At 67.0% G+C, this 112,283-nt stretch carries 105 protein-coding genes, 1 tRNA gene and 4 pseudogenes (2 of these 110 cut by a window edge); 33 read left to right on the top strand and 77 right to left on the bottom strand.

Translation table 11 applies throughout. The features are described 5' to 3' along the window. The 9 genes from ACX5I6_RS06875 to ACX5I6_RS06835 all read right to left on the bottom strand — a co-directional run. A protein-coding gene (locus tag ACX5I6_RS06875; RefSeq protein ID WP_461839957.1) for a fumarylacetoacetate hydrolase family protein crosses the window boundary here: on the bottom strand, positions 1–14 show its 5' end (the start). The gene continues 868 nt to the left of window position 1, outside the view; only the first 14 of its 882 coding nucleotides appear in the window; the start codon lies at positions 12–14; its stop codon lies beyond the left edge, outside the window. A 10-nt stretch (positions 15–24) separates the two neighbouring features. Then, a complete protein-coding gene (locus tag ACX5I6_RS06870; protein ID WP_461839956.1) occupies positions 25–975 on the bottom strand; it encodes an alpha/beta hydrolase fold domain-containing protein in 951 nt (316 codons plus the stop codon). A gap of 207 nt (positions 976–1,182) precedes the next feature. After that, entirely contained in the window at positions 1,183–2,196 is a 1,014-nt protein-coding gene (locus tag ACX5I6_RS06865; protein ID WP_461839955.1) for a bile acid:sodium symporter family protein, read from the bottom strand. A gap of 92 nt (positions 2,197–2,288) precedes the next feature. Then, positions 2,289–3,851 (bottom strand): acyl-CoA synthetase, encoded by a 1,563-nt coding sequence (locus ACX5I6_RS06860; RefSeq protein ID WP_461839954.1) that lies wholly within the window; start codon positions 3,849–3,851, stop codon positions 2,289–2,291. A 7-nt stretch (positions 3,852–3,858) separates the two neighbouring features. Next, positions 3,859–5,187: an MFS transporter gene (locus ACX5I6_RS06855; protein WP_461839953.1), complete on the bottom strand. Its 1,329-nt coding sequence runs from the start codon at positions 5,185–5,187 to the stop codon at positions 3,859–3,861. Positions 5,188–5,294: 107 nt separating this feature from the next. Continuing rightward, on the bottom strand, positions 5,295–5,750 hold the full coding sequence (locus tag ACX5I6_RS06850) for a MaoC family dehydratase (RefSeq protein ID WP_461839952.1): 456 nt from the start codon (positions 5,748–5,750) through the stop codon (positions 5,295–5,297). A gap of 43 nt (positions 5,751–5,793) precedes the next feature. Continuing rightward, complete coding sequence (locus ACX5I6_RS06845) at positions 5,794–7,008, bottom strand: acyl-CoA dehydrogenase family protein (protein ID WP_461839951.1); 1,215 nt, start codon at positions 7,006–7,008, stop codon at positions 5,794–5,796. Between the two features lies 1 nt (position 7,009). Continuing rightward, positions 7,010–7,903 (bottom strand): amidohydrolase family protein, encoded by an 894-nt coding sequence (locus ACX5I6_RS06840; RefSeq protein WP_285246859.1) that lies wholly within the window; start codon positions 7,901–7,903, stop codon positions 7,010–7,012. Between the two features lie 2 nt (positions 7,904–7,905). Then, entirely contained in the window at positions 7,906–8,844 is a 939-nt protein-coding gene (locus ACX5I6_RS06835) for an SDR family NAD(P)-dependent oxidoreductase (RefSeq protein WP_461839950.1), read from the bottom strand. Positions 8,845–8,975: 131 nt separating this feature from the next. Here ACX5I6_RS06835 and ACX5I6_RS06830 point away from each other — a divergent pair, with 131 nt between their 5' ends. After that, positions 8,976–9,443 (top strand): MarR family winged helix-turn-helix transcriptional regulator, encoded by a 468-nt coding sequence (locus tag ACX5I6_RS06830; protein ID WP_133831446.1) that lies wholly within the window; start codon positions 8,976–8,978, stop codon positions 9,441–9,443. A gap of 654 nt (positions 9,444–10,097) precedes the next feature. On the opposite strand, the gene ACX5I6_RS06825 is transcribed toward ACX5I6_RS06830, so the two are convergent. From ACX5I6_RS06825 to ACX5I6_RS06795, 7 genes are all read right to left on the bottom strand, one after another. After that, a complete protein-coding gene (locus tag ACX5I6_RS06825; protein ID WP_461839949.1) occupies positions 10,098–10,421 on the bottom strand; it encodes a hypothetical protein in 324 nt (107 codons plus the stop codon). A gap of 182 nt (positions 10,422–10,603) precedes the next feature. Then, a complete protein-coding gene (locus ACX5I6_RS06820) occupies positions 10,604–10,735 on the bottom strand; it encodes a hypothetical protein (RefSeq protein ID WP_461839948.1) in 132 nt (43 codons plus the stop codon). A 164-nt stretch (positions 10,736–10,899) separates the two neighbouring features. Further along, on the bottom strand, positions 10,900–11,139 hold the full coding sequence (locus tag ACX5I6_RS06815; RefSeq protein WP_109863677.1) for a hypothetical protein: 240 nt from the start codon (positions 11,137–11,139) through the stop codon (positions 10,900–10,902). A 226-nt stretch (positions 11,140–11,365) separates the two neighbouring features. Continuing rightward, positions 11,366–11,725, bottom strand: coding sequence for a hypothetical protein (locus ACX5I6_RS06810; protein ID WP_461839947.1), 360 nt, complete (start codon positions 11,723–11,725; stop codon positions 11,366–11,368). Between the two features lie 53 nt (positions 11,726–11,778). After that, complete coding sequence (locus tag ACX5I6_RS06805) at positions 11,779–12,303, bottom strand: barstar family protein (protein ID WP_461839946.1); 525 nt, start codon at positions 12,301–12,303, stop codon at positions 11,779–11,781. 179 nt (positions 12,304–12,482) lie between these two features. Further along, on the bottom strand, positions 12,483–12,614 hold the full coding sequence (locus ACX5I6_RS06800) for a hypothetical protein (protein ID WP_461839945.1): 132 nt from the start codon (positions 12,612–12,614) through the stop codon (positions 12,483–12,485). Positions 12,615–12,737: 123 nt separating this feature from the next. Then, complete coding sequence (locus tag ACX5I6_RS06795; protein ID WP_461839944.1) at positions 12,738–13,157, bottom strand: hypothetical protein; 420 nt, start codon at positions 13,155–13,157, stop codon at positions 12,738–12,740. Positions 13,158–13,393: 236 nt separating this feature from the next. Between ACX5I6_RS06795 and ACX5I6_RS06790 the strand changes: the two genes are divergently transcribed. Then, complete coding sequence (locus tag ACX5I6_RS06790; protein WP_461839943.1) at positions 13,394–13,615, top strand: hypothetical protein; 222 nt, start codon at positions 13,394–13,396, stop codon at positions 13,613–13,615. 350 nt (positions 13,616–13,965) lie between these two features. On the opposite strand, the gene ACX5I6_RS06785 is transcribed toward ACX5I6_RS06790, so the two are convergent. The 5 genes from ACX5I6_RS06785 to ACX5I6_RS06765 all read right to left on the bottom strand — a co-directional run bounded on the left by ACX5I6_RS06785 (position 13,966) and on the right by ACX5I6_RS06765 (position 19,971). After that, the gene (locus ACX5I6_RS06785) at positions 13,966–14,898 is read right to left on the bottom strand and encodes a hypothetical protein (RefSeq protein ID WP_461839942.1); all 933 of its coding nucleotides are present in this window, start codon (positions 14,896–14,898) and stop codon (positions 13,966–13,968) included. A gap of 509 nt (positions 14,899–15,407) precedes the next feature. Further along, positions 15,408–16,229, bottom strand: coding sequence for a class I SAM-dependent methyltransferase (locus ACX5I6_RS06780; protein ID WP_461839941.1), 822 nt, complete (start codon positions 16,227–16,229; stop codon positions 15,408–15,410). A gap of 129 nt (positions 16,230–16,358) precedes the next feature. Further along, positions 16,359–16,826, bottom strand: coding sequence for a DUF3237 domain-containing protein (locus ACX5I6_RS06775; RefSeq protein ID WP_461839940.1), 468 nt, complete (start codon positions 16,824–16,826; stop codon positions 16,359–16,361). Further along, positions 16,823–18,568 carry a CocE/NonD family hydrolase gene (locus ACX5I6_RS06770; RefSeq protein ID WP_461839939.1) on the bottom strand — a complete coding sequence of 582 codons (1,746 nt, stop codon included), beginning with the start codon at positions 18,566–18,568 and terminating at the stop codon, positions 16,823–16,825. Before ACX5I6_RS06770 ends, ACX5I6_RS06775 begins: the two co-directional genes overlap by 4 nt. A gap of 35 nt (positions 18,569–18,603) precedes the next feature. After that, on the bottom strand, positions 18,604–19,971 hold the full coding sequence (locus ACX5I6_RS06765) for an MFS transporter (protein ID WP_461839938.1): 1,368 nt from the start codon (positions 19,969–19,971) through the stop codon (positions 18,604–18,606). A 170-nt stretch (positions 19,972–20,141) separates the two neighbouring features. Here ACX5I6_RS06765 and ACX5I6_RS06760 point away from each other — a divergent pair, with 170 nt between their 5' ends. Then, a complete protein-coding gene (locus ACX5I6_RS06760) occupies positions 20,142–21,077 on the top strand; it encodes a PaaX family transcriptional regulator (RefSeq protein WP_461839937.1) in 936 nt (311 codons plus the stop codon). A gap of 11 nt (positions 21,078–21,088) precedes the next feature. On the opposite strand, the gene ACX5I6_RS06755 is transcribed toward ACX5I6_RS06760, so the two are convergent. From ACX5I6_RS06755 to ACX5I6_RS06745, 3 genes are read right to left on the bottom strand one after another with little or no spacing between them, the layout of a single operon-like run. Then, positions 21,089–22,057: an alpha/beta hydrolase gene (locus tag ACX5I6_RS06755; RefSeq protein WP_461839936.1), complete on the bottom strand. Its 969-nt coding sequence runs from the start codon at positions 22,055–22,057 to the stop codon at positions 21,089–21,091. Continuing rightward, positions 22,054–23,046, bottom strand: coding sequence for an alpha/beta hydrolase fold domain-containing protein (locus ACX5I6_RS06750; protein ID WP_461839935.1), 993 nt, complete (start codon positions 23,044–23,046; stop codon positions 22,054–22,056). The genes ACX5I6_RS06755 and ACX5I6_RS06750 overlap by 4 nt, the downstream gene beginning before the upstream one ends. Then, positions 23,043–25,772, bottom strand: a complete 2,730-nt coding sequence (locus tag ACX5I6_RS06745) for an alpha-L-rhamnosidase (RefSeq protein WP_461839934.1) — start codon at positions 25,770–25,772, stop codon at positions 23,043–23,045. Before ACX5I6_RS06745 ends, ACX5I6_RS06750 begins: the two co-directional genes overlap by 4 nt. A 151-nt stretch (positions 25,773–25,923) precedes the next feature. Here ACX5I6_RS06745 and ACX5I6_RS06740 point away from each other — a divergent pair, with 151 nt between their 5' ends. Continuing rightward, positions 25,924–26,754: an IclR family transcriptional regulator gene (locus ACX5I6_RS06740; RefSeq protein WP_018763253.1), complete on the top strand. Its 831-nt coding sequence runs from the start codon at positions 25,924–25,926 to the stop codon at positions 26,752–26,754. 17 nt (positions 26,755–26,771) lie between these two features. Here ACX5I6_RS06740 and ACX5I6_RS06735 read toward each other — a convergent pair whose 3' ends face one another. The 9 genes from ACX5I6_RS06735 to ACX5I6_RS06695 all read right to left on the bottom strand — a co-directional run bounded on the left by ACX5I6_RS06735 (position 26,772) and on the right by ACX5I6_RS06695 (position 40,274). Continuing rightward, positions 26,772–28,271 carry a glycoside hydrolase family 43 protein gene (locus ACX5I6_RS06735; protein WP_461839933.1) on the bottom strand — a complete coding sequence of 500 codons (1,500 nt, stop codon included), beginning with the start codon at positions 28,269–28,271 and terminating at the stop codon, positions 26,772–26,774. Between the two features lie 85 nt (positions 28,272–28,356). Beyond that, complete coding sequence (locus ACX5I6_RS06730; RefSeq protein WP_461839932.1) at positions 28,357–30,711, bottom strand: glycoside hydrolase family 95 protein; 2,355 nt, start codon at positions 30,709–30,711, stop codon at positions 28,357–28,359. 68 nt (positions 30,712–30,779) lie between these two features. After that, positions 30,780–31,244: a phage tail protein gene (locus ACX5I6_RS06725; protein ID WP_285246948.1), complete on the bottom strand. Its 465-nt coding sequence runs from the start codon at positions 31,242–31,244 to the stop codon at positions 30,780–30,782. A 59-nt stretch (positions 31,245–31,303) separates the two neighbouring features. Next, a complete protein-coding gene (locus ACX5I6_RS06720) occupies positions 31,304–32,263 on the bottom strand; it encodes a glycoside hydrolase family 43 protein (protein WP_461839931.1) in 960 nt (319 codons plus the stop codon). Next, a complete protein-coding gene (locus ACX5I6_RS06715; protein WP_461839930.1) occupies positions 32,263–34,554 on the bottom strand; it encodes a family 78 glycoside hydrolase catalytic domain in 2,292 nt (763 codons plus the stop codon). The genes ACX5I6_RS06720 and ACX5I6_RS06715 overlap by 1 nt, the downstream gene beginning before the upstream one ends. A gap of 37 nt (positions 34,555–34,591) precedes the next feature. Further along, complete coding sequence (locus tag ACX5I6_RS06710) at positions 34,592–35,599, bottom strand: oligopeptide/dipeptide ABC transporter ATP-binding protein (RefSeq protein WP_461839929.1); 1,008 nt, start codon at positions 35,597–35,599, stop codon at positions 34,592–34,594. Continuing rightward, on the bottom strand, positions 35,596–37,701 hold the full coding sequence (locus ACX5I6_RS06705) for a dipeptide/oligopeptide/nickel ABC transporter permease/ATP-binding protein (RefSeq protein WP_461839928.1): 2,106 nt from the start codon (positions 37,699–37,701) through the stop codon (positions 35,596–35,598). The genes ACX5I6_RS06710 and ACX5I6_RS06705 overlap by 4 nt, the downstream gene beginning before the upstream one ends. Next, complete coding sequence (locus tag ACX5I6_RS06700) at positions 37,698–38,651, bottom strand: ABC transporter permease (protein WP_461839927.1); 954 nt, start codon at positions 38,649–38,651, stop codon at positions 37,698–37,700. Before ACX5I6_RS06700 ends, ACX5I6_RS06705 begins: the two co-directional genes overlap by 4 nt. Before the next feature lie 66 nt (positions 38,652–38,717). Then, the gene (locus ACX5I6_RS06695) at positions 38,718–40,274 is read right to left on the bottom strand and encodes an ABC transporter substrate-binding protein (protein ID WP_461839926.1); all 1,557 of its coding nucleotides are present in this window, start codon (positions 40,272–40,274) and stop codon (positions 38,718–38,720) included. A gap of 218 nt (positions 40,275–40,492) precedes the next feature. On the opposite strand from ACX5I6_RS06695, the gene ACX5I6_RS06690 reads away from it, so the two are divergent. Together ACX5I6_RS06690 and ACX5I6_RS06685 are read left to right on the top strand one after the other, a co-directional pair. Beyond that, positions 40,493–41,752: a glycoside hydrolase family 1 protein gene (locus tag ACX5I6_RS06690; protein ID WP_461839925.1), complete on the top strand. Its 1,260-nt coding sequence runs from the start codon at positions 40,493–40,495 to the stop codon at positions 41,750–41,752. Between the two features lie 111 nt (positions 41,753–41,863). Further along, positions 41,864–42,829, top strand: coding sequence for a methyltransferase family protein (locus ACX5I6_RS06685; protein ID WP_461841680.1), 966 nt, complete (start codon positions 41,864–41,866; stop codon positions 42,827–42,829). On the opposite strand, the gene ACX5I6_RS06680 is transcribed toward ACX5I6_RS06685, so the two are convergent. The 3 genes from ACX5I6_RS06680 to ACX5I6_RS06670 all read right to left on the bottom strand — a co-directional run bounded on the left by ACX5I6_RS06680 (position 42,804) and on the right by ACX5I6_RS06670 (position 44,375). Next, positions 42,804–43,241 carry a universal stress protein gene (locus tag ACX5I6_RS06680; RefSeq protein ID WP_285246831.1) on the bottom strand — a complete coding sequence of 146 codons (438 nt, stop codon included), beginning with the start codon at positions 43,239–43,241 and terminating at the stop codon, positions 42,804–42,806. The two genes, ACX5I6_RS06685 and ACX5I6_RS06680, sit on opposite strands and share 26 nt — an antisense overlap. Before the next feature lie 34 nt (positions 43,242–43,275). Further along, on the bottom strand, positions 43,276–43,560 hold the full coding sequence (locus ACX5I6_RS06675) for a hypothetical protein (RefSeq protein WP_461839924.1): 285 nt from the start codon (positions 43,558–43,560) through the stop codon (positions 43,276–43,278). Positions 43,561–43,652: 92 nt separating this feature from the next. Next, a complete protein-coding gene (locus tag ACX5I6_RS06670; RefSeq protein WP_461839923.1) occupies positions 43,653–44,375 on the bottom strand; it encodes an AAA family ATPase in 723 nt (240 codons plus the stop codon). A 103-nt stretch (positions 44,376–44,478) separates the two neighbouring features. On the opposite strand from ACX5I6_RS06670, the gene ACX5I6_RS06665 reads away from it, so the two are divergent. Next, positions 44,479–44,775: a hypothetical protein gene (locus ACX5I6_RS06665; RefSeq protein WP_461839922.1), complete on the top strand. Its 297-nt coding sequence runs from the start codon at positions 44,479–44,481 to the stop codon at positions 44,773–44,775. A gap of 51 nt (positions 44,776–44,826) precedes the next feature. Further along, complete coding sequence (locus tag ACX5I6_RS06660; RefSeq protein ID WP_461839921.1) at positions 44,827–46,374, top strand: carboxylesterase/lipase family protein; 1,548 nt, start codon at positions 44,827–44,829, stop codon at positions 46,372–46,374. Here ACX5I6_RS06660 and ACX5I6_RS06655 read toward each other — a convergent pair. The 3 genes from ACX5I6_RS06655 to ACX5I6_RS06645 all read right to left on the bottom strand — a co-directional run bounded on the left by ACX5I6_RS06655 (position 46,352) and on the right by ACX5I6_RS06645 (position 49,988). Further along, the gene (locus tag ACX5I6_RS06655) at positions 46,352–46,792 is read right to left on the bottom strand and encodes an SRPBCC family protein (protein WP_133831267.1); all 441 of its coding nucleotides are present in this window, start codon (positions 46,790–46,792) and stop codon (positions 46,352–46,354) included. The two genes, ACX5I6_RS06660 and ACX5I6_RS06655, sit on opposite strands and share 23 nt — an antisense overlap. A 111-nt stretch (positions 46,793–46,903) precedes the next feature. Further along, positions 46,904–48,541 (bottom strand): amidohydrolase, encoded by a 1,638-nt coding sequence (locus tag ACX5I6_RS06650; protein ID WP_461839920.1) that lies wholly within the window; start codon positions 48,539–48,541, stop codon positions 46,904–46,906. Continuing rightward, entirely contained in the window at positions 48,531–49,988 is a 1,458-nt protein-coding gene (locus tag ACX5I6_RS06645; RefSeq protein WP_461839919.1) for an APC family permease, read from the bottom strand. Before ACX5I6_RS06645 ends, ACX5I6_RS06650 begins: the two co-directional genes overlap by 11 nt. 151 nt (positions 49,989–50,139) lie before the next feature. Between ACX5I6_RS06645 and ACX5I6_RS06640 the strand changes: the two genes are divergently transcribed. Then, positions 50,140–50,748: a TetR/AcrR family transcriptional regulator gene (locus ACX5I6_RS06640; RefSeq protein WP_461839918.1), complete on the top strand. Its 609-nt coding sequence runs from the start codon at positions 50,140–50,142 to the stop codon at positions 50,746–50,748. Positions 50,749–50,776: 28 nt separating this feature from the next. Here the strand turns inward: ACX5I6_RS06640 and ACX5I6_RS06635 are convergent, their stop codons facing one another. From ACX5I6_RS06635 to ACX5I6_RS06620, 4 genes are read right to left on the bottom strand one after another with little or no spacing between them, the layout of a single operon-like run. After that, positions 50,777–51,268: an RpiB/LacA/LacB family sugar-phosphate isomerase gene (locus ACX5I6_RS06635; protein ID WP_461839917.1), complete on the bottom strand. Its 492-nt coding sequence runs from the start codon at positions 51,266–51,268 to the stop codon at positions 50,777–50,779. Continuing rightward, entirely contained in the window at positions 51,265–53,034 is a 1,770-nt protein-coding gene (locus ACX5I6_RS06630) for a dihydroxyacetone kinase family protein (RefSeq protein WP_461839916.1), read from the bottom strand. The genes ACX5I6_RS06635 and ACX5I6_RS06630 overlap by 4 nt, the downstream gene beginning before the upstream one ends. Before the next feature lie 35 nt (positions 53,035–53,069). Then, a complete protein-coding gene (locus ACX5I6_RS06625; RefSeq protein WP_461839915.1) occupies positions 53,070–53,843 on the bottom strand; it encodes an SDR family NAD(P)-dependent oxidoreductase in 774 nt (257 codons plus the stop codon). A gap of 26 nt (positions 53,844–53,869) precedes the next feature. Continuing rightward, the gene (locus ACX5I6_RS06620) at positions 53,870–54,694 is read right to left on the bottom strand and encodes a sugar phosphate isomerase/epimerase family protein (RefSeq protein WP_461839914.1); all 825 of its coding nucleotides are present in this window, start codon (positions 54,692–54,694) and stop codon (positions 53,870–53,872) included. A 186-nt stretch (positions 54,695–54,880) separates the two neighbouring features. On the opposite strand from ACX5I6_RS06620, the pseudogene ACX5I6_RS06615 reads away from it, so the two are divergent. From ACX5I6_RS06615 to ACX5I6_RS06595, 5 genes and pseudogenes are all read left to right on the top strand, one after another. Continuing rightward, positions 54,881–56,217, top strand: a pseudogene (locus ACX5I6_RS06615) (MFS transporter). Positions 56,218–56,253: 36 nt separating this feature from the next. Further along, on the top strand, positions 56,254–57,162 hold the full coding sequence (locus ACX5I6_RS06610; protein ID WP_461839913.1) for a transketolase: 909 nt from the start codon (positions 56,254–56,256) through the stop codon (positions 57,160–57,162). Further along, positions 57,159–58,169, top strand: coding sequence for a transketolase family protein (locus tag ACX5I6_RS06605; RefSeq protein ID WP_461839912.1), 1,011 nt, complete (start codon positions 57,159–57,161; stop codon positions 58,167–58,169). The genes ACX5I6_RS06610 and ACX5I6_RS06605 overlap by 4 nt, the downstream gene beginning before the upstream one ends. Positions 58,170–58,292: 123 nt before the next feature. Beyond that, positions 58,293–58,952, top strand: a complete 660-nt coding sequence (locus tag ACX5I6_RS06600; RefSeq protein ID WP_285246947.1) for a GntR family transcriptional regulator — start codon at positions 58,293–58,295, stop codon at positions 58,950–58,952. 112 nt (positions 58,953–59,064) lie between these two features. Next, positions 59,065–59,514, top strand: coding sequence for a transferase (locus ACX5I6_RS06595; RefSeq protein WP_285246820.1), 450 nt, complete (start codon positions 59,065–59,067; stop codon positions 59,512–59,514). Positions 59,515–59,548: 34 nt separating this feature from the next. On the opposite strand, the gene ACX5I6_RS06590 is transcribed toward ACX5I6_RS06595, so the two are convergent. Continuing rightward, a complete protein-coding gene (locus ACX5I6_RS06590) occupies positions 59,549–60,601 on the bottom strand; it encodes a LacI family DNA-binding transcriptional regulator (RefSeq protein ID WP_461839911.1) in 1,053 nt (350 codons plus the stop codon). A 254-nt stretch (positions 60,602–60,855) separates the two neighbouring features. Between ACX5I6_RS06590 and ACX5I6_RS06585 the strand changes: the two genes are divergently transcribed. Next, the gene (locus tag ACX5I6_RS06585) at positions 60,856–62,697 is read left to right on the top strand and encodes an adenylyl cyclase (RefSeq protein ID WP_461841679.1); all 1,842 of its coding nucleotides are present in this window, start codon (positions 60,856–60,858) and stop codon (positions 62,695–62,697) included. Positions 62,698–62,762: 65 nt separating this feature from the next. Here the strand turns inward: ACX5I6_RS06585 and ACX5I6_RS06580 are convergent, their stop codons facing one another. The 11 genes and pseudogenes from ACX5I6_RS06580 to arfA form a co-directional block, all read right to left on the bottom strand. Beyond that, on the bottom strand, positions 62,763–63,800 hold the full coding sequence (locus ACX5I6_RS06580) for a HoxN/HupN/NixA family nickel/cobalt transporter (RefSeq protein ID WP_461839910.1): 1,038 nt from the start codon (positions 63,798–63,800) through the stop codon (positions 62,763–62,765). Next, positions 63,800–64,756 (bottom strand): urease accessory protein UreD, encoded by a 957-nt coding sequence (locus tag ACX5I6_RS06575; RefSeq protein WP_461839909.1) that lies wholly within the window; start codon positions 64,754–64,756, stop codon positions 63,800–63,802. Before ACX5I6_RS06575 ends, ACX5I6_RS06580 begins: the two co-directional genes overlap by 1 nt. Further along, positions 64,753–65,370 (bottom strand): urease accessory protein UreG, encoded by a 618-nt coding sequence (ureG, locus tag ACX5I6_RS06570; RefSeq protein ID WP_461839908.1) that lies wholly within the window; start codon positions 65,368–65,370, stop codon positions 64,753–64,755. The genes ACX5I6_RS06575 and ureG overlap by 4 nt, the downstream gene beginning before the upstream one ends. A 42-nt stretch (positions 65,371–65,412) precedes the next feature. Next, a pseudogene (locus tag ACX5I6_RS06565) lies at positions 65,413–66,066 on the bottom strand (urease accessory protein UreF). Between the two features lie 112 nt (positions 66,067–66,178). Further along, complete coding sequence (gene ureE, locus ACX5I6_RS06560; protein WP_461839907.1) at positions 66,179–66,658, bottom strand: urease accessory protein UreE; 480 nt, start codon at positions 66,656–66,658, stop codon at positions 66,179–66,181. A 15-nt stretch (positions 66,659–66,673) separates the two neighbouring features. Beyond that, a complete protein-coding gene (gene ureC / locus ACX5I6_RS06555) occupies positions 66,674–68,416 on the bottom strand; it encodes an urease subunit alpha (protein ID WP_461839906.1) in 1,743 nt (580 codons plus the stop codon). Continuing rightward, entirely contained in the window at positions 68,413–68,751 is a 339-nt protein-coding gene (locus ACX5I6_RS06550) for an urease subunit beta (RefSeq protein ID WP_285246813.1), read from the bottom strand. The genes ureC and ACX5I6_RS06550 overlap by 4 nt, the downstream gene beginning before the upstream one ends. 11 nt (positions 68,752–68,762) lie before the next feature. Beyond that, positions 68,763–69,065, bottom strand: coding sequence for an urease subunit gamma (locus ACX5I6_RS06545; RefSeq protein WP_285246812.1), 303 nt, complete (start codon positions 69,063–69,065; stop codon positions 68,763–68,765). A gap of 88 nt (positions 69,066–69,153) precedes the next feature. Then, positions 69,154–70,158: a LacI family DNA-binding transcriptional regulator gene (locus tag ACX5I6_RS06540; protein ID WP_461839905.1), complete on the bottom strand. Its 1,005-nt coding sequence runs from the start codon at positions 70,156–70,158 to the stop codon at positions 69,154–69,156. Beyond that, positions 70,158–70,745, bottom strand: coding sequence for an HhH-GPD-type base excision DNA repair protein (locus tag ACX5I6_RS06535; protein WP_461839904.1), 588 nt, complete (start codon positions 70,743–70,745; stop codon positions 70,158–70,160). Before ACX5I6_RS06535 ends, ACX5I6_RS06540 begins: the two co-directional genes overlap by 1 nt. Before the next feature lie 59 nt (positions 70,746–70,804). Continuing rightward, positions 70,805–72,331, bottom strand: a complete 1,527-nt coding sequence (gene arfA / locus ACX5I6_RS06530) for an arabinosylfuranosidase ArfA (protein ID WP_461839903.1) — start codon at positions 72,329–72,331, stop codon at positions 70,805–70,807. Positions 72,332–72,641: 310 nt separating this feature from the next. Here arfA and ACX5I6_RS06525 point away from each other — a divergent pair, with 310 nt between their 5' ends. Next, complete coding sequence (locus tag ACX5I6_RS06525) at positions 72,642–73,589, top strand: GAF and ANTAR domain-containing protein (RefSeq protein ID WP_461839902.1); 948 nt, start codon at positions 72,642–72,644, stop codon at positions 73,587–73,589. 53 nt (positions 73,590–73,642) lie between these two features. Here the strand turns inward: ACX5I6_RS06525 and ACX5I6_RS06520 are convergent, their stop codons facing one another. Continuing rightward, on the bottom strand, positions 73,643–74,656 hold the full coding sequence (locus ACX5I6_RS06520) for a LacI family DNA-binding transcriptional regulator (protein WP_461839901.1): 1,014 nt from the start codon (positions 74,654–74,656) through the stop codon (positions 73,643–73,645). Between the two features lie 132 nt (positions 74,657–74,788). Between ACX5I6_RS06520 and ACX5I6_RS06515 the strand changes: the two genes are divergently transcribed. Beyond that, the gene (locus tag ACX5I6_RS06515; RefSeq protein WP_109044036.1) at positions 74,789–75,130 is read left to right on the top strand and encodes a YciI family protein; all 342 of its coding nucleotides are present in this window, start codon (positions 74,789–74,791) and stop codon (positions 75,128–75,130) included. 164 nt (positions 75,131–75,294) lie between these two features. Here ACX5I6_RS06515 and ACX5I6_RS06510 read toward each other — a convergent pair. Further along, a tRNA-Lys gene (locus ACX5I6_RS06510) sits at positions 75,295–75,367 on the bottom strand. 210 nt (positions 75,368–75,577) lie between these two features. Here ACX5I6_RS06510 and ACX5I6_RS06505 point away from each other — a divergent pair. The 3 genes and pseudogenes from ACX5I6_RS06505 to ACX5I6_RS06495 all read left to right on the top strand — a co-directional run bounded on the left by ACX5I6_RS06505 (position 75,578) and on the right by ACX5I6_RS06495 (position 78,169). Further along, positions 75,578–76,237, top strand: coding sequence for a hypothetical protein (locus tag ACX5I6_RS06505; protein WP_018763206.1), 660 nt, complete (start codon positions 75,578–75,580; stop codon positions 76,235–76,237). Between the two features lie 303 nt (positions 76,238–76,540). Next, complete coding sequence (locus ACX5I6_RS06500) at positions 76,541–77,158, top strand: DUF47 domain-containing protein (RefSeq protein ID WP_461839900.1); 618 nt, start codon at positions 76,541–76,543, stop codon at positions 77,156–77,158. Positions 77,159–77,255: 97 nt separating this feature from the next. Further along, positions 77,256–78,169: pseudogene (locus ACX5I6_RS06495) on the top strand (inorganic phosphate transporter). Positions 78,170–78,194: 25 nt separating this feature from the next. Here ACX5I6_RS06495 and ACX5I6_RS06490 read toward each other — a convergent pair. From ACX5I6_RS06490 to pstS, 5 genes are all read right to left on the bottom strand, one after another. Then, entirely contained in the window at positions 78,195–78,386 is a 192-nt protein-coding gene (locus tag ACX5I6_RS06490) for a hypothetical protein (protein ID WP_461839899.1), read from the bottom strand. A 300-nt stretch (positions 78,387–78,686) separates the two neighbouring features. Then, positions 78,687–79,466 (bottom strand): phosphate ABC transporter ATP-binding protein PstB, encoded by a 780-nt coding sequence (gene pstB, locus ACX5I6_RS06485; RefSeq protein WP_018763202.1) that lies wholly within the window; start codon positions 79,464–79,466, stop codon positions 78,687–78,689. Positions 79,467–79,545: 79 nt separating this feature from the next. Continuing rightward, positions 79,546–80,658: a phosphate ABC transporter permease PstA gene (gene pstA / locus ACX5I6_RS06480; protein ID WP_461839898.1), complete on the bottom strand. Its 1,113-nt coding sequence runs from the start codon at positions 80,656–80,658 to the stop codon at positions 79,546–79,548. Continuing rightward, complete coding sequence (gene pstC / locus ACX5I6_RS06475; RefSeq protein ID WP_461839897.1) at positions 80,659–81,591, bottom strand: phosphate ABC transporter permease subunit PstC; 933 nt, start codon at positions 81,589–81,591, stop codon at positions 80,659–80,661. A gap of 104 nt (positions 81,592–81,695) precedes the next feature. Then, complete coding sequence (pstS, locus tag ACX5I6_RS06470; RefSeq protein WP_461839896.1) at positions 81,696–82,817, bottom strand: phosphate ABC transporter substrate-binding protein PstS; 1,122 nt, start codon at positions 82,815–82,817, stop codon at positions 81,696–81,698. A 251-nt stretch (positions 82,818–83,068) separates the two neighbouring features. On the opposite strand from pstS, the gene ACX5I6_RS06465 reads away from it, so the two are divergent. The 3 genes from ACX5I6_RS06465 to ACX5I6_RS06455 all read left to right on the top strand — a co-directional run bounded on the left by ACX5I6_RS06465 (position 83,069) and on the right by ACX5I6_RS06455 (position 87,495). Further along, positions 83,069–84,196, top strand: a complete 1,128-nt coding sequence (locus ACX5I6_RS06465; RefSeq protein WP_461839895.1) for an FUSC family protein — start codon at positions 83,069–83,071, stop codon at positions 84,194–84,196. A gap of 126 nt (positions 84,197–84,322) precedes the next feature. Continuing rightward, positions 84,323–85,696 (top strand): DNA repair protein RadA, encoded by a 1,374-nt coding sequence (gene radA / locus ACX5I6_RS06460; RefSeq protein ID WP_461839894.1) that lies wholly within the window; start codon positions 84,323–84,325, stop codon positions 85,694–85,696. 110 nt (positions 85,697–85,806) lie between these two features. Then, entirely contained in the window at positions 85,807–87,495 is a 1,689-nt protein-coding gene (locus tag ACX5I6_RS06455) for a sensor histidine kinase (RefSeq protein WP_461839893.1), read from the top strand. 17 nt (positions 87,496–87,512) lie between these two features. Here ACX5I6_RS06455 and ACX5I6_RS06450 read toward each other — a convergent pair whose 3' ends face one another. After that, a complete protein-coding gene (locus ACX5I6_RS06450; protein WP_461839892.1) occupies positions 87,513–87,752 on the bottom strand; it encodes a hypothetical protein in 240 nt (79 codons plus the stop codon). Positions 87,753–87,868: 116 nt separating this feature from the next. Between ACX5I6_RS06450 and ACX5I6_RS06445 the strand changes: the two genes are divergently transcribed. The 4 genes from ACX5I6_RS06445 (at position 87,869) to ACX5I6_RS06430 (ending at position 92,068) form a co-directional block, all read left to right on the top strand. Continuing rightward, complete coding sequence (locus ACX5I6_RS06445; RefSeq protein WP_461839891.1) at positions 87,869–88,357, top strand: NUDIX domain-containing protein; 489 nt, start codon at positions 87,869–87,871, stop codon at positions 88,355–88,357. A gap of 103 nt (positions 88,358–88,460) precedes the next feature. After that, positions 88,461–89,345, top strand: a complete 885-nt coding sequence (locus ACX5I6_RS06440; RefSeq protein WP_461839890.1) for a LysR family transcriptional regulator — start codon at positions 88,461–88,463, stop codon at positions 89,343–89,345. Positions 89,346–89,501: 156 nt separating this feature from the next. After that, positions 89,502–90,416 (top strand): 5-dehydro-4-deoxyglucarate dehydratase, encoded by a 915-nt coding sequence (kdgD, locus tag ACX5I6_RS06435; protein ID WP_461839889.1) that lies wholly within the window; start codon positions 89,502–89,504, stop codon positions 90,414–90,416. Positions 90,417–90,454: 38 nt separating this feature from the next. Further along, positions 90,455–92,068: an aldehyde dehydrogenase (NADP(+)) gene (locus tag ACX5I6_RS06430; RefSeq protein WP_461839888.1), complete on the top strand. Its 1,614-nt coding sequence runs from the start codon at positions 90,455–90,457 to the stop codon at positions 92,066–92,068. 1 nt (position 92,069) lies between these two features. Here the strand turns inward: ACX5I6_RS06430 and ACX5I6_RS06425 are convergent, their stop codons facing one another. Both ACX5I6_RS06425 and ACX5I6_RS06420 read right to left on the bottom strand, forming a co-directional pair. Then, a complete protein-coding gene (locus ACX5I6_RS06425) occupies positions 92,070–93,296 on the bottom strand; it encodes a beta-ketoacyl-[acyl-carrier-protein] synthase family protein (protein WP_461839887.1) in 1,227 nt (408 codons plus the stop codon). Between the two features lie 19 nt (positions 93,297–93,315). Continuing rightward, positions 93,316–94,929 (bottom strand): peptide chain release factor 3, encoded by a 1,614-nt coding sequence (locus ACX5I6_RS06420; protein WP_285246791.1) that lies wholly within the window; start codon positions 94,927–94,929, stop codon positions 93,316–93,318. A 477-nt stretch (positions 94,930–95,406) separates the two neighbouring features. On the opposite strand from ACX5I6_RS06420, the gene ACX5I6_RS06415 reads away from it, so the two are divergent. Then, entirely contained in the window at positions 95,407–95,910 is a 504-nt protein-coding gene (locus tag ACX5I6_RS06415; protein WP_461839886.1) for a 2'-5' RNA ligase family protein, read from the top strand. A 244-nt stretch (positions 95,911–96,154) separates the two neighbouring features. Then, entirely contained in the window at positions 96,155–97,231 is a 1,077-nt protein-coding gene (disA, locus tag ACX5I6_RS06410) for a DNA integrity scanning diadenylate cyclase DisA (RefSeq protein ID WP_461839885.1), read from the top strand. A 57-nt stretch (positions 97,232–97,288) separates the two neighbouring features. Here disA and ACX5I6_RS06405 read toward each other — a convergent pair whose 3' ends face one another. Beyond that, the gene (locus ACX5I6_RS06405) at positions 97,289–97,972 is read right to left on the bottom strand and encodes a hypothetical protein (protein WP_461839884.1); all 684 of its coding nucleotides are present in this window, start codon (positions 97,970–97,972) and stop codon (positions 97,289–97,291) included. 148 nt (positions 97,973–98,120) lie between these two features. On the opposite strand from ACX5I6_RS06405, the gene ACX5I6_RS06400 reads away from it, so the two are divergent. From ACX5I6_RS06400 to ACX5I6_RS06390, 3 genes are all read left to right on the top strand, one after another. Beyond that, positions 98,121–99,065 carry an HhH-GPD family protein gene (locus ACX5I6_RS06400; protein ID WP_461839883.1) on the top strand — a complete coding sequence of 315 codons (945 nt, stop codon included), beginning with the start codon at positions 98,121–98,123 and terminating at the stop codon, positions 99,063–99,065. A 60-nt stretch (positions 99,066–99,125) separates the two neighbouring features. Further along, positions 99,126–99,557, top strand: a complete 432-nt coding sequence (locus tag ACX5I6_RS06395; protein ID WP_461839882.1) for a DUF3592 domain-containing protein — start codon at positions 99,126–99,128, stop codon at positions 99,555–99,557. Positions 99,558–99,635: 78 nt separating this feature from the next. Continuing rightward, on the top strand, positions 99,636–100,118 hold the full coding sequence (locus tag ACX5I6_RS06390) for a hypothetical protein (protein WP_461839881.1): 483 nt from the start codon (positions 99,636–99,638) through the stop codon (positions 100,116–100,118). Positions 100,119–100,124: 6 nt separating this feature from the next. Here the strand turns inward: ACX5I6_RS06390 and ACX5I6_RS06385 are convergent, their stop codons facing one another. The 10 genes and pseudogenes from ACX5I6_RS06385 to lysS all read right to left on the bottom strand — a co-directional run bounded on the left by ACX5I6_RS06385 (position 100,125) and on the right by lysS (position 110,850). Beyond that, positions 100,125–100,298, bottom strand: coding sequence for a hypothetical protein (locus ACX5I6_RS06385; protein ID WP_461839880.1), 174 nt, complete (start codon positions 100,296–100,298; stop codon positions 100,125–100,127). 69 nt (positions 100,299–100,367) lie between these two features. Then, on the bottom strand, positions 100,368–101,060 hold the full coding sequence (gene dhaM, locus ACX5I6_RS06380; RefSeq protein ID WP_461839879.1) for a dihydroxyacetone kinase phosphoryl donor subunit DhaM: 693 nt from the start codon (positions 101,058–101,060) through the stop codon (positions 100,368–100,370). Beyond that, a complete protein-coding gene (gene dhaL / locus ACX5I6_RS06375; protein WP_018763179.1) occupies positions 101,057–101,689 on the bottom strand; it encodes a dihydroxyacetone kinase subunit DhaL in 633 nt (210 codons plus the stop codon). Before dhaL ends, dhaM begins: the two co-directional genes overlap by 4 nt. A 2-nt stretch (positions 101,690–101,691) precedes the next feature. Further along, positions 101,692–102,693, bottom strand: a complete 1,002-nt coding sequence (gene dhaK, locus ACX5I6_RS06370) for a dihydroxyacetone kinase subunit DhaK (RefSeq protein ID WP_461839878.1) — start codon at positions 102,691–102,693, stop codon at positions 101,692–101,694. 238 nt (positions 102,694–102,931) lie between these two features. Next, on the bottom strand, positions 102,932–103,441 hold the full coding sequence (locus ACX5I6_RS06365; RefSeq protein WP_461839877.1) for an amino-acid N-acetyltransferase: 510 nt from the start codon (positions 103,439–103,441) through the stop codon (positions 102,932–102,934). A gap of 169 nt (positions 103,442–103,610) precedes the next feature. After that, positions 103,611–105,736: pseudogene (locus ACX5I6_RS06360) on the bottom strand (S9 family peptidase). An 87-nt stretch (positions 105,737–105,823) separates the two neighbouring features. Beyond that, entirely contained in the window at positions 105,824–108,316 is a 2,493-nt protein-coding gene (locus ACX5I6_RS06355) for an ATP-dependent Clp protease ATP-binding subunit (RefSeq protein WP_461839876.1), read from the bottom strand. A gap of 342 nt (positions 108,317–108,658) precedes the next feature. Beyond that, positions 108,659–108,991 carry a histone-like nucleoid-structuring protein Lsr2 gene (locus ACX5I6_RS06350; RefSeq protein WP_285243237.1) on the bottom strand — a complete coding sequence of 111 codons (333 nt, stop codon included), beginning with the start codon at positions 108,989–108,991 and terminating at the stop codon, positions 108,659–108,661. 141 nt (positions 108,992–109,132) lie between these two features. After that, the gene (locus tag ACX5I6_RS06345; protein ID WP_461839875.1) at positions 109,133–109,309 is read right to left on the bottom strand and encodes a hypothetical protein; all 177 of its coding nucleotides are present in this window, start codon (positions 109,307–109,309) and stop codon (positions 109,133–109,135) included. A gap of 2 nt (positions 109,310–109,311) precedes the next feature. Next, positions 109,312–110,850: a lysine--tRNA ligase gene (gene lysS / locus ACX5I6_RS06340; protein ID WP_461839874.1), complete on the bottom strand. Its 1,539-nt coding sequence runs from the start codon at positions 110,848–110,850 to the stop codon at positions 109,312–109,314. A 68-nt stretch (positions 110,851–110,918) separates the two neighbouring features. Between lysS and ACX5I6_RS06335 the strand changes: the two genes are divergently transcribed. Further along, the gene (locus tag ACX5I6_RS06335) at positions 110,919–111,833 is read left to right on the top strand and encodes an alpha/beta fold hydrolase (protein WP_461839873.1); all 915 of its coding nucleotides are present in this window, start codon (positions 110,919–110,921) and stop codon (positions 111,831–111,833) included. Here the strand turns inward: ACX5I6_RS06335 and atzF are convergent. After that, positions 111,811–112,283: the 3' end of an allophanate hydrolase gene (gene atzF, locus ACX5I6_RS06330; protein ID WP_461839872.1), read on the bottom strand. It continues 1,390 nt past the right edge of the window; only the last 473 of its 1,863 coding nucleotides appear in the window; its start codon lies beyond the right edge, outside the window — the gene reads right to left on this strand; the stop codon is at positions 111,811–111,813. The two genes, ACX5I6_RS06335 and atzF, sit on opposite strands and share 23 nt — an antisense overlap.

The following is a 112,283-nucleotide window of genomic DNA, read 5'->3' as shown; positions in this document are numbered from 1 at the left end:
CCGATGAACTGCATTGGGGGCCTTTCAGGTCCGGTTCCCGGAGTGCGCGTACGCACCGGGCAAGGGTTGGGAAATCAGTGCAGGTCCGCCTGGCGGCGGAAGAACTCGATGGTGGCGGCGGTGGCCTGTTCCGCGGCCGTGGTGCTGCGGTCCGGGAAGCTGCCACATGTGGTCCGCGTCCTCCAGCAGGAGGAGGTCGACGACGTTTCCGGCGGCTTTCAGCGCGGCGGCGAAGGCGGTGGACTGTTCCACGGGGACGAAGCGGTCGGCCGTGCCATGGATCAGCAGGAACGGCGGCGCGTCCGGGTGCACGTAGGTGGCGGGACTGGCGGCGCGTGCTTTGGCGGGGGCGTCCGCCGGCTGGGCACCGATCAGCAGGGATTCGCGGGAGCCGGGGTCGTCGGCGCGTGCAACGGCATCAGGCCGCGCCTGGGACCCCATGGTCACAAGGTCAGTGGGCGGGTACCAGGCCACGACGCCGGCCACGCGGCTGTCGACGTCGGCGTCGGGGCCAGGGGCCGGGTCCACAAAATCCGCGCCTCCTGACGTCAGGCCGAGGAGGCTGGCCAGGTGGCCGCCGGCGGAGTCACCCCAGGCGTAGATCCGGTCCGGGTCCACCCCGTACTCGGCAGCGTGGGCCCGGAGCCAGCGGACGGCTGCTTTGGCGTCCAGCAGCTGCGCCGGGAAGGTGGCGGTGTCCGTCAGGCGGTAGTCGGCCGAGGCCACCACGAAGCTGGCGGCCGCGAGCTGCTCAATGGGGCTGAGGCGGAAACCGTCCACGCCAGGGCCCAGGGAGGACCGCTCCCCCGTCCGCCAGCCGCCGCCGTGGAAATGGACCACGGCGGGCAGGCCGGCCTGGCGGCTGCCCCCGCCTCCCGGGGGCGCCGCCTCCGGAAGGTAAAGGTCCAGCAGCAGCGGGTCCGCGTTCTGTGGCCGGCCGAACTCGATCCCCCGGAGGATCCGCAGTGCCGTCATCGTTGACTCCATGTGTGCCGCGCCGTTTCTGTCCTGTTGCCTCTGTCCCGGCGTTGCCGGGCGCCGGACCAAGGTGGTCCGCGTTCATGGACTCAACTGTGGGGCATGGGCGGGTCCGGATGCGCGGGCGGTTTCACTGAATGAAACTGGTTCGCTGAGGACCGAACGGTGACTGGCAGGAGCACGGGGGTGACCCCGGCGATTCGGTCAGCGCGCTTCCTGCGCCGGTGGCTCTTCCTTCAGCGGACGCCTGGCCAGCCACGCCGCAACGATGGCGCCGGAGATGTTGTGCCACAGGGAGAAAACGGCGGACGGGAGTGCCGCGAGCGGGGCGAAGTGGGCGATGGCCAGCGTCGATGCAAGGCCGGAGTTCTGCATCCCCACTTCGAACGCCAGGGCACGGCGGGCCTTGTCGTCCAGGCGGCCCAGCTTGCCGGCCAGGTAGCCCAGGCCCAGGCCGAAACCGTTGTGGAGCACCACGGCAAGGAACACGATGGCCCCGGCGTCGAGGATCTTGTTGGCGCTGCCGGCCATCACGATGGCCACGATCAGGGAGATCACGACGGCGGAGGCCCAGGGCAGCGCCGGCAGCACCTTCGCGACGAGCTTCTTGAGGAACAGCCGGGCCAGCAGTCCGGCGACCACGGGCAGGAGCACCGTCTTGACGATGTCCAGCACCATGCCGGCGGCGTCGATCTGCAGGTACGAGCCGGCCAGGAACAGGACCAGCAGCGGCGCGACGATCGGGGCGATCAGGGTTGAAACGGAGGCGACGGCGACAGAGAGGGCCACGTCGCCCTTGGCCAGGAACGCCATCACATTGGAAGCGGTTCCGGAGGGTGCGCAGCCCACCAGGATGACGCCGACGGCGAGTTCGGGGTTGAGGTTGAGGGCTCCGGCGATGAGCCAGCCGGCACCGGGCATGATGACGTAGTGCGCCACGATTCCGAGCGCCACCGCCCATGGCCGCTTGGCCACCGCCGCGAAGTCCGGCGGGGTCAGGGTCAGGCCCATGCAGAACATGATGATGCCCAGCAGGTAGGGCACGCTGGGCGCCATGGGTTTGAAGACCCCGGGGAGCAGGAAGCCGATGACACCTGCGGCCACCACCAGGATGGGAAACACCGTCACCGCGATGCGGGCGATCCGGCTCTCCGCTTCCAGCGCAGGGTTGGCGGGTGCCCCGTCCGGGGAATTCTGGGGTTTAGTTGCCTCAAGCATCCAATCATGGTGACACCGGCTGGCACGGCTCCGCCAATTGATGACCGGGAAGGGTAACAACGGCGGGGCCGCACCGCGCCAGGACGTCCACGTCAGAGCTGTTTGCGGAGCTCCATCTTGCGGATCTTTCCGCTGGCTGTGCGGGGCATCTCGGCCACCACCACCAGGGACTTGGGGATCTTGTACCGGGCCAGCCGGCCGTCGAGGAAGCTCCGCAGCCCGTCCGCCGTCAGGGATTCGCCCTCGCGCAGGGTCACGATCGCCTGCGGCACCTCGCCCCATTTGTCATCCGGAACGCCGATAACGGCCACGCTCCCCACGGCGCTGTGCTCGGCGATGACAGCCTCCACCTCGGCCGGGTAGATGTTCTCCCCGCCGGAGATGATCATGTCCTTGAGCCGGTCGGAGACAAACAGGAAGCCTTCCCCGTCCCGGTAGCCCATGTCGCCGGAACGGAACCAGACCGAATCGGCGTAGCTTCCGGCCGTCGCCTCAGGCCGGTTCCAGTACTCCTTGATCACGTTGGGCCCGGAGATCTGGATCTCCCCCACCTCCCCGGGAGCCACGGCGCCGCCCATGGGATCGGCGATCCGGACGTCCGTGAAGAAGTGCGGCAGGCCCGCCGAACCGGCCTTCTCCCGTGACCGCGCCACGGGAAGCATGGTGACTCCCGGCGCTGTTTCGGTCATGCCGTAGCAGCTGGTGAACCCGATACCGCGGTCCTCGTACGCATCCAGGACCCGGCGGGGAATGGCGGAGCCGCCGCACGTGAGCTTGTCCAGGGAGCTGAGGTCCGCCCCCTCCCAGCCCGGGTGTTCGCAGAGCAGCTGGAACGTGGTGGGCACCCCGTTGAGGGTGGTCACCTTGTGCTGCTCGACCAGTTCCAGGACCCTGGCGGGATCGAACTTGGCCTCCAGCACCACGGTGGCGCCCTTCAGGAGCATCGGCAGCAGGCCCATGTCCAGCGATGCCACATGGAAAAGCGGTGAGATCATCAGTGCCACATCGTTGCGGTTCAGGTCCATGTCCACGATGGTGTTGATGCAGTTCCACGTGATGTTCCCGTGGGTCAGGAGCGCGCCCTTGGGTTTCCCGGTGGTCCCCGAGGTGTAGAGGATCATTGCCCCGTCATCGAGCCCCACCGGCACGTCGGGGTGGTCCGGCGCCCCCGCCTGCAGCGCCTCTTCGTAGTGTTCCACCGTGACGGAGTGTTCGACGCCGGCCCGTGGCTGGGCGCCGGAAGGTTCCGTCCCGCCGTCGGCCGCCATCACCAGGCAGTGGGTGACCCCTGTCCCCTCCACCGCGGCGGAAGCGGACGGTTCCAGGGCGGCCGCGTTGACCAGGAGCCGGGCCCCGGAATCCTCAAGCTGGAACTGAAGTTCAGGCGGAGCAAGCCGGGTGTTGAGCGGGACGAAGATGGCGCCCAGCAGGCCGCAGGCGAAGAAGGTCTCCACGAAGGACGGGTGGTTCTCCCCCAGGTACGCCACCCGCTCCCCCTTGGCCACTCCGCGGCCCCGGAGTGCGTTGGCCAGGCGGTCGGCCCGCTCGGCCAGTTCCTCATAGCCAAGGTTGCTGGTTCCGGAAATGAGGGCTGCCTTGGAACCTGATTTGTGCCGGCGGCGCTGCAGCCAGGATCCAACTCCGTTGTTGTCCATGGTTCTCCTAACGGACCGTGGTGAGGTCGTTGTTCTTAGATTCCCGCGTCAGGGCGATGAAGACAATCGAGACGAGGGCCATGACGGACAGGAACACCACCACCGGCAGGATGCTCTGGCCGGAATCCTTGTAGAGGCCGGCGATGATGCCCGGGGTGAAGCCTGCGCCGATGAGGGTGGCCAGCTGGTAGCCCATCGCGGCACCGGTGTAGCGGGACGTGGTGCCGAACTGTTCGGACACGAACGCTGCCAGCGGCCCGTACAGGGATGAGTGCAGGATCAGCGCAACGGTAAATGCTACGAAGACCAGGCCGACATTGCCGGAGCCCAGCATGCCGAACATGGGGAACAGGTAGGCGATGAACAGGGCCAGGCCGGCGATCATCACGGGCCGGCGGCCGAACCGGTCGGACAGGCGGCCGCCCAGGAGGACGAAGATGATGGAGATGGCCGAGGCCCCGGCGAACGCGTACAGCACACCTTGCTGCGGCGCTCCCTTGGAGACGGCATAGGTGACCGAGAAGGTGGGCAGCACCACCTGCAGGCCGAACCCGGCGGCGCCGGCGAACATGATCATGATCAGCGCTTTGGGCCGGCGCAGCACCTCAAGGAGCGGGATCTTGCGCTTGGTGCCGGCCTGGGCCTCCTCCTTGGCCACCGCTTCGGCGAAAATGGGGCTTTCCGAGACCCGCAGGCGGACGAACATGCCCACGATCAGGAGCACGAAGGACAGCAGGAACGGCACACGCCAGCCCCAGGCAAGGAAGGCGTCCTGCGGAAGGGCCGAGAAGGCACCCATCACCAAGGTGCCCAGCACGGCGCCGGTGGGGGCGCCGGCGTTGACGAAGGACGCCGCGAAGCCGCGCCGCTTGGGATCGGCGTGTTCCAGCGCCATGAGGGCGGCGCCGCCCCATTCACCGCCGACGGCGATGCCCTGGCAGACCCGCAGGAGCACCAGGATCACGGCGCCCCACGGCCCGATGACGCCGGCGCCCGGGATCAGGCCGATGAGGGTGGAGGCGATGCCCATCATGGCCATCGAGATGATCAGCATCCCCTTGCGGCCCACCTTGTCACCGAAGTGGCCGAAGATGATGCCGCCCAGCGGCCTGGCCACGTACCCGGCAGCGAAGGTGGCATAGGCCGCCACCACGCCCACCCATTCGTCCGTGCCGGCGAAGAAGACCTTGGGGAAGGCCACCGCTGCGGCCGTGGCGTACAACAGGAAGTCGTAGAACTCGATGGTGCTGCCCAGATAGCTGGACAGGATGACCGTGCGCGCTTCCTTGCGCTTGGCGGCCGTGCCCGCGGGTGCGAGCGTGGTGTGTCCGGACATGGCTGTTCCTAAAGACGGAGGAATGTGGGGTTTTTGGGGTTGCCTGAGGCGGCGGCGCCTAAGGGCGCAGCCTCGGTTTTGGAACTGCTGTTACTGGTGGAACTGGCTCACTTGTAGAAGCGGGCCAGGAATTCGGCGACGACGGCGGGCCGTTCCTGGCCTTCGATCTCGATGGTGGCGTTGACCTTGATCTGGGCGCCGCCCTTGACCTCGGTGACGTCGGCGATGGTGGCCTGCATGCGGACCTTGGAGCCGACCTTCACCGGGGAGGTGAAGCGGACCTTGTCAAGGCCGTAGTTGACCTTGGTGGTGACGCCGTCGACGTCGAACAGCTCGCCCCAGAACGGGATGATCAGCGACAGGGTGAGGAAGCCGTGCGCGATGGGGGCGCCGAACGGGCCGTCTTTGGCGCGTTCGGGGTCGGTGTGGATCCACTGCCGGTCGTCGGTGGCGTCCGCGAACTGGTTGATCTGGTCCTGGGTGATCTGGCGGTAGTCGGTGGTGCCGAGGTCCTTGCCGGACAGGGTGAGCAGGGTGTCGAAATCGACGACGAGATTGGGCATCGTTGCCTCCTGGCAGTTGTTTGTTGGGTGAAGAAGTAGTGGTTCAGCGGGTGAAGGCGCTTTCGCCCGTGAGGGCGCGGCCGATGATGAGGGCGTTGATCTCGTGGGTGCCTTCGTAGGAGTAGACGGCCTCGGCGTCAGCGTGGAAACGCGCGACGTCGGCGGCGAGGGTGATGCCGTTTCCGCCCACCACTTCCCGGGCCAGCGCTACGGTGTCGCGCATGAACAGGGATGTCTGCATCTTGGCCAGGGCCGAGTCCTGGTCGCGGTAGATGCCTTTGGCCTGCTGCTCGGTGAGCCTGACCACCAGGGACATGCTGGCCGTGACGTTGCCCAGCATGCGGGCCAGTTTCTCCTGGACCAGTTGGAAGGACCCCAGGGTGCGTCCGAACTGACGGCGTTCGTTGACGTAGGCGAGGGCTGCCTCGAAGGCGCCGGCGGCTATTCCGGTGGCGATCCAGGCGACGTCCGAGCGCATGGCCCGGAGCATCGCCGCGACGTCCCTGAACGAGTCCACGTTGTGCAGCCGCATGGACTCGTGGACACGGACGCCTTCCAACGTGATGTGGGCGTTCTGCATCATCCGCAGGGCCGTCTTCCCGTGGATCTTCTCCGACGTGACCCCGTCGGCCTCCCGGTCCACGAGGAAGGCCTTGACCTGTCCGTCGGCGGTGTCCCGGGCGAAGACGGCCAGGACGTCCGCGGTGGCGGCGCCACCGATCCAGCGCTTGGCGCCGTCAAGGATCCAGCCGTCCCCTTCACGGCGTGCGGTGGTGGACAGTCCGCCGGCGATGTCCGATCCATGCTCAGGCTCGGTCAGGGAGAAGACGCCCTTGAGCGAGAAGTCGATGACCCGTGGCATCCACTCGCGCTGCTGCTCCGCCGAGGCGCCCACCCGGATGGTGGTGCGGAACAGGCCGGCCTGGGCGGTGTACCAGGTGGCCAGCGAGGCATCGGTGCGGGCAAGTTCGAAGATCCGGAAGCCCTGGTAGATTCCGCGGGCGGGCCCGTCTTCGGTGAGTTCAGCCGGCTCCATCAGGTCCAGGTCGATCAGCGGCCGGGCGAGCTGCTCCGGGAATTCGCCGCGTTCCCAGTACTCGGCCAGCAGGGGTTGTGCTTCCCGGTCCAGGAAGTCCCGCAGCCGGGACAGGACCCGGCGCTCGTCCTGTGTGAGCAGGGACTCGGCGTCGTACCAGTCCGCCGCTTGGTAGAGCCGGGCACCCACGCCGGGTGCCGTCGTCGTGCTGCTGGTGCCCATCTCAGCCACCCAGCCCGAGGAGGCGCACCGCGTTGTCCTTGAGGATCTTGGGCCGGACCTCGTCCTTCAGGGGTAGGTCCGCGAAGGCACCGAGCCATTTCTGCGGGGTGATCAGCGGGAAGTCGGTGCCGAACAGCACCTTGTCCTGGAGGTAGGAGTTGGAGGCCTTCACCAGGGACTCCGGGAAGTACTTGGGCGACCAGCCGGAGAGGTCGATGAACACGTTGGCCTTGTGCGTGGCGATGGAGTTTGCCTCGTCCTGCCACGGCACCGAGGGGTGGGCCATGATGATCTGCAAGCCCGGGAAGTCCGCCGCCACGGCGTCCAGGAGGAGGGGGTTGGAGTAGGCGAGCTTGATGCCATAGCCGCCGGGCAGGCCCGCGCCCATGCCATTCTGGCCGGTGTGGAAGATGGCGGGCAACCCCAGTTCCTGGAGGGTCTCCCACAGCGGGTAGAAGCGTTCGTTGGACGGATCGAAACCCTGCAGGGAGGGGTGGAACTTGAAGCCGCGGGCGCCGAGTTGGATGGCCTGGTGCTTGGCCCCTGCGATGGCGTCCTCGCCGGTGCGCGGATCGACGCTGCCGAACGGGATCAGGACGTCGTTGTTCCGGGCGGCGCCGGCGATGAGTTCGGGGATGCTGTTGGGTTCGTGCTTGAGCTGGGTGCGGGCGTCCACGGTGAAGACGACGGCGGCCATGTTCAGTTCGCGGTACACCTCGGCGATGCGGTCAAGGGACGGGGTGCGGTCCTCGGCCTTGAAGTATTTGGCCGAGGCTTCCGTCAGTTCCTCCGGCAGGGAGCCGTGGCCGCAGCTGTCCACCTCGAGGTGGACGTGCATGTCGATGGCGTCGAGCTTGGTGGCGTCGACGCCCAGCTCGTAGCGGTCGGTAGCCATGATCAGCGGGCCTGGGCCGGTTCGGGCTGGAGGTCGGCTGGCAGCGGCAGGAATTCCTCGCCGTAACTTTGAAGCGTCTCCGGTGTGAACAACTGGCCGGCGCTTTCCAGCAGCGCCTCGTAACTCCAGCCACCTTCCCGGTATTCGGTAGTGGCTGCCTCCGGGTGGGTCCACACCTGCAGCCGGTCACCGCCTGCACCGATGGCCTGGCCGGTGATGGTGGCGGCCTCGTCGGAGGCGAGGAAGGCAACCAGCCCGGCGACGTCGTCGGCCGTTCCAAAGCCCAGGTCGTGGCGGAAGAAGGACGGCATGGCCTCGCCGCGCTCGTCCGCCTCCACCGCCTTCTGGAAGTAGGGGACGGTCTTGGTCATGGCGGTGGCGGCCACGGGAATGACGCTGTTGACCGTGACGCCTGCCTTTTTCATTTCCAGCGCCCAGGTGCGGACCATGCCCACGATCCCGGCCTTCGCCGCCGCATAGTTGGTCTGGCCGAAGTTCCCGCGCTGCCCGGTGGGCGACCCGATGGTGATGATGCGGCCCTGCACGTTGTTTTCGTTGAAGTACGCGAAGGCCTCCCGGACGCAGGTGAAGGTGCCCTTGAGGTGGACGTTGATGACCACGTCGAAGTCCTCGTCCGTCATCTTCAGCAGGGACTTGTCCCGCAGGATTCCGGCGTTGGTGACCAGGATATCGAGCCGGCCGAACGTGTCGACGGCTCCGGCCACCAGCGCCTTGGCGGCGTCCGTCGTCCCTACCGGAACCACCACCGCGGTGGCCCGGCCGCCGTCGGCCTCGATCTGCGCCACAGCCTGGGCGGCAGTCTCGGCGTTCACGTCGTTGATGACGACGGCGGCGCCCTGGCGGGCCAGTTCCTGTGCGTAGGCAAGGCCAAGGCCCTGCCCGCTGCCCGTGACGATTGCAACTTTGCCGTTCAAACTCATTGGCCTGCTCCTTCGCATGCGCCGGCCGAAGCCGCTGGGGTGGTCCCACTTCGGTGTGAGATCCTTGTTTAGATCAATGAAATTACGGATCATTGAAAAAGTCAACGATTGTTTTTTACACCGGAGTTGTGATGGCCACCTTGGGCACCGAAGTTCAGACCCCCCGCCTTGCGGCAGCGAGGATCGGCAGTGATGTGGGCCTGCTGCTGGCCAAACTGCACGCCGCCGGCTCGGTGCTGAACAACAAAGCCCTGGCTGACTTTGGCCTGCGGGAGCGCTCCTTCTCGGTCCTGACGCTGGCGTGCAGCGGGCTGGAGCCCACGCAGCGGGAACTGGCGGACTTCCTCAGCCTGGACCCGAGCCAGGTGGTCACCCTGGTGGACGACCTGGAGCGCCGCGGCCTGGTGGAAAGGGCGCAGGGGAAGCAGGACCGGCGCGCCAAGATCATCGTCTCCACGGCCGAGGGCCGCAGGATGCATACCAAGGCCCGGGCAGCCCTGGACGCCGCGGAACTTCACCAGCTGGCCGGACTGACCGATGGTGAGTCCCAGGAACTGAAGCGGCTTTTGCGCAAGGCCCTTTGGGGCGCGGCGGAGTAGGTCGCTGCCTGGATTTCTGTAATTCTCATCGTCCCGCTGTGGCTACCACGACCCCGACGTTTCTTCGACGAGGTTTCGGACGACTCAGAATCCCCTGACGCCTCCCGTCAAACGCCGGGTCCCCACGGCAGAGCCGCCTAGTCACGGCCTATGCAGGACACGTCATCCGAGCGTCCGCTGAAGGATCGCTTACCGGGCACTCACGTGACGTCCTGACGCAGTTCCCAGTTGGCTTCCGTTGAGCCCGGGCTGATAAAACATCGGCGCTGAGGTTAGTGCTACGAAGCTTCTGGCCGGCCTGTGCACGGGTGAGTGCCAGGAAGCGGCCTGCCCGCCGAAAGTCACGGGCCAGAAATCCGAGCCCTGTGACCAGTACTGCCGCACCGATCGCCATCGCCCATCCGAATAGGCTGTCGCCACGCTTGTTTGAGTCGCTTTCATCGCGCTGAACGAAGCAGGCTACACGCCACCGGGCGTGATGCTCGGGCTCGTCACGGGAGAGCTGATGGCTCTGATTTCAGCGGCGGGTCTAGCTCTCTTTCTTGGAAGTCGTCCGTCAATGAGCGTTAGTCACTGACTTAGTCAGTTGTCTTTACGGCAGTAATGGGAGCGTCCGCAGAAGGATCCGCCACCGCACACCTCGTCGATAGCGCGTTACTTGGTGAATTTCTGGCCTAGCACTTTGCCGGTTTCACCATCGATGGTCACGCGGTACCCATTCCAGGTATTTGCAAGGACAGTGCCGTCATCGGATAGGTCCATGGATAGGTAGCAGTCATGAGAACCTGTCGTCTCCGGAAGGTCTGCGAGCCAGACAAGTGCGCCTTGTTCCGTGAATTTTGCTAAATTGCGGGCAGGACCTTCGCCCATCTCCATGTAGTCCAGTAGGACGAGGACAGAGCCCTCAGTTGGAAGCTCTTTGACGTCTAGTACGGTCACCCCAAGGACTTTGCCGTCGTCACTGATGCCATTGAACATGGAGGAAAGCCTACGCATTGCACGCCACCCATCTTGAAATGCGCGTCTGTGCGTCCACCGGTCGCCCCCGGTTCGCTGTCCCACCGGGCCATCGGCCTACGGGACTTATGAGCGAGGCCAGACAGAGTGAGGACCACAACCGTCCCGCGGCCGAGGCGCAGAGCCAGAAGGCCTGAAGGGGCCTATTTTGCAACCAACCAGACTTCGATGCCACTGAGGATCAGGCCGAGGGCCACCGCGCTAACAACTGTCACTAACAAGCCTCGATGCTTGCCATCGTCTATTTTGAATCTCTTTACGACGGCAAAGATCATGCACCCGACTCCTTCCTCCCAGGCAGAGCAGCAACGCAACCAGAACCAAATCAGCGGGCCCCATCCATCACTCCCTTGTTTCGGATCAGACTAGCTTTTCTGCGTCAGATTGATACGGCCGCCCTTTAAGGGATCCTTAACCGCACGCCCCAGCGTCGCTCGGTTTACTTCGATTCGAAGGAGATGGTCTCTGTGGTCGCGTCTTCGACTGCAGGCTTCCCGTAGATCAGTGCATACCGGGAGTACGGCTCTGGCTGATCGTTTTTGGAGGTATGGTGATCCTCCCAGCGGAGGAAAATCTCGAAGGGATTTCCTCCTGCTTTGCTTCTTGCCCAGGCGATAACGTCAGTGACTTCTCTGGCATCGGTGATATCCCATTCATCAACGAGCCAGGCGAAATTCATGGCCGGCGGTGGAAACCAAAAACGCACTCTGTAGCTCGGCGGTAGATCGCCACCTCCGACGGAGTCATCTGGAGCAGCTCGCACAATTCGCATGGGCCCGAGCCTACGCCGCGAAGTCGGGAGCAGGTGGCCCATGGACCATCCTTTACAGGGCGCATGGGAAACCGAACTGAAGACGTTGCTCGACCTTGCCGGTATTCATACCCGCTGCTCAGTGCCTTGCAGGTCACTCCAATGGAGGCTCCGTCTCCGTGAGATCGACGCGTTGCTCAGGCTGCGGAGTGGTGGCATGGGCCGAGCCCGCGGGCGGGGCATCAGGGTGCTTCAGCCATGCGTTGGACTCCGCATCTCCGTGCGCGACAACCTCGACTGCCACAGAATCCCAGCGATAGACGATGGTGCCGGCGGCGGGACGCTGCGATGTGATGTAGAAAAGTCGGGGCCAAGCTAGGGCGCCGATTGGCGGTCCATCGGGATCCGGGTTCGCCAGGCTCACGCCAGCTTCCCATGCCACATCGCGACCGACATGAAATGGCAGCCCGACAACATCAGGCACCGTTACCCGGTCGGCGGGCCTTTCTTTCATTCTCTAAATTTACTCCGAAGGTATCCGCTGCAACGGCGTCCGGTGGGGATCGGTCACCGGGCGCTCAAGAATTCACGGTGATTCCAGGAAGCGGGGACACCCCCAACCGGAGGGATCTGCAGCTCCGGGTCCTCCGTTCTGACTAGACACATCATGCGGTGTCCGAACAGGGCGGCGTAGGTTGCCTGTTTGGCGAAAATGTCTAAGAGGATGCGGGCGGTTACCGCGTCCCTGCCCGCGAAAGTCCCATACCCGTCGACTACAAGAACTAGCCCTGTGTCGGACGCGGCCCATCCATAGGATTGGACGGCAACGTCGTTGAGACAATCGTTGAGCGCATCGAGATTGGAGCCGTAGTACTCGGGGAAATCAAGAACCTGGGCGATATCGTTGTGGAGATCGGCCTGAGATCGCCACGCAGCAGAGTCAACTTGAACCACTTTGTAGCTGTGGTTGAGTAGCCACGAGATTGCCTCGCGGAGGACGTCGTGCCGACGAAACAGTGTGATGAATCCGTTGTGGATCAAAAGAAAGTCCAGCGGATGGTTCAGCTCGTCGGCCGTTTCCCAAATTGCCATGAATTAAACTCTATTCGTTGGGTCGTCTTTCGTTCCGGATGCCGACAACCGGATGATCGGTTTATTGCGATCTACCCGAAAGACCATCGGCCTACGGGACTTATGAGCGGGACCGGATGGAGTGAAGACCACAACCGTCCCCGCGGCCAAGGCGCAGAGCCAGACTGCGTTAAGAGATCCTATTTTGCGACCAACCAGACTTCGATGCCACTGAGGATCAGGCCGAGGGCTACCGCGCTAACAACTGTCACGAACAAGCCTCGATGCTTGCCATCGTCTATTTTGAATCCCTTTACGACGGCAAAGATCATGCGCCCGACTCCTCCTCCCAGACAGAGCAGCAACGCAACCAGAACCAAATCAGCGGGCCCTTGTTTCGGATCAGACTAGCTTTCTGCGTTAGATTGATACGGCCGCCCGTTAAGGGGATGGGCTTATGCGTTGAGGCTGTTTTCGGTGGAGACCTCACGAACCTCGGCAAAGTAACCGTCAGCCTTAAGGCCGAGGGCAAGGTGGGCTTTGCGGCTCCAACGCATGAAGAAGAAGCCAGCCAGGCAGTACGGCACGAAGGATGCGAAGAAGATGAGGATAGCCGTGTCGGCTGCTGCCCGATACTCGTAGTAACTGGGGTGACCGAATGCTATGTCTCCCCTGAGCAAGGGGTAAATCACCCCGGCCAAGTAGGCCAAGGCACCTATGCATGGGAGTACGAGAAGCCCATAGATCGCCCTCAGGCGCTTAGCTGTGCGCTTGTACTGGCCATATTGCTTCTCCCATTCCGCTCGGTTGGTGACAAGCAGTACGGGTGCCGTGTTTTCCATATATCCCCCAAGAAGTTTTCCCTCGCTGAACAAAGATTAGTCCCCAAGCAGGCCGCGGCCTGAACGTCCCATGTAAGAGCCCGCAGCCTGCCCGTAAGCCGGTGGCTCAAAGGGCGCACATGTGCCCGATTGTGGATCCCTCATCGGCGCAGCTGCTTTATCTCGGAGCGACCTCTTGAGGGATTTGCCCAAAAACCTTCCCGTGCCTGCAGTTTTGTGAGTGACTTTTCCCAGGAAGAAGGGCTAACCATACTGCGGGCAGGTAGAGCATGAGCGAAGCATTAGTTTTCGCCTTCGTGGGGACGGTATGGCTCATTTTTAGAAAGCGTATCGCTCGCCGGCAGGCGCAGATCATCACGGTTCTTGTTAGAGGCAAAGAAGTGCCCGGTAGCCGCGTGAAGGGATTGGAACAGCTCGGGCTGGCTTTTTGCGTCTTGCTGTTGGTAGCCGCGGGAGTCATCACTTTCGTCACTCTGGCGGTCAGGACATGACCTGGGGGCCCGATGTAACGGGGCCATTCTTTGTCATTATGGGCATCTTCCTACTGCTGAGTGCAGTTGGTCTTTTTTTGATGCTGCGGTGGATGCTTGCCCGCTTCGAAGCGTTGCCGCGGAAAGATCTCGCCCGACGTGGAAGACCAGGAAGTGTTGGTTTCCAGTACAAGCACGTAGTAGCCTCGTCGGTTCTTGTCGGACTCTTGGGCGCCGCATGCCTAGTAATCGGAATATTGAACCAATAGATCCCCCTGCGCGGGTCCGTAATCCGGTGGTTCAGCGGTCTCCCTGGCGCCAGGTAAAGGATCCCTGTACGCGCGTACCGTATCGGACTCTTTCTGCGAACCCTATCCGTCGTCAGTTATCGATTCCAGGACGTCTTGGAAAGCTGGACTGACTATGATCTCCAGGCCACCGTCCTCGCGGACGTGGGTAAGTTGTTCATAGCTTGTGCCATTCCACCAGAAGACGTGAGGGCTCACCGATCCGGGCGCATCGGCGTATCCCATGGCCGTGAAGCGGGCCATCCCGTTGAGCACAGAGATGACCGTGGCGTCTTCGATAATGTGCCAGACAACTTGGTGCCGGTTTGGGACGCTCATAAGCCACCCGAAGTCCTCTTGAACGCCCTGACCCGTGAGATCAGTAGCCAAGTCGGGAAGAAGCAGTGCCCTGCTCGCGGTATAGACAGATTCGCCTAGGAGGGCATTGAAGGTGCCCCCTCCGGGTGCTGGGAGGGTTTCGAGTTGTTCAGGCTCCAACCCCCGGAGGTTTCCCATTCCCTGCCTTCGGAGGGCTTCCCATCCTCCGAACTTGTTTGCATTGTCGTGGTTGAAAACGGCAACGGTTTCGGGGAGGTCCAGCGCGAGCATCTCGACGATGCCCGGCGCGACCTCCCTGTATGGGTACCTGTGGATCCCTGGAATGCTCGCTTCATCGTAAAGGCGCGCGAAGGTTCGCCTCGATATGTCTGGGGGCGCCATGACATCGAAAGGATCGAGTGCTTGGAAGCTCGCCAGCACACGTTGAAGGTGGTCGCGGATCACGCCCCGCCACTTAGACTGCGGCTGCGCATTACAACAGGCGGCCACGTTCCAAAAGCCGAACTCCCGTCCGGAGTCATCGACAGCATGACCAGGGTGGACCTGAACCTCGAGTCCCATCTCGGCGAAGACTTCGCGTGCGATGGCCCGGAACTCGGCTGCCTTGGAACATGTGAAAAAAGTCAGATCGGAGTCATTTGTCTCCGCTTGCGGAGACTTCCTTTTGAAGATGCCCACAGGCCCGCTTTCGTTGGGACGCTCGATGCATTCAAGCTGACAATGGTTGGCCGGAGCTAACGATACTTCCCTGGCTCCCACGCTGAGCATGATTGTGTCGCAGCCCGACAGGAAAGCATTGTTGTGACCCCCAGCCGGAGACGCATTACAGTACCCCCGGCGTGCTAACTCCCGCCTCCCCGCAGGTCGCGATGTCCGCACTCGCTCTGAGGCCCGCCTAGCAACAAGACCAAAATTCGCGAACACCACACCGCCCGTAAGCCGGTCCTCTATCGGGACAACCAGATGCTGGCCTGCGGCTTTGTTACGCCGTAGGCCAGAGTTTCCCGTATACCCGGCCCGCAAAACTGCCCGGTGGAGGTGCCCTGTACGCTACACACAAAGTTGCCTCGAAACCCTAGGGTTTCGAGGGACCGCTCAAAGGCTGGAGCCCCGCAGCACACGCCTGTGAGTAAGGGCTGAAGGCCGGCGGAAGCTGTGCAACTGGGTGGCGGGGTTTGGCCCCTTAATCACGGCCGCGAGCACACGAACGTGACCGTCCGGATTCGCCGCTCGGCGAGGTTGGCCACTTGGTTGGCCGTCATCTGCGCGAAGCTGTCGCCAAGGAAGGTAGCGAACGTCACCGGTGGCGGACCCTCCCGCTGGATTTTGGCACGCATGTGCTGGAACCAGGTGAGGCTTTCTTCTGAAGAGTCGACCTCCGAGATGACGTCGAAACCTGCCAAAGGGAGGAGGCGGCGCATGTCCTCCAGGGTCGCGAGGAAGCTCGTCGAGGGGTCGGCGGCCCACGGCACCGGGTAATGCACCTCGCCGCCTTCACCCCTCAGCACGTCGTAAACCACCAACCTGCCGCCCGGCCGCAGGACCCGGAAAGCCTCGGCGTACAGCGCGTGCTTATCCGGGATGTTCATCGCCACATGCACGGTCATCGCAGCATCCACAGACTCGTCCGGAAGGCCGGTGGCTGTGGCGTCCCCAACGTGGAAGCGGGTGCGGCCCGACAAGCCTGTCCACTCGGAAAGCGCCGTCGCTACCTGGCAGAACTCCGGCGTCAGGTCCACCCCTGTCACCGCGCACCCCGTCACCTCGGCGACCGTCCGGGCAGGGCCGCCCAATCCGCTGCCGAGATCGAGCACACGGGAGTCCGCAGAAAGTCCCAGTGCTTCGATGATTTCCAGCGTGGCCCTGCGTCCACGGATATGGAATTCGTCGACAGCAGCGAGGTCGGCCGGCCGGAGCGCCGTACGGTCCACGCCGGCCGCATCCAGGGCAGCACTGATGGCCGCCAAAAGCTGACCAGGGCCGGTGTAAAAGGCCGAAACCTCATTCATGGCGCCATCCTCACACCGGGTGACGGCGCGGTCAACGGGAAGCCCTGCAAGTGGCGGGTTGCCCGTCGTGGACGGGCAACGCGGCAGTCATGTCCAAGTGCTCCACGTGAGGGCAGCCCTGTCGCCGGGTCAGCGAACGATGAAGACGGCGATCTTCACCGAGTCCGGGTAGCGCTCGCCGGTGCCCACCGCCACAGTATGGTTCAGCCACCCCCACGCCTCGGAGGAGGTGGAAAACCTCAACGAGCAGCGGAAGTAGATGGCGTCCGGATCCACGGCCTCAGCCCGGTTGAGCCTGGCGATGTCGGCCGCGGAGCCGTGGCGGAGGGCGCTGTTGTGCACGTGGATCAATGCCCCGTCCGCCGCCTTGATGACGTAGCGGGCATCGAGTTCGGTCAGTTCCGGGCTGTGCAGGGTCTGGAAATCCGCGCCGCCGGGCAGCACCGTGCCGCTGAGGGCGGGCCCCGTCAGCGAACCGCCGGTGATCGGTATGATCCGGCGGTGTCCCGTGGGAGCCGGGCCGACATCAATAGGTGTTTCTACCATGACATGCAGCTCCGTCAGGAACTCCAGGCGCGGCGGTACGGGAGTGCTCACAGCAGGCCAACCGTCAGGCGGCTGGGGTGGGAGGCGCCCACATGGATGCGCTGGTTGGCGGTTACGGCAATTCCCGATTCGTAGGCGAGCTTGCCGGTGTTAAGGTTCCGGTCCCAGCGCGGGTGGCAGCTGGAGGTGACCTGCACGCGCAGCCGCTCCCCCGGCGCAAAGGTCAACGCCGTCTCCCAGAGGGAGATGGTGTACTCATAGACCCGGTCCGGCTCGATGGCAGAGGGCGGGAATCCCTCCTTGAACAGCCCGGTTTCCGCATAAGCATCGCGCCAGGACGCCCGGACAATGCCGTCGGCAATGCCCAGCGAAACACCGTCCGCCGACACCTTGCAGAGCCGGACAACCCAGTCCGTGTCCACGGCACTGGATGATGCGAACAACGTTGCAGTGACGGCACCGAAAACGGTGGTGGCCTCGGTGAAGGGCTCCGTGGTGAAGACTGCGACGTCGGCCCGCGCCTCGACGGCGTCCTGCCGCGCCGGTCCCGCAGGAAAGGCGCCGGCCAGCATGGTGGCCCCGCCGGTGGTGGGCACCGGGTCCAGCGGATCGTAGGCGTACCCAACGTCGCCGTCCGCAGCCGCCTGGTCCAGCAGCCCGCCGTCAGCCGAAAGGAACCATGACCTCTGCGCGGAGGGAACCGGCAGTTCATCAAAGCCGCGCCAGCGGTTGTCGCCCAGGAAATACACCATCACCGGGGGGACCTCAGCGATGGCCGCTCCGTCCTCCTTGAGGACGGCGTCGAACCAGGACGTGTGGAGGGACGACAGATCTCCGCGGCCATCGACGATGCCGGAGGACGCGGCCGCGCCGAAGTGGATGTCCGGGTACCCGCCGGTGAGATTGGTGTGTGCCCACGGCCCCAGGATGAGTCGGGGTTCAATGCCGGGGAAAGTCTTGCTGAGGGCCGCCTGGCGGCGGTACTGGTCCAGCGTGTTGGGGGCGAAGATATCGAACCAGCCGCCGATGTGCAGCGTTGGCAGCGGCACCGCCGCATCGGAAGCGGCATCCCACAACCGGCAGAAATCATTCCCCGGCCCCTCCCCCGCGGACGGGGTGACCTCGTTGCGAAGGAAGGTGCCCACCCTGGGCTCCAGGTCCCGCAGCGGGAGGACTCCGTAGCAGGAACCATCGGCAAATCCAGCGTCCAGGGCAAGCCATTCCTGGAACTCCTTCGCGCGCCGCTCGGGATCGTCAGCATGTTCCCGCATCAGTTCATTCAGCGAAATCGAGGCGTGCCCCCAGCCCAGGCGGCTGCCCAGCTCATGGGCGCCACCCCGATACAGGGCTCCGTTGTTGGCGTTACCGCCCGCAGAGACACCGGGTGCCAGTGCCTTGAGCCCGGCCGGAGCGTACCGGGCGGCACGCCACTGGGTTTCCGCGAAATAGGACCGGCCCCACATGCCCACCCGGCCGTTGGACCATGGGAGGCGCGCGGCCCACTCCACTGTTGCGGCGCCGTCGGACGCTTCATTCACCGAAGGCTCAAACCTGCCGTCGGAGCCGAACCTGCCGCGGCAATCCTGCATCACCACCACGTACCCGGACGCCGCGACCGTCACGGGATTGAAGTACGCCGAGTTGACCGCCAGGTCCCGCCCGTAGGGCGTGCGCGTCAGCAGCACCGGGAAGGTGCTGCCGGGTGCGTCCGGCCGGTAGACGGTGGACCGGAGGACGGTTCCGTCGGTCATGGTTGCTTCAACATCGCCGTCGACGACGACCGGGTAGCGCACGTGCGTGCCTTTCGTTTGGGGGGCTGGTTTGGTGCTCAGGCGGCCTGGACGGGCCGCTTGCCGAGGTCTTCCGTCCGGGTCCGGTAGGTCTCCTTGACCCACACGGCGGTTACGACGGCGGAGACCAGGCAGCAGGCGGCCGTGAAGACGGCAACGGGCAGCCACCCGTCAGGGCCGGGCTGGACGATCGCGGCGGCAATGGCGGGAGCAAAGCCGGTGACGACGAGCCCCAGCTGGGAGGCAGTGGCAGCCCCGGTGTACCGGATCCTGGTTTCGAACATTTCCGCGGTCATGGACGGGCCAAGCGGGTTGACCATGCCGTAGCCGACGGTCATGAAGAGGATGGCCGTGGCAAAGATCAACGGAATGGAGCCGGCGCTGATCGACCAGAAGAAGGCAAAGACAGCCCCGGCGCAAACGATGTTGCCCGTGATGAACACCGGTTTACGTCCGATCCGGTCGGCCAGGATGCCTGCGTACGGCTGGACGATGATACCCAGGGCCGCGGTGACGATGGTGACGGTGAGCATGACGGCCGCGGGGACTCCGAGCTTGCCGGCGTAGGCAAGACCAAAGGCCGCGAACACCGAGGAGACCACGCTCCACAGGCCGAAGAGGATCACCTTGAGGATGGTGGCCCAATGGTCGCGCAGGACCACCTTGATGGGCAGTTCCTGGGCGCCCGCAGATTCCTTGGCGGCCTCGAACACTTCCGATTCCGGGAGGCGGAGCCTGATGTACAGGCCCACCGCGACCACCAGGATGCTGGCAAGGAACGGCAGGCGCCAGCCCCATGCGAGCAAATCGTCCTGCGGCAGCAGCGATACTGCAAGGAACGCGAGCGACGCCAGCATGATGCCGGCCACCGCCCCGGTGTTGACCCAGCTGGCGTAGAAGGCCCTCCTGTGGGTGGGGGCGTGTTCCATGGTCATGGTCACAGCACCCACGGACTCGCCGGCGGCCGAAGCCCCCTGCAGTGCGCGCAGGAGGACCAGCAGGACGGGTGCGGCGGCACCGATGGCGGATACCGGGGGAAGGCAGCCGATCAGGAACGTGGCCACGCCCATCAGGACCAGCGTCAGGACCAGCATCTGCCGGCGCCCGATCCGGTCGCCAAAGTGGCCGATCACGCCGGCGGCCAGGGGCCTCACCACGTAGCCGATGCCAATCGTGGCCATGGAAAGGACCATGCCCAGCGCGGGGTCGATGCCCGGGAAGAAGATCTTGTTGAAGATCAGCGCCGAGGCTGATCCGTAGATGAAGAAGTCGTAATACTCGAGGGTGCTGCCGATGAAACTGGCCACGGCGGCCCTGCGGGCATTCTGCGTGCCCTGCTCGGTGGATGCGGGAGCGGATATGGCGTCCGGGGACAACGGCGTCACCGGACTGGGACCTGCGGTCATTGCGGATCTCCTGGAAATGATGGGGTAGCAGGCGCCTGCTGAAGGATGGTCGCGCCGGCACACTGTTGTGGGCCGGATCACTATCTAAATGCTATGCGCAATTTGATACGACCGTCAATAAAACTGCAGAAGATTGCTTCCTGTGCGTTCCGGGCCTGAGAAGATGGACCGTGACCCCAGAGCCCCATGCCCCACCCGGCCACCCCGCCAGCGCCCGGATTGCCGCCGAACAGGTCAATTTCCCGCGGCCGCTGAAAGGGTCTGCATCCCAGCACCTGGTGGTGACAATGCTGGCGGACTACTGGCGGGGCTCGGCCGCGTGGCTGCCGTCCCGCATGATTGTGTCGCTTGCCGGCTCCCTTGGCCTCAGCCCCTCCGCAGCGTCGACCGCATTGAGCCGCCTGGCCGGGCGCGATGTCCTGGAGCAGTCGAATGCGGGCCGCACGTCCCGCTACCGGTTCACGCCCGAGGCGAAGGCCCGCCTGGACATCGGCGTAGGACAAATCGGCGGTTTCGGTTCGCAGGAGCGCCGGTGGGACGGGATGTGGACCGTGGTGGCGTTCACCGTGCCGGAGAGCTCCCGGGAAATGCGCGAGCTCCTGCGCAGCCGGCTCAAATGGCTGGGCTTCGCTCCGCTGTATGGGGCCGTCTGGGTTTCGGCATGGGACACGGCGGACGAGCTGGAGGACTCCGTCCGCCACCTCGGCGTCGAAAATTACGCCATCTTCCGCACGCCGGAGTCGGCTCTGCGCGGCCGGCCGCTGCTTGAGGCGTGGGATCTTGACGATGTCCGGCGGCAGTACACGCCCTTCATCGATACTTATGGTCCAACGGCCCGGTCCCTGGACCCGCACCAACTCAGCGGTGAAGAGGCCTTCAGGCTGCGGACCGAGGTCATTGACGCGTGGCGGGCGTTCCCCTGGGAGGACCCCGGGCTGCCGCCGGAACTCCTCCCCCGTGAATTTCCGCTGTTCGAGGCGCGGCGGATCTTTGTCGCCCTGTACAACTCGCTCGCCGAGGCCGCCGCCGCGTACGTGGAAGAGACCGCCGTCCGGCTCGCCCCCGACGTGGCTGGCGAGATCCACGCTTTCCAGGTCAGGGCATAGGACCCCACCGCCTATGCCGCCCGAACCGCCGCCAGTTCCCGCGCCAGGAAGTCCAGGGCGGGCTGCCCCTCGGGAAGCCCCGCCGTGTGGTTGAGGTGGCCGTGGACGGCGCCCCGGGCCAGGAAGGAGGATACCGGAACCCCGGCCCGCTCCAACGAGGAAGCAAAAAGCTCGGTCGAGCCGCGGCCGTCGTCGTATTCGCACGCAAGCAGGGCCGTGGGCGGAAGGCCAGCGGGATCGGCATACCCGGGCATCGCATAGGACGGCGCCATGCTGACAGGTCCGCCCACGTAGTTCTCCGCCGTGCGGATGCAGTCCTCCAGGGTGAACCGTAAATGCCGGGGCAGGCCGGCCATGACCGCCTGGTCCAGGCCGCCGGCCGGCGGCGGGAGTTCGGCATGCAGGAAGGGGTAGGCCAGCAGGAGCTTGGCCGGCAGCGGTTTGCCCGCGTCAATCAGGTAGAGCGCGGCGCCCACGGCCAGGTTGCCGCCGGCACCGGCACCGCCCAAACAGAGCAGGTCCGGATCCAGCCCCAGGGATGCGGCGTTCTTCCGCGCCCAGAACCATCCGGTCAGGGCATCGTCATGCGGAATGGGGTAGGAGACCCCGTCCCGTGCCAGCCGGTAGTCAACGGACAGCACCGGCGTCCCCCGGTCCGCAAGCACCCGGGCCAGGTAATCAGACTCGGGAATGTCCACGCTGCCGCTGACGAAGCCGCCGCCGTGCAGCCACACCAGGGCCGGGCTTCCGGTTCCGGCTGCTTCGCCGTAGATCCGGAGCGCCACCGGCCCGTGCCGCCCGTCCGCAGTGACCGTGTGGATGGGGACGTCGGGGCCAGGCGTCCGGACGGCGTCGGGATTCAGGAACTGCGGGCCTTCAGGGCTGGCAAGGTATTCGGCGAAACCGTCGGCGGTTCCCTCCCGGCCGCCGGCCGTGGAAGCCTCCGTGGCAACCGCCACCGGCTCTGTCCCTGGTGTCATGGCGTGCCCAGCTTCCTGGAGAAGTAGCGGACGGCAGAGTCGAGGATGTCAGCCATCCTGTCCTCAGCGCCGAAGAAGCAGTGGTCGGCGCCCTCGATGGTCACCACCTCGTGCTCCACCCCCGCCTTGGCGAGCGCGGCGGCCAGCAGGTCGGTCTGCGAATGCGGCACCAGCCCGTCGGAGTCACCGTGCACCAGGAGGAACGGGGCGGCGCCGGCGTCCACGTAGCTGACCGGGCTGGCCGCAGCCAGCAGCTCCGGATCATCCGAGCCGCCCACCAGCATGTACTCAGGCTGCAGGGACATGCCAGGCGGCACCGCCGCGGTCAGGGCAGCGGGAAAAAGGCCCTCAGGCATGGACATGGGAGGGATGTCCACCAGCGAGGAAACACCGTAAAAGTCGACGACGGCGCTGACGCCACTGGAGTGCCCTTGCGCACCAAGTCCGCCTTCAAGGTTCACGTGGTTGCCGGTCAGTCCAAGGAGGGCCACCAGGTGGCCGCCGGCGGATTCACCCCAGGCGCCGAACCGGTCGCGGTCGACGTTCAGCTCTGCGGCAAATTCGCGCAGGTACCGGACGGCGGCTTTGAGGTCGTGGAGCTGGGCGGGGAAGGGTGCCTCAAGGGAGTGCCGGTACTCAGCCGTGGCACAGGCAATGCCGGCCTCGTTGAGCAGCCGGAACACCGAGTTGGGTGCGAACGTGGGCGGCAGTTCCCGGCGGTCGCCCAGCTGGAACGCGCCACCGTGCACCCAGAGCACCAGCGGTGTGGGGCCGGACGCCTGGCGCGGCAGCCAGATGTCCAGCTTCAGCGGCCGGAACCCGATGGCCCGGGCATACGTGATTTCCCGGTGCACGGCGGACACGTCCGAGACCTGCTCCGGTGTTCCGGGCGCGTCAAAGACGGGGAACGCCGGAACGTCCCTGCCGCCCGGCCGGGAAACGTCAGGACGGGCGGGGTCGAGAATGCCGGTAGCGTCTTCCACTGTCATAGTGTGCTCCTCATCAGTTCGGGTGTGGCAGCGTCCCCACCGGTGGCGGCAACGAAAGTATGGATTCCCGGCCCGACGACGACGGCCGGTTCGCCGGGCAGCAGCACCTCCGCGGTGGTGCCGGCGGGGATCGTGGCAGTGAGCGTCAGCCCGGCGTCGTGCTGTTTCCCCGGGGACGCCATCCCCTCCGCCACGGCCCACTCCACCTGGATCAGGCCGCGCGGCCCCAGGTGGGAGGTGGAGGCGGAGGCCAGCCCGGCACCGGGGCGTGGCTCGATGATGATCCGTTCCCAGCCGGCGCTTCCCGGTGCCTGGCGCAGCCCGGCCGTATACCGGTGCAGGAAGGTCACCACCGCGCCCTTGCTGTAGTGGTTGAGGGACTGGTGTGCGGTGCCGGCGGCGTCGATGCCGTTCCACAGCTCCCACACGGTGGTGGCGCCGCGGTCCACCATGGCCAGCCAGGACGGTTCAGTGTCCTGCATGAGCAGCTGGTAGGCCAGGTCCAGTTCCCCGTTGTCGGCCAGGACGGGGAGCAGGTAGGGCGTGGCCAGGAAGCCGGTGCCCAGGTGCGTGCCGGCGTCCCGGATCAGCTCCGCCAGCTGCGCCGTCACGCCGGCGCAGCGGTCGGGGCCAACCAGGCCGAAGGCCAGGGCACGGACGCAGTTGGCCTGGCTCGGTTGGGTGACGCGGCCGTCCGGGCCGAGGTATTCCGTTTCCCAGGCGTCCCGGATCCGGCCCGAGAGTTCTGCCAGCCCTGCCGCCTCGTCATCGCGCCCCAAAACACTCGCGATGCGTGCCATCAGGTCCGTGGTGTGGCGGTAGTAGGCGGTGGCCACGATGCCGTTGTCGGCGCTGCGGGCGGCGAAGAGGTCCGGCTCGGGACCGTCCGGCTCCATCCATTCGCCGAAATGGAAGCCCGTGTCCCACAGGCATTGTTCGTGCGGTGCCGGGGTGGGGTGCGCGGCGGCCCTGGCGGGGTGCCGCCGGGTTTCGGCGGAGGTCCGGACGAAGCCGAGCCAGCGCTTCATCGCGTCAAAGTTTTCGGCCAGGATCGAGGCGTCACCGGTGGCCAGGTAGAGCTCCCACGGCACCATGACGATCGCGTCGCCCCAGCCGGCGGAGCCGTTGGTGAAGCCCATGAAGTCGGCCGAGGTGACGGCGGGGCCGGCCGACGGTGAAATATTGGCGATGACGCCGTTCTGCCATTGGTCCGCGCGGACGTCCCGCAGCCACTTGCGGGAGAACCCGGTGACGTCGTACAGGTAGGCGGCGGCGGGGACGAACAGCTGCCAGTCTCCGGTCCAGCCGGCTTTCTCGCGCTGGGGACAATCGGTAGGGACTTCGCAGGAGTTCCCCAGGAAGCTCCATTCCGCGATGTCGTGGAGCGTGTTCAGCCGCTCGTCGCTGCACCGGAAGGTGCCGATGCGTTCCAGGTCCGTCCGGACCAGGCAGCCGGTGACGTCCTCGGGATGCAGGTCCCGGCGAAGGCCCTGCACGGACACGTACTGGAAGCCATGGGTGGTGTGGCGGGGTTCGAAGACCTCGCCGGGCGCGCCGGAGGAGATGACCGTGTCCACCTGGCCGGCGTCGAGGAACGCCCCAGGTGAGCGGAAATCATGCGGGCGCAGGTGGTCCCGGGTGACGTCGCCGTCACCGCCGAGCGCCTCGGCGTATTCCAGCGTGACGATGTCGCCCGGCGCCCCCAGCTGGGTGAGGCGGATCCAGCCGTGGATGTTCTGGCCGAAGTCCACCACCTGGTTGCCGCTTGGAAGGCGCGTGATGGAAACGGGGGTGAGTTCCCGGGTGACCCGGGTGGGCGGGGCGAGGGGTCCGGCCAGTGCGTCCACACTGCCGGGACGGACGACGGCGGGACGGGGCCCTGGTGCCGTGCCTCCGGCAGGTGCGCGGCCGGCGTCGTCCGATCGAAAATCGACGCGCTGGCCTGCCATGAGGTCCGCGCTGGTGATCTCCGTAGCGGTCACCTGCCACGTCGCGTCCGTGCCGATGACCTGACTGCCCGCCCCGGACTCCAGCTCGAGCTGCGCCAGGAGGGCCGTGTGCGTGCCGTACGTGTCGGCGTCGCGCGTGTAGCCGAAGCTGCCGCGGTACCAGCCGTCGGTGAGGACGGCGCGGATGGTGTTGACGCCTTCGCGGAGCAGGCCGGTGACGTCGTGGGCCTGGACCTGGAGGGTGGTGTTGTAGCTGGTGGAGCCGGGGGTGAGCTGCTGGTCTCCGACGCGGCGGCCGTTGATGAAGAGCTCGTAGATGCCGTGGGCAGTGGCGTAGGCGCGGGCCTGCTCCGGGGCGGTCTGCAGGGTGAAGGTTTTTGTGAGGGCCCAGCCGGGCCGCTCCCCGGGGGCGGGGACGTCCTCATCGCCGGGCCCGATCCACTGCGCCGTCCAGTCGGAGGCGTGCAGGAGGCCGAGCTCTACGGACATCGGTTCGGACCAGCCGCTGGCCGTTTCGGTGCCGGCGGGGTCGATGTTCCAGGTGCGGACCCGCCACTCGAACCGGCTGCGGGAGTCCAGCGCGGGGCCGCTGTAGGGGATGCCGCCGCTTTCAGCCGACTCCACCCTGCCGGTATCCCAGCCGTTGCCGGCTGTGATCCGGTAGGCGGCCTGGCGGACGGTTCCGGCGGGCGGTTTCCAGCCGAGCCGCGGTTCGCGGATGGTCAGGCCCATCGCCTCGGACAGGTGTTCGGCCCGAAGCCGGGTGGGGGCGGTCATGCGGCGGGACTCCTGGAGTGCGGTTGCTGGGAGTTCCAGCATCGCGTGCCGCCACCGGTCCCCCACAGGGTGCTTTCAATGGTTGGAATAGTATTGTGGTTCAGCTCACTGCGGGCCACCGCAACGATCCACGGCGCGAGGAACCACTGCCATGACTGCCACCCCGGAAACGGATACCCCGCCGGCCCGCGGCAAGCGGCCAAAACAGGGCGAACCGGTCATTGACCGCGCGCTGAGCCTGCTCGCCGTCTTCTCGGACCGGCGCCGGGCACTGACCCTGTCCGAGTTGGCCCGGTACGCAGAGATGCCGGCGCCCACGGCGCTGCGGCTGATCGCCCGGCTGGTGGCGTGGGGTGCATTGGAACGGCTGGACGACGGCCGCTATGTGGTGGGGGTCCGGCTGTGGGAGGTCGCGTCGCTGTCGCCGCGCGGGCACGGGGTGCGGGAGATCGCGCTCCCCTACCTGGAGGACCTCTTCGAGGTCACCCGGCACCACGTCCTGCTGGCGGTGCGGGACAACGAGCAGGCGGTGCTGATCGAGCGGCTGTCCGCGAAGGACGCCACCGAGGTGGCGTACCGGGTGGGCGGCCGGGCACCGCTCCGGTCCACGGCCATCGGCCTGGTGCTCCTGGCCGGAGCGGACCAGCAGTTCCAGGAAACCATCCTGAAGCGGCCGCCGGAGATCGAACCCGGCGTATCCGAGATGCCCGAGGGCCAGCTGCGCCGGACCTTGTCCGATGTGCGGCGGACCGGCATCGCCATGATCCGCCGCAGCCTGCCCTCCCGGACCGTGTCCGTGGCATCGCCCATCTTCGACGCCCAGGGTGCCGTGGTGGCGTCCCTGTCCATCGTGGTTCCGGACGGCTCCACGCCGCCGAACGTCCTGGCCCCGGCGGTCCGCGCCGCCGCCAGGGCGGTGTCCCGCAACCTCGGCTTCCAAGCACAGGCAAGCGCGGACGTCAGGACGCACTCGCAGGGGTAACGGCGGCACCGGCCGCGTCAGTCCTGGCCGCAATAGTCCAGGCGGCGAACCACTACGTCTCCTTCCACGGCGTAGGCGCCGAAGGCCCGCCCGGTAAACGCCTTGGCGGTTTCAAACGCCCAGTGCCTGCCGTCCAGTTCGGTGAGCAGCACCTCACTGGCACGGCCATCCGAGACAGCGTCAGGCGCCGCAGGCCGGGCGAGGAGGCGGATCCTGTCGCCGCCCACGGCCCCGGCCGTGAAATCGCGCGACGGCGGCTCGGCCAGGATCGCCAATTCAACGTCACCGTGCGGGAGCGTTGCCTCCCAAGTACGGTCAAAGCCTGCGACGACGGCCCGCGCGGTGACCGTAACACCCGCGCTGCTGCTGCCGGCTTCAACGCCGAACCAGTTGTCCTCCGCGTTGCGCACGGCGATGCCGCCGCTCCCGGCGGTGACGTCCAGGACGGCCCGCAATTCGATGCCGAGGTGGCGCTGACGCTGCCCGACGAAGGCAGGCCGGGGCGCGTCAAGGGTGTTCCCGTCTCCAGTGATGACCAGTCCGCCGTCCGTTGGCGTGGTGAAGTCCGCAGGTGTCCGCCGGACTCCAATCCAGTGCGGGCGGTCCAGGCCGGCACCCGCGGTGAAGTCATGCCCGGCCCGTTCGGGCAGGACGGAGGACGGCACCGGCAGGCTTGCGTACGGCCAGCCGTCAACCCAGTCCACCGTGGTCAGGAAGGTTTCGCGGCCCAGCGGGGAGAACGCCTGGGTGAGGCCCACCGGACGGACGCCCAGCAGCACCATGGCGGTGCCGCCGTCGGGAAGCTCCACCAGGTCTGCGTGCCCGGTGTTCTGGATGGGCGAGCCCGTACCGGCCGCGGTGAGGATGGGATTGCGCGGCGCCGCCTCGAAGGGTCCGTCCGGGCGGCGCGAACGGGCCACCGTGACGGCGTGGCCCCTGTCCGTCCCGCCCTCGGCCGCCAGCAGGTACCACCAGTCGCCGCGCCGGTAGAGGTGCGGACCCTCAGGCGAGTAGAGGCCGCTGCCCCACCAGAGCGGCCTGGGCTCCTCCAGGGCCGTCCCGGTCTCCAGATCCACGCGGACCTGCTGGATCGCGTCCGGGTGCCGGGCGAAGGTCACGTACGCGGTTCCGTCCTCATCCCAGGCCAGGTCCGGGTCGATGCCGTCCACCGCGTCGATGACAATCCCGTCGCTCCAGGGGCCGGCGGGGTCTGTGGCCGTGAACAGCACGCAGCCGCGGCCCCCGAGGAAGACCGAGACGATCAGGTGGAACACGCCGTCCCGGTACCGGAGCGTCGGCGCCCAGACCCCTCCGGGCGTCGGGACGTTGGCAACGTGGACCTGCTCCTCACGCGTGGCCACATGCCCGATCAGCTCCCAGCTTTGCAGGTCCTGGCTGTGATAAACCGGCAGTCCGGGGAGGTACTCGAACGATGACGTCACCACGTAATACCCGTCCGGGGTACTGACGATAGTCGGGTCCGGGTTGAAGCCGGGAAGGATGGGATTGGAGTGCATCCAGCCATCCTTTCGCCTGGCCCGGCGCACCGTGTGGCCCTATTTCATTCGTTGGAACGCGTTCCGGGGCCGGCGGCGCAGGCCGCTACGCGAAGCTGCCGCGGCGGAGCCCAAGATCTTCGGTGCCGGACAGGCGTACGGTGGTCCGGTGGCCGTTCCAGCTGACCTCCCGGTGGACTGGCGCGGCAGACCGCAGCACGACGCTGTCCAGGACGCCCCCGGACCAGCGGAGGTCCACCTCGATTCCGCCCACCGCCCGCAGGCCAGTGACCGATCCCTCCCGCCATGATTCCGGCAGGGCCGGCAGCAGCCGGATGGCGGCCGGGTCCGACTGGAGCAGCATCTCGGCGATGCCGGCGGTGGCACCGAAGTTCGCATCGATCTGGAACGGCGGGTGGGCGGTGAACAGGTTTGGGTAGACCCCGCCGCGCCCGTCGAAGCCCTCCCCCGCCACCCGGAGTGCCAGGTTGAGGCTCTCCTCAGCTTTTGCCGCGTTGCCAAGCCGCGCCCAGAGGGCGATGCGCCAGGCCATGGCCCAGCCGGTGGACTCGGGGCCGCGGAAGTCCAGGGTCCTGGCAGCAGCGGCTGCGAGCGCCGGCGTGGCCTCTGGATTCCACTGCCGCAGCGGATAGACGGCCGCCAGGTGGGAGGTGTGCCGGTGGTCCGGTGCATGCTCAGTGGCCGGGAACGACCATTCCCGGATTTCTCCCCGGTCCCCGGTGGCCGGCCCGGGAAGGGCATGCACCTTGTCCGCGAGGTCCGCCAGCCAAGGTGGGTCTTCCGCCAAGGCTGCGGCGGCGTGCCGAGCCGTATCCAGGAGCCCGCGGAGGAGGGAAACATCCATGGTGGAGGACCGGCTCACCGACGCCGGCGCCCCGTCCGTGGCGACGTACTGGTTCTCGGGAGAGGTGGACGGCGACGTGTGCGTTCCGGTGTCCGTATCCCCGACGATCCAGTCCAGGGCGAAGAGGCATGCCCCTTCGATGGCCGGCCAGGAAGCGCGCAACCGGCCGGCATCCCCGGTGTAGGCGTAGTGCTGCCAGGCTGACTGGACCAGCCACGTGCCTCCCATGGCCCAGCTGGCCCACATGGAGTCGCCTTCACCGGCGCCGGCGGCAAACGGGTAGCCCCAGGGATCCGTATTGTGGTGGACCGCCCATCCCCGCGCCCCGTACAGGGCCGCAGCGGGCCGGCCGGTGCGGGCAAGCGTGTCCACCAGCTGCAGCAGCGGTTCGTGGCATTCGGCAAGGTTGGCGGGCAGTGCCGGCCAGTAGTTCATTTCCGTGTTGATGTTCACGGTGTAGTTGCTGCTCCACGGTGGCGGCAGTTCCTCGTTCCAGATGCCTTGGAGGTTGGCCGGGAACCCACCGGCGCGGGAGGAGGCAATCAACAGGTACCGGCCGTAGTGGAACAGGAGGGAGACCAGGGCGGTGTCGGTCTTGTCGTCTTCGAAGTCGCGGATGCGCTGGTCCGTTGGCTTACCCGGACCGGAGCCTGCGCCGGCGTCCGGGCCGAGATCCATTCGGACCCTGCCGTAAAGCCCGGCGTGGTCGGCAACGTGGCGTTCCAGCACCGCCTCCGCGGAGTCCTGGAGGGCCCGCGCCACACGGCCGGTGAGGAGTACGGCAAGGTCGTCAGGGGAACCGGCGGTGTTCGCGTGCCGGCCTGTGAGCGGATGCGCCAGGACCGTTCCGGTGGCAATGGCCAGCCGCACGGAACGTGCGCCCGTGACTGCGAGGACTCCCGCGGTGGCGTCCGTAGCCCCGTCGGTGGCGACGCCGGCATGGACTGCTCCGGCGCGCGAGTCGCCGTCGTAATGGATATGCTCGGCAGTCCGCTCAAAGGCGGGCGCCACGTCGCTGGGCAGCAGCAACCGCAGGCGCAGTTCGTTCCCCCACTCATGCTCTGCGACATCCTGTCCAAGGGGCCGGATGCCGTCGGGGTGCAACCCGATCCGCACGGTGATAGGAGCGTCGGCGGTGATCTCGTGGATGATCACGGCGTCCGGGTGGGAGGCGAAGGTCCGGTGCCTGACCTCGGCGCCGTCAACCACGTATCGGTGCTCCGCGATGCCGGTCCGGAGGTCGAGCCAGCGGGCGGGACCACCGTCAACAGCTGCCGCGGACCCGGCAACGTCCACTGCCAGGACAGCGAACGGCAGGTACGCCTGCGAATGCGTGCCCTGGAATGCCAGCAGCAGCTCCTCCGCCCGCCGCACATCCCCGGCATCCACCGCCGAACGGACAGCGTGGAGCGTTGCCGGCCCGGCGGATGGATCCAGTACCGGCGCGGACCGGCTGGTTGGCCCGGACCACGCCGAACCCTCATTGAGCTGGAGGCGCTCGCCACCCACCAGGCCGCGAACCGTGGCCCCTGCGAGTCCGTTGCCCACCGGCAGGGACTCGACGGACCGTTCCGCCTGGCCCCGGTACCAGAGCACGTGGGCGGGATCAGGGCCGGGCGCTCCAACCGGCCCCGCGGATCCAGGCGATGCCCCCGCTTCAGCGCTCAGTACTCGCCCTTAATGACGAAGTAGGAGCCGCGGATGGTGCCCGCAAGCTTGGACTTCTGGCGGGCGAACTTGAAGCTGGACGCCAGTTCCTCCGGAACGTCCATGCCGTCCGAGAGTTTGAACCCGACCGCCCGCTTGCCGCCTTCCGCAATGCCGTACATGACGTTGATGGACAGCCCGGACTCATAGAACACGTACGCCATCCGCAGCCCGTCCACCTCGAAAGAGGACACCTCAAGCGGCTTCGAGGAGATCACCAGGTTCCGCTCGGTGGAGAGGATGTTGTGGACATAGTCAACCGTTTCCGGCGCCTCGTCCGCGGGGACCACGGTGAAGTCGTGGTCGTATTTGTTCTTGTAGTAGCGTGCCTCGTTGGCCCGCAGCCCGGCCAGCGCGTCCGCAACCGGCGACGATTCCAAACCAACGGTGGACACGTTCTTGAAATCCACGGTGTACGGCATGAGTCCTCCTGGGAATGGTTTTTTGCCACATCGTTGCAGATCAGCGCCCCCGCCGCACCTCATCGAAGCAGGCGGAGGCCATTCCCGTCGATTCTTACACCTGTGAGCCGGACCCGTTCGTTCGGTGTGTCGTTCGGCCCGTGAAAGACCAGGTAGTCGCACCCGCCGGAGGTGCGGAGGACCATGCCATGCCCGCCGTTGTCCGGCCACAAGGGTTCATCCTGCTGCACCCATGGCCCCGTCAGCGTTCCCCCTGCTGACTCGGCGATACCCATGGCATAACCGGCTTCGCCGCGGCTGGACCACAGCATCAGCAGTGACCCTTGTGCTGAACGGAGGAGGAACGGCCCGTCGGTAAACAGCGGGTCCTTGGCAAGGTTCAGTCCCGGCGGAGGTTCTGCGCCGTCCGGGAGACGGAGCGGCCTGGCCCAGGGGGCCGAGGAGGCCGTGAACAGCAGGACCGGCTCACCAACGGCGGCGCGAAGATCATGGGCCGAGCGGACCGCGCACATGTGGCCGTCGGCGGTCCCCGGTTCCTCCTGTGTCCCTTCCGCCCCGCGGCTGTAGACCAGCCACCGGGCGCCGGCGTCGTCAACGTAAAGTGTTCCATCCAGGCAGGGCTGCGCAGCCGGGGTGACCGGTCCGTCGCTCCACGGCCGGTAGGGGCCGATCGCCGCATCGGCAACGAGCACCACAACGCCCCGAGGGCGGGCCCGGGACGATGTTGCGAGCGTGGCAAACATGAAGAACCGCCCGTCCAGCGAATACACCTCCGGAGCCCAGAACTGGGTGTCCGCCCAGAAATCCACCGGCGGCCGGAAGGCGGCAAAGGGGCCATCCCAATGTTCCAGGTCCTCGCTGGTGTAGCAGTCAAAGCCGGTGGCCGGTCCGCCCCACACATTTTCATCGCTGGTCCCGAACAGGACGAACCCGCCGGGAGCGGACTCCAGGATGAACGGGTCCCGCATCCGGATCCCGTCGAGGCGCAGGGCAGGTTCCGTGCGGGCAGCGGCCCCCATCAGCGGGCCACCGACGGTTCCCGCACCGCAACAGGGCAGTCAAAGCGGCGCGTCCCGCCCTCCATGGCGTGCCGCGCACCGTCCGGAAGCACGACGTCGGCCGCCACCCCGGCAGGGACGGTCGCCTCCAGGCGGAACGCACCGCCGTCGAGCGTCCATTCCACCCGGACCTCACCGTGCGGAGTCTTCAGGGAGGTTTTGGCCCAGCTGATCCCGTCCCCCGGCTGCGGTGCGATGAGCACCCGGGCGTAACCGGGCTCCAGCGGCCGGATGCCGCCGATGGCTTTGTGCATCCAGTCGGCCACCGCGCCCAGGGCGTAGTGGTTGAAGCTGGTCATTTCACCGGGGTTGATGGTGCCGTCCGGGAGCATGGAATCCCAGCGTTCCCAGACTGTTGTGGCGCCCATCGTCACCGGGTACAGCCAGGACGGGCAGCCCTCCTCCAGCAGCAGCCGGTAGGCCTCGTCCACGTGGCCGGTGTCCGTCAGCGCGTGGGTGATGAACGGGGTGCCGGCGAACCCGGTGGACACGCGGTAGTTGTTGTCCCGGACCAGATCGGCCAGGCGGCTCCCGGCGAATTCCCGCAGCTCCGGGGTCGGCAGGACATCGAAGGCGATGGCCAGCGCGTAGACGGTGGTGCAGTCGCTGCGGATGGTGCCGCCGGCTGCCACGTAGTGTTCGGCGAAGGCGCTCCGCACCCGGGCGGCGACCGCCTCGAAGTACGCTTCGTCGTCGTGCTTTCCCAGCAGCCCGGCGGCCTGCGCAGTGAGGCGCGCGGTGCGGTACATGCAGGCGGTGGCCACCACGCCGGTGTCAGCCTTGGCCGCCCATGGCTGGTCCGGCGCGGCGTCGGGGTCCAGCCAGTCGCCGAACTGGAAGCCGGAGTCCCACAGTCCCGTGGGCGAGAGCAGCCCCTCCACCCGGCGGGTGTGCGAGGCCATGGACTCGTACTGGTTTCGCAGGACGCTGATGTCCCCGTAGGCCTCCCAGAGTGCCCAGGGCACCCACACGGAGGCTTCGCTCCAGAGCGCCGAGGATTCCGAGGCCGGGAATTCCGGTGGTTGCGGGCAGTACTTCAGGGCATCGGGCACGGTGATGGGCACCAGGCCGTTTGCCGCCTTTTGCTCGGCGGCGAGGTCCAGCAGCCAGTCCTGAAGGAAGCCCTTGACGTCGTACAGGTAGGCGGCGGTAGGGGCGAAGACCGCGATGTCGCCGGTCCAGCCCAGGCGCTCGTCGCGCTGCGGGCAGTCGGTGGGCAGGTCCAGGAAGTTGCCGCGGAGGCCCCAGACGATGTTGCGGTGCAGCTGGTTGGCGAGTTCGTTGGAGCATTCGAAAGTGCCGGTGCGCTCAAGGTCTGAGTGGACCACCACGGCCTCAACGTCATCCGCGGTCAGTGTTCCCGGCCAGCCGGCGATTTCGGCGTAGCGGAAGCCGTGGAAGGTCTTGGTGGGTTCAAAGACGTCTTCCCCGCCGGAGAGGATGAACGTGTCCGTGGCCTTCGCGGACCGCAGGGGCCGGACACCGAGTTCGCCGTTTTCCAGCACCTCGGCATGCCGGACGGTGATGGCCTGCCCGGCCTTGCCCCGAACGGTGAACCGGAGCCAGCCCACCAGGTTCTGGCCGAAGTCCACCAGTGTCCGGCCGCCGGGTGAGGTGAAGATTTCCACGGGACGGACGACGCCGGCCCGCACCACGGGCGGGCCCACAGGCTCAGCGAGCCGGCCGCCGTCGAACGCCAGTTCACGCACGCCCGTCCAGTCAGAGCCTGGCACAAAGCCGGGCTCCGCCCAGCCCTTCTGAGAGCGGCGGGCGTCGATGGCCTGGCCGTCGTAGAGGTCGTTGAAGGTGGTGGTGGAAGGGCCTGCGTGCCAGGTGGTGTCCGAGGCGATCGACTGGACGTGGCCGTCCTCGAACTCGATGTCCAGCTGGCCGAAGAACCCCAGCTCGCTGCCGTAGAGGTTGGACATGCCGTGCCAGGCCAGCCGGCCGCGGTACCAGCCGTTGCCCAGTTCCACCCCCAGCACGCTGGTGGGGGTCACCAGGGACGTGACGTCATAGCTGCGGTAGCGGAGCCGCCACTCGTAGGAGCTCCAGCCCGGGCTCAGGACGTCATGCCCCACCGGTGAGCCGTTGATGAACGCCTCATAGACGCCGAAAGCGGTGGCCCGCAGCGTCGCCCTCACCACGCCGCCGTGGCCCTCCTCGAGCGCAAATTCCTTGCGGAGCAGCGGGGCGCCGTCGAAGTCCTGCTCGGGCGAAATCATGGCGGCGAGCCAGGGAGTGGAAGTCATGGAAGAAGGGGTCCGTTCTGAAGTTGAGGCAAGGGGTTCAGGCGTAGTGGCAGGCGACGTCGGCCGTCCCCACCCGGCGCAGCGCCGGCCGCTCGGTGGCGCACAGGTCGGTGGCCAGGGGGCAGCGGAGCCGGAAGGGGCAGCCGCCGGGTGCGGGCACCGCAGCCGCCCCGGTGCGGACACCCAGTGATTCGCGCGCTTCGCGACGCGCCGCCTGCTCCGCCGGACGCGGTACCGGGGAGGCGGCCACGAGCGCCTGGGTGAAGGGGTGCCTCGGGTTTTCAGTAACGGCCGCGGCAGGTCCGCTTTCCATGACCTGCCCGCGGTACAGCACCACCACGCGCTGGGCCAGGAATTGCACCACGGCGATGTCGTGGGCGATGAACAGGTAGCTCAGGCCCCGCTCGTCGCGGAGGTCGGCCAGCAGGTTGAGCACCTGCGCCTGGGTGGAAAGGTCCAGGGCACTGACGGCTTCGTCGCAGACCACCAGCCGGGGATCGCAGATGAGGGCACGTGCCACGGAAATGCGCTGGCGCTGGCCGCCGGAGAACTGGCTGGGGTACCGGTCCACGGCGTCCCGCGGCAGGCCCACGCGTTCCAGCATGTCCTCCGCTTTAGCACGCGCTTCCGCCGCGGACAGGCCGCGGAGGCGCAGCGGTTCCGCCAGGGAGGTGCCCACCGTGTTGCGCGGGTTCAGCGAGGAGTTGGGGTCCTGGAAGACGGCCCGCAGTTCCCCGCCCAGAGCCCGGCGCTCCGCGGCGCCGGCGGAGGTGACGTCCTTGCCCTGGTAGGTGATGGTGCCGCCGGAGACCTTTTGCAGGCCAAGGATTGCCTTGCCAATGGTGGACTTCCCGGAGCCGGACTCCCCCACCAGTCCCACGGTCTCCCCGGGGGCGATGCTGAAGCTGACATGGTCGACGGCGGCGGGGGCCGCGGCTGCCTTCCGGCCCCGGCCGTAGCGGACCACCAGGTCCTTGACCTCCAGCATGGGGGTGGCGGCGGAAGGCGGCGTGGAATCGCGGCGTTCGGTGACTGCGGTGCTCATGCCAGGTCCTTTTCGACGATGGTCTGCAGACTGCGCGGATTCTGCGTGGGGGTGATCTCCAGGGCGCGGGCGGCGGGTACGTCCGTGGCCAGCCAGTCCATGCCTTCGACGGCGAGCTGGTCCGCTTTGACGCACCGCACCACGCCTGAACCGGCGCCCGAGGACAGCAGCGGGACGGGTTCCAGGCAGGCGGAGCCGGCGAACTGGCAGCGGGCGGCGAACCGGCACCCGGTGGGCCAGTCCTTGGGCTGGGGGACCTGCCCTTGAATCGTGGCGAGGCGTTCCGGCATGTCGTTTGCGTGGTTGGCGTGCGGGTCTGCGGCAAGCAGGGCCAGGGTGTAGGGGTGCCGGGGATTGTCCAGGATGCTCTCCGTCCTGCCGTTCTCCACCACCTGGCCGGCGTACATGACGGCAACCTGGTCACAGATGTCCGCCACCACGCCGAGGTCGTGCGTCACCATGACCACGGACATGCCGGTCTCCCTCACCAGGGCGCGCAGCAGGGACAGGATTTCGGCCTGCACCGTGACGTCCAGGGCGGTGGTTGGTTCGTCAGCCACCAGCAGTTTCGGCTGCCCGGCGAGCGCCAGGGCGATGGCCACGCGCTGGGCCATGCCGCCGCTGATCTGGTGCGGATAGGTCTTCAGGATGCGTGCGGCGTCCACGATCCCCACCTTCTCCAGAAGGTTACGGGCTTCCTCCCGGGCCTCCGCTTTGCCCATGCCGCGGAGCCGCCGGATGGTGGCGGTGAGCTGGTAGCCCACCGTGAACATGGGATCCAGGGCGCGCATGGGTTCCTGGCTGATCAGGGCGATGTCCCGGCCGCGGACGGTTTCCATGGCCTTGTCGGTGGTGGCGGCAAGGTTCCTGCCGTTCCAGAGGATCTGGCCGCCCGTGACGGAGACCCCGGACGGCAGCAGCCCGAGGAGGGACAGCGCGGTCATCGTCTTGCCGCAGCCGGATTCCCCCACCAGCCCCAGGACCGTGCCTTGTTCGACGTCGAAGGAGACATCGGTGACCAGGCGGACGCCGCTGCCCGCACCGGTATTGTCGACGCCGACGGACAGGTTGCGGACGCTGAGCGTCCCCTTCGCCACCCCATCCTGCGTGATGGGAGCGGGGGCTGCTGAAGCGATGGCGGCGACTGCCTTGGCGCGCTGGCGCCGGGCGGCGGCGGAAGGCAGATGTGAGGCTGTGGCGTTGGGCGCCTTGCCGAGGGCGTTGCCGATGGCGTTGGCCGACAGGACGGTCAGGGCAAGTACGGCGCCGGTGGGCACCATCATCCAGGGTGCGTCATAGACGTGCTGGGAGGCGCCTTGGATCATTCCGCCCCAGCTGGGTTGCGGGATGGGCGGCCCGAATCCGATGAACGCCAGGCCTGCCTGGATCAGCATGCCGACGGCGAAGATCAGCGCCGCCTGGACGACGATGGTGTTGGTCAGGCCGGGCAGCACATGGCGCAGGCTGATACCCGCGGTGCTGACACCGTCCACTTTGGCGGCGTCCACGTACAGCTGCGACTGAAGGGATTTGGCCTGCCCGAGCATCACCCGGTAGATGCCGGCCGAGATCAGCACGCCCAGGATTCCCATGATCATCGGAATATTGGTTCCCACGGCCCCGATCACGGCCAGGATGATCACGGTGCCGGGCAGCGACATCATGATCTCCGTGACGCGGCTGACGGCGTTCTCCACGCGCTCGCCGGCGGCTGCGGCCAGCATCGCAAGGAGCGTTCCGAGTCCGACGGCGACAATCACCGTGATCATTGACGTTCCGAGGGTGCCGGCGGCGGAGGCGAAGATCCGGCTCAGGAGGTCACGGCCCAGTTCATCCGTGCCAAGCCAGTGCGCGGCGGTTGGGCCGGAAAGAACGGCGGTGAAGTCCTGGTCCTCGGTCTTGAACGGCAGCCACAGCGGGGCGGTCAGGGAGGCGGCCACGAGGACGGCCAGCCAGGCCACCCCTGCGATGCTCCCGGGCGAGCCGAACAGCTTGCTGCCGGTGAACTTCTTCGGCGCGCCTTGGCGACGTGTCTTGCGAAGGTCCGCGGCCGTCGTCGGCTGTGCTTGATCTGCGGACGCGGGGGCAACGTTGGGAATCATGAGGCACGCAACTTCGGGTCGAGGAACTTGGTGGCGAGTTCCAGCACCAGGTTCACGGCGACCACCACCACGGTGGCGATCACCACCACGCCCTGCACGGACGGGGCGTCATGGGTGCTGACGGAGTTCTGGACGGCCTGGCCCAGGCCGGGCATGGCGAACAGTTGCTCCGCGATGACCGAACCGCCGAACAGCTGGATGAACTGCAGGGCGATGCCGGCCACAATCGGGAGGCTGGCGTAGCGCAGGGCATGGACGTAGAGGATTTTCCAGGTGGGTGTGGCCGTGGCCCGCAGCGTGCGGATGTGTTCCTGCTGCAGGGCCTCGAGCATGGAGGCACGGGTCTGGCGGGCGATGAATGCCGCTCCGCCCACCGCCAGGGTGATCACGGGCAACGCCAGGGACAGGGCCCAGTCCTGTGGGGAGGCGTCAAAGGGGACATAACCGGTCGCCGGGAAGACGGAGGACTGGACGGCCAGCAGGTACACGAAGATGATGCCGATCCAGAAGGCGGGCAGGGCAACGGCCATGCCTGCCACTCCGCCGATGATCCGGTCCACGACGCCGCCGCGGACCGCTGCGGTGACGCCCAGGCCGATGCCAAGGACCGCGCTGAGGATGGTGGCGCCGGCAGCCAGCGAGGCGGTGACGGGCAGCCGGCTGGCGAGGTCGGCGCTGACCGAGCGGCCGTCGATGAGCGAGACGCCCAGGTCGCCCTGGACCGCGGAACCGAGCCAGGTGAAGAACTGCGCCGGCAGCGGGTCGTTCCAGCCCATCCGCTGGTTGACCTCGTCGATCGCCTGCTGGGAGGCGCCGGCGCCGAGGGACACGGCCCCGGGGCTGCCCGGCATTGCGTGGACCAGCAGGAATGCCAGGACCGCAACCACCAGCACGGTGGCCAGCGCCATCAGCAGGCGCTTGGTAATGAATAGTGCCATGGTGACCTCCATCGGTCATGCCCCTTCCCGGACGGCCCTTGCCCTGGTGGACAAGGGCCGCCCGGGACGGTGCGGGTATCAGCTGGCCGGCGTGTAGGACGAGAGGAGCGGGTAGGCGTTGGTGCCGGCGAACTTCACCTGCGCCACCTTCTTGGTGTTGTAGCCCTGGTTGGTCAAGGCCTCGTACAGCGGGATCATCCAACCGGATTCCACCAGCCGGGTGTTCAGCTTCGTGGCGGCGGCCTTCACGGCGGCGTCGTCCTTCGCTGCGGCCAGCTCGCCGGTGGCGGCGCTGAGCTGGTCATCGGTGGCCTTCTGGACGTTGGTGAATCCGTTGAGGACGGCGCCGTACATCACGCCGACGGGGTTGTCCCAGTTCAGGGGAGCGTAGCCCAGGGGCGTGGTGGCCACGGCGGCGAAAGCTTCGTCGGTGGAGGCGGCCATCTTCACGTTCATGGTGATGCCGACGGCGGCGAGGTCCTTCTGGACTGCCTGCAGGTCCGTCTGGGTCTGTGCGCCGGCGATGATGGTGAACTCGAAACCGTTGGGGTAGCCGGCCTCGGCCAGCAGGCTCTTCGCCTTGTCCCGGTTGTACGCGAACTCTGTTTCGAGGTCTTTGGTGAAGCCGGCCGAATCCTTGGGGAGGGCATTCCAGGCGGGGATGTCACCCTTGTGGAGGGCGTCCACCAGGGCCTGGCGGTTGATGGCGTACTGGATGGCCTGGCGGACCTTCTCCTGGGCGAACGCCGGGGCGGTCTTGCCGATCTTGTCGAAGGAGATCATGGTGTTGACCGTGCCGCCGATCTGGGAAACGCCGACGCCCTTGGACTTCGCGAAGTCAACGGTGTTCGAGGTCAGCATGGCCACGTCGGCCTGACCGGAGACCAGGGCGTTGGCGCGGGCCTGGGGGTCCAGGACAACGCTGAAGACCACCTTCTTGTAGGCGTACTTGGAAGCGTCAGCGCTCTTGTCGTTCTTCACCAGGACGTACTTGTTGCCCTTCACGGTGGAGGGGTCAAGGGTGTACGGGCCGGAACCGTCAGGGGTCGCAGCGAGGCTGGAGGTGTCGGCGACACCGTTCTTGCCCACGATCATGCCGGTGGTGGAGGCCAGGTTCTTCTCGAATCCGGGCTGCGGCTTGGCGAAGGTCAGGGCCACCTGGGTGGGGCTGACCACGTCCACGGAGGTGATTTCCTGGGCGCCGCCCTTGGCGACGGCGGAGTAGGCGCTCAGTGCGGGATCGGAGCGGCGGTCCAGGTTGGCCTTGACCAGGGCGGCATCCAGTTTGGAGCCGTCGGTGAACGTGACGTCGTCCTTGAGGTTCAGCGTCAGGACGGTGTTGTCCGCGTTGTAGCTGAAGTCCTTGGCCAGGCCCGGACCTGCGGAACCGTCCGGCTGAAGGGTCATCAGGCTGTCGTAGAGGCCTTCGAAGAACTGGCGCTGGGCTGCGGAGACACGCAGCGGGTCGAAACCGAAGGAGGCTGAGTCGCTGTCGATGGCCAGGGTGAGGCTGCTGGTATCAGCCTTTGCAGCGGCTTGGCTGGACCCGCCGCCGCAGGCGGCCAGGGAACCCATCAGCAGGGCACCGGCCAGAACGGCGGAGCTCGCACGGGCGGTGGAGTTCGGAAGTTTCATGTAGTGCGCCTTTGCATTCTGATGTGACGACGGAGGAACGGTTGTGGGGGCTGGCTGCTCGCCGGCTCCCTTCAAGAATCAGCCGGGGCCACAGGCACCAAACATGACAATGTCATTGATTGAAAAAGTATTGTGGCGGCGGTCACGCCTGGCGGAAGGATGGATGGAAGGCAGCGAAGCCTCGGACGCCCAAACGCGTCCATCACGAAAGGAACCCCATGACCAACCCGTTCCCCCGCGACTTCCTTTGGGGCGTGGCCACCGCCGGCCACCAGGTGGAAGGCAACAACGTCAACAGCGATACTTGGTTCCTGGAGCACCTTCCCCAAACGATTTTCGCGGAGCCGTCCGGGGATGCCGTGGACCACTACCACCGCTACCGCGAGGACATCGCACTGATCGCCGGCCTCGGTTTTACCAGCTACCGCTTCTCCGTGGAATGGGCCCGGATCGAACCGGAGGAAGGCAAGTTCTCGGTGGCAGCACTGGACCACTACAAGCGGGTGCTGGAAGCCTGCCACGACCATGGACTCACCCCGGTGGTCACGTTCCACCACTTCACGTCACCGCTGTGGCTCCTTCGGATCGGCGGTTGGGAGGGCAGCCGGACACCCGAACTCTTCGCACGCTACTGCGACCGGGTCATGGCCCACCTGGGTGACCTGATCGGCGTCGCCTGCACCCTGAACGAGCCCAACCTCCCTTGGCTGCTGGAGTCGTTCGGCATCGGCGGGGAAGCCCCGGAGAACCGCGGTTCGGTGCCCATCTGGGCGGCCGCCGCCGAGCGCCTGGGCGTGGCGGCTGCCACCCTCGCGCCGTTCCAGTTCTGCTCCACCAAAGCCGGTTTCGAGGTTAAGGTGGCCGCGCACCGGGCCGCCACCAAGGCCATCAAGGCCCGTCGCCCGGACCTCCAGGTGGGGTGGACCCTCGCAAACTCCGATATCCAGGCGCTGCCCGGTGGCGAAGGGATTGCAGGCCGGGTGCGTCGGGACGTCAACGAGCGTTTCCTCGAGGCCTCCCGCGGCGACGACGTCGTGGGCATCCAGACCTACGGGCGCACCGTGTACGGCCCGGAAGGCCATGCCCCGGCACCGGAGGGTGTGCCTACCAACCAGATGGGCGAGGAAATCTATCCCCAGGCGCTGGAGGCCACCATCCGCGAGGCCCACAGGATCGCCGGCATCCCGGTGATCGTCACCGAGAACGGCCTGGCCACCGAGGATGACACGCAGCGGGTGGCGTACCTGAAGGCGGCCGTCGACGGCGTTGCTTCCTGCCTTGCGGACGGCATCGATGTCCGCGGGTACATCGCCTGGACCGCGCTCGACAACTTCGAATGGATCTTCGGCTACGGGCCCAAGTTCGGCCTGATCGCCGTCGACCGCTCCAGCCAGGAACGGACTCCCAAGGACAGCGCGCGCTGGCTGGGGAACCTGGCCAGGGAGCACGCCAGGGCCGGGGCGCCGCAGCCCGCCTAGCACCAAGGGCAATGGTCCGGGTTTCCACGGGAAGCCCGGACCATGCCTGTTCCGCCGGAACCGGCGGCGCATTCGCTAGGCTGGGACATGCCGCAGACTGTCGCGGCGAGAATGGATTCGGGGGGATCTGTGCCGCAGTCAGGCCAGTGGGGCAGGGCGTACTTTGCCGTTCAAGCTGTCGCCGGGTGTTTGTGGTGGATTGCGGTCTTCCTGGACCCGGCGGTGCGCCGGGCAACCCTGGGAGGCTTGGACCCGTTCCTGGTTGCCGTGTTCGACATTCCGCTGTTTGTCCTTGCCTCTGCGGCCGCAGCCTGCGGCGTGCGGTCCGCAGCGGTTGCCGGCACCGTGTGGACCACCATTGTTACCGTTGCCCTGGCCGTCTATGCCACGGTAAGCGCCCGGGCGGGCCTCGGCGTGCTGGCCATGGGCGCCGCCACTGCGGGGTCGGTTGCCGGACTGTGCCTGGTGCTGTTTGGCCGCATCCCCACGGCGTGGATTGTCCGTGGCCCGTTTGCGTTCCGACCGGCCCGGAAACGCACGAACGCAGGAGCCCATGTGGCCGCCACGTTCGGACAGATTGTCTTGTTCTGGGGATTCTTCCTGGGGCTGGTCCCGGACTGCCTGGCCGTTCTCGAACAGCGCTGGGGGTTGGGCCTGGACTTCCCGGCAGTTGCCGTCCCGGCCGGCGTCGCCATCCTCATCCTTGCGAGCGCCTTGGGGATCTGGTCTGCCGCCGTGATGTCCACCCTCGGAGACGGGACGCCGTTGCCGTCCGTGATGGCAAACCGCCTTGTGGTTGCCGGGCCGTACCGCTGGATCCGCAATCCGATGGCGGTGGCGGGCATCGTTCAGGGGGCCGCCGTCGGGCTCATCCTGCAGTCGTGGCTGGTGGTTGGCTATGCGGTGCTGGGCTCACTGGTGTGGAACTATGCCGTCAGGCCACTGGAAGAAGCAGACCTCTCGAAGCGTTTTGGCCAGGAATTCCAGCGCTACCGCGAAACCGTCCGGTGCTGGATCCCGACTCTTCCCGCCAGCCGCCGTACCGGCACCGCTAATCAACGGCCGGTTCGCGGATAACCAGCACCGGGCAGTGTGCGTGGTGGATGGTCTGGTGCGAAACGGAGCCAAGCATCATGCCGGTGAATCCGCCGTGGCCGCGGGAGCCCACCACTATGAGGTTGGCATCTTTGGATGCCTCGATGAGCGCCGAAGCCGGGTTCCCCTCCACGATGCGGCCGGTGATGGCAACGTCCTGGTCCTTGACGCGTTCCAGCTCCGCCTCCAGGATCGCCTGCGCGTCCTTCTCGAAGATTTCATAGTCCCAGGCGGTGCCCAGGGCATCAGTGACATAGGGGAAGTTCCAGGCGGTTACGGCCTGCACTTCGCCGTGCCGCAGCCTGGCTTCCTGCACGGCCCAGTCCATGGCGGCCCGGGACTGCTCCGATCCGTCCGTTCCCACCACGATCTTGTACTTTCCGTCACCGGCCATGGCTCCCCTTTTCCGTTTCAGGCTTCCAGCCGGGTCAGCCCTGGCCGGCGGCGGCGCCCGGGGCCGGAACGGCCACGGTGGAGTGCTCGGCTTTGGGGGCCTGGTGCGGATTTCCCGCTTCCTTGGCACAGTGGAGGCAGCAGTAGATGCCTGCTTCGCTTTCCACCGGATGGCCCAGGATCCGGCAGCCGCAGTGCTCACAGGCGGGAGCCATCATGTGGATTGCACACTCAAAGCTGTCGAACGTGCCGATCTGGTTTCCCATACTGACGGTAAAAATGCGGCCCTCGCTGCTGCCGCAGACATCGCACGCGCCCATGGTCCCTGCCTCCTGATATTGCTGCCTGTTCCGGACAATCAAGTTGACCGCTTGGAGCCTTTTCCTGCCTAGGGGCGAAGGTCCTCGGGCAGCTAGAGGTGGCGGAGGTAGCGTTCGGGCGAGTCCATGAACCGTTGCCAGTTCGCCACGAGCTCCAGCTCCGCCCAGGACCGGGACCGCAAACCCCAAGGCCCCGCTTCCAGGATGGTCGCGCCGGGCAAGGCGGCCAGCAGCGGCGAATGGGTGGACATGATCACTTGGGACTGGCCGCCGGCCAACAGTTCGTTCAGGACGGACAGGAGGCTCAGGCAGCCCGAAAAGGACAGTGCAGACTCCGGTTCGTCCAGGACCCAGAGTCCGGCTCCGCGGAACCGGTCGGCTGCCAACTGCAGGAAGGACTCGCCATGGGACATGTCATGGAACGGGATGTCCGGCGTGAACGTGCTGGGATTCTTTTCCAGGTAGGTGTACAGCCCGTGCATTGTCTCGGCCCGGAGAAAGTAGCCCCGCCGGGTGGCGCCCGGGTTCCGAACCAGCTGCAAATGGTCGCCGAGGACGGACTCGGTAGGCCGGGTGGTGTGCCTGGCGCCCGTGGACCCGCCCTCCGGGGACAGCCCGTAGGCGAGCGCGATACCTTCCACCAGCGTGGATTTACCCGAGCCGTTCTCACCCACCAGGATGGTGGCCGGGCCCAGGTCGAGCCCCTGGTCGAGGACTTGGGCCACCGGCGGCAGGACGGCCGGCCAGCGTACGCGGTCAAGGACGTTCGAGGGGTCCTCTGCCAGGCGCCGGATCGGGTAGGAGCGCAGGGGCATGGGCCCATTCTTACAGGAAAAAATCTTCTCCACTTCACCCATCCATTCCGGGTTCCGCTCCGAAGTCCAGTGGAACAGGTGTAGCAAAGGCTAGGACGGGACAATGGATGCCGTGGACCAGCAAGCCCTGACGGGGGCCGTCATCAAGGAGCACCGGCTGGATATCTCGCAGCTGTGGCTCGAATTCGTGGGGCTCGGCGGCGACGCCTCGGAACAACTCATCCGTGCGTACTGCGCCGGCGAAGCCACCCTGTCGGCGAAGGAACGGGACGCACTGTCGTTGGCCGTCAATGAGCACTGCACTGCCAAGGGCCTGAGGCTCCGGGCACCACTGAGCAGTTCCGCCCTGATCCTCCGGCACACCCGGAATGACTCCCCGTCGGGAGGCCCGCAAAGCTGAGCAGGTCCCCGCGGCCGCCGTGGGGCGCCCCCACGACGTAACCTGTCAACCATGACCCTCCTCTCCACCCCCGGTGGTTCCCTCCGCGGCACCTCCCTCGGAACTGACGGGACCACCGTCCACCGGTTCCTTGGCATCCCGTACGCCGGGCCGCCGTCGGGCGTGAACCGCTTCCGTCCGCCCGTGCCATTGGAGTCGTGGGACGGGGTGCTGGACTGCACCGCCGCCGGGCCTGCGGCACCGCAGAACCCCGAATCCCCGGCACCTCCAGGTGCCGTGCCGCGGAGGTGGAGCGAGGACGCCTGCCTGAACCTGAACGTCTGGACACCGGATTCCGGCGGCCAGGCGCGGCCGGTGATGGTTTGGATCCACGGCGGCGCGTACGTGCTGGGCGCCAACAGCGACGCCATGTACGACGGCGCCAGGCTCGCCGCCGCGGCGGGCGCGGTGGTGGTGTCCATAAATTACAGGCTCGGCGCGCTGGGCTTCCTGCACCTGGCGGACCTGCTGGGGGACGGGTACGCCGAGTCGTCCAACGTTGCCTTGCTGGACCAGCTGGAGGCCCTTCGCTGGGTCCGCCGCAACATCGGCGCCTTCGGCGGCGACCCGGGGAACGTGACCATCTTCGGCGAGTCGGCGGGAGCCGCGGCGATTGGCACCCTGCTGGGGATGCCGGCGTCGGAAGGGCTGTTCCGCCGGGCCATCATGCAAAGCGGAACGGCCGAGCGGTACCGCCAACCGGAGGAGTCCACGCGGATCAGCGCCGCGTTCCTTGACCGGTGCGGCCTGGCCCCCGCGTCAGCAGCGGAACTCCTCACCCTCCCTGCGGAGCAGCTGCTGGCAGCGCAAAAAGGCCTTGAGAAGCGTTTCGCCGCGCAGTCCTACGCAGTCCCGCTCCCCTTCCAGCCGACAGTGGGGACGCCGTCATTGCCGGCGCCGCCGCTCGACGCGGTCCGGAACGGGGTGAACAGCGGCGTCGACCTGCTGATCGGAACCAACCTCAACGAGGGCTCGTTCGCGGTGGAGATGCGGCCGCCCTCGCCGGCCGACCCCGGATACCCGGAGCGTGCCGCCGCCGTCCTTGCCGCGGCCGGGATTCCTGCCGCCCATGCCGGCGGATACGCGGCCGCGCTGGAGGAGGTGCTGCAGCGTGAACCGGCAGGCAAGGAACTCCTGGAATCCGCCATTGCCGATTCCCTGTACCGGCAGCCCAGCAACCGGCTCCTGGCGGCCCGGCGCGCGGCGGGCGGCGCCGGGAAGAGCTTTGCCTACCTGTTCACGTGGCGCAGCCCGGCCATGGGCGGCAAGCTCGGGGCCTGCCATGCCCTGGAAATCCCGTTCGTCTTCCGGCACCTGGACGCACCGGCGGCGGCTTTCCTCACCCGCGGCAGCGCACCACCCCGGCTCAGCGACGCCATGAGCGGGGCCTGGGCATCCTTTGCGCGGACAGGGTCACCGGACACGGCACAGCTCGTGTGGCCCGAGTACGGGCACGGACGCAGCACCATGGTGTTCGACGACGAGACGCGCCTTGAGGCCGACCCGCGCGGTGCGCTTCGGGCATTTTTTGAGGCCGTCAGCCCGCTGCCAGCGAGTTAAGGGTGTCCCGGATGCCGTTCAGGGCGGGGTCCCGCAGTGAGTTGAAGGCCGGTTTAAGCAGCGGCTGGATGATCTTGGCCGGCCCGTTGATGCTGAACTCGGCCGTGTACGTGACCACAGAACCTGTCCCGCTGGCGCGGACGTCGATGGAGTCGTACGAGGTGACGGTCTTGTTCTCGCCCCGGAGCTTGATGTGGTTTTCCGAGAGCTCGATGACCTCGTAGGTCAGGGCCTGGCGTTTGCCGCGAAACTCGGATTCGGCGTGGTACTTGTGCCCCACGGCCACCGGCCCCGGCGTGATCTTGTCCATGACAGGGGTGTTGGGGTCCCATTTGCTGGTGTTCTCGAACTCGCTCAGGAAGGCAAAGGCCTTCTCCGCGGACAGGTTGGTTTCCACACTTCCGGTGACTGTGATCATCACCCCAGTGTAGGAGGACCAGGCCGTGGAGCGGCGGCCATTCTGCGCCGGGGCCCCGCGGGGCCCCGGCCGGTCCTCCCGCCGGGGCCACCGCGAGCGCCGCGTGCCTGGTTACCGGGCGGCCGCCAGCGAAAGATGCTGCGGCTGGCCTGCCACGACCGTCGCGAGCACCCGCCCCGCCGCCAGGTCATCCGGCGCCGCCGTCAGCGGATCAATATCGAAGACCGTGAAATCGGCGCGTTTACCCACGGCGACGGAACCGGCGACCTGCCACTCCCCCGCAGCCTTGGCGGCGTGGGACGTGTAGCCTTCCAATGCCTGCCTTGCGCTAAGGGCCTGGCCCGGCACGATCGGCTGTTCCAGCGGGTGCCCGGACCGGCGCCGCAACTGTGCGTCGGCCAGGATAGGCAGCGGTTCAAACGGAGCCACGGGCCAGTCGGAACCGAGTGCAAGCGATACCCCCGCGGCCCGCAGGTCGGCGCACCGCCAGCCACGGTCCGCCCGATCCTTTCCCAGGCGGCGCGACCAATTGTCGGTCTGGTCCGCGCGCGAATAGTGCGTGCAGTGGCTGGGCTGCATGCTGGCAATCAGGCCCGACTCCGCGAACCGCCGGATCAGTGGGTCCGGGACCGTTTCAATGTGCTCAATCCGGTGCGGCGCGGGCGGCAGCCCGGCCGGCAGGGCCTCGAAGGCAGCGAGGACAGCCGCCACCCCGGCGTCGCCAATGGCATGGGTGGCCGTGGGAATCCCCCGGCCGGCAAAGAACCGGATGGCCCGCGCATACTCCGCCGGGCTCGGCCAAAACGGTGCCGTTGACTGTCCCTGGGTGTCCGGTTCGAACAGCCAGGCGGTGCCGTTGTCCACCGTGCCGTCAACGAACAGCTTGACGCCGGCCACTTCCCACCGCTTCCCGCGCACCGTTCCCACCTGCCCTGCGAGCCGCCGCCAGTCTTCCTCCCGGCTGCCGGGCATGCACCAGGGCGAAATGCGCACGCGCAGCGGCAGTCCGCCGTCGGGTCCGCGTTCCAGGTCGGCCAGGAGCTCCAGCGTCTCGCCGCCGCAGTCCATGACATGGATGCCCGTCAGGCCTGCCCTGGAAAACCCCGCAAAGACCTCGGCCAGCCGCCGCTTCCGTTCCTGGAACGTTTCCGTTGGCATGTGCGCCAGGACGAGGTCCAGCGCGGCAGCCTCAAGCAGGAGCCCGGTGGGCCTTCCGCTGCCGTCGCAGACCACTTCTGCGGCCTGGTCGAAGGCGCGCGGCCCGCTCACCCCGGCAAGGTCCAGTGCCGCACTGCTGGCCAGAGCGGAGTGGGCGTCGAACAGCCGCAGCAGGGCCGGCCGGCCCGCCACGACGTCGTCAATCAGTTCCCGGTGGGGCTGCGCTGAGCCAAAGACGTTCGGATCAAGGCCCCAGGCACGGATCCATTCCCCGGCCGGAGTTGCGTCCGCTTCCGCCCGCAGCCGGGCGCGGACGGTGGCGAGGTCGGAGGCGCCGGAAAGATCGCAGCCACGGGTCATGTCCAGCCCCATGACTGGATGGACGTGGCAGTCCACCAGGCCTGGGGTCAACACGGCATCACCGAAATCGATCAGGTTCTCCGCCGTTGCCCAGGCTTCTGCTTCCTTCCGGGTCCCGATGGCTTGGATGCGGCCGTCCCTGATGGCCACAGCCTGGGGGGCCGGGCCGGTTGCAGGCGCCGTTTCCATGGTGTGGATGGTGCCGGCGAGGATGATGAGGTCAGGATTCATGTGCTTCAAAGCTTCCAATGCGGTCGAAGGTGCCGGGACGGCGGCGGCGCACCCAGCGCGCGGCCAGCAGTCCGCCGGCGAAGACCACCGGCGTGACGAGGATGAGGATGGTGTTGGTCAGGGCGTCGGCTGCGGTGAGGAGCTCGATGTTCAAGGCGATGAGCAGGACGACGCCGAAGAGGAGTACGGCGGAGACCAGGCTGAGCGGGGCCAGGAGTTTGTTGGCGGCGGCAAGGGGGTTCCGGCGGAGGTAGAGGAATGCTGCCACCGAAACGAGGCCCTGGAGGGCCACGATGCCGAAGATTCCGGGCGTGTTCACCCAGATGAGGAGCTGCTGGTAGGGGTCCGCGTTCAGGAGGGCGCAGATGGTGATCACCGCAGCCGCCAGCAGGGTCTGCAGCTGCCCGGCGCGGTGCGGGGACCGGAACCGGGGGTGGGTGCGGCCCAGGAACGCGGGCAGGACGCCGTCCTTGGCGAGCATGTAGACGTAGCGGTTGATGGCGTTGTGGAAAGCCAGCTGGGACGCGTAGACGCTGGTGACGATCAGGACGTACATTGCGGTTTCGGCCCAAGGCCCCACGTACTGCCCAATGGTTTGGAAGAACATTCCGCCGGACAGCTCCCCGGCCGCGGCAACCACCTGGTCCTCGCCGAAAGCCTGGATGACGGTCCAGACAATGAAAGCGTAGAAGACGGACATGAACCCCACGGCGATGTACATGGCCCGTGGGACTGACCTGTCCGGGTTGCGGGCTTCGGCACGGTAGAGAACGGTGGACTCAAAGCCCATGAACGCGGCGAAGCAGATGCCAAGGATCGCCAGGACGCCGGGGCCGAAGGCTTGTTCCGGGCTGAAGGAACCAACGCTGATTCCGTGCGCGCCTCCGCTGCCCAGGATGCCTGCGCCCATCACGCCCAGGATGCCGGTCTCGGCGACCAGCAGGACGCCGAGGACTTTAGCGCCGACGTCGATCCCGCGGTACCCGAGGAACCAGACGGCCGCGACGGCTGCCAGCGCCACGACAGGCCACGGAACGTCGAGGCCGAAAAGGACATGAAGCATGTCGTGGGTCTGTACGGCGAAGAGTCCGTAGACGCCGACCTGGAGGCAGTTGTAGGAAATGATCGCCAGGATGGCCGAAGCCAGGCCCACGGTCTTGCCCAGTGAAATCGAGATGTAGGTGTAGAAGCCGCCGGAGGCTTTGACGTGCCGCGTCATGGCCATGAACCCGATGGCGAAGAGGGTCAGCACGATGCCGGCCAGGAGGTAGCCGGCAGGGGCGCCGATGCCCGCTACTCCGATCGCCACGGGGGCTACGCCGGCCATCACTGTCAGGGGTGCTGCCGCCGAGATCACCAGGAAGGCGATGCCTCCTGTTCCCAGGGCGTTGCGTTTGAGCCCGCCGTCCGCAGACGGCGTCTTGGGCTTGGTTTTGGTCTCGGACAAGGCTCGGTCCTTTCTTGGAAGCCCACTTAAACGAAAGGCTTTCGTTTAGTATGGAACCAAGTGACCTGGAGCACAAGGGTTTTTTGGCAACGGCGGATATGTGACAGGGCAGTAGGCTGGAGCGGATGTCCGAACGCAGTCAGGAGAACAGATGGGCCGCCCCCTCCTCCCCTTGATTTCCGTGGAGGCCATCACCACGGCCGCCCTGGAACTGGTTGATGAGAGCGGGGATTTCAGCTTCCCCAAGCTTGCGAAACGGATCGGCGTCAGCCAGTCCTCGATCTACAACCACGTCAGCGGGCGGGACCAGATCCTGGAACTGTTGAGGCACCGGATCATTACCGAGGAGCCGTATCCTCCAGTGGACCACCGGGACTGGGAAGCTGCGCTGCGGATACTGATCCGCACGTACCGGGACGCGTTTGCCCGCCATCCGCGGCTGGCACCCCTGATGGTGCTGCAGTCCATTACCGATGCCGACGTCATTGGCCTGTATGAGGACCTCGCACTGGCACTGGAAGCGGCCGGCTTCAAGGGCCGGGAGGTGGTGTCTGCCATTTCGACCATCGACAGTTTCGCCCTGGGCGCGGCCCTGGACCTCGCGGCTCCGGATGTGGTGTGGGATCCACCTGCGGAGGGCTATCCCGCACTCAAACGCGCCTTGGGTTTTGCCGGGCCGCCCGCAGAACGCGGAAACCACGCCTTCGATTTCGGGCTGGACGTGATCATCGGCGGCCTGCGCGCGAAGCTGGGCGGCTGAAGACCACCCAGCTCCGGGGCACGGCCTGTCAGCAGGACTCGAAGTCGGAAAGCACCTTCACTTTGCCAGCCGAGGCCGACGCCGGGTCGAACGTGTAGCCGATCCATTCCCTGGCGAGGCGGCGGGCGAGTTCGATGCCCACCACCCGCTGTCCCATGGTGAGGACCTGGCAGTCGTTCGACAAGATGGAGCGTTCCACGGAGAAGGAGTCGTGGGCGGCGGTGGCGCGGATGCCTTCGACCTTGTTGGCGGCGATGGCGACGCCGATTCCGGTGCCGCAGAACAGGATGGCCCGGTCAGCGGCGCCGTCCCGGATCATCTCGCCGGCGGCAATGCCCACGAAGGGGTAGGGCCGGGTGAAATCGTCCGGCGCGTCGCTCCGGTTGACGCCGATGTCGATGACCTCGCTGACGCGCGGATCGTTCTTCAGGTCCGCGAGGACCTTGTCCTTGTAGTCCACGCCCGCTTCGTCCGCGCCGACAATGAGCCGCAGCCCCATGGTGTTTCCTTCCCTTGTCATGACTCAGCGGCCGTCGCCGCAATGGTGGTGGCGCCGGCTTCGGCCCCGGCGGCGCCGGTGAAGTGCGGCCCCATGACGGCGAAGACCATGGCCAGCGATGTGGCGCCGGGGTCCGCCGCGCCCAGGCTCTTTTCAGCGAGGGGCCGGGCCCGGCCCTTGAGTGGCAGGAGGTCCGCGGTGGCCTCCGCGGCGATGGCCGCCTCGCGTGCCGCGTCCTGCCATGCCCGTCCCGGTTCCACGCCGTAGCCCATCGCCCGGCTGAACCCGGCAACAAACGGCAGCAGGGCGTCCACCATAGTCTTGTCCCCAGCTTCGGCTTTGCCCAGCTGGACAATCCGGTCCGCGAACGCCGTCACTGCTGCCGCCAGCGCACTGGGTGCGGGTGCGGAAGCATTGCCCACCGTCTCGCCGAAGGCCCGCAGCCCAGCACCCCACAGGACACCGGAGGTGCCACCTGCCTTGTCCGCCCAGGCGTCGCCGGCGGCAGCCAGCACATCGCCGGCGCCGGCGCCGTGGCCCAGGGCGGCGGAGGCGGCTGCGGCGGCCGCGTCGACGCCGCGGACCATGCCCCGGCCGTGGTCGCCGTCGCCGGCAATCGCATCCATTCGACCCAGCCGCTCTTCGGCGTCGTGCAGGGACGAACGGGCGGCATCAATGGCCGCTACGCAGGCGGCGGCGTACTCGCGGGAGGCGTCTGTGGCGACGAACGCAGAGACTCCCGCGCCGCCGTCGGCCGTTTCCTCGACGCCTCGGGCCCCGGTTTCCCGGGCAGCGCTGCCGCGGCGGTACGCGGGAGTCTCTGCCGGGGCAGCCCACAGGGGTTCCAGTTCCTCATCAAGCCAGGTGACGGTCAGCGAGACGCCGGCCATGTCAAGGCTGGTGACCAGTTCGCCCACCTCGGGCATCACCAGCGTGCAGCCGGCGGCGCGCAGCAGCGGCGCCACGGTCCCCCAGAGGACGAAGAGCTCCTCATGCTTGGTGGAGCCGAGGCCATTGAGGATGACGGCGACGCGGCTGCCGGCGTCCGGCGGGGTTTCGGAGAGTACGCGGGCCACCAGTTCGTGGCCCAACTCCTTGGCCGAGGGCAGGTCGGTGTCATGCAGGCCGGGTTCGCCGTGGATGCCCAGGCCCAGGCCCATCTGCCCTTCGGGCAGCGTGAACAGGGCCGATTCGGCGCCCGGGAAGGTGCACCCGGCGAAGGCGCTCCCGATGGTGCGGGTGCGTTCATTGGCCTTGCGGCCCAGGCGGACCACCTCGGCCAGGTCCGCGCCGTTCTCGGCGGCGGCGCCCATGATCTTGAAGACCGTGAAGTCACCGGCGATGCCGCGGCGTTTGGCGGATTCCGACGGCGGGGCGCTGGCGATGTCGTCAGTGACCAGGACGTTCTCCACGGCGATACCCTCGGCGGCCAGGCGCTCGCTGGCCATGCCGAAGTTCATCACGTCGCCGGCGTAGTTGCCGTAGGTGAAGACGACGCCGGCGCCGGACTCGGCGGCCTTGGCCACCGCGTAGGCCTGCTGGGCGGACGGCGAGGTGAAGATGTTGCCCACCACGGCGCCGTCGGCGAAGCCGGAGCCGACCAGCCCGGCGAAGGCCGGGTAGTGGCCCGAGCCGCCGCCGGCCAGGACTGCCACCTTGGGCTGTGCCGGCCGGAAGCGGCGGACGGCACCGCCGGGAACCTGCCGGACCAGGTCCGAGTGGACGTCGCAGAACCCGGCGAGGGCTTCTTCGGCGAAGTCGGAGGGGTCGTTGAAGATCTTTGTCATGGAGGGAGCTTTCTGGCTGGCGCCGGGGCCGGCTGTTAGTGGATGTGGCTGCCGCCGTTGATGTCAATGGTGGTGCCGGTGAGGTAGGCGGAGTCCTCGGAGGACAGGAAGGTGATCACGGAGGCCACTTCCTCGGTGGTGGCGTTCCGGCCCAGCGGGATGCCGGCGTTGATGGCTGCTTCCTGCTCCTCGGTGCTGCCCACGCGGATGTTGGTGTCCACCGCACCCGGGGTGATGGCGTTGACGGTGACGCCGGTGCTACCGAGCTCACGGGCGAGGGCCTTGGTGAAGCCCAGGATGGCCGCCTTGGCAGCGGAGTAGGGAACCTTGCCGAAGACGCCGCCGCCGCGCTGGGCGGAGACGGAGGACATGTTCACGATCCGGCCCCAGCCGTTGTCGATCATGGCGGGCAGGAAGGCCTTGGTCACCAGGTAGGTGCCGGTGGCGTTGACGTCCATGACCTTGTGCCACAGTTCCAGGGTGGTCTCCAGGAACGGAATCGGGGAGGTGATGCCGGCGATGTTGGCCAGGGCGCCAACAGGGGGCAGGTTGCCCGCTGCCACTTCGGCGGCGACGGCGCCCTGGGCGGCGGTGACGGAGGCTTCATTGGCGACGTCGATCTCGTGGCCGAACGCGGGGACATTGAATTCGTTGCCGATTTCGGCTGCGACCTTGGCGGACTTCTCGCCGTCGAGGTCCAGGATGACGATGCCCCAGCCTTCACGGGCATAACGGCGGGCGGTGGTGATGCCGATGCCCCGGTCCGAAGTTGCTCCGGTGAGGACGGCGGTGCGCTGGATGGTGGTCATGGTGGTGCTCCTTGGGTGTGTGCAGGTCAGATGAGGTCGGTGATGAAGCTTGCAGCCTTGGCGGCGGCGGCCGGGCGTTCGTCATGGGTGACGTCCCGGGTTTCCAGTTCGAGCGAGAAGTGGCCGGCATAGCCGTCGGCCGCGAGACGCTTCAGGCCCCCGGCGAAGTCGGCGTTGCCGTTGCCGATGCTGAGGTTGATGTTCCCGGGCACGGCGTCACGCAGGTGGACGTGGCTGATGAGGCCGGGGTGCCGGTCAAGGTACGCCTGGATGTCCTCGCCGGCGGCGGTGATGTGGCTGAAGTCCATGACGATTCCGACGCCGGATCCGGCCAGCCGGTCGGCCAGCAGTCCCGCACGTTCCAGGTTCCAGCAGAACCGCAGGAAGTGCAGGGATTCGGTCCAGAGTTCGACGCCGAAACCTGCAGCGCGCCGGGCCGCAGCCGCGAGCTGCCCGGCAATGAGGTCCAGGTCTTCCTCGACGTTCCGGACCGGGTTGTGGTCGAGGGCGCCGCAGGGCAGCACCAGGGCGTTGGCCCCAATGTTGGCAGTGAGGGCGAGCAGGGCGTCAAGGTGGCGCTGCCTGGCGTCCTGCCCATCGGCGTCGAGGACTGCGTTCAAGTCCCCGATGTCGCCGTTCACTGAGCGGACGCGCAGACCGGAAGCGACGACTTCCTGCGACACCGCAGCCACGGCGGCCTCGTCAAGTTCGTAGGGGACATGGTCGCAGACCCCGGGCAGGGCGCCCAGATCGATCTCTTCGAACCCCAGACCCTTCATGGTGCCCAGGGCAGTACCCAGGTCCTGGTGCCGAAAGCTGATGGATGAGCACCCAAGTCTGGAATGGAACATCATTGATCCTTTGAATCGTGCCGAGCCGTAGTGATGGGCACCACATTAGCTGCGTTAACTGTCAACAGTCAACTCTCAAAGTCGACTGTTGACAGTAAAGATGAGGTGCGTCACACTGGTCGTACCAAATTGTTAACAGTCGACAGCGGCGGAACTTCCACAGCCGCTTTTCGAAAGGGAACCACCATGAGCAAAGATGCTCTGACCATGCGCGGCCCGGTCCACGGCACCAAGGACGCCCGCCGAGTTGCCATCGGATCCGGCGTGGGGGCCGTCATCGAGACGTATGACTTCATCGGCTTCGGCACCGCTGCCGCGCTGTACTTCGGCACCGCCTTCTTCCCCGGCAGCGATCCCGTCACGGGGACCCTCGCCTCCTTCGCCACCTTGGGCGTCGGCTTCGCGGCCCGTCCGCTGGGCGGCATCATCGGCGGCCACCTGGGCGACAAGGTGGGCCGCAAGCCCGTCCTGGTCTCCTCGCTGATCCTGATGGGCCTGGCAACCTTCGCGATCGGCCTGCTCCCCACCTACTCCGCCGTCGGCCTGTTGGCTCCGGCACTGCTGGTCTTCGTCCGCATCGTCCAGGGCCTGGCCTTCGGCGCCGAATGGGGCGGCGCCATCCTGATGAGCTACGAGCATGCGCCCTGGAAGACCAAGGGCAAGTACACCGGCATCGTCCAGGCCGGCTTCCCGGTGGGCCTGCTGCTGGCCAACCTGACGTTCCTCGCGAGCGCCGGCCTCGGTGGGGAACTTGCCTGGCGCATCCCGTTCCTGGCCAGCATCGTGCTGGTCGCCGTCGGCTTGATCATCCGGTCCAAGGTTCCCGAGTCCCCGTCTTCGACGAGGTCAAGGACAGCGGCACGATCGTGAAGGCACCCATCGTCGAGGTCCTCAAGACGGACTGGCGCAACATCGTCAAGGGTATCGGCCTGCGCATCGCCGAGACCGCCGGCTACGCCGTATCCATCACCTACATGATTTCCTACCTCAACAGCCAGCACCTGGCGGACAAGACCCAAACCCTCGTCGCCCTCTGCATCGCCTCTGCCATCGGCATCTTCGCCACCCAGGCCTGGGCCGCGCTGACGGACCGCATCGGCCGCCGTCCCCTGTACATCTGGTCCACTGCCTTCGCCGCACTGTTCGCGATCCCGATGTTCCTGCTGGTCAACACCGGCCTGTTCGTCGCCATCATCCTCACCATCGCGATCTCCTACGCGGTCTGCCAGAACTCCCTGGCCGGCGCCCAGGGCGCCTGGTTCCCCGAACTCTTCCAGGCCAAGACCCGCGCCTCCGGTGCCAGCCTGGCCTACCAGATCTCCGCCATGGTTTCCGGCTTCACGCCGTTCATCACCACCTTGCTGTTCGTCAGCTTCGGCTGGATGGGCCCGGCGCTGCTCTTCGGCGCCTACGCCCTGATCGGCCTCTGGGCCGCGCTCGCCACTCGGGAAACCTGGGGCAAGCGGGAACGGCAGCTCGCTTACGAAGCCACCAAAAGCACCCCCAACACGGTCAACGCCTGAATGACCACCACGCACCAGAGAATCACGGAGCACGCAATGCCTACAGAAACCATCCAGGGCGCCGCCCCGCAGGGACAGACACAGGCCGGGGCGACCCCGGAGCGGGTGGACAAGATAAGCGCCGCCGCGTACCGCATCCGGCACCACGCCCTGAACATGGGCGAAGTCCAAGGCCAGGGCTACGTGGGGCAGGCCCTGGGGGCCGCGGACATGCTGGCCACCGTCTACGGGGACCAGCTGCGGTTCAAGGCAGAGGATCCGCACTGGGAGGCCCGCGACCGGTTCCTCCTCTCCACCGGCCACTACGCGATCGGCCACTACGCTGCCCTCGCCGAGGCCGGGATCGTCCCGGTCCAGGAGCTGGAAACCTATGGCTCCGATGATTCGCGGCTGCCGATGTCCGGGATGTCCACCTACACGCCCGGCATGGAAATCTCGGGCGGTTCGCTGGGGCACGGGCTGACCATCGCCGTCGGCATGGCTTTGGGCCTGCGCTTCCAGGGCTCCAGCGCCCGGGTTTTCAACTTCCTCTCCGACGGCGAACTGGACGAGGGCTCCACCTGGGAGGCCGCCATGGGCGCGCACCACCACCAGCTGGGCAACCTCACCGCCATGGTGGACATCAACGCCCTGCAGGCCGACGGCAAGACCGACACCGTGCTCCGCACCGAGCCGGTCACCGAAAAGTGGGAAGCGTTCGGCTGGTACACCCAGCGGGTGGACGGGAACGACGTCGGCGCGCTGCTCGCGGCGTTCGACAACGCAGCCGCCCAGGCCGCCGCCGTCGGACGTCCCTCCGTGATCCTGTGCGACACCAAGGTGGGCCGCGGCGTCCCGCTGCTGGAGGAGCGCGAAAAAGCGCACTTCATGCGCATCGAAGAACACGAATGGCAGGTCTGCCGCGAGCAGCTCACCGCCGGTTATGAAGGAAAGGCTTCAGCATGAGCACCACCACGACGACGGCCACACCCGCCAAGCCCAAGCTGAAGACCTCGGCGATGATCGCCTCCTTCGCCGACCCGGGCCAGAAGACCTCTTCCGCGCCGTTCGGGCACGCCCTGGTCAAGGCTGCGCAGGAGAACGACAAGATCGTGGGCCTGACCGCCGACCTCGGCAAATACACGGACATGCACATCTTCGCCCAGGCCTTCCCGGAGCGGTTCTTCCAGATGGGCATGGCCGAGCAGCTGCTCTTCGGCGCCGCGGCCGGACTGGCCGAAACCGGGCTGGTCCCGTTCGCGTCCACCTACTCGGTGTTCGCGGCCCGCCGCGCCTACGACTTCCTGTGCCTGGACGCTGCCGAACCAAACCTGAACGTCAACATCGTGGGCGGCCTGCCGGGCCTCACCACCGGGTACGGTCCCAGCCACCAGGCCACCGAGGACATGGCGATCTTCCGCGGCATGCCCAACCTGACCATCGTGGACCCCTGCGACTCAGTGGACATCGAGCAGGCGGTGCCGCAGCTGGCAGCTTCGGAAGGCCCCACCTACCTGCGCCTGCTGCGCGGCAACGTGCCCACCGTCCTGGACGAGTACGGTTACACCTTCGAACTCGGCAAAGCCAAAGTGCTGCGCGGCGGCAACGACGTCGTGTTCATCTCCTCCGGGCTGATGACCATGCGTGCCCTCCAGGCAGCCAAGGCGCTGGCGGCACACAACGTGGACGTCGCCGTCGTTCACACCCCCACGATCAAGCCGTTCGACGCCGAAACCGTCCTTGCGGAGCTCAATACCGACCGCCTCGCCATCACGCTGGAAAACCACTCCGTAGTGGGCGGGCTGTTCGAAGCCGTCGCCTCCGCCGTCGTCACCGCGGGGCTGGGCAAGCGCGTGGTGCCCGTGGCACTCCCGGACCAGTTCCTGGACGCCGGCGCCCTGCCCACCCTGCACGACCGCTACGGCCTGGCCACGGACCGCATCGTCGCCAAGGTCCTCGCCGAACTCGGCTAAGGCAAGGCACCCCATGGAGAATGCACGGCACCGGTCCCAAGCCGGTGCCGTGCATTCTGCCGTACTATCGAGAAACTACTCCCGACTGTAGACAGTCGACTTATGACATTGAGGACAGAAGCCATGGCCGGACTCACCGCCCCGTTGCTGGGACTGGAAAAGAAAAGCCTGCGCGAGCAGGCGCTCTCGGCGCTGCGGACCGCCATCACCAGCGGAGAACTGGAACCCGGCCGCCACCTGGTGGAAACCGAACTGTCCGAGATGCTGCAGATCAGCCGGGGCACCCTCCGCGAGGCGCTCCGCCAGCTGGAACAGGAGGGCCTGCTCTCCGCAGGCCCCCGCGGCAGGCTGTCCGTCCGGCACCTGGACGAAAAGGAAATCCGCGACATCTACTCCGTCCGCGCCGCCCTGGAATCGCTCGCCGCCCGGACCCTGTGCGAACTGCCTGACCGGCAGCAGGTCACCGACTCGCTGCACAAGGCCATTGACGCCATGGATGCCGCCGCCGGCGGCAGCCTGGAGGGACGGATCGAATCCGACCTCGAATTCCACCGCACGCTGTGCCGGCTCACCGGCAACGAAACACTGCTCCACTCCTGGGAATCCCTGGAGGGCTCCATCCGCATGTCCATCATGTTCGCCGGACTGGAAAAAGGCGTCAGCAACATGAGCGTGGACCGGCACAAGGACATTGTGGCCGCCATCGATACCGGCGATGCCGCGCTGGCCCGGAAGACCATCCTGGAACACATGGACACGGCCGCTGCCAACCTGGTGGCATAGTCCGCCGGCGGCACCAAAAACCGCGCCGCCTGTGCCTGTTTGGGAATCCTCGAAAGCTCCCGGCCGTTAACCTACTGTGCGGTAGAGTGCCGCAGCGTTAACGAGGGACGGTATGACCGCAAAGTTTGTGTCAGTTGAGGACGACGCCGGAAAGGTCACCCGGTATGCCCGCCACGACAACGGCGGCGGACTCATCGCTCCGGGAGCGAAGGTGGCCGAGAGCGCGCGGATCGGCCCCATGACCTACGTAGAGCACGGTGCGCAGGTGGGTTCAGGCTGCAGGATCGGGCACGGCAGCTGGATCGACCGTGACGCACGGATCGGTGACCGGACAGTGATCGGCGACGGCGTGCGCATCGGCCGCGGCACGGTCATCGGCAACCGGGTCCATATTGGCAGCCATTCCAGGATCGGCTCCGGCGTCCTGGTGGAGCACGGCGCCCACCTGGTCACGGACAGCACGGTGCCCGATGGCAGCGAAGTCCTCGCCGGGGCGCATTCGCGCCTGGCCGCCGCCGCCCACCGGCCGCACCGCAAAGCCAAGGGAAAACTCGCGGCGTAGGCCCCGGCCTGTTAGGGCCCGGGCACCGGCGCGGTCAGGGAACCGTACTGGCGCGCACCACCAGTTCAGCCGGATAGACCACCGGGGCCACGTGTTCCCCGGGGGAGCCGATCGCGCTGACCAAGAGGTGTCCTGCCGCTGACGCCATGTCCACCATGGGGTGCGCCACCGTGGTGAGTCCCAGGCTGTTTGATGCCTGGATGGCGTGGTTGTCGAAGCCAACCACTGCCACATCCTCCGGTACGCGCCGGCCCATGCCCCGAAGGGCATCCACGACGCCGAGCGCCATGAGGTCGGAGGCGGCGAAAACCCCGTCCACCCCGGGCGCCACGCCCAGCAGGCGCCCGGCCGCCGCGGCCCCGCCCGTCGTCGTAAAGTCCCCGTGGATGACGGGCCCGGGCTGCAGGCCCGCGTCCCGGAGTCCCTGGAGCCAGCCATCGAGGCGGTCGACGGCGGCCGTCATGTCGGTGGGGCCGGCAACAGTTGCCAGCGTGGTGCGGCCCAGGGACGCCAGGTGCCGGGCTGCCAGCCGGCCGCCCTCGAAGTTGTCCAGGTCCACGTAGGGAATTCCCGATCCCGTGTCCCATGGCCTGCCGATGAAGACGGTGGGCAGCCCCGTGGCACCCAGGGTCTCCACCCAGTCGTCCGTCCGGTGGTGGGACACCACGATGGCACCGTCCACGTGCCCGCCGCGCAGGTAGCGGAGGGTCCGGGCGGAGTCGTCCCCGGCCCGGGACATCAGCAGCACCAACTGCAGGTCGGTGCCGCGCAGCGCTTCATTGACGCCCGTGATCACGGCGGCGAAGTAGGGGTCCATCATGACCCGGGCGTCAGGTTCAGGGATGACCAGCGCCACCGAACCGGCGCGCCGGGTGACAAGGCTCCGCGCAGCGCGGTTCGGTGTGTAGCCCAACGCCACGATTGCGGCATCGACGGCGGCCTGGGCCTGCGCGCTCACCTTGGACCCGCCGTTGATGGCGCGGGAGGCGGTGGAGCGGGATACCCCGGCGGCCGACGCCAGGTCCTCCAGCGTAGGACTGGCCCGCCCTCCTCGTGGCGTGCCCGGGCGGCTGGAGTTTGCGTTCATTCCAACGACAATACGACACCAAGGGTGCGTGGGAGCGCTCCCGAAAAGCCTTGCCGGGGCAAAAACGCAATGCTACGCTTCCCCGACGGGAGCGCTCCCACCACTCGGCCCGGCTGCCCCAGCTGCCCTGGCCGTCCACCCCATCACCGACAGGACCAGCAATGCCGCTAGCCCCACGCCCTGATACACCCCAGCCCCTACCGTTACAGCGCCTGCACCGGGCCGGAACGATTGCGGCCGCCGCCGCCTTGCTCATGGGGCTCTTCGCCGCCGGCGGGGCAGCACCCGCGCAGGCCGCCGCACCAGCCCGGGGCCCGGCCGCTCAGGCACCGGCATCGCCAATGCCCCAAGCCCCGGCTCCGGCTCCGGCTCCGGCAGCAGGGAATCCGTTCGGACCAAACACCTACGTTTTCGATCCCAGCATGCCGGTGTCCCGGATCAAGGCCACGGTGGATACCATTGCGGCGCAACAAGTGGACGACGAGATGGGGACCAAGCGCTACTCCCTGCTGTTCAAGCCCGGCACCTACGGCACGGCCCAAGAGCCGCTGAGCATCCAAGTGGGGTATTCCACCGAGGTTGCGGGCTTGGGCGCTGCCCCCACCGACGTCACCATCAACGGGCACGTGGACGTCTACAACAGGTGCCTGGCCGCCGATAACTGCATCGCGCTCAACAACTTCTGGCGCTCCTTGTCCAACCTCACCATCAACGTCACCGGCCTGGAGGGCTGCCGAAGTTCCGCCAACTTCTGGGCTGCCTCCCAGGCCTCCCCCATGCGCCGGGTCAACATCACCGGCGGCAACCTCTCCCTGATGGACTACTGCACGGCCGGTCCGCAGTACGCCAGCGGCGGTTTCATCGCTGATTCAAAGACGGGCGCCGTCATCAATGGCTCCCAGCAGCAGTACCTGGTCCGCAACAGCAGCATCGGGAGCTGGTCCAACGGAGTCTGGAACCAGGTGTTCTCAGGGGTGAACGGTGCACCTGCCGATTCCTTTCCGAACCCGCCGTACACCACCTTGGACAGCACTCCCGTCAGCCGCGAGAAGCCCTACCTGACCGTGGATCCGGCCGGCCAGTACAGCGTCTTCGTGCCGGCTGTCCGCCGGGACTCGGCCGGGACCACGTGGGAGAACGGCCCTACGGCCGGCCGCAGCATCCCCCTGGCAGACTTCTATGTCGCGACGCCCGCCGATTCAGCGCAGGCCATCAACTCCCAGCTGGCCCGCGGAAAGAACCTGCTCCTGACCCCCGGGGTCTACGACGTTGACCGGAGCATTGAGGTCAAGCGGGCCGGAACCGTGGTCCTGGGACTCGGCATGACAACCCTCACTGCCGTCAACGGCTCAGTTCCCCTGACGGTGGCAGATGTTCCCGGAGTAGACATCGCCGCCGTCACGGTGGACGCCGGCGAGGTGAATTCGCCCGCCCTGATGCGCATCGGCAGGGGCAATGGGAGCGGGCCGTCCAGCTCATCCGTGCACAATGATCCGGCAAACCCCACCACGCTCCATGATGTGTTCTTCCGCGTCGGTGGACCGCACAGCGGCAAAGCCTCGGTCAGCCTGGAAGTCAACAGCGACAACGTCCTCCTGGACCACATCTGGGCCTGGCGCGCCGACCACGGGAACGGCGTCGGCTGGACCACCAACACCGGCGCGAACGGCGTGATCGTCAACGGCAACAACGTCACCGCCACGGGCCTGTTCGTGGAGCACTACCAGCAGTACAACGTCATCTGGAATGGAGAAGGCGGCAGGACGGTCTTCTTCCAGAACGAGCTGCCCTACGACGCCCCCAACCAGGCCGCGTGGCAGCATGACGGGGTCCTGGGCTGGGCAGGCTACAAGGTGGCGGACTCCGTCAAGGCCCACGAGCTCTGGGGCGGCGGCAGCTACGTTTACACCAACGTCGACCCCAGCATCCACGCAACGAGGGGTTTCGAGGTGCCGGTAACGCCGGGCGTGAAGCTGCACAGCCTTTTGACGGTGAACCTCGGCGCAGGCACGCTGGATCACGTGGTCAACGACACGGGGGCGCCGGTCTCAACCGACGCCGTGGGTGTTCCCAGCTACGTAGCCGATTTCGGCTGACCAGGCTGATTCCGTCCGGTAAGGTCCGGACCTGGCGGGCGCGGTGCCGGTGGTACCGCGCCCCGTCACTTGGTTCGGAATGCCTTGCCCTTCAGCGCCGCGCCGGCCCATACGGCCAACAGCAAGGCCACCAGCAGCAGGCCGGCGTCGCCCAGGTCGATCGATCCGAGCCACCCCGTCACGGGGTCGTCAAGGGACAACGCGGAGTGCAGGAATCCGCCCAGCGTGATCACGGCAATGAACAGGGCGGACACTGCCGAGATGCCCGTGACCACGGCGTTGAAACCGAGCTTCCGCCGGGGGTCGTCCAGCGCGGAGCGGTACATCCGCAGCATGGCCATGCCGTTCACGGAGTCGCAGAGTGTCATCGCGGCGGCAAAAGAGACCGGCAGTGCAAGCAAAGCGAACGGCGGCACTCCGGCCAGCGAGGCCGCCGTCGTCATCATCAGCAGCCCGATGGTGGTGGCAGTGTCAAAGCCCAGGCCGAACAGGAACCCGATCACGTAGATGTTCCGCGGCCGGCGCACCCTGGACAGCGGCCGGGCCAGCAGCCGCGCCACCGCGCCTTGCGATTCCAGGTCCCCGGGCTCGACGGCGGCGCCTTTGCGGGCGCGGCGGTAGGCGCCGGCGGAGCGGACGAAGGCGGAACCGTTGAACAGTCCCATGGCCAGCAGGAACAGGCCGGACACGCCGCTGCCGATCAGGCCCAGGACCAGGTTGCCGGCCGAACCGTCCTGCATCAGTCCACCCACCAGGGATACTCCCGCGATGACCAGCACCCCGGCGAGGGCCACCACGGAGCTGTGCCCCAGGCTGAAGGCGAAGCCAACACTGACCGGGTCTTGACGCTGCGCCACAAACTTGCGGGTGGAGTTGTCGATGGCTGCCAGGTGGTCCCAGTCGTAGCTGTGCTTCACGCCGGCCAGGTAGGCGGTGAGGAACAGGCCCCAGGTCAGCGGTTGCCCGCCGCCGGCGGCCGTGCCGGCGAGCAGGAGGACGACGGCGGCGGCGTGCAGTGCGGCCACCGCGCCGAAAGTGAACAGAACGCGGGTCCGGAGCGGCAGGGAGTCCCGGTCCCGGTAGAGCGCGGCGATGCTGGTCATCAGTGCTTCCTCAGGTCCAGCGGGCCTTGGCCGAACCAGCGACTGCGCAGGAGGTCGGTGCAGGACCGGAGCAGCCGGTTCAGTTCGTCGGTGCTGTTGGAGAGGCTCCGCAGAACCAGCCCGGTGGTCCCCGCAGCTGGGCGCGTCAGTGAGATGCCTGTCAGCGCGTCGCGGCCGGCGGTGAGCCCGTGCAGTTCGTCGGCGAGCGCCTGGTCAACCCTCGCATCCACTACCACCAGGGACCCGAGGTGGCTGTGGCCTTCCATGAATCCGAGCCCGGTAACGTCGTGCAGTGGCGGCCGGATCAGCAGGTTGTCCAGCGCCAGCAGGTGGGTTCCGCCGTCGGTTTCGACGCGGATTTCGTTGCGCAGCCGCACTTCCCGGTACTGGAAAGCCGAACCGTCCGGCGACCAGCCGGGAGTGACCACCTCAGCCATGACCAGGGACGACGACGGCCGCAGTGTCACGGAGGTCCGCTGCCGGTAGCTGGCCTCGCGGTAGGCGATGAGCTGGTCCGGCAAGGATTCCAGCCGCGCCCCCTCCCCCAGCCGCACCGCCATCCGCTGCTCGGCAAACGACCCGGGAGTCCGATAAACCTTGGTAGCCGACTGCGTAGTGAGCAGCAGGGAAGCAGAGTCACCCACCTCGACATCCACCAAGAACAGGTCAGCCCCCAGATAGGCCCCACCAGGATTCACAACGACATAACAAACCTGCCCCGAGTCATCGAGGTAGTGAGGCCGGAGTACCCGAAGGGCCCCCTCATGGAACTGATGTGAGGCAAGGGACCTCCGCCCGCGCACCTCGACGCCCAACTCCAAACGCCCTCTCACTGGGCGAACAGCGAACGCGGATGAAGGGGGCCGCGGCGTGGCGGGCACCGCGAAGCGGGCACGGCCCCCTTCATCCGCGGGCGCCTCCCAAGGTGATTGGACGCTGGAACTGTTGGAGGTCATTGCGCCAGATCGAGCATCAGGACGTCGTGCCGGATCCAGTCGATGACCTTGTCCAGGCCCTCGTCAGTTTTCAGGTTGGTGAAGCAGAACGGTTTGTTGCCGCGGAATTCCTTGGAGTCCCGCTCCATGATGGCCAGGTCAGCGCCGACGTGGGGTGCGAGGTCGGTTTTGTTGATGATGAAGAGGTCGGACTTGATCATGCCTTGGCCGGCTTTGCGGGGGATCTTTTCGCCTTGGGCCACGTCGATGATGTAGATGGAGAAGTCGACGAGTTCCGGGCTGAAGGTGGCGGAAAGGTTGTCGCCGCCGGATTCTACGAAGATGACCTGCAGGTCGGGGTGGCGGGTTTTGAGTTCCTCGATGGCGGCGGTGTTCATGGAGGTGTCTTCGCGGATGGCGGTGTGCGGGCAGCCGCCGGTTTCGACGCCGATGATCCGGTCCACGGGGAGGATGCCGTTGGCGGCAAGGATTTTGGCGTCCTCAATGGTGTAGATGTCGTTGGTGATGGCGGCCATGGAGATTTCCCCGCTCATGTGCCGGGTGAGCCGCTCCACGAGCTGCGTCTTTCCTGCACCGACGGGTCCGCCGACGCCGATCTTGATGGGTTCAGGCATGTGTCCTCCTTTGACTCAAAAGCACGGTATTTTCAAGCACGGTCAGCTCATGAACATGCGGGCACGTTGGCGTTCGTGCCTCATTTGCGATATTTCCAGGCCGGGGCTGACGGCCCCAAAGTCGTCCGGCGTGAGGTGAGCGATCCTGTCGATGGCGGCAGCGACGTCGTCGTGCGCTGCCCGCAGCACCCGCTGCCCGGCGTTTTGGCCCAGCGGAATGGCGCGCACGGCGTTCTGCGTCAGCGAGGTGACGGTGGCGAAAAGGTAGGCGGCGAGCGCCTCCTGGAGCGGAACGTCCAGGGAGCGGGCGACGACGGCGAACGCGAGCGGCTGGTGCCCTGCGGCCCGGCCGCTGGCCACTGAGTCCCGGTACAGTTCGAGCCCAGGTGAGGGAAACACTTCAGCACCGATTTCCAATAACCGGAGCCCCATTTTGCAGCTCGCCTCCCGCACCTGCCGGGGCAAGAGAGAAGCAGAAAGAAGAGAATCCAGCTCCCCACATCGGCCCCCGCATAAAGAAGCCGAATCGCCAGCCCATCCGAGTAAGTCAGCTGCTGCGACACAAAAGCGGACAGCCACCTACCAAACGAAGCCTCATCTAAAACGAGCTTCCCGCTCGATGTAGGTTTCGAAACCCAAAGAGTGCGCAAAAGCCCCAGTAGGAAGCGCAGAGTCAGTGAGCTGCTGCAGCGCCAGCTGATAGCTGCCGACACTGGCGGTGGCGGGTGAAGGGGGCTGCGGCGTGGTGGGCACCGCGAAGCGGGCCCAGCCCCCTTCACCCGCCACCGCACCCAAGGTGCCGCTGATACTAGTGCGAGTGTTCAGCATGGCGGAAAGGCACAGGCATGACGCGTTCCTGGCGGGTGTAGGGCACTGAGTTGTGGCGGAGGTAGTCCTCGACGGTGTGGTCGTAGGCGCACACCATGACGTCGGCCCCGTATTCGGAGGACGCGTCGAAGAACTGTGCCTGGAGGTGCCTGTTGCCGAGGGAGTGTGCGGTGACGCCCATTTCGTGGATGGTGCGGGGCGCAATGACCAGGACGTCGGTGGGCAGCACCGAGACCACGATCATGTTGGAATCCTCCACGTGGAGGATGTCGCCATCGCGCAGGTCCCCGGACCCGGCGGGCAGGCGGATGCCGATCTCCTTGCCGTGGTCCGTGGTGGCGCGCTGGATGCGTTTGACCAGCTGGGCGCTGGGCAGAACCACCTTTTCCTGGTGCAGTCCGGCGTAGGCCCCGGGCTCCGGAAGTTCGTGCAGGTTGCCGAGGACTTTGTCGATGATCATGGGGTTTCTCCGGCTCTAGAACAGGAAGTAGCGCTGTGCCATGGGCAGGACGTCGGAGGGTTCGCAGGTGACGTCCTCGCCGTCGACCGTCACTTGGTAGGTTTCCGGGTCCACCTGGATGTCGGGGGTTGCGTCGTTGTATTTGAGGTCGGCTTTGGTGAGGTTGCGGATGCCGGAGACGGGCCGGATGACCTTCTCCAGCCCCAATTCCCCGGGCACGCCGGCGTCGATCGCTGCCTGGGACAGGAAGGTGATGGAGGACTGCTGCATCGCCTTGCCGAACGTGGCGAACATGGGCCGCATGGTGCGCGGCTGCGGTGTGGGAATGGACCCGTTGGAGTCCCCCATGAGGGCGTAGGCAATCTGGCCGCCCTTGAGCACCAGTTCTGGTTTGACGCCGAAGAAGGCCGGGTCCCAGAGCACGAGGTCGGCGAATTTGCCCACTTCCACGGAGCCCACCGAGTCCGCGATGCCCTGCGCGATGGCCGGGTTGATCGTGTACTTGGCCACGTAGCGTTTGAGCCGGAAGTTGTCGCTGCCGGGTGAGCCGTGGCTGCCCGGGCCGGTCCCGCCGCCGCCCTCGTCCAAGGCTCCGCGCTGCTTCTTCATCTTGTCCGCCACCTGCCAGGTGCGGGTGATGACCTCGCCCACCCGGCCCATGGCCTGGGAATCGGAGGAGGTGATGGAGAAAATGCCCAGGTCCTGCAGGACGTCCTCGGCGGCGATGGTCTCGGCGCGGATGCGGGAGTCCGCGAAGGCCACGTCCTCGGGGATGTCCGGGTTGAGGTGGTGGCACACCATGAGCATGTCCAGGTGCTCTTCGATGGTGTTGCGGGTGTAAGGCAGGGTGGGGTTGGTGGAGGCGGGCAGGACGTTGGGCATGCCGGCGATCTTGATGATGTCCGGCGCGTGCCCGCCGCCGGCGCCTTCGGTGTGGAAGGTGTGGATCACGCGCCCGTTGATGGCCCGGATGGTGTCCTCCACGAAACCGCACTCGTTCAGGGTGTCGGTGTGGATGGCCACCTGGACGTCGTATTCGTCGGCGACGGTGAGCGAGGTGTCGATCGAGGAGGTGGTGGATCCCCAGTCCTCGTGGACTTTCAGTCCGATGGCGCCGGCACGGATCTGCTCGGCAAGGGGTTCGGTGGCGGACGCGTGGCCTTTTCCGAACAGGCCGATGTTCATGGGCAGCCCTTCGGCTGCCTGCAGCATCCGCTGGATGTGCCACTTTCCGGGGGTCACGGTGGTGGCCTTGGTGCCTTCGGCCGGCCCGGTGCCGCCTCCGATCATGGTGGTCACGCCGCTGGCCAGGGCGGTGGGCACCTGGTCCGGTGAGATGAAGTGGATGTGGGTGTCGATGCCGCCGGCGGTAAGGATCTTCCGTTCCCCGGCGATGATTTCAGTGCTGGCCCCGATGACGATGTCCACGCCGTCGGTGATCTGCGGGTTGCCCGCCTTGCCGATGCGGAAGATGTGGCCGTCCTTGATGGCCACGTCCGCTTTGTAGATGCCGGTGTAGTCAAGGATGACGGCGTTGGTGATGACGGTGTCGGGGATGTCCTCATCATGGGTGGCCTGGCCGTTCTGGCCCATGCCGTCGCGGATCACCTTGCCGCCGCCGAACACCACTTCCTCACCGTAGGCGGTGAAGTCTTTTTCGATCTCGAGGAACAGGTCGGTGTCCGCCAGGCGGATCTTGTCCCCAGCGGTGGGGCCGTAGAGGTCCGCGTATTGCCGGCGTGGAATCTCGAAGCTCACTTGGCGCCCCCGTCCAGGCGGGTGCCGCCGTCGAGCTTTCCGTTGACGGCGTTGCTGAGTCCGTAGACCTCGCGTGCGCCGGCCAGTTCGATCAGCCGCACGCTGCGGGAGTCGCCGGGTTCGAACCGGGCAGCTGTTCCGGCCGGAATGTCCAGGCGCCGGCCGTAGGCTGCCTCCCGGTCAAAGGACAGGGCGGCGTTGGCCTCGGCGAAGTGGAAGTGGGAGCCCACCTGGACGGGCCGGTCACCGGTGTTGGTCACCGCCACCTCAATCGCGTCCCTGCCGGCGTTCGCCGTCACGGGTTCGGGCCGGAGGATGTACTCGCCTGGAATCATTACGGCGCTCCTTAGCGGATTGGGTTGTGGACGGTGACCAGCTTGGTGCCGTCGGGGAAGGTGGCCTCGATCTGCACGTCATGGATCATCTCGGGCACCCCTTCCATGACGTCGTCACGGCCCAGCAGGGTGGTGCCGTAGCTCATGAGCTCGGCCACGGTCCTGCCGTCCCGGGCGCCTTCGATCAGTTCGTAGCTGATGATGGCCACCGCTTCGGGGTAGTTGAGCTTCAGTCCCCGCCCCTGGCGGCGGCGGGCGAGGTCGGCGGCCACCACGATCAGGAGCTTTTCCTGCTCACGCGGCATCAGATGCATGGGGTTCCCTTCGACGGCCTGGGGCGTGCTGCCAGCCTAGGCCGGTCACGTTTCCGCCACGTTTCAGGTCCATCATCCGGACGGAACGCTAGGGTGCGGATTCCCGGATCTTCAGCTCAAATCCCGATTCCATGTGCACGCCCTGCCCGGATGTTTCACGCCCGCCGATCCGGTCCAGCAGCAGGGTGATCGAACGCTCCGCGATCTCATCCATGCCCGGGGAGACGGTGGTCAGGGACGGGGACGCGAAACGGGCTTCGTCAATGTCGTCAAAGCCGGCGACCGCCACGTCCGCCGGCACATTTACGCCCTTGATCAGCAGTTCGTGCATGGCGCCCAATGCCAGGACGTCGTTCAAGCCGAAGACGGCGTCGAACTGCACGCCGGAGGCCATCAGGCCGGCCACGGCGGCGGCACCTGTGTCGCGGCGCCATTCGGCGGGGGCCACCAGGTCGGCGTCGAATTGGACGCCCGCCTGTTCCAGCGCCTTCCGGTACCCGTTCATGCGCAGTCCCGCGGTCCCGGTGGACTCCCCCGGGTGGGCGCCGATCACTGCAATACGACGGCGGCCGGCCTGGAGCAGGTGCGTGGTCAGCGCAGCCGCGGCTTCCTCGTTCTTCATGGTGACCAGGTCGAAGCGGGGGTCCATGATGTGCTCGCCGAGCATCACCAGGGGTTTGGTGCCGGCGCGGGCGGCGATGGCGTCGGCGTCCAGCACCAGCGGGGTGAAGAGCAGCCCGTCGGTGAGCTGCCGGAACGTCCCGTGCAGGGCACTGAGTTCAACGGAAGCCTCAGCGCCGGACTGTTCCACCAGCACCCGGTAGCCATGGCGTGATGCGGCCTTCATCAGCCTGGACGCCAGTTCCGCGTAATAGGGCGCCGAGAGGTCGGAGAGCACCAGGCCCAGCATGGACGTCTTGCCCGAGCGCAGGCTGCGGGCGGTGAGGTTGGCCTCATACCCCAGTTCAGCAATGGCGTCCTGCACACGCTGCTTGGTGGCCGGGCGGATGAACTCGTAGTCGTTCAGGACGTTCGAGACCGTTTTGAGCGAAACGCCGGCCGCGCGGGCGACGTCGTTCATGGTGACTGCCATTAACGTTCTTTTCCTGCCTTCGCCGCCGCCTTGGCCGCTTGCTTGCTGGCCCGCACCTTGGCCAGGGATTCCGGGTCCACGATGTCCGCCACGGACAGATAGGAGCCCTCTTCCCCGTAATGGCCGGCCGCTTCCCGCCACCCGGGCGCGTCAAGGCCCCGCTGCTTGCCCAGCAGGGCCAGGAAGATCTTTGCTTTTTGCTCACCGAAGCCGGGCAGCGCCTTGAGCCGCTTCAACACCTCTGCACCGTCGGGTGAGCCCTTGGTCCAGATGGCTGCGGCGTCGCCGTCCCAGTCGTTCCGGACAGCCTCGGCGAGTGCCTGCACCCTGCCGGCCATGGATCCGGGGAAGCGGTGGACGGCGGGCCGTTCCTTGAATATTTCCACGAAGTCCGCGGGGTCGTGCCCGGCGATGGCCTCGGGCGCCAGGGTGCCCATCCGGGTCCTGATCTTTTCCGGTCCGGCGAAGGCAGATTCCATGGTGACCTGCTGGTCCAGCAGCATGCCGGTCAGCAGGGCGAAGGCGTCCTCACTCAACAACTTGTCCGCGGCGGGATCGCCCGTGATGTGCAGTTCCATGCCGTCCATCCTCCCACCTGCGGGCCGCCGTCGTCATGGGGACACCTCCGCCCTGGCACGCAGCCCGGTCAGGCCTCCACGGCAAGCCGGATCATGGACCAGGACACGGCCGGGAGCTGGGCCGTAAGGTGTCCGCCGTCGGCCCTGGCCGTGACGTTCTCCGCAGGCAGGACCGAGCTGGAATCGTCGGCCGTGGCCTGCCAGTAGGGGTCCTTGTTGGAGTATGTCAGCGCCTCGATGACCCGGACGTTGCCCAGGCCCCCGACGGCGGCGTCAAGGGTGAGTGCCCCGGCGGCCGAGCGGTTGACGGCGAACACCACTGCCTCGCCCTTTGCCGCGTCATAGGTGGCGACGGCGGACAGGGCGGCGAAGTCGGCCGTCGTGCCGCCGCTGACAAGGGGGGATTCGACGGCGAGCTGCAGGACCGTGCCGGACGCATGCCGGGAAGTCAGGGCGAACGGGTGGAAGGTGGTCTGCTTCCAGGACCGGCCGCCGGGTTCGGTCATGATGGGGGCGATGACGTTCACCAGTTGCGCCAGGCTTGCCGAGTGGACGCGGTCCGTGTTCCGGAGCAGCGTGACCAGGAGGTCCCCCACCACCACGGCGTCGGCCACCGTGTAGGTGTCTTCCAGCAGGACCGGGGCCACGGGCCAGTCGCTTCCGCTGGGGACTTTGGATTCGCCGCGGCTCATGTGCCAGACGTTCCATTCGTCGAAGGAGATGTTGACCTGTTTGGTGGACTTTCGGACGGACTTCACGTGGTCGATGTGGCTGACGATGTCCCGGATGAAGGCTTCCATCTTGTGCCCGGCGGCGAGGTGTTCCTGGAGGTCGCCGGAGTCTTCGAAGTACTGGTGCGCGGAGACCAGGTCCACCACGTCGTAGGTTTCGGTCAGGACCACACGCTCCCACTCGCCGAACGTGGGCATCGTGGGGCCGGAGCTGCCGCAGGCCACGAGTTCCAGGCCGGGATCGATCATGCGCATTCCGCGGGCGGTGTCCGCGGCCAGCCTGCCGTACTCCTGGGCGTTCTTGTGCCCGATCTGCCAGGGGCCGTCCATTTCGTTGCCCAGGCACCACATCCTGATGCCGTAGCCGTTGGCGGCACCGTTGGCGCGTCGCTGCTCGGAGAGGGCGGTGCCGCCGTCAATGTTGCAGTACTCCAGCAGGTCAAGGGCCTCCTGGACGCCGCGCGTGCCCAGGTTCACGGCCATCATGGGCTCCACGCCGGCCTTGGCGGACCACTTGGCGAACTCGTCCACGCCCACGGAGTTGGGATCGGTGGAGTGCCAGGCCAAATCCAGCCGGACAGGCCGCTGGTCCACCGGTCCCACGCCGTCCTCCCAACGGTATCCGGAGACGAAGTTGCCGCCGGGATACCGCACCGTGGAAACGCCCAGTTCACGGGTGAGCTCAAGTACGTCCTTCCGGAAGCCGTCCTCGTCGGCGTCAGGGTGGTCCGGTTCGAAAATTCCGGTGTACACGCAGCGCCCGAGGTGCTCAACGAAGGCGCCGAAGGTGCGCCGCCGGACAGGGCCCACGGTGAAGGCGGGATCGATGGTGATCGTTGCCGGGGTGGATTCTGCTGGGGTCACGAAAACATCCTTGTCTCAATTTTTACAACGTTATAGAAACATTGTTTGCGGTTCTGTCCGGCGAGTCAAGGAAACGGGGGTGTCCGTCGTGCCTGTCCTCTCCCGGCACCCTCGCCCGGCGGGGCAGGAGCCCACCTGCGGCAACGGCCCAAAAGGCATCGCAGGAGCAGGATTCCAAGTACTGCCCCATCCCAAAAACAGGTACCAGCTACGCATTCACCGGGCGCTTCCCGGCCACTAAATTCTTCCCAGAGGCAATACCAATTCCGGCTTTCGGTACTTGACTCACTAGGGGGGTGTGGGACCGGCAATGAATGCACCACACCCACGTACAGGTTTCCCGGCCCGCAGGGCCCGGGTAGTAAGCGGGGCCGGCGACGAGGAGCTCTTCGAGACCAAGGGCTCTCCCCCAGCCGTCGCCGGCCCTCCAACCTCACGCGGCCCCGGCGGGGGCAGCGCTGCCATCACTGCGCCTGCCTCGCCAGGACCCGAGGGCCGATGCGATCCCGCCCTCCTGTTGGACCTGGTCAGCGGCACCCAAACCCTCGCAGACTCCCTGGACCTACTGGTGGCCGCAGCCGCCGGGCACATCGCCAGGACGGCGGGGATTGAGGTGGGTTGCGGCCTGGTGCTGCAGCAGCCCAAGCGGAGCCCGGCGCTGTCCGGCACCTCCGAAGAGGTCCTCCGCCTGCTCGGCTGGGAACGCGGGTCCGCGGAGGGGCCGGTGACCGATGTCTTGTCGGGAGGCCATCCGGTGGCGGTGCTTCAACGGAACGGTGACTTCCGCTGGCCGCAGTACTCCGGGCGGCTGCAGTCCGCCGGATACGGCAGCGCCCTGGCAGTACGGCTCCAGCTGGACGCCGGGGTCCCGGCGGCGGAGATGCTTCCCGCCGAGGCCGACCCGGGCCGGATGACCGCGGCCCTCGCTTTCTTCGCACCGGATGCGAAAGCCTTTCCGCTGCAGGTCATCGCCGAGGCCCGCGGGTTCGCCGCCCTGGCGGCCAGGAGCCTTCACATGGCCGTCGACCTGCACACTGCCCGGTCCCTCGCGACCGACCTCCACTCTGCCCTGGACAGCAGGACGTCCATCAACGTTGCCTGCGGCGTGATCATGGCCCAGAACAGGTGCTCCTACGAGGAGGCGTTCGCCATCCTCGCCAAAGCGTCGAGCCACCGGAACATCAAGGTCCGCAAGGTGGCAGAGGGCATCCTGGAGCGGCTTCCGGAGGGGGCGCCGGCGCCGCACTTCGGCCACTAGCCGATTCCGGAGGGCTGTGTGTCCAGGCCCTGAATGCCGGGCAGGGGCATTTGCTACACGGGGGCGGCGGTACTGGCCCGCACCACGAGCTCGGGCGGGACCACCGTGGAACTGACTGCTGCACCGGACTCGATTTCCTTGAGCATGATGTCCATGCAGCGCCGCCCAAGTTCCTCGAAATCCTGCCGGACGGTGGTCAGCGGCGGCGTGAAGTACCCCGCTTCCGGCTGGTCGTCGAAGCCCACCACGGAGACGTCGTCGGGCACTTTGATCCCCGCTTCCGTGAAGGCGCGCAGCAGGCCCAAAGCCATCTGGTCGTTGCCCACGAAGATGGCCGTCGCGGTGCGCCCGGACGCCAGCTTGCGGCCGATCGCGTAGCCGCTGCCTGCGCTCCAGTCCCCTTTCACCAGCAGGGACTCCTCCAGCCCGGCCTCCCGGAGCGCGGCGCGCCAGCCCTCCGCACGCTCGGCGCCGTCAGTCCAGTCCGGCGGGCCCGCGATGTGCCCGATCTTCCGGTGGCCTTCCTTGATGAGATATTCGACGGCGAGCCTGGCTCCCGCGCGCTGGTCCACCATCGCGCCGCTCACCGAGGCACTGCCGGCGGAGCCCACAGCCACCACGGGCACGGGAAGGTTCATCTGTTCCAGCACGGCCAGGGTGTCCGAATGCGGTACCAGCACGGCGATACCGTCAACGGCTTGGTCCATGAAATGGCCCACCGCGTTGGATATGGCGTCCCTGCTGACTTCCCGCAGCGCGGCGATACTGACGAAGTAGCCGGCGTTGCGTGCTGCCTGCTCGACGCCCAGGAGGGTATTGGCAGGGCCATACTGCGAGAGTTCGCTGGCCAGCACGCCGATGGTCTGCGAGCGCCGGGTGACCAGGCTCCGGGCAGCGGTATTGCGCCGGTACCCCAGTTCGGCAATGGCCGCCTCCACCTTTTCCCGCGTCGCCTTGCTGACGTTGGGGTGGTTGTTCACCACCCGGGAAACGGTCTGGTGGGAGACACCGGCTACCTTGGCCACGTCTTCCAGGCGCGGCATCCGGCCCTTGCTGGTATTTGCCATGTGCCTATTGTGCCTTTCGGCCGCGGCGGCAGCCTGTTTTGCAGCGCCAGCGGTGGGAACAAATCCTTGCGCGGCCCCCAGGTGGTGGGAAGGATGAAGGTGATCCGCGTCTGCAAAGAAGGAGCCCGACCAATGACCAAGTACCTGATCTCGTTCCCCAGTGGCGTCATGGACATCCCCGACGGCGGGCTGCAGGAAGTTGCCGACGCGGCCCATGCGGTGGTCCAGGAGGCAAAGGAAGCCGGTGTCTGGGTGTTTGGCGGGGGCATCGACGAGAGCGTCCCTCCCGTGATGGTCAGCGGCGACGGAGCAGTGCGCGAGGGCACCTACCCCCAGACAGCGCAGATCGAGGGCGGCTACACAATACTGGAGTTGCCCACGTACGACGCCGCCCTCCACTGGGCCTCCAAGATCGCCACCGCCTGCCGCTGCGCCCAGGAAGTGCGGGCCTTCCAATACGATCCCGCCAGCTGAACGCCGAACACGGCAGGCACTGGGGCCCTGGAGCAGCGGTGGAGCTGGCGTTCCCAGCTCGTTCCGTGGCGGGATACCGCGCAACGGGATAGTCGTGCGAGCCTGAATCCCAGGCTTAAAGGAAAAGGCCCGCCTCACGGCGGACCTTCAAAACCTTCTGCGGGTGGGCCCTGTGGGGCTCGAACCCACGACCCACGGATTAAAAGTCCGATGCTCTACCAACTGAGCTAAAGGCCCCTGCCGGTCGGTCAGACACGCTGTGTCGTTCCGCCCGGCCCAATCCATTTCTGGACGTTAATACTCTAACCCATGGTTCCGGCGTCCTCGCACACGTCCCCACCGCCGCCGTCGGCCGCCTTTCCCGGCCCGCGCTTACCGCGTCCAGGCACCTCCGCCGGGCGCCGCCCATGCTCGATTTACCCCATGGCACAGGAGTAGCGTGGGGGCATGAGCGAGCAAGCAGGAACCAGCCCCTACGGCGGCAGCAACCGGCACCACAAGCCAAAGCCGTTCGCCCCGATGGATTTCGAGCCGTTCGCCGGCGGCGCCGATCCCGCCCGTGTCTCGGAGGCCGCCCACCTTGCCGCGCAGGCGCTGGTCCGCCATGGCCGGGACAGCGACGACCCCGTCATTACCGAACGCTTGGTGAAGCTCGCCGACGAGCAAGGCCTGGATGCCATTGCCGAGATGTGGGCCGAAAGCCCGGCACGGTCCCTGCCGGGTGCGCTTTGGCGGCTCTACGCGCTTCGTGCCGCCACGGTCCGTGACCCTGAGCGGATATCTGTCTACTTCCGGGCCGGCCGGGACACGGCGCAGGTGTCCAACGTGGTGGCCGGTGCCGCGGAGCCGCCGGGCGCTGATGAAATGCGCACCATGGCAGACGCCATCCTCTCCGGCGCGTTCGACGGCGATTTCGACGTTGCGCTGGAACGTTCGGCCGCTTTCTGCCGGGTGGTGGCCCTCGGCCAGGCCACGCTCGCGGACGGCGCCGAGCACGCCAATGAAGCCCATGCCAGCAAGCTGACCCGCAATTCCCACCAGCTGGTCAAAACCGCCGAAGACCTGGAACACGCCGCCAACGCGTGGCGCCTGGGCGAACTCGATTAGGCACTGCCCCGCCGTTTTCCGCACCCGCCAATGGCCGGCTGTCAAGATTGACTTGGGCCTTGCGAAGTAGAAGACTGAAGCCGGTGCCGAGCCGCGAAACCCCCGGGCTTCAACAATTAGCCGCCTAGAGCGGCCTACCGCCGAGAGGCGTATCCGGTTCGGCACCATTTTTCTGCCCTCTTCCCTGCAGCCAATTCAAGGCACACTCTTTTGGGCCGGTAGAGTAGGCGACAGTTGCTCGTCGGCGTCAAGTCACACGGCAGCAACGCCCGCCTTTAACACTCCCCGGAGACCGGTAAACACGTGAAGCTGCGCCTTTTTCCCCAGGAGCCCGCAGGGCTGAACCTCCTATCGCAGATGGCACAACAGATCGTGCTGGCCAGCGCGACCCTGGCCGAAATCCTTGGCGTACCCGCGGACGAGCACGGCAAGCTCGTAGATCACATGCACAACCTCGAGGCCAAGTCCGCCGAACTGCATTTCGCGCTGCTGACGCACATGCGCACCAGCTTCGTGAACCCCCTCCCGCGCGAGGACATGTACGCCCTGTCCCGCTACCTCAACGAGGCCATGGAGAAGATGGACGCGGCGGCGGAACTGGTGGCCCTGTACAAACTGGACCGCCTGCCCAAGCGGGCGGCCGACCAGCTGGAGATCATCAGCCGGCAGGCGGAGCTGACAGTTGATGCCATGCGCCGGCTCAATGACCTGGATGACCTCGAGGATTACTGGATCGAGATACTGCGTCTTGCCAAACGCGCCGAGCGCACCCACCGGGTGTGGGTTGCCGACATGATCGCCGACATGAAGTGGGCGCAGTACTCGCGCAACCGGGACATCGCCAACCAGCTGGTGGAGGTCACAAAGGACATGCGGCGGGTGGCCACCCAGGTAGGCAGCATCATCGTCAAGGAATCCTGACATGGCCGCAGCCATCTTCGCTGCGGTGGTCCTGCTGGCCGCAGCGTTTGCCTTCCTCAACGGCTTCCGTGACGCCTCCACCTCGGTTGCCCTCGCCGTGCGGAACCGTGCCCTCACGCCCAGCGTGGCGGTGCTCCTGGCTGCGTTCTTCAACTTCGTGGGCGCCCTGCTGAGCGCGATGCTCGCCGTCGCCGCCAGCCGGACCTGGATCAACCTTCCGGCCGGGCCGGGCGGCCTCGCCATCCTGGTGGCCGGCCTGGCCAGCGCCTGCGCCTGGGGCCTGCTGATGTGGCGTCGCGGCATCCCGGCATCCTCCACCCATGCCTTGGTGGGGGACTTGCAGGGGCGGGGCTGGCCAGCCTTGCGGTGGGAGGCCCCGGGGTGGCGGGCGTCGACCAGTCGCTGCTGTTCCAGGTGGTCCTCCCGCTGGTGCTTTCCCCGCTCGTGGCCTACAGCGGATCCTTCCTGCTGGTCTATCCGGCCACCTGGGGAGCGCGCTACACCCAACCCAACGTGGTGAACCAGCGATTCCGCAGGGCGCAGGCGATTGCCGCCGGCGCGGTGGCTTTCGGCCACGGCCTGCAGGACGGCCAGCGGGTGAGCGCCGTGCTGTTGCTGGCCCTGCTCGCCGCAGGGTACGCCGACGGCGGGATCCCCATCTGGGTGGCCCTGCTGTCAGCGGTGATGATGACCGCCGGGACGTTGTTCGGAGGATGGCGGATCTCGTACACCATCGGCTACAAGATCACCCGGATCGATCCCCTGCGCGGCTCCGTGGCCCAGACCTTCAGCGCGCTGATGCTCTTTGTGGGTGCCATCGGGTTGCACTGGCCGCTGTCCACCACCCACACCGTCACGGCCGGCACCCTGGGCGCGGGCGAGAACCAGCACTTCTCAGTGACCAACCGGAAGCTGGTCATCAGGATCATCTGGCTCTGGGTCCTGACGCCGGTGGCCACCTGCGCCCTGGCCTTCGTGCTGGCGCTGGCGCTGTCACCGCTGGCCAGGTAGCCGGGGACCGCAGAAAGGCGCGGGCTTAGATGGCGGCGGCCGATGCGTCAGGGGCCACCAGGATCGCGGCCAGCTCGTCGGCAGAGAGGTTCGCCGCCGTGCAGAGCTCATCCCGGGCGATGCCCGCAGAAGAAGCCTTCCGGACCGCCTGGCGCAGCGCTTCCAGCGCGCTGTCCAACTCCCACTGCTTGCCCTCGAGGTAGAGCTGGTCCGCCACACCTCCGTAAGCACATCGTCCGCATCCCCGGCAGCCGTTGCGGCCTCCGGATCAATTTGCGGGATAAGCGGGCCGCCCCCAAGGGTGGCGGCGAGCCCAGCGGCCGCGTCAAAGTCCTGAACGTGCGCTGCGGGCGGCGCCGGTGCGCCCGCAGGGGGTACGGAAACCGTAAGCTGGGGGCCGGGGTTGCTGGCCGTCTGCGTCATGGCAAAACTCCTTAAGCTGGCTTACTACTAGTTTCCAAAGTATCTAGTTGAGCGTACTAAATACTGTCGGGGTTCGCCAACAAGGAGGAGCCGTTTACCCGAAGCGTCCCGAGACATAGTCCTCGGTGGCCTTCTGTACCGGGTTGCTGAAGATGGTGTGGGTGTCACCGTACTCGATCAACTTGCCCGGCTTGCCGGTGCCCGCGATGTTGAAGAAAGCTGTCTTATCGGAGACGCGGGCTGCCTGCTGCATGTTGTGGGTCACGATCACCACGGTGTACTGGTCCTTGAGCTCATTGATGAGGTCTTCAATGGCCAGGGTGGAAATCGGGTCCAGGGCGGAGCAGGGCTCGTCCATCAGGATCACCTGCGGTTCCACCGCGATGGCGCGGGCGATGCAGAGCCGCTGCTGCTGGCCGCCGGAGAGGCCGGAGCCGGGCTTCTCCAGCCGGTCCTTGACCTCGTTCCACAAGTTGGCGCCCTTGAGCGAGCGCTCCACCAGGACATCGGCCTCGCCCTTGGAGATCTTCTTGTTGTTCAGCTTGACGCCGGCCAGCACGTTGTCCCGGATGGACATGGTGGGGAACGGGTTGGGCCGCTGGAAAACCATGCCGATCTGGGAACGGACCGTCACGGGATCCACGCCGGGACCGTAGAGGTTGTCGCCGTCCAGCAGCACCTCGCCTTCCACGCGGGCGCCGGGGATGACCTCGTGCATGCGGTTCAGGGTCCGCAGGAACGTGGACTTGCCACAGCCGGACGGGCCGATGAACGCGGTGACGGACTTGGCCTCGATGTTGATGCTGACGTCCTCAACGGCGAGGAAATCGCCGTAATACACGTTCAGGTCCTTGACGTCGATGCGCTTAGACATGGTGTTCCTTCACTTACTGGGTACGGATTGAAGTCTAGGATCCGCCACGGTGGGACGGAAGGCCGGGCCGGTGGCCTGGTTACCGGCCGGTCTTGGGGGCGAAGATCCTGGCGATCAGGCGGGCCACCAGGTTCAGGACCATGACCAGGATGATCAGCACCAGCGCCGCTCCCCAGGCCCGCTGCGAGGACGGATCCGGGTTCGATGGCGAGGTGGGGTTCAGGATCTGGGTGTAGATGAACGTGGGCAGTGATGCCATCCACCCGCCGAACACATTGGAGTTGATGCTGGTGGCAAAGCCCGCGGTGACCAGGATGGGCGCCGTCTCGCCGATGACCCGGGCGATCGCCAGGGTGACGCCGGACGCGATGCCGGAAATCGCGGTCGGGATGACCACTTTGAGGATGGTCCGCCACTTGCGCACGCCCAGGGCGTAGGCGGCCTCGCGCAGTTCGTTGGGGACAATCTTGAGCATTTCCTCGCTCGAGCGGACCACCACGGGGATCATCAGGACAGAAAGGGCGACGGCGGCCACCGCACCGGTCTTGGTGCCCGGGCCCACCACCACGAAGAAGAATGCGGCGGCAAAGAGGCCGGCCACGATGGAGGGGATGCCGGTCATGACGTCCACGAAGAACGTGATGGCCTTGGCCAGGCGGCCGTCGTGGCCGTACTCCACCAGGTAGATGGCCGTGAGCAGCCCCACGGGTACGGAGATCACGGTGGCCAGCAGGGTGATCTGCACGGTGCCCAGGATCGCGTGGTAGATGCCGCCCATGACCGGGCCGCCGCTCTCCACGGCCTTGTTGTCGAACGCGCCCGTAACGCCGTTCATGGAGGTGGTGAGGAAGCCGGGGTCCACAAGTCCCGGAATGCCGTTCACCAGCACCGTCCAGATCACCGAAACGAGCGGCAGGAGTGCCACCAGGAACGAGCCAACCACCAGGCAGGTGGCCAGCTTGTCCTTGGCCCTGCGGGAACCTTCCACCGCCGCGCTCCAGGACACCAGTCCTGTGGCGAAGAGGATGGCCGAGACGACGCCCCAGCCGAACGCATTGAAGCCAACCAGGGCAAGGATGGCTGCGCCGACGATCAATGCCGCAGCAAGGACGGCGTAGGGGGCGTACTTGGGCAGCTGGCCTTTGGTGAGCGCGGACCGCTTGCTGCGGACCGGAGTAAGCGTGGAGGTCATTTAGTTGGCTCCCGAGAATTCTTTGTGCCGGGTGATGACCCAGCGGGCGATCATGTTCACGGCCAGGGTGATGACGAACAGGACCAGGCCGGCGGCGATCAGGGTACTGACCTTGATGCCGCTGGCCTCCGGGAAGTTCAGGGCGATCTCGGCCGCGATGGTCTGGTTGCCGGACTGGATCAGGCTGGCGGTCAGGGCGCCGGAGGACAGGACCAGGGCAACGGCCATGGTTTCGCCCAGTGCGCGGCCCAGCCCCAGCATGACCGCACTGATGATGCCCGGGCGGGCGAAGGGCAGCACGGCCATCTTGATCATTTCCCAGCGGGTGGCACCGAGTGCCAGTGCGGCCTCCTCGTGCAGCTTGGGGGTCTGCAGGAAGATCTCGCGGGACAGCGAGGTGATGATCGGCAGGACCATAACCGCGAGGACGATGCCCGCGGTGAGGATGGTCTTGCCGGTGGTGGAAGCCGGGCCCTGGAAGATGGGGAGCCAGCCCATGTTCTCCGCAAGCCACCCATAGGCGGGAGAAATCTGCTTGGCCAGGAACGCTGCACCCCAGGCGCCATAGACCACGGAAGGGATCGCTGCGAGCAGGTCCACGACGTAGCCAAGGCCCGAGGCCAGGCTGCGGGGCGCGAAGTGCGAGATGAACAGCGCCACTCCGATGGCGACGGGCGTGGCGATCACCAGCGCGATGACGGCGGCGATGAGGGTTCCGATGACAATGGGCCAGATGTAGGCGAAGAAGCCCTGCCCGCCCTGGATCTTGTCGGCGGGTGCGGTCAGCGCGGGAATTGCCTGGACCACCAGGAAGAGTGCGACGCCGAAGAGGACGGCAAGGATCAGGCAGCCGGCGGCCAGTGCGGCTCCGGAGAAGACTTTGTCCCCGGTGCGTCCGGCGCCCTGTGTTCTGGTCAGGGAGGTGGCGGTCATTCGACGGCCCTTCGATTCGTTGCTGGATTAAGGAAGCAGGGTGCAAAGCCAAGTTCCCCGCACTGCCTTCCGGCAGGCGGGGAACCCGGTTTTTGCGGCGGTGGTTAGGACTTGACCTTGATCGAGTCGATGGCCTTGACGGCCTTGGCTGCGAGGTCGGAGGACAGCGGAGCGGACTTGGCCGAGTCCGCGGCGGCCTTCTGGCCCTCAGCGGAAACTACGTAGTGCTCGAATGCCTTGACCAGGTCAACGGTCTCCTGCTTGTCGTACGTGGTGCACAGGACGTGGAAGGACACCAGGACGATCGGGTAGGCGCCGGCGATGGTGGTCTTACGGTCCAGCTTGATGGAGAGGTCGTTGGCGGCGCGGCCGTCAACGGGCTTGCCGGCGTCCACTGCCTTGGCGGCGGCATCGGCGGAGATCTTGGTGAAGGAATCGCCCACCTTGATCTGTGCAACGCCCAGCTTGCCGCTCACAGCGGAGTCGTCGGCGTAGGTCACGGCGCCGGGGGTGTCCGTGACGGTCTTGACCACGCCGGAGGTGCCCTTGGCGTTCTCGCCCTGGAGGCTGGCGGGCCAGACACCGGCGGCCTTGTCGGTCCAGACGTCGGAGGCTGCGGCGGACAGGTAGTCCGTGAAGTTCTGGGTGGTGCCGGAGTCATCGGAGCGGTTCACCGGGGTGACCTTGAGGTCGGGCAGCGAGACGCCCGCGTTCAGGGCGGCGATCGCGGGGTCGTTCCACTTGGCGATCTGGCCGCGGAAGATCTTGGCGACGGTGGTGGCGTCCAGCTTCAGGTCGGTGACACCGGGAACGTTGAAGGCCACGGCGATCGGGGAGATGTAGACCGGGACGTTGATGGCGCCATCGGTGCCGCACTTGTCCTTCGAGGAGGCGTACTCGGCATCGCTCAGGTAGGCATCCGAGCCGGCGAACTGGGCCGAGCCGTCGAGGATAGCCTTGCGGCCGGCACCGGAGCCGTCCGGGGAATACTGCACGCTGGCGCCGGAGTTGGCGGAGGCGAAGTTCGTCTTCCATGCGTCCATGGCCGCACCCTGCGCGGAGGAGCCGATGCCGGTCAGCGTGCCGGTGACCTTGGGGCCGGAGGAAGCCTGGTTGCCTGCAGGCGCGGTGCCCGTGGCGTTGTCTGAACCGCAGGCGGACAGCGCGAGTGCGCCCGCAGCGATAACAGCGATAGCCGCGTGGCGGCCGAAGCGAAGTGCCTTCACTAGATGTACCCCTTCCAGGGTTATTCAGGTGCGGGACAGGGACGGAGAACCCTGCTGCGCGATGCGTACGTTGTGTACCTTCAAGAAAGTTATGGGCCGCAGGTAACGGGATGGGCTTTCCAAAGTGAACGGATGATTAACGACGGCGGGATATTGGCTGACAAATGCCGGGTCACCATTGCGCAGATCACATGCGCAGCCGTAGTGGAGCCGTGCCCGGCAGTGGACGGGCACTGAATAGACTTGACCGCATGGCCATCCCAGCAGGACTCTCAGCAAGCCGGCGGTTCCTGCGCGCCCGCATCCGGACCGGGCTGATCCGCAGCCGCAACTCCTTCGTGCCGGCCATCCAGATGACCGTCTGCGCAGTGGGTGCCTACGCTTTCGCGGAGTACGTCCTGGGCCACTCAGGCCCCCTGTTCGCCGCCACGTCCTCGCTGATCGCCTTGGGATTCTCGCGTGAGCCGCGGCTGCGCAGGGTGATGGAGGTGGGGCTTGGCTGCACCATCGGCATCGCCGTGGGCGACCTGCTCCTGCACTGGCTGGGCGGCGAAATCTGGGTGGCCGCCGTCGTGCTTCTCTTCTCCATCCTGCTGGCCCGGTTCCTGGACAGCGGAAACATCTTCACCACCCAGTTGGCACTCCAATCGCTGCTGGTGGTGCTGCTGCCGGCGCCGTCCGGTGGCCCGTTCACCCGAAGTATCGACGCCGTGGTGGGGGGCCTGTGCGCGCTGCTGGTGACCATCCTGGTGCCCAAGGACCCCCGCCGTGAGCCGCGGCGTGACGTCCAGAAGCTGCTGCATGAACTGGCCGAAGTCCTGCGTGAATGCGCCGGTGCGCTGGTGAACAGCGATTCCACGCAGGCGTGGCACGCGCTGATCCGCGGCAGGAACTGCCAGCCCCTGGTGGATGCCATGCGCCAGTCCCTCCGGGCGTCAGGGGAGGTGGCCACGCTGGCGCCGGCCTACCGGCGGCACCGTGAAGAGCTTGACCGGCTGAAGCAGTCGCTGGACTTCATCGATCTGGCGCTGCGGAACAGCCGCGTCTTCGCGCGGCGGCTGACCAGCGCCATCAACCACACCGCCCTCTCGGACGAGGCCACGGACAGCATTGCCGGGGTGCTCCAGGAGACCGCTGCCGCGATTGACGAGCTCTCGCTGGGCCTGGCGGAAACGCACGACGGCGTCCGGCGCGCCCACCTGCGCACGGCCCGGCGCGACCTCAGTGAAATAGCGCTGCGGCTGCACCCGAAGCTGCTGGAGGTCCAGCGGCTGGAGGGCGAAACGGTGGTCATGCTGTTCCGCCCCCTCATGGTGGACCTGCTGGAAGCAACCGGCATGGACGCGGCCGAGGCCAGGGACATCCTGCCCGCGCTGTAAAAACCGGTGGTTGGGCCTGGGCCACCGCCGCAGGGGTTCCGTGGCCGGGCTTGCGAGGCCAGGGAACGGGTGGGGTCGAACCCCGCATCGACGCTGATGTCAGTGCACGCCACTAGGGTTGAACCCATGGCAACAAAGACTTCCCGGGCATCAAAAGCGCCCGCCTATAAATGCGCCGAATGCGGCTGGACCACCGCCAAATGGGTGGGCCGTTGCGGCGAGTGCCAGGCGTGGGGCACCGTTGAGGAAACGGGCACCGCGGTGGCCCGGACAACGGCCGCAACAACGGTGCTGGAGCCGGCGCGCCGCATCGCGGATGTGGACGCCACCACGGCGGCGTTCCTGCCCACCGGCGTGGACGAGCTGGACCGCGTCCTGGGCGGCGGGCTGGTTCCCGGCGCCGTAATCCTGCTGGCGGGCGAACCCGGCGTGGGCAAGTCGACGCTGCTTTTGGACGTGGCCGCCAAGTTCGCCCGGACGGCCCAGGACGTCCTCTACGTCACGGGGGAAGAGTCGGCAGCGCAGGTGAAGCTGCGCGCGGAGCGGATCGACGCCGTCGCGGAATCCCTGTACCTGTCCGCGGAGACGGACTTGGGCCAGGCGCTGGGCCAGGTGGAACAAATAGAACCGCGGCTGCTGATCGTGGACTCCGTGCAGACCCTCAGCAGTGCGGACGTGGATGGCAGCGCCGGCGGCGTTTCCCAGGTGCGCGAGGTGGCGGCATCGATCATTGCCGCGGCCAAGCGGCGGAACATGACCACTTTGCTGGTGGGGCACGTCACCAAGGACGGTTCGATCGCCGGGCCGCGGCTCCTGGAACACCTGGTGGACGTGGTGTGCCAGTTCGAGGGCGAGCGGCACTCCCGGCTGCGGATGCTGCGCGCCGTGAAGAACCGGTATGGCCCCACCGATGACGTGGGCTGCTTCGACCTCAACGAAAATGGAATCGAGGGCCTCGCCGATCCCAGCGGGCTGTTCGTCAGCCGGACCAAGGACCCGGTTTCGGGCACCTGCATCACGGTCACCATGGAGGGGCGCCGCCCCCTGCTCGCCGAGGTTCAATCGCTCCTGGCCGAAAGTCCCAACTCGCAGCCGCGCCGGGCCACCAGCGGCCTGGACGGTTCACGGGTGTCAATGCTGCTGGCGGTACTGCAGCAGCGCGCAGGCACCATGCTGCACAAAGACGATTCCTACGTCGCCACCGTTGGCGGCGTCAAGCTCAGCGAACCGGCCACGGACCTCGCCGTGGCCCTCGCCGTAGCATCGGCGAAGGCCCGCAAACCGCTGCCCATCCGGCTGATTGCTTTCGGCGAGGTGGGGCTGGCCGGCGAGGTCCGTCCGGTACCGGGCATCAACCAGCGCATCCAGGAGGCCCACCGGCTGGGATTCACACATGCTGTGGTGCCCGCCAGCCATGCGGGGCCCGGACCCGTGCCCGCCGGCTTCTCGGTGCGGGAAGTGGAACACCTGACGGAGGCGCTGAGCCTTTTGATCGGATGACCCCATGCCAATAAACCCGGCGCCCACCGTGAGAACCTGCATTCACCCGGGTACTGTGGCTGCAGGACCTTTAGCAAACGGAGGCATGACATTTCTGTGCTGGGGGCAGCGTGGTAATCCGGGAAGCGCAGGGCACAAGCGATGTGCCCGGCCAGGCACGCATTGCGCTGCCCGAACCAGTGGTGTCGGACCGGCTTGACGGGCTCTTCGGTGGCCTCAGCGCCCGGCAACGGGTGATGGCCAGCCAACTGCCCGTCAGCCTGACGGTGGCACTGGTAGTCGTGGCGGCGGCCATGTTCAGCCCATGGACCTTGGCGGACAGCAGGTTCCTGAACGCGTTGCTGTTCCACCTGGCGATCGCCGCAGCGTGCATCGCCCTGCCGTGGGGCCGGCTCCCATCCGGGGCATTCGCCGTCATCCCGCTTCTTGACTGCCTCGCCATCGGCTTTACCCGCGAGGCAGGGGGCCCGTCCTTCAGCGTCCTGAGCATGACGCTGGTGTTCCCCGTCATCTGGCTATCGGCCCAGGTCCGGCCGTACATGCCCGCCCTCGCGATTGCCGGGACCGTCCTCAGCACCGTGGTCCCGGCCGCAGCGCTTGGGTCGCCGCCAGCTGCCGGCTCGATGATCCGCGTCCTCATCCTCCCCCTGGTCATGTCCGTCATGGCCGTAACCGCGCACGTTGTGGCCACCACCATCCGCCGGCACCGGACCAAGCTGATGGACAGCGAATACCACCTTGGCAGGACGCTGGACGAAAGCGTCCGGCGCCAGAACCTGCTTGATGCAGTACTCGGCGCCGTGGGCGTGGGCGTGTGGGTGGTGGACCGCAACGGCAACACCGTGCTGACGAACAAGACCCTGCAGTCCGATCCTGCCCTGGTCGGCCTTGTTGAACCAGGAGGCGGAACTACCCAGCTGCTGGCGGCAGACCGCACCACCTGCGTTCGGGCCGGGTCACGTCCTGCCGAGCGCGCGGCCGCCGGGGAGGCTTTCATGGACGAGCTCTACTGGGCCGGACCCGAAGACAGCCAACGCGCGTACTCGGTAAGCTCGCACGGGTTTCCTGCCGCAGGCAGCCAGGAAGGCGGCGGGGTCATCACCTTCGCGGATGTGACCGACCTGATCAGCGCCCTGGCCGCCAAGGACGACTTCGTGGCCACCGTTTCGCACGAGCTGCGGACTCCCCTGACATCAATCCTCGGCTACCTGGAACTGGTCCTCGACGAGCCCGGCCACGACGATATCCGCGCAGAGCTGCTGGTGGTCCGGCGCAACGCTGACCATCTCATGGGGCTGGTGGACGACCTCATTGCCGTGGCATCCGAGCGCGTGGAACTGTGCCTGGAGGAGACGGACCTTGCCCAGCTGGTGACCCGTGCGGTGGACGCCGCACTGCCCCGCGCGGCCGGGAACGGCCTGAGCGTGAAGCTCGAGGTGGAGCAGCCACTCCCGGTGCGCGCCGATCCTGCCAGGATCAGCCAGGTCCTGCACAACCTGCTGTCCAACGCCGTCAAATACTCCCCGGACGGTGGGCTCATCACCGCCACCGCAGCCAGGACCGACGCCGGTCTGGTCTGTTCCATCACGGACACCGGCATGGGCATGAGCGAAGAAGAGCAGGAACAGGCGTTTACCAAGTTCTTCCGCTCCGCACGCTCGCGGTCCACCGCCATACCGGGGGCAGGCCTGGGATTGCCGGTCAGCAAGACCATCGTGGAAGGCCACGGCGGATCGATCAGCCTGGCCAGCACACCCGGTGCCGGCACCAGCGCCACCTTCATCCTGCCGGAATCGTGAGCCGCCCGGGGCGGCGATCAGGAACCGGAGCCGGTCAACCAGTTCGAGACGTCACTGCGCAGCACCATAAGGGGCCCGCCGGTTGGGCTGACGTTGCCGTTTGCCACGTAGTAGCCGCGGCCCGATCCTGTTCCTCCGGCGGCGCGGTCCAGCGCCTCCACCAGGTGGCGCGGCAGGTGGCCCTGCGGACCAAGGCTGCGGAGTTCAGCAACTTCCTCCGGCGTGAGCCGTCCAAAAACCTCAGCAATATTGGCCATGACCGGGTCCCTTCGAGCAGAGTGCCTGAAGGAATAACCTAAAGCAGGGCCGTGAATACCACGTTAACGGCGGACGGCGATTGAGCGTCACCAACAACAGCCGGGAAGGGACCCAAATGCCGGTTCGAAGTGCAGGCATCCTGCTGTACCAGCGGCATCAGGGCAACGCGGCCGGCCCCGGCGATGGGCTGCAGGTGTGGATCGCCCACATGGGTGGCCCGTTCTGGAGCCGCAAGGACGCCCACGCCTGGTCCATCCCCAAAGGGGAGTACTCCAACGGCGAGGACGCCCTGGCCGCGGCGCTGCGCGAATTCGCCGAGGAAATGGGTGTCCCCGCCCCAGATGCCGAATACCGCCTGTTGGGTGAGTTCCGGCAGTCGTCGGGAAAAATCATTACCGTCTTCGCAGCCCAGGCCGGATTTGCACCGGACGCCATCCGCAGCAACACCTTTCCCCTTGAATGGCCCAAGGGATCGGGGAGGATCCAGCACTACCCCGAGGTCGACGACGCCCGGTGGTTCCCGGAGCAAGAGGCCCGGCTCAAACTCGTGAAAGGCCAGCTGCCCGTCCTGGACGCGCTGCTCCAGGACCTTTCACCGGCTTAGGCGGGAGCTTGCAGCTGTTCCTTGGCCCGGCCCTGACGGCGGCCACTGACATTGCGATGCCCGGCTAAGCTAAGTCGTCACCTTTTGATACCCGGAGGGCATCATGTTCACGTTCGATCAACTGGCCGGCTTTATCGCCGTAGCCGAGGAGCTGCACTTCGGCAGGGCTGCCGAGCGGCTGAACATGACGCAGCCTCCCCTGAGCCGGCAGATCCAAAAGCTGGAGAAGATCGTCGGGGCCGAACTGCTGGAGCGGGACAACCGCAAGGTGGAGCTCACCTCCGCCGGCCGGACCTTCCTGGACGAGGCCCGACGGCTCATGGCGCTGGCGGAACGCGCGCCTGCAACGGCCCGCCGGATCGCGTCCGGACGCTCGGGCGTGCTGCGGATCGGTTTCACGGCAGCCAGCGGCTTCAGCATTCTTGGCCCCGTGCTGGACGAGCTGTCACGCATCATCCCCGACGTCGATATCGAGCTGCAGGAACTGGTCACCGGCGAGCAGCTTGCGGGGCTGCTGACCGGCGAACTGGACTTGGGCCTCGCCCGCCCACCCTTCGACCAGACCACCTTTGACTCGCGCCTGCTCTACCGGGAATCCATGATGCTTGCCGTACCGGAAGGTCACCGGCTCGCACTCCTGGACCGGCCGGTCACCGCGGACGACCTCAACGACGAGCCGCTGATCATGCATTCCCCCACCCAGGCCCGATATTTCTACGACCTCGTGGTCCGCATGTTCCCCGTACGGCACGCCAACGTGGTGCATACGGTCAGCCAGATCCTCACCATGGTTTCGCTGGTGGCCGCAAAGCGCGGTCTGGCCTTCGTTCCCCACTCGGCCACCACGCTGGGCATCCACGGCGTCGGCTTCCTGCCACTGAAGGGCGGGAGCCGCGAGCCAGTGGAACTGCACGCCCTGTGGAACCGGCGGATCACCAACCCCGCGCTCTCCCGCCTGCTGCGGGACCTGGAATTCGCCACGGAGTAACCTCCCGGGCCCGGCGCAAGGCACTTGGCGTAGACCCGCGATGCCTCAAAGGTATCAAAGCATCCCAAAAAGCACTTGGACAGGCATCAATAACGGTCCCTAGGCTGGAGAAAACCACCCAGACCCGCCGCCCGCGGCAACACACCGGAGGACCCCATGGCAAGGTACACACCCCAGGAACTGGCGGACACCCTCAAGGAAGGACTGCTGTCCTTTCCCGTCACCTCATTTGATGCAAACTTGGCGTTCGACGAGGAGAACTACCGCAAGCACCTCGCGTGGCAGGCAAGCTTCCCGGTGGCCGGCCTGTTCGCTGCCGGCGGCACCGGGGAAGGCTTCTCCCTCACCCCGGCCGAATCGGAACGTGTGGTGCGCACCGCCGTCGACGAAGTGGGAGCCCGGGTCCCCGTGCTGGCATCGGCCGGCGGGTCCACCGCCCAGGCCATCGAAAACGCCAGGGCGGCAGAAGCCGCCGGCGCAGAAGGCATCCTGCTGCTGCCGCCCTACCTGACCGAAGCGGACCAGGAAGGGCTGGCCGAGCACGTCAGTGCCGTCTGCCGCGCAACCTCGCTCGGCGTCATCATCTACAACCGCGCCAACGCCATCTACAAGGACACCACCGTGGCAACCCTGGCCGATCGGCACCAGAACCTGATCGGGTTCAAGGACGGCGTGGGAGACCTGGAACATGACGCCCGCGTGTACGCCAAGCTCGGTGACCGGCTCTTCTACCTGGGCGGCCTGCCCACCGCCGAAACCTTCGCCCTGCCCCTGCTGCAGCTGGGGATGAGCACCTACTCCAGTGCCATGTACAACTTCGTCCCGCAGTTCGCACTGGATTTCTACCAGGATGTCCGCAACAACGACCGCGCCGCCGTCAACAGGAAGCTCAACGACTTCGTGATCCCCTACCTGGACATCCGCGACCGCGTGAAAGGCTACTCGGTGTCCATCGTCAAGGGCGGCCTGGACGCCATCGGCCGGTCGGCAGGGCCGGTACGCACCCCGCTGCAGAACCTGGCTCCGCAGGACCTCGCGGACCTCAAAGCCCTGATCGCCACCGTTTCCTGAGAGACAAACAGCACCACTCCCACCACAGGAGGAAACCCATGAACCTCACCGGACATTCACTCATCGCCGGCCGGACGGTTGCCGGCGACGGAAAGACCACTAACGGCTTCGATCCATCCACCAACCAGGCCCTGGAACCGGCCTATTCCCTGCTCACCGCGGAACAGCTCAAGGCCGCAACGGCCGCAGCCGCCGAAGCGTTCCCGTCATTTCGCGCCCTGGACCCGGAAACCCACGCCGCGTTCCTGGAAGCCATCGCGGACAACATCGACGCCATCGGTGATGACCTCATCACCCGCGCCTGCCAGGAAACCGGGCTGCCCGCAGCCCGGCTCCAAGGCGAACGTGCCCGCACCACCGGCCAGCTGCGCCTGTTCGCCGGAGTGGTCCGCCAAGGCGACTTCCGCGGCGTCCGCATCGACCCCGCCATCCCGGACCGCACACCGCTCCCGCGCGCAGACATCCGCCAGCGGCAGATCCCGCTTGGCCCAGTGGCCGTGTTCGGCGCCAGCAACTTCCCGCTCGCCTTCTCGACGGCGGGAGGAGACACCGCCTCGGCCCTCGCCGCCGGCTGCCCTGTGGTCTTCAAGGCCCACAACGCCCACCCCGGCACCAGCGAACTCGTGGGCCAGGCCGTCACCAAAGCCGTCAAGGACCACGGCCTGCACCCCGGCGTCTTCTCCCTGATCTACGGCCCGGGCTCCAGCATCGGCCAGGCTCTTGTGGCAGACCCAGCCATCAAGGCCGTCGGGTTTACCGGATCCCAGTCCGCCGGCATCGCCCTGATGCGCACCGCCGGCGCCCGCCCGGAACCCATTCCGGTCTACGCGGAAATGTCGTCCCTGAACCCGGTCTTCGTGTTCGAGGGCGCCCTCGCCGGCAGCCCCGAAAGCGTCGATGCCCTGGCCCGGCAGTACGTCGCGTCCGTCACGGGCAGCTCAGGCCAGCTGTGCACCTCCCCCGGCCTGCTGTTCGCCCCCGCAGGCGAGCCGGGAGACAACCTCGCCGCCGCCGTCGGACGCGCCATCGCCGCCAGCACAGGCCAAACCATGCTCACCGAAGGCATCGCCGCGTCCTGGAACACCGGAACCGAAGCGCTCAGCTCGGCCGCCGGCGTCGAACTCATCGGCCAGGGCACTCCCGGCCCCACCGAAAACGCCCCGGCACCGGCCATCTACGGCACCGGCGTGGACCAGTTCGCAGGCAACCCCATCCTGCACCAGGAAATCTTCGGCGCAACGTCCCTGGTGATCCGCTACAAGAGCATCGAAGACCTGCTGCAGGCTGCCTCCCGGATAGAGGGCCAGCTCACCGCATCCCTGCAGCTCACCGAATCGGACTACCCGACGGCGGCACACCTGATCCCCGTCCTCGAACAAAAAGTGGGACGCATCATCGTCAACGGCTGGCCCACCGGAGTGGAAGTAGGCCACGCCATGGTCCACGGCGGCCCCTTCCCCGCCACGTCCGACACCCGCACCACCTCAGTGGGAACCCTGGCCATCAACCGCTTCCTGCGCCCGGTGGCCTACCAGGACCTGCCCCAGGAACTGCTCCCCGAAGCGTTGCAGGACACCAACCCCTGGCACCTGAACCGGCGCATCAACGGCGAGGTCACCCCCGCCGAAGCGGCCGCCGCGCTGGGCGCGTAGCCTACGCGCCCGTTATCACCAGGGCCACACTGTGGCCGCCAAAGCCGAAGGCATTCACCAGCCCTGCCGGGGCAAATCCCGGCGGAAGGCGGTGGGTGCCTTCGGTGATGACGTTAAGGTCCACGTCGGGGTCCTGCTCCTCGACGTTCAGCGTTCCCGGCACCTGGCCGGTCCGCAGGGCTTCGAGGACCACGACGGCGGCCAGCGAGCCGGCACCGCCGAGCAGGTGGCCGGTGTGCCCCTTGGTGGAGGTGACCGGCACGTCGGCGCCGAAAACGGCATTGATGGCTTGGCCTTCCAGCCGGTCACCAACGGGAGTGGAGGTGGCATGCGCATGGATGAATCCGATGTCCGCCGGCTGCATCCCGGCGGAGTCAAGCGCCTTCTGCATGACCCGGCGCTGCATGGCCGGGTCCGCGGCCACGATGTCGTTGGCGTCCGAGGTCACGGCCCCGCCGGCAACGGCGCCCAGTACGGCGGCACCGCGCGCACGTGCGTGCGCCTCACTCTCCAGCACCACCACCGCGGCGCCTTCTGCCAGCACAAAGCCGTCCCTGCCGCCGTCGAACGGGCGGGAGGCGCGCTGCGGATCGCCGGCGCGCGTGGACAGGGCACGGATCTGCGAAAAGCCGCTGATCACCAGATCGTTCACCGAGGCGTCCACCCCACCGGCAATCACGACGTCGGCCACACCCGAGCGGATCATTTCGGCGCCCTGCACAATCGCCTCAGCCCCTGAGGCGCAGGCGCTCACGGGCGTCCGGGCGCCGCCACGGGCACCGAGGTCGATGGACACCCATGCGGCGGGACCGTTGACCATGAGGCGGGTGAGGGTGTGCGGGGACACCTTGCGCGGGCCGGAGCGTCCCAGCGCGCGGTCCTGCTCAAGGGTGGAGCCAAGGCCGCCGTAGGCGGAGCCGATCACCACGGCGAACCGCTCCGGGTCCACGTCCGGGGTGCCCGCTTGGGTCCAGGCTTCCCGCGCCGCGACCAGGGCCAGCTGGCCGCAGCGGTCCATCCGCTTCATTTCACGGGTGCCAAGGTGCTCCGAAAGGTCCGCCGTGACCTGCCCGGCGATCTTGACCGGCAACTGCTCCGCCCAGTCCTGGGTCAGCTCCGCAATCCCTGAGCGACCGTCCAGCAGGGCCTCCCAGGTTTCCTTCACGGTGGAACCGAGCGGGTTGATGGTTCCGGCGCCGGTGACCAGGACGCGTGGTTGTACAGGCATGTCAGGCAACGGAGCCGCCCTACTTCGCCGGGTTGTGCGTGCCGATGGGCACGAGCGTCAGGTCCGGATGGTTCTTCTCGATCCGCCGCAGCGCCCAAACGTCGTTGAACAAGGCGAGGTATTCGCCGTCGGACCGCAGGAGCACCTCCGCGCCGGGGACGTTGGCCAGGGCGGGCATGGCATCCGCCGTCGAAATCCGGGCCAGGGAGTACGGCAGGCGCTCCAGGCGCATGGGAGCGCTGAAGTCGTGCGCCATGCGGTCCTCCACCACCTCGAACTGCATCGGTCCGACGGCGGCGAGCACCGGCGCCTGGTCGCCGCGGAGGTCTGAGCGGAGGAGCTGGATGACGCCCTCGTGCTCGAGTTGTTCGATGCCGCGGCGGAACTGCTTGAACTTGCTGGGGTCCTTGGACCGTGCCACCTGGAAGTGCTCCGGGGCGAACAGCGGGATGGCCGGGTATTCCACCGCCTCCTCGAGGAACAGGCTGTCACCCACCCGCAGCGAGGAAGCGTTGACCAGGCCAACCACGTCCCCGGGGTAGGCCTCGTCGATGACCTCGCGTTCGCGCCCGAAGACCTGCTGCGCGTACTTGGTGGCGAAGGATTTGCCGGTGCGGGTCTGGGTGACCACCATGCCGCGCTCAAAGACGCCCGAGCAGACGCGGATAAAGGCCACGTGGTCCCGGTGCGCCTTGTTCATGCCGGCCTGGACCTTGAACACGAACCCGGAGAACGGTGCTTCCACCGCGCGGGGGTTGCCGTCGATGTCCGGCCGGGGAGCTGCGGGCGGGGCGAAATCCACCAAGGCGTCCAGCAGTTCCTTGACACCGAAGTTGAGGGCGGCCGAACTGAACAGGATGGGGGTGGCCTTGCCGGCGTGGAAGGCATCGACGTCGAACTCGAGGTTGGACTCGATGACCAGGCCGGCCTCATCCACGGCGTCGGACCAGTTGCTGCCCTGGTTTTCGGCGGCTTCCTCCGGGGTGAAGTACTCCGTGATGGCGATCTGGGCGCCGGCGTTGTTCCGCTGGAACCGGGCAAAGCGGTCGTTGCGGAGGTCCCAGACGCCGCGGAAATCGCCCGAGATGCCCACGGCCCAGGTCAGCGGCATGGGCTGCAGGCCGGTGCGTTCGGTGATTTCATCCATCAGGGCCAGGGCGTCCAGGCCCGGGCGGTCCCACTTGTTGATGACGGTGATGATGGGCAGGTTGCGCTGCTTGCAGACCTCGAAGAGCTTCATGGTCTGGGTTTCCAGGCCCTTGGCGGCGTCCACCAGCATCACGGCGCAGTCGACGGCGGCGAGCACCCGGTAGGTGTCCTCGGAGAAGTCCGCGTGGCCGGGGGTGTCCAGCAGGTTGATGACGGTATCCCGGTAGGAGAACTGCAGCGCCGCAGAGCTGATGGAGATACCGCGGTCCTTTTCCATCTGCATCCAGTCCGAGACCGTTTCCCTGCGGTTGGCCTTGCCGCTGGAGGCGCCGGCCGTTCCGATCACCTTTGCGTGCAGCGCCAGCGCTTCGGTGAGCGTGGACTTGCCGGCGTCCGGGTGGGAAATGACGGCGAAGGTCCTGCGGCGGCCTGCTTCCTTGTGAATCTCGGAGATCCGGGCGGGGGTCAGGACATCTTGGGACACGGTGCTACTTTCGCTGCGGTTGTGGCTGCCCAGGGGCCTGTCGGTTAGTGCGCTGCGGCTCAAGGGCGGGGAATGTCATTGGCAAGCGGCCAAAGTACAAGTTTATCGCAGGGCCGCAAACGGGAGCCGTTCCGCTTAACGAGTGCGAAACCGGACGTTCAAGGACACGAAATGCCTACCGGCTAGCTTGGGCGGATGATGCACGCTCCACCTTCTCCGGCAACCTCTTCTTCGATCCGCTGGCTACAAACCTCGGCAATAACCTCGCGGCAGGCCTGGCCACCGCCGGAACTGCCGACCCGGCTCCCGCCAGGCACCCAGGGGCGTCGCGGAAGCGCGGGGTCCAGTCGGCCGCCGAACACAAGGCGCTCCGGGCAGCTTCCCTCTCCAAAGTCAGCCGTGACCTGGAGCGGATGCTCAGGGAACGTAAACGCTGAAGTTCCCACCATCGTGCCGCGGGAACGGCATGATGTGTTCATGCGCAGCATCGAGCTGGTCTTCGATGACCCCACCGATTCCCTGGTCAGGGCCGACTGGGCACGGCTTGCGGCCGCCGGCCTCCCCAGCCTGGCGGCGCACACCTCCCCCAGCAACAGCCCGCACATCACGCTGGCGGCAGGCGCAGGGCTGGAGGCCGGTCCGGATGGGCCCTGGGACCGGCTGCCCCTGGACGTGACGTTCTCCGGGGCGATCATTTTCCCTGCGGGTACGGGGAAGTACGTCCTGGCCCGCTCGGTCCTGCTGGATCCCGCCCTGCTGGACCTGCACCGCGCGCTGCACCGGGACGTGTCCGGGGCGCTTCCACTGACGCGTCCGGGCGCCTGGACGCCGCACGTCACCATTGCCCGCCGCATCGCCGGGGCCCAGCTCGGAACAGCGATGGACCTGCTGGACCTGCGGATCGAGGGCCGGTGCACCGGCGCCAGACTCTGGGACGAAAGCACCAGGACCGTGACGCCCTTGGCCACCGGGTCCTCCTGAGCAGTGCCTGGAGCCCGGGCCAACGAAGGGGAAAGTGCCCTCCCTGGACCGGCTGCGGCGCCCACTTTCCCGGCTGTTCCGTGCACCCCCTAATGAGGCACTTTGGGGCTTGCCCGTGCGGAAGTGGCGATTCTTACCCCTATCATTGAGCTTGCGGGAATCAGCGCACTTTTTGATCCTGCCGGCCAACTGCGGATGCCGGCATTCCCGCAGCCGGCGGTCCGCACCTTTGAAGGGAAACACCATGGCGCGGAGCCCCGAAGAATCGCTGCGGGCCACTCTGGGCAGGGTGGCCCCCGGAACGCCCCTCCGCGACGGCCTGGAACGCATCCTCCGCGGGCGTACCGGCGCGCTGATCGTCCTGGGCTCCGACCGGACCATCGACTCCATCTGCTCCGGCGGCTTCGACATCGGGATCGAGTTCTCGCCCACCCGGCTGCGCGAGCTGGCCAAGATGGACGGCGCCATCATCTGCGACAAGGATGCCGGCAACATCCTGCGGGCCGCCGTCCAGCTGGTCCCGGACTCAAGCATCGAGACGCAGGAATCCGGAACCCGCCACCGCACGGCCGAGCGGGTGGCCAAACAGACCGGCGTCCCGGTAATCTCCGTGAGCCAGTCCATGCAGATCATCGCCCTCTACGTCAATGGCCTCCGGCACGTCCTGGAAGGCTCCGAAAACGTCCTGGCGCGCGCGAACCAGGCCCTTGCCACCCTTGAGCGCTACCGAGCCCGGCTGGACCAGGTCACCAGCTCCCCTTCGGCCCTGGAAATCGAGGCGATGGTGACGGTGCGGGATGTGGCCGTGACCTTGCAGCGGCAGGAAATGGTCCGCCGCATCTCCGAGGAAATCTCCCAGTATGTCCTGGAACTCGGCGAGGACGGCCGGCTTCTTTCCCTCCAGCTCGACGAACTCACCGTGGGGCGGGGCCCCGGCAGCGATGTGATCATCCGCGACTACGCCAGCCCCAACGCCTCCGCGGAGGACATCGAGAAGGCCGTCAGCGAATTGGTGAACCTGGGGCCAACGGAATTGATCGACCTGGGCAAAATTTCGGCGATCGTGGGATTCGCCGGCGGCGAGGCCAATCTCGATGCCGTCGTGCAGCCGCGCGGCTACCGGCTGCTGTCCGGCCTGAAGGCAGTCCCCAAGGCCGTGGCCGACCGCCTGGTGGACCATTTCGGGGGCCTGCAGTTCCTGATGGCAGCCACCATCGATGACCTGATGACCGTGGACGGCATCGGCGACCAGCGCGCCCGCACGGTCCGCGAAGGACTCAGCCGGATGGCCGAAGCAAGTCTCCTGGACCGATTCCTCTAGACACCGCCCCAACTAGCCGCCCCAGGAAACTTCCCGGCGGTTTCCCACAAGCTGGGGTCAGTTCAGCTGGAATACGGCCTTCGGGCTGGCCCGCGAGCCCAGTTTCGCGGTGAAGATGTAGTACGCCCCGCCACCGCCGGGTGCTGCCGAAACGGGCTTGCAGCCATCGGCGCTGCGGTTCCGGCCCCAGGGGAAGTTGGCGGTTTCGCTGGCGCCGGGAGCAATGACCTTCTCCAGGTCCTCGCTTGATGCCTGGCAGTCCTTTGAGGAGAAGATCCGGTCCGAGCCGCTGGTCACCAGGAACTCCATTTGCGAGGTTCCAATGTTGACCTCGCAGGGCACGGTTCCGCCGTTGGTGACCTTCAGCGTGAGCATCGGGTTTTCACCGGGACCATAGGCGGCCTTGTCCGTGGACGCCGTCACGGTCACCAGGCTCTGGTTGCACGTGGGGGTGGCTGCGGCAGTGGGCGACGGCGTTGCGGAGGGCGTCGCGGACGGGGTGGCGGGCGGCGCCGGGGAGGCCTCCGGATCAGCGGTGGAAGGTTGCGTCGAGGAGGCCTGCTGCGAGCCGCCCTTGAAAGCCCCCGCCAGGGCGAGGCCGCCCAGCACCAGGGCAATCACCAGGAGCAGGGCACCGCCGGCTGCCAGCCGGCGGCGACGGTACACGGCCGGGCTCGGCTTCCGGACGCTGCTGGAACCGGATGCCGTGCCGCGTGCTGATGAATTGCCTTGCCTGCCCATCCTCCTAGGCTATGGAACGCCTCTGGTTCTGCACCGCCACCACGCCGCCGGGCCGCCATCGCTCTGGTCACAACCGGTTTTCAGCGGGCCGGAAACGATCAACTACAGTGTTGGAATCGACACTCAAACCACCTCCACCACCCCGGCCGTGCCCGGCCCGGACCGCCTGCAGCTGCTCCATCACCGGATCAACGGCTGGTTCGCCGGCATCGCCCGCGACCTCCCCTGGCGCGAGCCTGACTGCTCCCCCTGGGGCGTACTGGTCAGCGAGATCATGCTGCAGCAGACCCCCGTGGTGCGGGTGCTTCCCGTCTGGCACGAATGGCTCAAGCGCTGGCCCACCCCGGCCGGCCTGGCCGGCGAACCCGCGGGCGAAGCCGTGCGGTCCTGGGGCCGGCTGGGCTACCCCAGGCGGGCACTCCGGCTGCACGCCGCGGCCACGGCCATTGTGCAGGACCATGGCGGCAAGGTCCCGGACACGTACGCGGCCCTGTTGGCACTTCCCGGGGTGGGCAGCTATACGGCGGCGGCGGTGGCCGCCTTCGCGTACGGACGCCGGGAAACGGTGGTGGATACCAACATCCGCCGGGTGCACGCCCGGCTGATCTCCGGCGTCGCCCTTCCCGCCCCCGCGCTGACCGCGGCGGAGATGCGCCTGGCCGCGGCACTGCTGCCGGACGACGACGACACCTCCGTGCGCTGGAACGCTGCGGTCATGGAGCTGGGAGCGCTGGTGTGCACGGCCCGGGCACCCAAGTGTGCCGCGTGCCCGGTGAAGGACTCCTGTGCCTGGCTCGCGGCGGGTGAGCCGCCGCCGTCGTACGTGCCCAAAGGCCAGGCCTGGCACGGCACCGACCGGCAGGTCCGCGGCGCCGTCCTGGCCGTCCTGCGGCTGGCCGATGCGCCCGTGCCGCCGGAGATGTTCCAGCGCGAACCCGCCGACCTCGGCTTCGCCCCGGAAGGCGTCGGCGTGCCGCTGGCCGCCCTGCACCGGCTCAACTCCGCGCCCGAACAGCTGGAACGGGCGCTTGCCGGGCTGCTCGCTGACGGCCTGGCAGAAATGCACGACGGCGGCTACCGGCTCCCGGCCTGAGGCGCCCGGAGTGCGGGACGGGGATGGCATACTTCTTGGTGACCGGAACCGGGGGAAGCCATGAAGATCATTCTGTACATCGTGTGGGCACTGTTCGTTGCCGCCGCCATCGTCGCGCTGGTGCGCTCCGTGCGCAAAACCAGGCAGCACGACCAGCGGACGGCGGCCTGGCCCAAGACGCAGGCCACAGTAACCGGCAGCACCACCGGCTGGACTAGTGGCGTGGGCGGCTCCAACCGGAACCTCCGCCACTACCCCACCTACCAGTTCACGGATCCGCAGGGCACCCTCTTCATGGGCAAGTCCGAGGTCTCCCTTGCCGAGCAGCCCGTCCCGGGATCCCTCGTGGAGGTGGCGTACAACCCGGCGAACCCCAACGAGTCGTTCCAGGTTTCCTCATCGTCCCGCGCCGCCCTCGGCTGCCTGATCCCGTTCTTCGCAGTCTTCGCCATCGCCCTGTTCTGGTTCATCGGAATCTTCCCGCTCGGGTGAGCGCGCGGCGCGTAACGATGTTGCCGCGAATCCGGCACGAACCGCCCTGTAACTCCGCCTCGGACGTAGCCTGAAAGCATGGGCAGGCCCGGACTCCTCTTGGTTTTGATCACCGCCGCAGTGTCACTGCCGGCGTGCGGATCCGCCCCCAGCGCGTGCCCGGCGATCGCGCAGGCCACCGCAGTCTCCGTCACAGTCAGCGCCGACTACGCTCCGCGGGTCGGCAGGCTGCATCTTCGCGCCTGCCAGGACGGCTCGTGCCGGGAAGGGGACCTCGAACTGCGCCCGGGCAGCGCATCCGTTGACCAAGGCTGCGCTGGTGCGATCTGTTCCGCCACGGCCTCGCCCGACGGCACCGCGGTGGGCATGCTCATGCTGGAAACCCTGACGGAATCGCCCATGGCCATCACGGCCTCCGGCGCCGCTCCAGACGGCTCCGCGCTGCCCGTGCGGACCCTGGAACTCCACCCGCAGGCGGCGTATCCCTTCGGCAAGCAGTGCGGCAAGGTCGTGTCAGCATCCGTCACGCTGGACAGCTCGGGACTGCACCCGCGGACCTGAACCGGCCTAGAAGAGTGCCGGCTGGCTGAAAGGTTCGCCTCCCGACGTTCCAGGCACCACAGCGCCGCCCACCGGCTCAGCGGTCCACTCGAACCCGAGTTCTGCGAGCAGCTCCTCCACCGATATCTGGCCGTCCAGCACTTCAATATCCGGTGGGTTCTCTGCAGGCGGCCGTTCCATGGCATCGAGCTTATTCCCAGGAAAGCGCGCAGGCCTCCGGAACACACCGCGAAGCCCCGGATTGGAACGTCACGGTTCACCGAAGCCGGACTGCACCAAGGCGCCCACGTAGCTCACGGCCCGTTCGGCATCCGCGCCCCAGGCCTCCACATGCAGGACCGAACCCTTGCCTGCGCCCAGGGTCATCAGGCCCGTCATGGAGGCGCCGTCCACCCCGTTGATGGTCACTTCCGCGTCGAGGGAGGACAGGCCGCCGGCCATTTTCGCGGCCGGCCGCGCGTGCATGCCGGCCTGGTTTACCAGTTCGAAGTCGCCGGTGCAGTCCGGTGGCGTGCCGGCGCCCGGGCCCTCATCGGCGGCCTGACCGGAACCCGGCGCCAGCTGGCGTGCCGGGCCCAACGCCGCCTCCGCAGCACGCTTGACTGCCTGCGCGTCAGCCCCGCCCTGCGCAGCCACCGCCGCGGCCACCAGGCCCTCCACCAGGGGCGCATCTGCGAGCAGGACGCCTTCGGGATCTCCCAGGAACTCGAGAGCCGATTCGGCGGTCATCACGGCCGACCCCAAATCCGTGAGGACCACTGTCCCGTCCCCGCCGGCCTGCTCCAGGGCGGCGAGGACTTTTTCCAGGCTGGTGCCGATCCTGCCGTCGTCGGTGCCTCCGGCAGCCAGGAGTACCACGTCAGGTGCCATCTGGGCGGCAAGTTCCCTGGCGCCGTCGGCAATCTTTGCGCTGTGGGAGACCACCACGATGCTTACGGTCACGCGGCAGCCCCGACTGCCGCACGCAGGATCAAGGCGCTGGAAACAGCGCCGGGATCCCGGTGCCCGGCACTGCGTTCGCCGAGGTAGCTGGCTCGGCCCTTGCGGGCAATCAGCGGATCCGTGGCTACGGCACCGGCCTCGGCAGCTTCCGCCGCCGCCACGAGGACGCCAAGGAGGCCGGCGCTCCCGCCGTCCGCGGCGGCCCGCGCAGCGTCAACCGCAGGTGTCCACGCGTCCACCATCGTCTTGTCCCCGGGCTCCGCCTTCCCGCGCGCCACGATCCCGTCCCGGGCGGCTGCCAGCGCATCGGCCCAGGCGGAGGGATCGATCTCGGCAGCATCGCCCACCGCCGTGGCTGCACGCAGGAACGCGGTGCCGTAGAGCGGGCCCGCAGCACCGCCAACCTTGGACATCAGGGTCATTGCCGTCATCTTCAAGGCCGCACCCGGGGTCTCCGGCGTGGATTCGCCGAGCTTGGCCAGGACCGCCTGGAAGCCGCGGTCCATGTTCTCCCCGTGGTCCGAATCCCCGATGGCCCGGTCCAGTTCGATCAGTTCCACCCGGTGCTCGGCCATGGCCTGCGCGCAGAGGGTCAGCCACTTCACGGCCCAGTTCGCGTCCAGCCCCATGGCTACACGCCCCAGCGCAGGGCAGCGGTATGGACGGGGGCGTCCCACAATTCCGTGAGCTCGTCATCGAGCCGGAGCACCGAGATGGAGCAGCCCTGCATCTCCAGGGCGGTGATGTAGTTGCCCACCAAAGAGCGTTCCACCGTGGCGCCGGCATCTGCAAGCACCTGCACGGCCCGCCGGTACACGATGTAGAGCTCGCTCAGCGGGGTGCCGCCCATGCCGTTGACGAACAGCAGCACCTTGTCCCCTGCACTGATGCCCAGGTCCCCAAGGACGGGTTCCAGCAGGCGGTTGGTGATGCTGTCTGCGTTTTCCATCGGGATTTTGTGGCGGCCTGGCTCGCCATGGATTCCGATGCCGATTTCAATCTCGTCGTCGGCGAGGTCGAAGCTCGGGGTGCCGGCGTGGGGAACGGTGCAGGCGGACAGCGCAACGCCCATGGTCCTGACGTTGGCATTGACCTTCTCGCCGATGGCGGCCACGGCGTCGAGGTCGTCGCCGCGTTCCGCCGCGGCCCCGGCGATCTTTTCCACCAGGACCGTGCCGCCCACGCCCCGCCGGCCGGCCGTGTAGAGCGAGTCCTCAACTGCGACGTCGTCGTTGACCAGGACCGTGCGGACGCTGACGCCTTCGGCCTCGGCGAGCTCGGCGGCGGTCTCGAAGTTCAGGACGTCGCCGGTGTAGTTCTTGACGATATGCACCACCCCGGCTCCGGAGTTGACGGCCAGGGTGGCCGGAAGTATCTGGTCCGGCGTCGGTGAGGTGAACACCGCCCCCGGCACGGCGGCGTCGAGCATTCCTTTGCCCACATAGCCGGCGTGCAACGGCTCGTGGCCGCTGCCCCCGCCGGAAACCAGTCCCACCTTGCCGGCCACGGGCGCATCCTTGCGCGTGATGTAGGTGGGGTCTTCGCTGACCGTGACGAGTTCGGCGTAGGCCAGGCCAAATCCCTGGACGGCTTCCTGGACGACGGATTTGGGATCGTTGATGAGTTTCTTCATGGCGGTGCTCCTGGCTGCGCTCCTGGAGGATGTGTTTTTCGACCCTACTACCGGGGTCGCCACGGCGGTAGGTTCGTCCGATCCGGTTTTCCTTTGGCACCGGCCCCGGACGCAGCAAAGGGACAGCCCCCAATGACTGTCCCTCTCCTGAGGCCCCCCAATATCCCGGCCGTGACTATTTTATCCATCAATTCGAATAATGCAAAGATGGGTCATCGCCTCCCTGCCGGGACGCCATTCAGAGAATGCGGATCATCCGGGTGTTGCCCAGGGTGTTCGGTTTGACGCGTGCCAGGTCCAGGAATTCGGCAACGCCTTCGTCATGGGAGCGCAGGAGCTCCGAGTACACCTCCGGGTCCACCGCCGACTGGTCGGCCATCACTTCGAAGCCGTGGCGCTTGAAGAAGTCCACCTCGAACGTAAGGCAGAAAACCCGGGCCACGCCAAGGGCCCGGGCTTCCTCCAGCAGGTTCTCCACCAGGACGTGCCCCACCCCTTTGCCCCGCCATTGCCCGGAGGCCGCGAGGGTGCGGATTTCGGCAAGGTCCTCCCACATGACGTGCAGCGCCCCGCAGCCGATCATTTCGCCGTCGCTGGACTCGGCGATCCTGAACTCCTGCAGGCTCTCGTAGTAGGCCACGGTCTCCTTCGCCATCAGGATGCGTTCCTCGGCCAGGGGCGCCACGAGCTTCTTGATGGCCGGGACGTCGCTGGTGCGTGCAGGGCGGATGTGGAAGGAGTCAGTCACAAAGCCATCCTACGAGGCGAAGGAGGCTGGGACATTTGCGTAGCTTGCGTCAAAGCTGGGCCCACGCTGGTGAGGGTCCCCGGCCGAGCTTGCGAGGCAGGGGGCCAGCGGGGAGGAACGAGCAGCAAGCGGCAAACGCCCCAGCCTCCGAGCCGGAGTATCGAACAGCCTAGAGGCCGAGTTCTGCGGGCAGCTCGGTCTCTTGGCCCAGGACGTTCTTGGCCAGGAACCACTCCACCACCTGGTACCAGACCTTGGCGTGCTGCGGCTTGAGGATCCAGTGGTTCTCGTCCGGGAAGTAGAGGAACCGGTGCGGCGTCTGCCCGTCGTCGTCCGCGGCCAGCCGGGATTTGGACAGCAGCTCATACCAGAGTCGCAGCCCCTCGCCGATGGGCACCCGGTAGTCCTTGTCGCCATGGATCACCAGCATGGGGGTGCTGATGTTTTCCGCGTGGAGATGCGGGGAGTTTTCCAGTGCCATCTCCTCGGTCATTTCCTTCAGCCAGTACTGCGAAGCATCCGTGGTGGGACCAAACTGGTCCAGGGCCCACAGGCTGGCGTGGGTGACCACGGCCTTGAACCGGTCCGTATTGCCGGCAACCCAGTTGGCCATGTAGCCGCCAAACGAGCCTCCCATCGCTGCGGTCCGCTCATGGTCAATATCCGGGCGCTCCACGGCGGCGTCCGTGACCGCCATGAGGTCGGTGAACGGCGCCTTGCCCCAGGAACCCCAGCCGCGCTGGATGTGCGATTGCCCGTATCCGGTGGACAAGGCCGGATCAGGGAGCAGGACGGCGTATCCCTTGGCCGCCAGGAGCCAGGGGTTCCAACGCCAGGTCCAGGCGTTCCAGGAGCCCAGCGGACCGCCGTGGATCCAGAGAAGCAGCGGCACCGGCGACTCGGCAGAGGCACCCTCCGGCAGCGCAAGGTAGGCGGGGACGCGGGCACCGTCGGCAGCGGAGGCTGCAATGCGCTCCAGCCGTCCGGGACTGGCCGGGCGTTCGGCCGGAGCGGGCAGGCGCGTGGTTTCACCGGTGGCCAGGTCGATGCGCACGGCCTCGGGTGGGAACGCATAGGAGCTCCGGAGGGCATACGCGTGGCGTCCCTGCGGCGAGATGAGGACGTCGGTGTACGCCGCGGCGTCCTGCGTCACCCGGGTGACGCCCACCTCGGCGGCAGCGGACGGAACGCTGACCCGGAAAACCGGCGACGCGCCGTCGTCGTCCGCCGTGACGAGGATGGCGGAGCCGTCGGGAAGCCAGGCTGCGGGCTTGGCCCAGCGGTCCCAGTCGTGGGCTAGGGGCTGCAGGCCGGAAGCGTCGTCGACGGCGGCGTCACCGGACACGTCGAGCAGGTGCAGCTTGATCTCCGGCGCCTTGTGCGGGGTGGAGTCGGACTCGCTGACCACCACAAGCGTCCTGCCGTCAGGGCTGACCGGCCCGGGAAAGTAGCTCATGCCTTCATGGTCCAGCAGGACCTTGAGGCTGCCCGAGGCCACATCCACGGCCACGAGGATGGAGCGGCTGTCAGCCTTGGCAAGGGGCCTGGTGTAACTGCTGTAAATGGTTTTCCCGTCCGGGCTGACCACGGTTTCCGCTTCGCGCAGCCGGGGACCGGCGTCGGGCGTGAGGTTGCGAAGGGAAAGAGGGGCGGTGGCGTCAACCGTGGCGGGCTTGCCAGGAGCCGTGTCCTCCCCGGCTCGACGGCAAAGATGCGCGGTTGGGACGGCCCCAGGTCTGCGTCCCAGTAGCGGACCGGGTATTCGCTGTGCAGGATGGCCGAGACCTTCTTGTCCTTCCGGGACTTGCGCCGCTCGGCGTCGTCGCCTTCGTCGGCAGATCCAGCCAGGACCTCTGCCGTCACGAAGGCCGCGTCGGCGTCCCTGGCCGTCATGATGCGGCTGATGCCGCCGGCCCGGCTGAGGACCACCCGGGCCTCGCCGCCGTCGGCCGGAAGCATCCAGAGCGCGTTGACCGGCTCCTCGTCCGGGCTGTCCGGGTCCGGCCGTGCGGAGGTGAAGTACACATCACCGTTGGCCGCAAAGGCGGCACCCGCTTCGCCCTTGGCGCTGCGGGTGATGCGGCGGGCGTGTTTCTGCCCTGCGGGTCCAGCTTCCCACAGCGCCGTGGCGAATTCGGTGCCCTTGCCGTTCAGGGTGCTGACGGTGGTGACCAGCCGCGAGCCGTCAGGGCTCAGGGCGAGGCCGCTTACCCGTGGGATGGCGAGGTAGTGGTCGAGGTCGTGGAAGGGGGTCAGTGGTTGCTCATCCGGGATCACCGGTTCCAAGTTAGCCATGCCCCGATTCAACACGGTTTGTGCCGCCGATCACAATGCGAAAGCCCCGCCGCTCCGTGGGGAGCGGCGGGGCTTTGGCTGTGGAGGCTAGACGCTCGGGGCGATCTCCGGGATGCGCGGCTTGGCGTTGCCCGCGAAGGTGAACTTCGCTTCGTCGCCTTCGCCCTCGACATCCACCACGACGATGTCGCCGGGGTGGATCTCGCCGAACAGGATTTTCTCGGAGAGCTGGTCCTCGATCTCGCGCTGGATGGTGCGGCGCAGCGGCCGGGCACCCATGGCGGGATCGTAGCCGCGGGTTGCCAGGAGCACCTTTGCGGCCTTGGTGAGCTCGATGCCCATGTCCTTGTCCTTGAGTCGCTTCTCCAGGCGGGTGACGAACAGGTCCACGATCTCGATGATCTCGTCCTGGGTCAGCTGCGGGAACACCACGACGTCGTCAACACGGTTCAGGAACTCGGGGCGGAAGTGCTGCTTGAGTTCCTCCGTGACCCGTGCACGCATGCGGTTGTAGCCGGTCTGCGTGTCGGTGCCGGACTGGAAGCCGGTGGCAACGCTCTTGGAGATGTCCCGGGTACCCAGGTTGGTGGTCATGATGATCACGGTGTTCTTGAAGTCCACCACGCGGCCCTGGGAGTCGGTCAGGCGGCCGTCTTCCAGGATCTGCAGCAGCGAGTTGAAGAGGTCCGCGTGGGCCTTTTCAACTTCGTCGAACAGCACTACGGAGAACGGACGGCGGCGGACCTTTTCGGTCAGCTGGCCGCCTTCCTCGTAGCCCACGTAGCCCGGAGGGGCACCGAAGAGCCGGGAAACGGTGTGCTTCTCGGAGTACTCGGACATGTCCAAGGTGATGAGGGCGTCCTCTTCACCGAAGAGGAACTCGGCGAGGGCCTTGGCGAGCTCGGTCTTGCCGACGCCGGTGGGGCCGGCGAAGATGAACGAGCCACCGGGGCGCTTGGGGTCCTTGAGCCCTGCACGGGTGCGGCGGATGGCCTGGGAGAGCGCCTTGATGGCCTCGTCCTGGCCGACGACGCGCTTGTGCAGTTCCTCTTCCATCTTGAGCAGGCGCGAGGACTCTTCCTCGGTCAGCTTGAAGACGGGGATGCCCGTGGAGTTGGCCAGCACCTCGGCAATGAGGTCCTCATCCACCTCGGAGATGTCGTCCATGCCGCCGGACTTCCAGTGCCGTTCCTTCTCCGACCGCTCGGAGATCATCTTCTGCTCCTTGTCGCGGAGCGCGGCGGCACCTTCGAAGTCCTGGGCGTCGATGGCGGATTCCTTCTCCATCTTCAGCTTGGCGATGCGCTCGTCCATGGCCTTGAGCTCCGGCGGAGCGGTCATGCGGCGGATGCGCAACCGGGCGCCGGCCTCGTCGATCAGGTCGATCGCCTTGTCTGGCAGGAAGCGATCAGAGATGTAGCGCTCGGCCAGGCTTGCAGCGGACGCCAGGGCACCATCGGTGATGGTGACGCGGTGGTGAGCCTCGTACCGGTCGCGCAGGCCCTTGAGGATCTCGATGGCGTGCGCCACGGAGGGTTCCTTGACCTGGATCGGCTGGAAGCGGCGCTCCAGCGCGGCATCCTTCTCGATGTGCTTGCGGTACTCGTCCAGCGTGGTGGCACCGATGGTCTGCAGCTCCCCGCGGGCCAGCATGGGCTTCAGGATCGAAGCCGCATCGATGGCGCCTTCGGCGGCACCGGCACCCACCAGGGTGTGGATCTCGTCGATGAACAGGATGATGTCACCGCGGGTGCGGATCTCCTTGAGGACCTTCTTGAGCCGCTCTTCGAAGTCGCCGCGGTAGCGGGAACCAGCCACCAGGGAGCCAAGGTCCAGGGTGTACAGCTGCTTGTCGCGGATGGTCTCCGGGACATCGCCGCGCACGATCGCCTGGGCCAGGCCCTCGACGACGGCGGTCTTGCCGACGCCGGGCTCGCCAATGAGGACAGGGTTGTTCTTGGTGCGGCGGGAAAGGACCTGCATGACGCGTTCCATTTCCTGCTCGCGGCCGATCACCGGGTCCAGCTTGTTCTCGCGCGCAGCCTGGGTCAGGTTGCGGCCGAACTGGTCCAGGACCACGGAACCGGCGGGTGCGCCTTCAGGCTGTCCGCCACCGACGCCTGCGCCGCTGGTTTCCTTGCCCTGGTAGCCGGAGAGGAGCTGGATGACCTGCTGGCGGACCCGGTTGAGGTCTGCGCCGAGCTTGACCAGAACCTGGGCGGCGACGCCCTCACCCTCGCGGATGAGGCCGAGCAGGATGTGCTCCGTGCCGATGTAGTTGTGGCCCAACTGGAGGGCTTCGCGCAGCGAGAGCTCCAGTACCTTCTTGGCACGGGGGGTGAAGGGGATGTGGCCGGAAGGAGCCTGCTGGCCCTGTCCGATGATCTCCTGCACCTGCTCGCGAACGCCGTCGAGCGAAATGCTCAAGGACTCAAGAGCTTTAGCGGCAACACCCTCACCCTCATGGATTAGACCCAAGAGGATGTGTTCGGTACCGATGTAATTGTGGTTCAGCATGCGTGCCTCTTCTTGGGCAAGCACAACTACGCGACGGGCACGGTCCGTAAATCGCTCAAACATTTCGCCACACTCCTAGCTACGACGTACTTTGATGCTACGTGCCCGGTCCGGAGTTGTGGAGCGTGTTCGCCACAGGGGAAACCGGGCCGCTTGCGGGAATAACCCCGATGGCAGGCCGGCCAGACCCGCAGCCGGGCGATGCCGGGAGCACGAAGCCCGGATGGGCCTGTTGTTTCAATGCGCCGGCCGGCCCGAATTTTGGGGCCGGGCTTGCGGTCGAAGCGGCCTAAATAGCCAAATGGCCAAAGCGGACGCAGGTGCGGCGGCCGGCTTATTCCACAATGAAAAACCCCGCTCCGCCTTGCGGCGGTAAGCGGGGTTTCTGCGCAGCTAAAGCCCGGGCTAGGAATTTGCCTTTTGGTAGGCTTCCTGGATTTCGGCCTGAATTCGGCCGCGGCTGTTAACCGTGTAGCCGTTGTCCCGCGCCCATTGCCGGATTTGCGCCGAATCGTGGCCGCGTCCGCCGGCAGGTGCCTTGGCCCGCTGGGCCCTGGCCGCACCGGAAGCCTTGCGGGCAACGCCGATGAAGCGCTCCAGCGAAGACCGGAGTTCAGCGGCATTGGCAGCCGACAGGTCAATCTCGTAGTTGACCCCGTCGAGGCCGAACTTAACATTCTCGTCTGCGGATCCCCCATCCAGATCATCAACGAGGATGATGTTTACTTTCTGTGCCATTAAAGTCTTCCTCTTGCTGGAAAGTTCGATTTTCAGAAAAGCAGGATGTTTCCCTAAAAAGTATGACTCTTATGTTGGCAACGCGTCAAAGCGCCTTTTGGTTCCCGGTGGATAAAGGCGGAAAGTCGGCGGGGATTTAATCTATTGCGATTCCGGCCGCGGGCGGTCGGCGGGCCGCGCCGGGAGCGAATCCGCCTCGGCCTGGGCACGGGCCTCTGCCTGGCGCTCGGCCTTGTCCGCGTTGAAGATCGCCTTCATGGCAAACCAGAAAATCAGGCCCACCACCAAGGAGGGAAGAATGACGGCTACGTATTCCATGGTCAGTGCCCTTCGGGCTTCAGCAGCGGGAACAGGATGGTTTCGCGGATGCCGGCTCCGGTGAACAGCATCACCAGCCGGTCGATGCCCAGGCCGATGCCGCCCATGGGCGGGGCGCCGTACTCAAGGGCGCGCAGGAAGTCCTCGTCCAGCTGCATGGCTTCGACGTCGCCGGCGGCCGCGTGCAGGGACTGCTCGGTGAGGCGTTCGCGCTGGATGACGGGGTCGATCAGTTCGGAGAACGCGGTGCCGCGTTCCATACCGCCGATGATCAGGTCCCAGGCCTCGATCAGCCGGCCGTCCTCACGGTGCGGGCGGGCCAGCGGCTGGGCCGAGGGCGGGTAGTCGTACACGAAAGTGGGGTTCAGCAGGGTGGGCTCCACGATTTCGCCGAAGAGCTCAACCACCAGCTTCTCGGCGTCCCACTTGGGATCGACCTTGACCTCGTGCTTGGCAGCGAGCTCGCGGAGCACGTCCACGGAGGTGTCCGGCGTAATGTCCTGCCCGACCGCCTCGGAAAGCCCCGGGTAGACGGGCAGCCAGGCCCAGTCGCCGTCGAGGTTGATCTCCCCCGCCTCGGTCTGGAGCACGCGGCCGGCCCCCACGGCGTCCGCGGCGTCGAGGATGATCTCCTTGATCCGTTCCGCCATGACGAACTGGTCGGCCCAGGCCTCGTAGCACTCAAGGGTGGTGAATTCGGGGCTGTGGGTGGAATCGACACCCTCGTTGCGGAACACGCGGCCCATGTCGTAGACGCGGTCGATGCCGCCCACCACTGCCCGCTTGAGGTACAGCTCGGTGGCGATCCGCAGGGTCATCTTCTGGTCGAACGCGTTCATGTGGGTCTCGAACGGGCGCGCCAGGGCGCCGCCGTGGACCAGCTGCAGGATGGGCGTTTCCACTTCCACGTAGCGGCGGCGGAACAGCGTTTCGCGGATGGAGCGGGTGATGGCGGCGCGGGTGTAGACCATTTCGCGGGCTTCGTCACGGACCATCAGGTCCACGTAGCGCTGGCGGACGCGGGTTTCCTCGTTCAGGTCCGCGTGCAGGACGGGCAGCGGGCGGAGGGCCTTGGATGCCATGGACCAGGATTCGGCCATGACGGACAGTTCGCCGCGGCGGGAGGAAATGACCTCGCCCTTGATGAACACATGGTCGCCAAGGTCCACCAGGGCTTTCCATTCCGCGAGGGCTTCCTCGCCCACGTTGGCCAGGCTCAGCATGGCCTGAAGGCGCGTGCCCTTGCCGTCGGTGCCGCCCTCCTGCAGGGTGGCGAAGCAGAGCTTGCCGGTGTTCCGGACGAAGACCACCCGACCGGTGACGCCCACGGTGTCGCCGGTGGTGTCGTCCGCTTCGAGGTGGGCGTATTTTTCCCGGATCTCGGCGAGGGAATGCGTGCGTTCCACTCCCACGGGGTACGCCTCCGCGCCGCGCTCAAGAAGTTTGGCGCGCTTTTCCATGCGGATCCGCATCTGCTCGCTGGCGTCGAGGGGCTCCGGGGCGTTCTTGGGCGCGGGGGTGTTTTGGGAAGTCACAATCATCAAGTTTACCGGGATTTGGCCACCCGGACTTTCAGCTGGCCCGCAGGCTTGCCCCCTAGGATGGGCGGGTGAAAGAACGGGTACTCCCAACGCACGACGGCGGCAGGCTGGCTGTATACAGCTACGGCACCGAGGATGCGCCGGGAGAACGGCGCGTCGTGCTGATCGGCGGCGCGTTCCTCACCGCCTCGATCTACCGGCCCTTCTCGGTGGAACTGGCGAAGGGGTTGGGCGAGGGCTGGGCGGTGGACGTGTACGACCGGCGCGGCCGGGGCAACTCCTCAGAGCAGCCGCCGGGCTACTCCATGGCCACCGAAATCTCGGATGTCCGGACCGTGATGGATGCCACCGGTGCCCGGAACATCCTGGGCCACAGCCTGGGCGGGGCGGTGGCCCTCAATGCCGTCCAGGAGTTCACCGGCACCGGCTACGTGCCGGACAAACTCGCGGTGTACGACGCCGCGGTGAACATCGATGGCAGCATCGACACCGCCTGGCTGGACGGCTTCGAGGACGCCGTCAACAACGGCAGGATTGGCCGCGCCCTGGCATACATGAAGAAGGCCACCAGTCCCGGCTCCGTCATGGCACGGATCCCGGATCCCGTGCTGGCCGGCCTGATGGCCGTGCTGTCGCGGACCAAGGTGAACACGTTGTTCCGCCAGGTGATGCCCAGCGGAGTGGGTGAGCTGCGCGCGGCCTTCGACGAAGAGGACCACGCCCGCGACTTCAGCGTGTTGCCGGCCAGCACGCATTTCATGGCCGGTGGCAAGAGCCCCGACTATTACAAGGTGACCGCGGAGCGGCTGCACGCTGCCGTCCCGGGCAGCACCCACCAGCTCTCGCCCAAATGCTTCCACGGTTCCATTCCGGCGGCGGTCGAAGAGCTCGTGGCTGATATCTCCGCGTACTTCACCGGCGGGAATCCGGGCGGGCCGCCCCGACCGGATTCCTCCGGAGCTATCCCCGTTCCCCGCGGCTGAAGCCCGCCAAGGCAGCCTCCCCCAGGTCCCGCCACACGGTCCGCGGCTTCGGCTCATTACTCCGGTCGGCCAGCCAGTCGCCCCAGGCGGTGATGTCCTCCCCGCCCGCAGCGGCCACGGCGTCACAGGCGAACCCGACGGCGGCCGTCCCGTCACGGAGCTGGACCGACCCAAGCAGCATTGGCTCAGGAAGGGCGGCCAGGAACGTCCCCAAGGCCGCGGGCGGCAGCAGCCACCGCTCCCCTGCCAGCTCTGCGCCGTCGTCGGACCGGTACACGCCGGGCTTCGGCGGCACCGTGTCCAGTGCCACCATCCGGTAGCGCGCAGCGGTGCGGACGGGCCCGTCCCAGAAGGCGCCGAGTTCCTCAAGCTCCCGGGCCAGCGGCTGGCCCTTGCGGTGGGCGCCCACCACCACCAGCGGCAGGGCCGTTGCGCCGGCTTCGGCCGGCC

This window comes from Arthrobacter sp. MMS24-T111 (assembly GCF_054888995.1).
The sequence above is the reverse complement of the archived record's forward strand: the minus strand, read 5'-3'. Positions and strand labels throughout refer to the sequence as shown.

Coding starts and splice junctions, on each gene's coding strand:
- ACX5I6_RS06505 (WP_018763206.1), top strand. CDS start 75,578: ATGAGCGAGCAAGCAGGAACCAGCCCCTACGGCGGCAGCAACCGGCAC.
- ACX5I6_RS06680 (WP_285246831.1), bottom strand. CDS start 43,241: ATGGCCGGTGACGGAAAGTACAAGATCGTGGTGGGAACGGACGGATCG.
- disA (WP_461839885.1), top strand. CDS start 96,155: ATGGCGCGGAGCCCCGAAGAATCGCTGCGGGCCACTCTGGGCAGGGTG.
- ACX5I6_RS06695 (WP_461839926.1), bottom strand. CDS start 40,274: ATGAAACTTCCGAACTCCACCGCCCGTGCGAGCTCCGCCGTTCTGGCC.
- ACX5I6_RS06590 (WP_461839911.1), bottom strand. CDS start 60,601: ATGAACGCAAACTCCAGCCGCCCGGGCACGCCACGAGGAGGGCGGGCC.
- ACX5I6_RS06720 (WP_461839931.1), bottom strand. CDS start 32,263: ATGGGGGCCGCTGCCCGCACGGAACCTGCCCTGCGCCTCGACGGGATC.
- ACX5I6_RS06865 (WP_461839955.1), bottom strand. CDS start 2,196: ATGCTTGAGGCAACTAAACCCCAGAATTCCCCGGACGGGGCACCCGCC.
- ACX5I6_RS06860 (WP_461839954.1), bottom strand. CDS start 3,851: ATGGACAACAACGGAGTTGGATCCTGGCTGCAGCGCCGCCGGCACAAA.
- ACX5I6_RS06655 (WP_133831267.1), bottom strand. CDS start 46,792: ATGATCACAGTCACCGGAAGTGTGGAAACCAACCTGTCCGCGGAGAAG.
- ACX5I6_RS06450 (WP_461839892.1), bottom strand. CDS start 87,752: ATGGCCAATATTGCTGAGGTTTTTGGACGGCTCACGCCGGAGGAAGTT.
- ACX5I6_RS06715 (WP_461839930.1), bottom strand. CDS start 34,554: ATGACTTCCACTCCCTGGCTCGCCGCCATGATTTCGCCCGAGCAGGAC.
- ACX5I6_RS06575 (WP_461839909.1), bottom strand. CDS start 64,756: ATGACCTCCAACAGTTCCAGCGTCCAATCACCTTGGGAGGCGCCCGCG.
- ACX5I6_RS06650 (WP_461839920.1), bottom strand. CDS start 48,541: ATGAATCCTGACCTCATCATCCTCGCCGGCACCATCCACACCATGGAA.
- ACX5I6_RS06670 (WP_461839923.1), bottom strand. CDS start 44,375: ATGCCCCTGCGCTCCTACCCGATCCGGCGCCTGGCAGAGGACCCCTCG.
- ACX5I6_RS06550 (WP_285246813.1), bottom strand. CDS start 68,751: ATGATTCCAGGCGAGTACATCCTCCGGCCCGAACCCGTGACGGCGAAC.
- ACX5I6_RS06585 (WP_461841679.1), top strand. CDS start 60,856: ATGGGGCTCTTCGCCGCCGGCGGGGCAGCACCCGCGCAGGCCGCCGCA.
- ACX5I6_RS06855 (WP_461839953.1), bottom strand. CDS start 5,187: ATGTCCGGACACACCACGCTCGCACCCGCGGGCACGGCCGCCAAGCGC.
- ACX5I6_RS06830 (WP_133831446.1), top strand. CDS start 8,976: ATGGCCACCTTGGGCACCGAAGTTCAGACCCCCCGCCTTGCGGCAGCG.
- ACX5I6_RS06700 (WP_461839927.1), bottom strand. CDS start 38,651: ATGGAGGTCACCATGGCACTATTCATTACCAAGCGCCTGCTGATGGCG.
- radA (WP_461839894.1), top strand. CDS start 84,323: ATGGCAACAAAGACTTCCCGGGCATCAAAAGCGCCCGCCTATAAATGC.
- ACX5I6_RS06355 (WP_461839876.1), bottom strand. CDS start 108,316: ATGTTTGAGCGATTTACGGACCGTGCCCGTCGCGTAGTTGTGCTTGCC.
- ACX5I6_RS06430 (WP_461839888.1), top strand. CDS start 90,455: ATGAACCTCACCGGACATTCACTCATCGCCGGCCGGACGGTTGCCGGC.
- ACX5I6_RS06870 (WP_461839956.1), bottom strand. CDS start 975: ATGACGGCACTGCGGATCCTCCGGGGGATCGAGTTCGGCCGGCCACAG.
- lysS (WP_461839874.1), bottom strand. CDS start 110,850: ATGATTGTGACTTCCCAAAACACCCCCGCGCCCAAGAACGCCCCGGAG.
- ACX5I6_RS06820 (WP_461839948.1), bottom strand. CDS start 10,735: ATGATCTTTGCCGTCGTAAAGAGATTCAAAATAGACGATGGCAAGCAT.
- ACX5I6_RS06780 (WP_461839941.1), bottom strand. CDS start 16,229: ATGAATGAGGTTTCGGCCTTTTACACCGGCCCTGGTCAGCTTTTGGCG.
- pstA (WP_461839898.1), bottom strand. CDS start 80,658: ATGACCTCCACGCTTACTCCGGTCCGCAGCAAGCGGTCCGCGCTCACC.
- ACX5I6_RS06690 (WP_461839925.1), top strand. CDS start 40,493: ATGACCAACCCGTTCCCCCGCGACTTCCTTTGGGGCGTGGCCACCGCC.
- ACX5I6_RS06810 (WP_461839947.1), bottom strand. CDS start 11,725: ATGAAAGAAAGGCCCGCCGACCGGGTAACGGTGCCTGATGTTGTCGGG.
- ACX5I6_RS06850 (WP_461839952.1), bottom strand. CDS start 5,750: ATGCCCAATCTCGTCGTCGATTTCGACACCCTGCTCACCCTGTCCGGC.
- ACX5I6_RS06465 (WP_461839895.1), top strand. CDS start 83,069: ATGGCCATCCCAGCAGGACTCTCAGCAAGCCGGCGGTTCCTGCGCGCC.
- ACX5I6_RS06440 (WP_461839890.1), top strand. CDS start 88,461: ATGTTCACGTTCGATCAACTGGCCGGCTTTATCGCCGTAGCCGAGGAG.
- ACX5I6_RS06545 (WP_285246812.1), bottom strand. CDS start 69,065: ATGCATCTGATGCCGCGTGAGCAGGAAAAGCTCCTGATCGTGGTGGCC.
- ACX5I6_RS06395 (WP_461839882.1), top strand. CDS start 99,126: ATGAAGATCATTCTGTACATCGTGTGGGCACTGTTCGTTGCCGCCGCC.
- ACX5I6_RS06735 (WP_461839933.1), bottom strand. CDS start 28,271: ATGCACTCCAATCCCATCCTTCCCGGCTTCAACCCGGACCCGACTATC.
- ACX5I6_RS06515 (WP_109044036.1), top strand. CDS start 74,789: ATGACCAAGTACCTGATCTCGTTCCCCAGTGGCGTCATGGACATCCCC.
- ACX5I6_RS06595 (WP_285246820.1), top strand. CDS start 59,065: ATGACCGCAAAGTTTGTGTCAGTTGAGGACGACGCCGGAAAGGTCACC.
- ACX5I6_RS06350 (WP_285243237.1), bottom strand. CDS start 108,991: ATGGCACAGAAAGTAAACATCATCCTCGTTGATGATCTGGATGGGGGA.
- ACX5I6_RS06580 (WP_461839910.1), bottom strand. CDS start 63,800: ATGACCAGCATCGCCGCGCTCTACCGGGACCGGGACTCCCTGCCGCTC.
- ACX5I6_RS06535 (WP_461839904.1), bottom strand. CDS start 70,745: ATGGACGGCATGGAACTGCACATCACGGGCGATCCCGCCGCGGACAAG.
- ACX5I6_RS06525 (WP_461839902.1), top strand. CDS start 72,642: ATGAATGCACCACACCCACGTACAGGTTTCCCGGCCCGCAGGGCCCGG.
- ACX5I6_RS06610 (WP_461839913.1), top strand. CDS start 56,254: ATGCCTACAGAAACCATCCAGGGCGCCGCCCCGCAGGGACAGACACAG.
- ACX5I6_RS06600 (WP_285246947.1), top strand. CDS start 58,293: ATGGCCGGACTCACCGCCCCGTTGCTGGGACTGGAAAAGAAAAGCCTG.
- ACX5I6_RS06630 (WP_461839916.1), bottom strand. CDS start 53,034: ATGACAAAGATCTTCAACGACCCCTCCGACTTCGCCGAAGAAGCCCTC.
- ACX5I6_RS06385 (WP_461839880.1), bottom strand. CDS start 100,298: ATGGAACGGCCGCCTGCAGAGAACCCACCGGATATTGAAGTGCTGGAC.
- ACX5I6_RS06445 (WP_461839891.1), top strand. CDS start 87,869: ATGCCGGTTCGAAGTGCAGGCATCCTGCTGTACCAGCGGCATCAGGGC.
- kdgD (WP_461839889.1), top strand. CDS start 89,502: ATGGCAAGGTACACACCCCAGGAACTGGCGGACACCCTCAAGGAAGGA.
- ACX5I6_RS06660 (WP_461839921.1), top strand. CDS start 44,827: ATGACCCTCCTCTCCACCCCCGGTGGTTCCCTCCGCGGCACCTCCCTC.
- dhaK (WP_461839878.1), bottom strand. CDS start 102,693: ATGAAGAAACTCATCAACGATCCCAAATCCGTCGTCCAGGAAGCCGTC.
- ACX5I6_RS06750 (WP_461839935.1), bottom strand. CDS start 23,046: ATGACAGTGGAAGACGCTACCGGCATTCTCGACCCCGCCCGTCCTGAC.
- ACX5I6_RS06710 (WP_461839929.1), bottom strand. CDS start 35,599: ATGAGCACCGCAGTCACCGAACGCCGCGATTCCACGCCGCCTTCCGCC.
- ACX5I6_RS06825 (WP_461839949.1), bottom strand. CDS start 10,421: ATGTTCAATGGCATCAGTGACGACGGCAAAGTCCTTGGGGTGACCGTA.
- ACX5I6_RS06790 (WP_461839943.1), top strand. CDS start 13,394: ATGAGCGAAGCATTAGTTTTCGCCTTCGTGGGGACGGTATGGCTCATT.
- ureE (WP_461839907.1), bottom strand. CDS start 66,658: ATGATCATCGACAAAGTCCTCGGCAACCTGCACGAACTTCCGGAGCCC.
- ACX5I6_RS06755 (WP_461839936.1), bottom strand. CDS start 22,057: ATGACACCAGGGACAGAGCCGGTGGCGGTTGCCACGGAGGCTTCCACG.
- pstB (WP_018763202.1), bottom strand. CDS start 79,466: ATGTCTAAGCGCATCGACGTCAAGGACCTGAACGTGTATTACGGCGAT.
- dhaL (WP_018763179.1), bottom strand. CDS start 101,689: ATGGGGCTGGACGCGAACTGGGCCGTGAAGTGGCTGACCCTCTGCGCG.
- ACX5I6_RS06845 (WP_461839951.1), bottom strand. CDS start 7,008: ATGGGCACCAGCAGCACGACGACGGCACCCGGCGTGGGTGCCCGGCTC.
- ACX5I6_RS06685 (WP_461841680.1), top strand. CDS start 41,864: ATGGATTCGGGGGGATCTGTGCCGCAGTCAGGCCAGTGGGGCAGGGCG.
- ACX5I6_RS06620 (WP_461839914.1), bottom strand. CDS start 54,694: ATGTTCCATTCCAGACTTGGGTGCTCATCCATCAGCTTTCGGCACCAG.
- ACX5I6_RS06425 (WP_461839887.1), bottom strand. CDS start 93,296: ATGCCTGTACAACCACGCGTCCTGGTCACCGGCGCCGGAACCATCAAC.
- ACX5I6_RS06640 (WP_461839918.1), top strand. CDS start 50,140: ATGGGCCGCCCCCTCCTCCCCTTGATTTCCGTGGAGGCCATCACCACG.
- ACX5I6_RS06635 (WP_461839917.1), bottom strand. CDS start 51,268: ATGACAAGGGAAGGAAACACCATGGGGCTGCGGCTCATTGTCGGCGCG.
- ACX5I6_RS06740 (WP_018763253.1), top strand. CDS start 25,924: ATGACTGCCACCCCGGAAACGGATACCCCGCCGGCCCGCGGCAAGCGG.
- ACX5I6_RS06405 (WP_461839884.1), bottom strand. CDS start 97,972: ATGGGCAGGCAAGGCAATTCATCAGCACGCGGCACGGCATCCGGTTCC.
- pstC (WP_461839897.1), bottom strand. CDS start 81,591: ATGACCGCCACCTCCCTGACCAGAACACAGGGCGCCGGACGCACCGGG.
- ACX5I6_RS06745 (WP_461839934.1), bottom strand. CDS start 25,772: ATGACCGCCCCCACCCGGCTTCGGGCCGAACACCTGTCCGAGGCGATG.
- ACX5I6_RS06390 (WP_461839881.1), top strand. CDS start 99,636: ATGGGCAGGCCCGGACTCCTCTTGGTTTTGATCACCGCCGCAGTGTCA.
- ACX5I6_RS06345 (WP_461839875.1), bottom strand. CDS start 109,309: ATGGAATACGTAGCCGTCATTCTTCCCTCCTTGGTGGTGGGCCTGATT.
- ACX5I6_RS06805 (WP_461839946.1), bottom strand. CDS start 12,303: ATGGCAATTTGGGAAACGGCCGACGAGCTGAACCATCCGCTGGACTTT.
- ACX5I6_RS06705 (WP_461839928.1), bottom strand. CDS start 37,701: ATGATTCCCAACGTTGCCCCCGCGTCCGCAGATCAAGCACAGCCGACG.
- ACX5I6_RS06415 (WP_461839886.1), top strand. CDS start 95,407: ATGCGCAGCATCGAGCTGGTCTTCGATGACCCCACCGATTCCCTGGTC.
- ACX5I6_RS06665 (WP_461839922.1), top strand. CDS start 44,479: ATGGATGCCGTGGACCAGCAAGCCCTGACGGGGGCCGTCATCAAGGAG.
- ACX5I6_RS06625 (WP_461839915.1), bottom strand. CDS start 53,843: ATGACCACCATCCAGCGCACCGCCGTCCTCACCGGAGCAACTTCGGAC.
- ACX5I6_RS06605 (WP_461839912.1), top strand. CDS start 57,159: ATGAGCACCACCACGACGACGGCCACACCCGCCAAGCCCAAGCTGAAG.
- ACX5I6_RS06540 (WP_461839905.1), bottom strand. CDS start 70,158: ATGGCAGTCACCATGAACGACGTCGCCCGCGCGGCCGGCGTTTCGCTC.
- ureG (WP_461839908.1), bottom strand. CDS start 65,370: ATGCCTGAACCCATCAAGATCGGCGTCGGCGGACCCGTCGGTGCAGGA.
- ACX5I6_RS06800 (WP_461839945.1), bottom strand. CDS start 12,614: ATGATCTTTGCCGTCGTAAAGGGATTCAAAATAGACGATGGCAAGCAT.
- ACX5I6_RS06765 (WP_461839938.1), bottom strand. CDS start 19,971: ATGACCGCAGGTCCCAGTCCGGTGACGCCGTTGTCCCCGGACGCCATA.
- ACX5I6_RS06675 (WP_461839924.1), bottom strand. CDS start 43,560: ATGGGCGCGTGCGATGTCTGCGGCAGCAGCGAGGGCCGCATTTTTACC.
- ACX5I6_RS06815 (WP_109863677.1), bottom strand. CDS start 11,139: ATGAATTTCGCCTGGCTCGTTGATGAATGGGATATCACCGATGCCAGA.
- ACX5I6_RS06520 (WP_461839901.1), bottom strand. CDS start 74,656: ATGGCAAATACCAGCAAGGGCCGGATGCCGCGCCTGGAAGACGTGGCC.
- ACX5I6_RS06725 (WP_285246948.1), bottom strand. CDS start 31,244: ATGCCGTACACCGTGGATTTCAAGAACGTGTCCACCGTTGGTTTGGAA.
- ACX5I6_RS06835 (WP_461839950.1), bottom strand. CDS start 8,844: ATGAGTTTGAACGGCAAAGTTGCAATCGTCACGGGCAGCGGGCAGGGC.
- ACX5I6_RS06840 (WP_285246859.1), bottom strand. CDS start 7,903: ATGGCTACCGACCGCTACGAGCTGGGCGTCGACGCCACCAAGCTCGAC.